This window comes from Pseudomonas sp. LB1P83, from assembly GCF_054897885.1.
This window is the reverse complement of sequence record NZ_CM142709.1, coordinates 6,563,521-6,674,592: the sequence shown is the minus strand read 5'-3', so window position 1 is coordinate 6,674,592 and position 111,072 is coordinate 6,563,521. Positions and strand designations below refer to the sequence as shown.

The window sequence follows — 111,072 nt, the reverse complement described above, 5'->3', positions numbered from 1 at the left end:
TGACCTGCTGGCATTCGATGTTCAGCGAGCAAGCGCCGGCCAGGGTCGCGGCCAGAGGCTGAGCGCCGCCCATGCCGCCGAGGCCTGCGGTCAGGACCCAACGACCTTTCAGATCATCGTTGTAGTGTTGGCGACCGGCTTCGACGAAGGTTTCGTAGGTGCCCTGAACGATGCCCTGGCTGCCGATGTAGATCCAGCTGCCGGCGGTCATCTGGCCGTACATGGCCAGGCCTTTGGCGTCGAGTTCGTTGAAGTGTTCCCAGCTCGCCCAGTGTGGCACCAGGTTGGAGTTGGCGATCAGTACGCGCGGTGCGTTGGTGTGGGTCTTGAACACGCCGACCGGCTTGCCGGATTGCACCAGCAGGGTCTCGTCGTCGTTCAGGTTGGTCAGGCTTTCTACGATCTTGTCGTAGCATTCCCAGTTACGCGCCGCACGACCGATACCACCGTAAACCACCAGTTCTTTAGGGTTCTCGGCGACTTCCGGGTCGAGGTTGTTCATCAGCATGCGCAGCGGCGCTTCGGTCAGCCAGCTCTTGGCGGTCAGCTTGTTACCGCGGGCAGCGCGGATTTCAACGTCACGGTACTTTGTAAAAGAGGCGGTAGTAGGTTTCTGGGTATTGTCAGTCACGAAAAAGACTCCTCAGCGATCAATCCAAACCAACCCTGGCGGTGGGTAAGCCAGCCTGTGCACGTCAAAGCGACACAAGCGAATCAGTGGACGCTGCGGAGAGTCTCGGTCGACTCATACGCATACGTCTTTACTTGTACATACAAGCATATGCAATCAAGCGGCCAACTTGTTGGAGGGGTGTTCAAGAAAAGTTTTTGGAACGCTGAAAGGCCCTTGAATCAAGGGTTTTGGCGGAGATGAAATTTTTCGGGGGGATTTTTCGAAGGGGTGATGGCTTGTTACTTGAGCGGGGTTTAGCGCCACGCTGGGGCGTTCGGTAACAAAGTGGTGCGCATTGGGGAACGCGTTTGAGGGGGCGGAAAGCTTCGCGGGCAAGCCTCGCTCCTACAGGTTTTACACTGTACCTGTAGGAGCGAGGCTTGCCCGCGAAAGGATCGACTCGGTGTTGGATCAGCGTGCGGACAGTTCAATCACGCAGCATGGCCCGTTGCTCGAGACATCCAGCAGGCCAGTGTTACCGACGAGTTGCAGGCAATCATGGCGACCCAGCTTCGAGGTGCTGTTACCGACCTTCACTTCCAGCGCATCACTGACACTGAACACCAGCACAGTCCCCGCTTCGCTGAAAAACCGCTGTTCGCCGTCCAGCCACTGCAACCGCGCGTTGTAACGCTGCGGCGCATAAATCAGGTTGAAATCGCGGATCGGCCCGCCGAGCAATGTGCAGGACACCTGGCTCTCGCCACTAAAGGCAAATGGATCGAGCGGTAACAGATGGCGCGTGATCTGGCCGTCAACCGACAAGGACATGCCGTCGCCTTGCAGCACGGTGATCACGCGCTCGTATCCGGCGAAGGTAGAGAAGCCGCCCGACTCGCCAATATCGGCAATCGACAGACGCCAGCCGAAACCATCAAGGCCAGTACCCGCATCACGGGTGATTTCTTCAGTGCTGCCGCCGCCGTTCTTCCACGGCATGCGCGGGTAATCTTTGGCGCGTAAAACTTTCACTTCACTCATTTATGAAACCGACCTTCAAGACGATGACGGGAACCGGGATGGATCAAACGGGCCGCAGTCACCGGTTGACGTCCGGACCAGGTGCGGCGACGAATCAGCAGGCACGGCTCGCCCTTTTCAATCTGCAGCAACTTGCACTCGGAGGCCTCGGCCAGAATCGCCTCGACCACGTGCTCGCCTTCGGTCAGCGGCGCGACCTGGTTCAGATAGGCATATGGCGTTTGCAGGGTGAAGTCCTGCTTGAGGTAGTCCGGCGCCACGAGTGCGTTGACGAAACGGTCTTCGATTTGCACCGGGATATCATTTTCGAAATGCACGATCAGCGAGTGAAAGACTTTCTGGCCTTCACGCATGTCCAGGGCCAGTGCGCGCTCGGAACCAGCCGCCTCTTCCTCGAGGGTGATGACCTTGCAGGTGTGGCGATGGCCACGGGAGGCAATTTCGTCGGCGATGTTGTGCACTTCAAACAAGGCGGACTGACTTTTCGGTTCGGCGACGAACGTGCCGACACCCTGCATGCGCACCAACAGACCGTCGGCGGTCATCTCGCGCAGGGCGCGGTTGATGGTCATGCGGCTGAAACCCAGCTGGTTGACCAGCTCGCTTTCCGACGGAACGCGGTAGTGCGGCGGCCAGTTTCCACTGTCGATTTGCTGGGTGATCATCTGTTTGACGCGGGCGTACAGGGGCGCCGGACTGTCGCCCATGTGTGCGGCCAACGGAGAGACTGCAGGCGGAGTCGGCACGGTTAATCCTTGTTCATTTGGTAGAGGTTGCTAGCTTGCCGGAGTTTACCGAGCAGGCAAACGTCTGTATATGTATATACAAATAACACACGACGGGGTGCTGAACCATGTCCGCCTTCTTTGCCGAACGCGCGCTGCTGCCTAGTGGATGGGCCAACAATGTACGTCTTGAGGTCAGCGCCGAAGGCGTGTTGACCCATATCCAGGCCGATTCCAACGCAGATGGCGCCGAACGGCTGAGCGGTCCGCTGCTGCCGGGCATGCCGAACCTGCACTCCCACGCCTTCCAGCGGGCCATGGCCGGGCTGGCGGAAGTGGCGGGCAATCCGAACGACAGTTTCTGGACCTGGCGCGATTTGATGTATCGCCTCGTCGGAAAAATCAGCCCGGATCAACTCGGCGTGATCGCCCGTCAGCTGTACATCGAAATGCTCAAGGCCGGTTACACCTCGGTCGCGGAATTTCACTACGTACACCACGACACCACCGGCCAGCCTTACGCCGACCCGGCCGAGCTGGCACTGCGTATCAGCCAGGCTGCCAGCTCCGCCGGTATCGGTCTGACCCTGCTGCCGGTGCTGTATAGCCATTCCGGTTTCGGTGGCCAGACCCCGAACGAGGGGCAGCGCCGCTTCATCAACAGCACCGAAAACTACCTCAAGCTTCAGTCACGTTTGCAGCCGATCCTGGCACAGCAACCGGCGCAGTCGCTGGGCTTGTGCTTCCACTCCTTGCGCGCGGTCACACCGCAGCAAATCAGCGAAGTACTGGCGGCCAGCGACAAGCAGTGCCCGGTGCACATTCATATCGCCGAACAGCAAAAGGAAGTCGATGACTGCCTGAGCTGGAGCGGCCGTCGACCGTTGCAATGGCTGTACGAAAACACCGAGGTCGACCAGCGCTGGTGCCTGGTCCACGCGACCCACGCCAACCCGGAAGAGGTCACGCTGATGGCCAAGAGTCGCGCCATCGCCGGTCTGTGCCTGACCACCGAAGCGAACCTTGGCGACGGGATTTTCCCGGCGGTGGATTTCCTCGCGCAGGGCGGGCGCATGGGTATCGGGTCCGACAGCCATGTGTCATTGAGCGTGGTGGAAGAATTGCGTTGGCTGGAATACGGCCAGCGCCTGCGCGATCAGCGGCGCAATCGCTTGTATGGCGCGGATCAGCCGATGGTCGGCCGCACGCTGTACAACGCTGCGCTGGATGGCGGGGTTCAGGCGCTGGGCCAGCCGATCGGTGCATTGGAAGTCGGCAAGCGTGCGGACTGGCTGGTGCTGGACGGTAATGATCCGTACCTGGCCACGGCCAGTGGTGACGGGATTCTCAATCGTTGGTTGTTTGCCGGTGGCGATCGCCAGGTGCGTGATGTGCTGGTCAATGGCCAGTGGGTTGTGCGTGACGGGCGTCATGCCGCAGAAGAAGAAAGCAACCGCGCGTTCACCCAGGTCCTGCGAGATCTCTTGGGTTAACACTGAACAAAAGTGGTAGCGGGCTTGCTCGCGAAGGGGCCATAACATTCAACATCTTCGTTGACTGTTAAACCGCCTTCGCGAGCAAGCCCGCTACAACATTGGTCCCGCGCTAATCCTTAGTTCGAGGTCTTGGCCATCTGCGTATCCGACGCGCGCCAGATCAACCGCGTGGTGTCGTAGCCCTGCTGACGCGCCTTGCTCAGCAGTTCTTCACGCACTACTCCATTAACCGACGGAGTTCGCGACAGCAGCCACAGATACTTGCGGCTCGGGTCGCCCACAATGGCGGTCTTGTAATCATCGCTGACGTACAGCACCCAGTATTCCCCCTTCGCCACACCCGGCAGCAATCGCGAGAACCAGGTATCGAACTCGACCCACAATTTGTCGGTCTTGCCCGGCACTTGCGGATAAGCCACGCCCTTCGCTTCTTCCCATTGCCAATCCGCCGTCAGGCAGCGGTTCAGCACCAATACGTTGCCGTCAGGCTTGAGCGTGTAATGGGCTTCGGATTGCGCGCAGTTGCGCTGGAAATACATCGGCAGACGGGCCAACTCGTACCAGGTGCCCTGGTATTTCTTGAGATTGACGCTGTTGACGGTTTTCGGTGCCAACGGATCTTCGCCAGAAGTGGCGCAGCCAGCCAATACCAGGCTGGCAAAAAGGAGTATCAATAACCGCTTCATTGTTTTTCTCCCGTGGGCGCGTAGCCCCGGATTACTTCAGGCCTTGGCCGGAAAACATCAGTACTTTGTCACCGGCGTACTGCACGCTGATAAAGCTGTTCTTGTCACCCCAGGTGCAACTGGACATGCCGAGCGCGCCCGAGCAATCAGTGGGTTTGCCCAGTAAGGTTTCTACCTCGGCCTTGGGCATGCCTGACGACAGCTTCGAGTAGTTTTCCTGATTGACCTTGCTGCACGCGGCCAACAACACGCAGAACGAAAGCAGGGCGATAGAACGCAGCGACATTGTGTAGCTCCTGGGGCGAATGGGAATGGCATGACTGCCAAGCTGAAGCTTAGAAGAGAAAACCCCTGCCTGGTTCCGTCGCTTGTCGGCTATTTGTGGGGCCGCTCGTCTGTTTTCCGTGAAATATCAGGAACTTTCGTTGGGTGTTGAGCGTTTCGTCGGTTTTCGCAAAAGCCGCTAATCTTTGCCGCCACTCAGTCGACATAGAGGCAGCGCAAAGCCCTCGACTGTGGCAAATTGACGCCCCTCGCTGACCAGCCACTTCGCGGTAGTGCATTTAATGACCAGAAACATGAAATTCAGCCACAAGATCCTGCTGGCAGCCGCCCTCGTGGTCGCCGTTGCGTTCGCCTGCTTTATCCTGTTCAACGACTACCGCCAGCGCCAGACCTTGCGCAGCAGTACCGAATCCTCGATGCAGGAACTTGGCAGCCTGACCACCAGCAACATCCAGACCTGGCTGGAAAGCCGGATGCAGTTGCTGCAATCGTTGTCCCAGCAAATCGCCGTCGACGGCAGTGCACCCGCCAACCTCAAGCGCGCCATCGACTTGCCGGCCTACACCGGCAACTTCCAGCTGAGCTACTTCGGTGGCACTGACGGCGTGATGTTCTCGGTCCCGGCCGGCAATCGTGCGGCGGACTACGATCCCCGCGCCCGTGGCTGGTACAAAGCGGCCAACGGTGCGCAACAGACCATCGTCACCGAACCGTACATCGCCGCCTCATCCGGCAAACTGGTGATCACCGTGGCCACGCCCGTGCAGCATCAGAACCAGATGATCGGCGTTGCCGGTGCGGACATCGACCTGTCGAGCGTCAGCGCGATCATCAACTCGCTTAACTTCGGCGGTCACGGCCACGCGTTCATCGTCAGCGCCGACGGCAAGATCCTGATCCACCCGGACAGCAAACTGGTGCTCAAAAGCCTCGCCGAGGCCTACCCGAACGGCGCGCCGAAAGTCAGCCCGGGCCTGAAAGAAGTCGAGCTCGACGGCAAGACCCAGTTCATTTCCTTCACCCACGTCAACGGTGTGCCGTCGGCCGACTGGTACGTGGCGCTGGTGCTGGACAAGGACACCGCGTTCTCGATGCTCAGCGAATTTCGCACCTCGGCGATCATTGCCATGGTCATCGCCGTGGTGATCATCATCGCGCTGCTGGGCATGCTGATCAGTTTCCTGATGCAGCCGTTGCTGACCATGGGTCGCGCCATGCATGACATCGCCGAAGGCGAAGGTGACCTGACCAAACGCCTGACCATCCACGGCCAGGACGAGTTCGGTGCGTTGGGCACCTCGTTCAACCGTTTTGTAGAGCGTATTCACACCTCGATCCGCGAAGTGTCCTCGGCCACCGGCCAGGTCAACGAAGTGGCGCTGCGTGTGGTGGCGGCCTCGAACTCGTCGATGTTCAACTCCGACCAGCAAGCCTCGCGCACCAGCAGCGTGGCTGCAGCGATCAACGAACTGGGCGCCGCCGCCCAGGAAATCGCCCAGAACGCCGCCCTCGCCTCCCAGCATTCGAGCGACGCCCGTGCCTTGGCCGAGGACGGTCAGCAAGTGGTGGATAAAACCATCGCGGCGATGCAGCAGCTCTCGGCGAAGATCAGTGATTCGTGCGGCAACATCGAAACGCTCAACAGCAACACGGTGAACATCGGGCAGATTCTGGAAGTGATCACCAGCATCTCGCAACAGACCAATTTGCTGGCATTGAACGCAGCGATCGAAGCAGCGCGTGCCGGTGAAGCCGGCCGTGGTTTTGCCGTGGTCGCGGACGAGGTGCGCAACCTCGCCCACCGCACTCAGGATTCGGCGCAGCAAGTGCAGAAGATGATCGAGGAACTGCAAGTCGGCGCCCGGGAAGCGGTGAGCACCATGACCGACAGCCAGCGCCAGAGCGAAAGCAGCGTCGGCATCGCCAACCAGGCGGGCGAACGCCTGGGCAGCGTGACCCAGCGGATCGGTGAGATCGACGGGATGAACCAGTCCGTGGCGACAGCGACTGAAGAGCAGACCGCTGTGGTGGAGTCGATCAACGTCGACATCACCGAGATCAACACGTTGAACCAGGAAGGTGTGGAGAACTTGCAGTCGACACTGCGTGCGTGTGCTGATCTTGAACAGCAAGCAGCGCGGCTTAAACAGTTGGTGGGTAGCTTCCGAATCTAACGCGCTCTCACTGGCCCCTTCGCGGGCAAGCCTCGCTCCTACAGGGTTAGCGTGAACCTGTAGGAGCGAGGCTTGCCCGCGAAGGCGGCATCAATAACAACGAAGATCTAAAAACGAGAGCCAGGCTGCGAAAGAAACACCAACTCCTCAGCCGTAGATTCCCGCCCCAACACCGAATTGCGATGCGGAAACCGCCCAAACCGCGCAATCACCCGCTGATGCTTCTCGGCATAACTTAGGTAATCGGTAAACAGCTTCTGATCGGCCTCTGGCTGCTGCGCAACCAGATCGATATACCGCGAAATCGCCTCGTTCTGCACCGCCAGATTCTCGCAATGCTCAAACACCAGATAGATAAACACCCGCTGGATCGGCCGTAACTGCCGATCGAAATCCGCAGCGATGCCTTGTGCTACCAGCGCCTGAGCCCTGAGATCGCCTGAAAAGGATTTGGGAGTGTCGCGAAAGATCATTCGCGGGAGTTGATCGAGTAGCAGCACCAGGGCCAGCCAACCGTCGGGGCGTTGCGCCCAGTCAGTCAATCCGCCGGCCAGTGCCTGTTCGACCCAGTCCCCGAAACGCGTCTTCGCTTCGAGGTCCTGGCTGCCGCGCTTGCCGAACCATAACTTGCCCTTGTCAGCCGCTATCTCGCTGGGGGATTCGAGGGTTCCGAACCACCAATCGAGCAACGGCTGCCAGGGCGCGGTCATGTTTATTCCTTGTGGTAAGCCGTGACGCGTGCGACTTCTTCTTTCGAACCGAGGTACACCGCTACACGCTGGTGCAGGCCTTCAGGCTGAATGTCGAGGATGCGCTGGTGACCATCGGTGGACGCGCCGCCGGCCTGCTCAACCAGGAACGACATCGGGTTGGCTTCGTACATCAAGCGCAGTTTGCCTGGCTTCGATGGCTCGCGGCTGTCACGTGGGTACATGAACAGGCCGCCACGGGTCAGGATACGATGCACATCGGCAACCATCGCGGCGACCCAGCGCATGTTGTAGTTCTTTTTCAGCGGGCCTTCATCGCCTGCCAGCAATTCGCTGACGTAGCGTTGTACCGGCGCTTCCCAGTGACGCTGGTTGGACGCGTTGATCGCGAATTCCTGAGTGGACTCCGGGATCGTGATGTCTTCGTGGGTCAGTACGAAGCTGCCCATTTCACGGTCCAGGGTGAAGCCTTTGACGCCATTGCCCAGGGTCAGCACCAGCATGGTCTGTGGACCGTAAATCGCGTAACCGGCGGCAACCTGCTGAGTGCCTGGCTGCAGGAAGGCCTTTTCGTTCAGAGGCTCGTTCTGGGTCAGGTATTCGTTCGGGCAACGCAGCACCGAGAAGATCGTACCGACCGGCGCGTTGATGTCGATGTTCGACGAACCGTCCAGCGGGTCGAATACCAGCAGGTACGCGCCTTTCGGGTATTTGCCCGGGATCTGGTAGGCATTGTCCATTTCTTCGGATGCCATGCCGGCCAGGTGACCGCCCCATTCGTTGGCTTCGAGCAGGATGTCGTTGGACATCACATCAAGCTTCTTCTGCACTTCGCCTTGGACGTTTTCAGTGCCCATGCTGCCCAGAACGCCACCGAGGGCGCCTTTGGACACGGCGTGGCTGATTTCCTTGCAAGCACGCGCCACCACTTCGATCAGGAAACGCAGATCGGCAGGGGTGTTGTTGCTACGGGTCTGCTCAATCAAATAGCGACTCAGGGTAACGCGGGACATGGAAGGCTCCGGTGGAATTGGGGGCTAAAAACCCGCGCAGTTTAACGCGAGTCGAGGCGCATTTCCTCCTATCAGACGTGATACGCCCAATAGAGTTCATGCGCCGGGTTGAGCGTAGTTCGAAATGGGCCGGGTTTGGCGGCAGATTCGGAATTCTTGGTGGCTGTGAAGACGCCTTCGCGGGCAAGCCTCGCTCCTACGGACAGATGGGTAAACTGTAGGAGCGAGGCTTGCCCGCGAATGGCGCGCAGCGCCGGCCATTCTCAGGGTTTGACGGGAGGCTTGCGCAGCAAACTGAACGCCATTGCCGCCAAAAACAAAACGCTCAACAGCAACACCGCCCACAACCCGAACTTCTTCCAGTTCGTGTCCGTCGCCGCTGCCGCTGTTCCCGTGGATGTGCTGCTCACCGCCGCCGCACCGTCCACCGAAGCCTTACCCAACGCCGCCCACTTCGCCGCGCTGTAATCCGGAATCAGCGTCGACAACGACAGGTTCGCCGCCTTCACCGTCGCACTCCCCAGCGCCAGCGTATAAGGCCCTGCCCCGCGCGCCAGGAACACCAATTGCGTCGAGCGCACGGCAAACTTCACCGTCGGCGCTTCAGCGCCCAAGCCACCGCCGCGCTCATCCACGACAAGTTTCAACTGCTGCACGGTTTGCCCCGACAGCTGCAATTCGTTCTGCACCACGTCCTGGCCACTTTGGGTCAGGCGATAGAGCAAACCGCTGGTCAGCGGCTGCCACGGCAGACTGCTTTCGCGACGCCCGGACAACGTCACCGGCGCCAGGCTGTTGGGCTGACTCAGCTCGACCTGGACCCGTTCGACATTCAGCCCCATCGGCAACTGCCACGTGTACTCACCCGCCTTCACGCTGCTACCGGCCAACGGTTGCGACCAGACCAACGGCAGCGGCAGGCTGCGGGTGCTCGCGCTTTGCAGCTGCGCAGACGTCAGCGCCGGCGCCGATTGCGGTGAATTCCACAGCAAGCGCAGATAACGTGCCGACTGCCCCGGCAAGCCAACTTCATGCTGCTCGACCCGCTCGTCGGCAAACGTCAGCCGCGCGACCTGCCCTTCGCCCCACGGCTGCCAATGCTGCAAGTCGTCGCTGGCCTCGATGGTGAAACGCTGAAAGCCATCGCGCTCGCTGGTCCAGTCGAGGATTAACTGCTGCAACGGCGCCTTGATGCCACTGGCGTCGAGCAACCAGCCGCGCAGCACTTCTTCGCCCGCCTCCAGCTGACTGGATGGCTGCACTTCAACCAACGTGCCGTTCGCGCTGGATTGCACGCGTATGCCCGGCGCGCGCTCCGTGGCGTCCGCCGAGGTGTACAGCGGGAACCATTTCACGTCGGTCAACGTGAGATTTTCGCGGGCTGATGCCGCTTCTCGAGCCAAAGCGTAAGCCTGGGTCTCGCCGGCAGCGTTGAAGACGCGAACATCGCTGAGGTCCGTTTGCCGCGCATTCAGTTGCACGCTCAAAGGCAATTCGAGGCGATACCAAGGCCCCTCGCCGCTCAGTGACAACGGCACCTGCTTGGCGAAGTCCGCCGGTTTTTCCTGAGCGCTGGCGGACAGCGCCACACCCAGCGCAACAGCGCCCAACCAGCCCAGGTTCAGCTTCTGACTCAAGACGACACTCCTTCGGTTTCAGGGGCCGGCCTTTCAGTATCCGGCACAGCCTCGGCACGTTTGGGCGGCAGCGGCGCAAAATAGCCCACCACCAGCAGCAACACGCCGACGCCGATAAACGACACGATCCGCGCAAGACCGCCGCGGTTACTCAATTCGACAAAGAACAGTTTGGCCACCACCACGCCGATCAGCGCGGCGCCGATCAGCCAGACTTCGCGGCGATGACGCAGATGGCCGCCGATCATCAGACTCAGCGCCATCAAGGTCCAGACGATGGACAGGCCGGCCTGCACCAGCATCGACTCAAGCAACGCCTCCAGCTCGAACGGCACACCACCCCAATGGTGTGCAGTGCGCATCACCAGCACGGTGAAGAAGGCGAACAACGAGACCCCGGCGATCAGTTGCGTGGCGTGAGCAACGTGATCCTTGCGAATCGACAGCTGCGTGACGGCGCTGCGGGACCAGACGTAGACGCCGAACAGCGCAAACAGCAAACCCAGTTCCAACGGGTTGATCAGCGGCACATACGGCAGAGGTTCGGCAGTGCCGTCGCTGACGGTATTCGCCAGCCAGAACCAGCCAAGCATCAGCACTGCCAACGGTGCCGCCGCGTAGAAGCGGTATTCGCGAGGATACGCCGCCACTGGCCATGGCCAATTGCGCGGCGCCGCCATCAGCACCAGATACACACTCGGCAGGATCGCCCAACCCAGCCAGCGCCAGGCGTTGTACTGCTCGGACAACAGCAGCAAACCGTAACGCAGCTCCAGCGCGAGCACGCCGATCAACAACCAGCAGCCGAGTACATGGGCGGTGCTCAGCGCACGCGCGGGCAGCATGGGCGCCAAGCGTCGCAGGGAGACGAAATGCACGACGAACACCGCCGCCCACACCAGCCAGCCGAAATTGGCCGCCGGGTGATAACGCGAGTGCCACGCCGCCAGCAGTACCAGACCGGCAGCAGGAATCAGCAAGGTGCAGAGCAGGCCCAGCGCCGACCATTTCAAACGCAGCGTCAACACCGTCCAAAGCGCCACGCTCACGGCCGCAACAGCCAGCAGCAAGGTCGCTTGCAGATTCAGCGGTGCAAAGCGCAGCACTTCGCTGATCCACGCCAACGCCCACCAACCCGCGCCCCACACCAGCAGCACTTCGGACAAACGCTGCAAGCTCAGCACATCGAAGGCCGAGGCATGGTTGCCGAGCTGCAAGCGCCAGGCCCCGACCATCGCGGCCAGGCCCAACACCAGCGGTGTCCAGAAGCCGCTGTGGGCCAGCGGTTTCAAGCCTTCGCTGGCCAACGACCCGAGCAGGTCCGGCCCGGCGAACAGGAACGCCGCGCCGCCAATCACCTGCAACAGCAGGCCAAACACAAAACTCACGCGCTGCTTGAGGTACAGACTGAGCCAGATGATGAACAAGCCACTGGCCGCCCACACCGCACTCGCGGTTTGCCATGGCAGCACGAACAGCACCGCCAGATTGATCAGCACCAGACCGGCCAGCAACACCACCGACAATCCGCGCAACAGTCGAACGTCGTTGCGCACCATCTCATCGCGAGCCGCGAGCAACATGCCGGCGATCAACGCCAGGCCGATCAGGGACGCACTGAGCAATCCGCTCCAGCCCGCGCTGAACACCGCAGCCGATTCACCGCTGGAACCTTGCAACCGCAGCAGGAACAACGCACCGCCGAGCAATTGCACGGCGAACGCGGTGAACAGGAACGTGCGCGATTGCAGACGCAAGCCGACAAACAACGTCGCCAACCCCGCCAGCGCCCAACTGATCGCGGTGCCGTGGGTCAGGAAGAACAACGGCGCCAGCAGATAGAGAAAGGTCAGGCCGAGGCAGGCCAATACCGGCAGCCCTTTGCGTTCCCATTCCGATGTTTGTTCGGGCAAGGCTTTGCGCAATTGATAGAAGCTGAACAACAACGCCGCGCCGAGCATCAACGCGCCCAGTGGCGCGCCGTCGAGCAAGCTGCTGTCGCCAATGCGCAATTCGCTGACAAACGCCAGCGCCGAGCCCAGTTGCAGCAGCAAGGCAAACGCGCGAGCCAGCGGTCGTTGCTGACGCAGGCCGAGCCAGAAAATCCCGGCGCCTTCCACTGCCCAGGCGGCGGCCGTCCAGCGCGCGTCGAGCCCTAGGGGAATCGCGAGGCTGGCGAAGATCACGCCCAACGCCAGACAGGTTTCCGCGAGCAGCAATGCACGGCCGCTCACCAGCAACCGGGCCAGTCCCATGTAGATCATGCCTAACGCCAATGCGCTGAACGCCGCGGCAAACTCCAAATGCTGAACCAGAGCGAACTGCAAACCGAAGCCCACCAGCGGCGGGCCGAACAGCATCGTGCCGTCAACGTAATCACCCTTACGCGCCGACCAGCGCAGCAGTGCCTCGCGACTGTCGTCCTCGGGGGCGTCGCTCATCTCCAGCAACTTGCGCCGAGCGAACAGCAGCCCGATGGCCAGGTACATCAGGAAGAACAGAATCAGGAACGGTTCGGTGCTCCACAGCAATTCCGGGGTGTAGGAGCGCAGGCCCCAGGCGAAACCGATGCCGAAGGTGCCGACGAAACCGATCAGGTTCAGCAGTCGCCAGGCCTTGAACCAGGCGATGGCGAGGATGCCGGCATTGAGCAGAGCGAAGTAGCTGAACAGCGCGACGTGGTTGCCGGCGCCGGTGGACGTCAGGATCGGTGCGGCGAAACCGCCGAGTGCCGCGGCAGCCGCCAGGCCCAACGCATCCTGAGTGATGGCGAGAATTGCCGAGAACACCGTCACCGCGACCAGCAGGCCCAGCGCTGCTGTCGGATCGAGCAGCGGGTGCAGGCGCATCGCGGCAAACACCGTCAGGTATAACACGGCAATCCCGGTGCCTTGCAGCATCAGCGCGTAATTGCTGTTGCGTGTTCTGAGCCACCAACCCAGACCGAGCAGGCCCAACGCAGCCGCTGCAACCCCGGCGTAACGCAGCTCGATCGGCACTACCATGCCTTCGGTGGCATAACGCAGCAGGAACGCCAGACCGAAGAACAACAGCACCACGCCGACCCGCAGCACGGTGTTGCCACCGAACAGCCAGTTGCGCGCGCCACTGATGGCCCGCTCGATGAAATTCGGGCCGCGAGGGATCGCAGGTTGTTGTGGTTCGCGGGCGACCGGCTCGGGTGTCCAGACATCGTCGGGCAGCGGACGGCTGGTTTGCGCTGCCGTCGCGGCCATCGGTTCGAGTTCGGGTGGAAGCTCCCAGATCATCTCCGGGGCTTCGAGAGGAATTTCATCGAGTGTGAATTCAGGAGACGGGGCGGCTTCGCTGGCAACCGGTTCGCTGGTTTGCGGCGCTGTGACGCCAGTCACCTCCAGCAATGCCAGGCGTTGTTGCACCCCATTCAGCGCAACCTGCGTCTGCTCCAGCAGAAGACGTTGCTCGGCCGCTTCTGAACCCAGGCGGCCGAGGCGAATGGCCTGGCCAATACCCAGCCCGAGCAACGCGCCCAACAGCGCATCGCTGAACGACTCATCGAGTATCCAGCCCAGCACCAGCCCAATCAGCATGAACATCCATTGCATGGTCGATATCCCTAAGCGGCCCATTGCCTTGTGGCGTCTGCGCTGACGCCTTCGCGGGCAAGCCTCGCTCCTACAGAAGAACGCGATCCCTGTAGGAGCGAGGCTTGCCCGCGAAGGTGTTGGCGCAGCACTCACTGAAACTGGTGCTTAGTATATCGATCAGGCCCAACAACCGTCGGGCCTTGCTCGCAATTATTGCTAAAAGTTACTCCAATGCCTTCCAAATCTCCGTGGCGTACTCGCGAATGGTCCGGTCGGACGAGAACCAGCCCATCCGGGAAGTGCTCAACACCGCCGAGCGCCACCAGGCTTCAGAATCGTGCCAATGGGCTTCCACGCGCATCTGCGCGTCCCAGTAGGAATCGAAATCGGCGCAGACCAGAAAGCGGTCGTAGTCGATCAGCGAGTCGATCAAGCCTGCGTAACGGGACGGATCATCCGGCGAGAACACCCCGCCACGAATCGCTTGCAGCACGTCGTTAAGCCGATGGGATGCGGCAATGTCCGGCGTCGCATTGAACTCATGGTTCTGCTTGCGCGCTTCAACCTGCTGGGCGCTGAGACCGAAGATGAACATGTGCTCGACGCCGATGCGTTCGCACATTTCGACGTTGGCGCCATCAAGGGTGCCGATGGTCAGCGCGCCGTTGAGGCCGAACTTCATGTTGCTGGTGCCCGAGGCCTCGAAGCCCGCGGTGGAAATCTGCTCGGACAAATCCGCCGCTGGAATGATGCTCTCCGCCAGGCTGACGTTGTAGTTGGGCAGGAACACCACTTTGAGCAGACCGCGCACCGTCGGGTCGTTGTTCACCACCCGGGCGATGTCGTTGGTCAACTTGATGATCAACTTGGCCTGGTGATAACTGGCTGCGGCCTTGCCGGCGAAGATCTTCACCCGCGGCACCCAGTCGATTTCCGGCTCGGCACGGATCGCCTGGTACAGCGCCACGGTGTGCATCAGGTTGAGCAACTGACGTTTGTATTCGTGGATCCGTTTGACCTGCACGTCGAACATCGCCGCCGGGTTGACCGCGATCCCCAATCGTTCATGAATCAGGTAGGCCAAGGCTTTTTTGCTGTGCAGACGCTGCTCGGCGAAGGCTTTGCGGAACGCACTTTTCTCGGCGAAGGGCTCCAGTTCCAGCAGGCGTTCTTCTGCGTTGTCCAACAGATCCGGACCGAGGGCATCGACCATCATAGACGTCAGTTCAGGGTTGGCCTGGTAGAGCCAGCGGCGGAAGGTGATACCGTTGGTCTTGTTGTTGATCCGCTCCGGGTAGAGCTTGTGCAGTTCGGAGAACACGGTTTTGCGCATCAGCTGCGTGTGCAGCCCGGACACACCGTTGACGCTGTGGGAACCGAGGAACGCCAGGTTGCCCATGCGCACGCGGCGGCCGTTGTCTTCTTCGATCAGCGACACCGCGCGCAGCACATCGAAGTCGTGAATGCCTTTGGCGCGCAGCGAGTCGATGTGCTGGGCGTTGATCAAATAAATGATCTGCATGTGCCGTGGCAACATCCGCTCCATCAAACCGACCGGCCAGGTTTCCAGCGCTTCCGGCAACAGCGTGTGGTTGGTGTACGAAAGCGTATCGACCGTGACCTGCCACGCGGCGTCCCACGCCACATCGTAGACGTCGACGAGTTGACGCATCAGCTCGGCCACGGCAATCGAAGGGTGGGTGTCATTGAGCTGGATAGCCGCATGATCGCCCAGGGTCAGGACCGAGGTGTGCATGTTGCGATGGCGGCGCAGCAAATCCTGCAAGGACGCGGCGACAAAGAAGTATTCCTGGCGCAGACGGAGTTCCTGGCCAGCTTCGGTGCTGTCCGCCGGGTAAAGCACGCGGGAGATACTTTCCGCCCGGGCAACTTCTGCCACAGCGCCCAAGTGGTCACCGGCGTTGAAGCGTTCCAGGTGCAAGTCTTCCATGGCTCGGGCACGCCACAGACGCAGCGTATTGACGCTCGCCCCGCGCCAGCCGACCACCGGCGTGTCGTAAGCAATCGCCCGCACGGTTTCCGCCGGAGACCAGACTTGCTTGGACTTGCCGTTTTCATCGGTCACGGTTTCGACACTGCCGCCGAAGCCGATCGGGTAAACGACCTCAGGCCGTTCAAATTCCCACGGGTTACCGAAATCCAGCCAGTGTTCGGTCTGCTCCTGCTGCCAGCCATCGACGATGGCCTGCCGGAACAAGCCGTGTTCATAACGAATGCCGTAGCCGTGGCCGGCGATGCCGAGGGTCGACATGCTTTCCATGAAGCACGCCGCCAGACGACCGAGGCCGCCGTTGCCCAGGGCCGCGTCGGGCTCCAGCAGGCGGATGCGCTCAATATCGACGCCAAGCTCGGTCATGGCTTCGCGGGCGACGTCAAGCAGGCCGAGGTTGCTCAGGCTGTCGTAGAGCAGCCGGCCAATGAGAAATTCCAGGGAGAGGTAGTAAACCCGTTTCTGACCTTTGCGGTAGATCTGCCGGGTGTGATCCATCCAGTGCTCGACCATGTGATCGCGCGCTGCCAGGGCGATGGCTTCGAACCAGTCGTGGTCGAAGGCGTGATCCGGGTCTTTGCCCACCGCGTAGGTGAGTTTGGTCAAGACGGCATCGCGAAATGCGGCCACCTCTGCTTCGCGAACAAGTGGTTCTTGAGTCATCGATAGGACCTCGAGCGAGCGTTGAGTTGTCTGAGCCTAGACGGTCTGACAGGCGGTCGGGGCTCTGGTTCGGCAGTTTTTCCTGATAGTGCGAGATAGGCCGGCATTACATTGTCGTGTGCCTGAATGAATGCAGGGGCCGTGCCGGATTAACGGTGTTATTGGACGCCACAGAAAAAAACTGGCGAAAGGTTGTTCAAAAATCCACCAGTCCCGGTATGATCGCGCGCCCTGATGCACACGCTGGTAACAACCGATGATGAAGTCCAACCTGATCGCTGCCGCAGAGATCGATCGCCTCGATACCTGGGCAAAATATTCTGCGCCGATGTGCGGCTCGTGTGTATCCAGCTGCTGCACGCTGCCGGTCGAGACCAAGATCAAGGATCTGATCCGTATCGGCATCGTCGACGAGTTCGAGCGCGGCGAGCCAGCGAAGAACATCGCCAAGCGCTTGCAGAAGGAAGGGATCGTCGAGCGTTACAACCAGAAGACCGAGATCTTCACCCTCCAGCGCATGAGCAACAACGATTGCCTGTACCTGGATCGTAAGAGCCGTCTGTGCACTATTTATGAAAAGCGTCCGGATACCTGCCGCAATCACCCGAAAATCGGGCCACGGCCGGGGTATTGCGCTTACAAGCCCAAGGAAGTGGCGCGTGAGACCAGCGAAAGCCGCCGGACCCTCGAGAAGTTCTGATCCAAAACCTCGCTGACTGATAGATCGCTTTCGCGGGCAAGCCTCGCTCCTACAGGTTTTGTAGATCCGTAGGAGCGAGGCTTGCCCGCGAAGGGGCCGGCACAAACACCGCACAAACCCCAGACAAACAAAAACGCCCCCGACCTTGCGGTCGGGGGCGTTTTTTTAGCTGCTAACTAAGTCGAGACTCAGTTACCGCTTTTCTTGGCAGCGCGGGTACGCTCGCTTTCGCCCAGGATCTTCTTGCGAAGACGGATGGACTTAGGAGTGACTTCGCACAATTCGTCTTCTTGAACGAATTCCAGAGCTTGTTCCAGGGTGAAACGGATAGGCGGAACCAGAGCGATGGTTTCGTCTTTACCCGAAGCACGCATGTTGTCGAGCTTCTTGCCTTTGGTTGGGTTGACGCCCAGGTCGTTGTCGCGGCTGTTGATGCCGACGATTTGACCTTCGTACACGTCTTCACCGTGACCCAGGAACAGTTTGCCGCGAGCTTGCAGGGTTTCCAGCGAGTAAGTCAGAGCCTTACCGGTAGCAACCGAAACCAGCACGCCGTTCTGACGGCCGGACATGTCGCCGGACTTCATCACGTCGTAACGGTCGAAGATCGAGGTCAGGATGCCTGCACCGGAGGTCAGGGTCAGGAACTCGTTACGGAAACCAATCAAGCCACGAGCCGGGATGTTGTACTCAAGGCGCACACGGCCCTTGCCATCCGGAACCATGTTGGTCAGGTCGCCTTTACGGATACCGATCTGTTCCATGATCGAACCTTGCGATTCTTCCGGCAGGTCGATGGTCACGTTTTCGTACGGTTCGTGCTTGACGCCGTCAACCATGCGGATGATCACTTCCGGACGACCAACACCCATTTCGAAGCCTTCGCGACGCATGGTTTCGATCAGTACCGAGAGGTGCAGCTCACCACGGCCGGAGACTTTGAACTTGTCGGCGGTGTCGCCTTCTTCAACGCGCAGGGCAACGTTGTAGAGCAGTTCTTTGTCCAGACGCTCTTTGATGTTACGGCTGGTGACGAACTTGCCTTCACGACCGCAGAACGGCGAGTCGTTAACCTGGAAGGTCATGGAAACAGTTGGTTCGTCAACGGTCAGCGGCTTCATCGCTTCGACGTTCAGTGGGTCGCACAGAGTGTCGGAGATGAACAGCGAATCGAAGCCGCTGATGCAGACGATGTCGCCGGCAGCTGCTTCTTCAACGTCAACGCGGTGCAGACCGTGGTGACCCATCAGCTTCAGGATACGGCCGTTACGGCGCTTGCCGTCGGCATCGATCGCCACAACCTGGGTGTTCGGCTTGACGCGACCACGAGCGATACGGCCAACGCCGATGATGCCCAGGAAGCTGTTGTAGTCCAGTGCCGAGATTTGCATCTGGAACGGACCGTCACGGTCAACTTTCGGCGCAGGTACGTTGTCGACGATCGACTGGTACAGCGGGGTCATGTCTTCAGCCATGGCGGTGTGTTCCAGACCGGCAATGCCGTTCAGGGCCGAGGCGTAGACGACTTTGAAGTCCAGCTGTTCTTCGGTTGCACCGAGGTTGTCGAACAGGTCGAAGATCTGGTCCAGAACCCAGTCCGGACGCGCGCCTGGACGGTCAACCTTGTTGATGACCACGATTGGACGCAGGCCGGCTTCGAAAGCCTTCTTGGTCACGAAACGGGTTTGCGGCATAGGGCCGTCTTGAGCGTCAACCAGCAGCAGAACGGAGTCAACCATCGACATTACGCGTTCAACTTCGCCGCCGAAGTCGGCGTGGCCCGGAGTGTCCACGATGTTGATGTGGTAGCCGTTCCAGTTGATGGCGGTGTTTTTCGCCAGAATGGTAATACCGCGCTCTTTCTCCTGGTCGTTGGAGTCCATCACGCGCTCGTCGTTGAGCTCGTTGCGCTCCAGGGTGCCGGATTGACGCAAGAGTTTGTCTACCAGGGTGGTCTTACCATGGTCAACGTGAGCAATGATGGCGATGTTGCGTAGATTTTCGATCACTTGTGTATCTCGATCAGAGGATTCGGTGTGCTGACAGGTCGTGGCAGCGATTAACAGTAGAGTCAGGCCTTGCCGTTACAGCTTGACGGCAGAGTCGGGGGGCCGGTGACGCAGGCCACAGGCATACAGCCCCGGGCTCTTAGCTCGGTCGATAAACGCGCACATTGGCATGCCCCTCACTGAGCAAATGGTGGGCATGCAGGCGACTCATCACGCCTTTGTCGCAATACAGCAGGTACTGGCGAGTAGGGTCCAGTTCCTTGAAACGAGCGTTCAGTGCATAAAACGGCATCGTCTGTACCTCTATGCCAGCGAGCTCAAGCGGCTCGTCTTCAGCGGCATCCGGGTGACGGATGTCGATGATGATCTGGCCCGCCAGTGCATCGCTGACTTCTTCAATCTGCACATCCTGGCCCAATTCGTCGATCACGCGATCGATCGGCACCAGCTTGGCGTTCTCGAGCGCACGCTCAAGAACTGCCATGTCGAACTGTTGTTCTTCGTACTCCACGCGCGGTCGCTTGGCGTGGGTCTTGGGGTTCACCGAGATGACCCCGCAGTATTCCGGCATGTGCTTGGCGAAGTCGGCAGTGCCGATTTCGTTGGCCAGGTCGATGATGTCCTGCTTGTGACTGGCGATCAGCGGACGCAAGACCAACTTGTCGGTCACGCAGTCGATCACGGACAGGTTCGGCAGTGTCTGGCTCGACACCTGGGAAATCGCCTCGCCGGTAACCAGCGCCTCGATGTCCAGCCGATCGGCAATACGGGAAGCAGCGCGCAACATCATACGCTTCAAAACCACACCCATATGACTGTTATCGACTTTCCCGAGAATTTCTCCCAGTACTTCCTCGAACGGCACACTCACAAATAACACGCGTTGGGAGCTGCCGTACTTCTTCCAGATGAAGTGCGCGACTTCCATGACGCCCAGTTCATGGGCCCGTCCGCCCAGATTGAAGAAGCAGAAATGGCTCATCAGGCCGCGGCGCATGATCTGGTACGACGCAACGGTGGAATCGAAACCGCCGGACATCAGCACAAGCGTCTGTTCCAGGGCACCCAGCGGATATCCGCCGATGCTGTTGTGCTGGTTGTGGATCACGAACAACCGTTTGTCGCGAATTTCGATGCGGACTTCGATTTCCGGCTCTTTCAGCGAGATTCCGGCGGCGCCGCACTGACGACGCAGTTGGCTGCCAACGTATTTCTCGACGTCCATCGAACTGAATTCATGCTTGCCGGCACGCTTGCAGCGCACCGAAAAGATTTTCCCGGCCAACGCCTCACCGAAGTGCTGCTTGCACTTGGCGACGATATCGTCGAAGTCGCCCAGCGGGTATTCGTCGACTTGCAGGAAATGCGCGATGCCCGGCATGCAGCTCAGGCGCTCGGTCATCTCCTTCAGGGCTTTGGGCTCGCTGACGCGTGTTTCCAGCTCGAGATTGTCCCACACACCGTTCACCACCACAGCCGGGTCCAGGTCGCGGAGCACGGTACGGATGTTTTTGGCCAACTGGCGGATGAAACGCATCCGTACCGGGCGGCTCTTGATGGTGATCTCGGGGAAGACTTTTACGATTAGTTTCATGAAAACAGCGCGCGCTGGGCCAGCCGAAAAAGGGGGGCGCGGATTATAGCGGAAATTGCTCAAGGTTTAACCAGTTAATGTGCAGAAGGTTTTGAGCGCACCAAAACAGGTCATTTATTGATTTTAACGCTACATTGTAGGGCGAGATTTTCAGCTTACAGACGCTTTGTGCCTTTATAAGCGTGTTATTGGGGCAAAAAACCCATGGTGGGGCACTGGCATGCAATTTGCTCCCTTGTGAGGCAGGTTGCCTTGGCAGAGTATTCGCGCCGGCATCACCCACATTCTAAGGGCATCCACTACTAAGCCCGAAGCCACCCGGAGGACACTATGTCGAAGTCGGTTCAACTCATCAAAGATCATGACGTCAAGTGGATTGATCTGCGCTTCACGGACACCAAAGGCACTCAGCACCACGTGACCATGCCGGCTCGCGACGCGCTGGATGAAGCTTTCTTCGAAGAAGGCAAAATGTTCGACGGTTCCTCCATCGCTGGCTGGAAAGGCATCGAAGCTTCCGACATGATCCTGCTGCCGGACGACAGCACTGCCGTTCTCGACCCGTTCACCGAAGACCCAACGCTGATCATCGTGTGCGACGTCATCGAGCCGTCGACCATGCAAGGCTACGATCGCGACCCACGTGCGATCGCCAAGCGTGCCGAGGAATACCTGAAATCCACCGGTATCGGCGACACCGTATTCGTTGGCCCGGAGCCTGAGTTCTTCATCTTCGACCAAGTGAAGTTCAAGTCCGACATCTCCGGCTCGATGTTCAAAATCTTCTCCGAACAAGGTTCCTGGATGTCCGACCAGGACATCGAAGGCGGCAACCACGGCCACCGTCCAGGTATCAAAGGCGGTTACTTCCCGGTTCCACCGTTCGACCACGACCACGAAATCCGTACCTCCATGTGCAACGCCATGGAAGAAATGGGTCTGGTCATCGAAGTTCACCACCACGAAGTGGCAACTGCCGGTCAGAACGAAATCGGTGTGAAGTTCAACACCCTGGTCGCCAAGGCTGACGAAGTTCAGACCCTGAAGTACTGCGTGCACAACGTTGCTGTCGCTTACGGCCGCACCGCGACCTTCATGCCTAAGCCTCTGTACGGCGATAACGGTTCGGGTATGCACGTTCACTTGTCCATCGCCAAAGATGGCAAGAACACCTTCGCTGGCGAAGGCTATGCCGGCCTGTCCGACACCGCCCTGTACTTCATCGGTGGCATCATCAAGCACGGCAAGGCCCTGAACGGCTTCACCAACCCGTCGACCAACTCCTACAAGCGTCTGGTCCCAGGTTTCGAAGCGCCGGTAATGCTGGCCTACTCGGCTCGCAACCGTTCCGCTTCGATCCGTATTCCTTACGTGTCCAGCCCGCGCGCTCGCCGTATCGAAGCCCGCTTCCCGGATCCGGCAGCCAACCCGTACCTGGCCTTCGCAGCCCTGGTAATGGCTGGCCTGGACGGCATCCAGAACAAGATCCACCCTGGCGACGCAGCTGACAAAAACCTGTACGACCTGCCGCCTGAAGAGGCGAAAGAGATCCCACAAGTTTGCGGCAGCCTGAAAGAAGCCCTGGAAGAGCTGGACAAAGGTCGTGCGTTCCTGACCAAAGGCGGCGTGTTCTCCGATGACTTCATCGACGCTTACATCGCTCTGAAAAGCGAAGAAGAAATCAAAGTACGTACCTTCGTACACCCACTGGAATATGAGCTGTACTACAGCTGCTGATCCGGTAGCGCCTGCGAAAGCGGCGTGACAAAAAGAGGCCTCCTTCGGGAGGTCTTTTTTATGCCCACGATTTGGCCGTCAACAAAGAACCCTGTGGGACCGGTCTTGCCCGCGATAGCGTCGGCACACCCAACAGTAATGTTGGCTGATACACCGATATCGCGGGCAAGCCCGCTCCCACAGGGATTTGTGGTGTTTGGAAGATCTCTGTAAATCATGCCCAAATGTTAACGAGCTGGGTCAATCGCAACCCCCTGACCTATGCTGCAACCCAACGCTTTCGTTTCTGGTCGATTTTATGGGTCGTGGTTTTCTTTTGATGTTGCTGCTGATCGCCCTGCCCGCCGCAGCGCAGATCTATAAGTACACCGACGCCTCCGGCAACACCGCCTACAGCAATCAACCACCCGATGGCGTCAAGGCTCAGCCGGTCGAACTGCCACCGCTCAACAGCGTTGAGCGCCAGACGCCTCCTGCACCCGCTGCCGAAGCCAGCAACCGCGAACAGCCGCGCAGCGCCTATGAGGTGCTGGAGTTGACCGGTTTACCCACCGAAGAGGCCCTGCGCGCCAACAACGGCACGTTCACCGTCAGCGTCATGATCAAACCGCGCCTTCAAGCGCCGCACCTGTTCAGGTTGCTGCTGGATGATCAACCCTACGGGCAGTCGAGCAACGTACCGATTCTGCAGCTGGTGAACATTGACCGTGGCGAACATAGCCTCGCGGTGCAGGTGATTGATGGCGAGAACCTCGTTCAGCAGAGCCCGACAGTGACCTTCACCGTGCAACGGGTGCATAAGCCATGAGGTTATGGCTGCTGATCACCTGCCTGATCGCGCTGCCGGTAACGGCCGAGGTCTTTACCTACGTCGACGCTCACGGCAATCGTGTCTACACCGACCAGCCAGGCCCGGGCAATGCCAAGCGTGTGCCGCTGGCGACGAGCAATCGCATGACCGCCAACCCGACAGGCGCGCGCCCCGTGATTGCCGAGCAGAAGAATGAAGAGCGGCTGTTGTTCCACTACGACATGCTCCGCGTGCTGGTCCCGGAACCGGACGCTACGGTCCGTAGCAATGCCGGTGAGTTGATCGTCAGCGTTACCAACGAACCCGGCCTGCAACGGGGCCATCGCTACCGATTGTTGCTCGATGGCCAACCCACTGCCGAGCCCGGCCTCAGTCCGGTGTTTGCCCTGAGCAACATCGACCGTGGCAGCCACAACCTGTCCGTGGAAATCCTCGACGAACAAGGCCGCACCGTCGAACGCACGGCCAATCAACCGTTCCAGATGCTGCGCATTTCCCTCGCGCAGAAACGCAAGGTCAACCCCTGCACCCTCACCGACTACGGCCAACGGCCGGAATGTCCGCTCAAAGACAAACCCGAAGAAGAAAAAAATCCGTTCCTGCGTTTCTTCTAACCTTGTTCAGGTTTGCGCACTATATTGGTGCAATAGGTTGCACCGTTCCCACATCTCAACCCATTTTGGTTCGAAAGTACCCGCAAAAGCTGGCAGAACGCCACGCAAGCGAGCGTCAAACGCCCGTTTCAGGCCTTAAACGCTTCTTTTCGGAGCCTTGGTTTGGTTTTTGCATTTTCCTCGTATAGGCGCGTTATCCACGCGCATGCCCTGCTCCAAAAGAGGTCCTAATGACCATCAGTGACGCACTGCATCGTCTGCTTCTCGACAACCTGACCACCGCCACTATTCTGCTCGACGCCGAACTGCGCCTCGAGTACATGAACCCGGCGGCGGAGATGCTCCTGGCCATCAGCGGTCAGCGCAGCCATGGGCAGTTCATCAGCGAGTTGTTCACCGAATCTACCGAAGCGCTGAATTCCCTGCGTCAGGCAGTCGAGCAGGCGCACCCGTTCACCAAGCGCGAAGCGATGCTCACCGCCCTCACCGGCCAGACGCTGACTGTCGACTACGCGGTAACACCGATCCTGGCCAACGGCGTCACGATGCTGCTGCTGGAAGTCCATCCCCGTGACCGCTTGCTGCGGATCACCAAGGAAGAGGCGCAGTTGTCGAAGCAGGAAACCAGCAAGATGCTGGTGCGCGGCCTCGCTCACGAGATCAAGAATCCGCTGGGCGGGATTCGCGGCGCCGCACAACTGCTCGCCCGTGAACTGCCGGAAGAAAGCCTGCGCGATTACACCAACGTCATCATTGAAGAAGCCGACCGCCTGCGAAACCTCGTGGACCGCATGCTCGGCTCCAACAAACTGCCGTCACTGGCCATGTGCAACATTCACGAAGTACTCGAACGCGTCTGCCATCTGGTGGAAGCCGAAAGCCAGGGCTGCATCACTTTGGTGCGCGACTACGACCCAAGCATTCCCGACGTGTTGATCGATCGTGAACAAATGATTCAGGCCGTGCTGAACATCGTGCGCAATGCGATGCAAGCCATCAGCAGCCAGAACGAGCTGCGCCTGGGCCGCATCAGCCTGCGCACCCGCGCCATGCGTCAGTTCACCATCGGCCACGTGCGCCATCGCCTGGTGACCAAGATCGAAATCATCGACAACGGCCCCGGCATTCCCGCGGACCTGCAAGAAACCATCTTCTTTCCCATGGTCAGCGGCCGCCCGGACGGTACCGGGCTGGGCCTGGCCATTACCCAGAACATCATCAGCCAGCACCAGGGCTTGATCGAATGTGACAGCCACCCAGGCCACACCACTTTCTCGATCTTTCTGCCACTGGAACAAGGAGCCACATCGACATGAGCCGTAGTGAAACCGTGTGGATCGTCGATGACGACCGTTCTATCCGTTGGGTCCTGGAAAAAGCCTTGCAGCAGGAAGGCATGACCACGCAAAGCTTCGACAGCGCCGATGGCGTGATGAGCCGCCTGGCGCGCCAGCAGCCGGACGTGATCATCTCCGACATCCGCATGCCGGGTGCCAGCGGTCTGGACCTTCTGGCGCGGATTCGCGAGCAACACCCACGACTGCCAGTGATCATCATGACTGCGCACTCCGATCTGGACAGCGCTGTCGCGTCCTATCAGGGTGGCGCATTCGAGTACCTGCCAAAACCGTTCGACGTTGACGAAGCGGTATCGCTGGTCAAGCGCGCCAACCAGCACGCTCAGGAACAGCAAGGTCTGGAAGTCCCGGTCGCCTTGACCCGCACCCCGGAAATCATCGGCGAAGCGCCGGCGATGCAGGAAGTGTTTCGCGCCATCGGGCGCTTGAGCCACTCCAACATCACCGTGCTGATCAACGGCGAGTCCGGTACCGGCAAAGAACTGGTGGCCCACGCCCTGCACCGTCACAGCCCACGGGCGGCGTCGCCATTCATCGCCCTGAACATGGCGGCGATTCCGAAGGACCTGATGGAATCCGAGCTGTTCGGTCATGAGAAAGGCGCATTTACCGGCGCAGCCAACCTGCGTCGCGGGCGCTTTGAGCAGGCGGACGGCGGCACGCTGTTCCTCGATGAAATCGGCGACATGCCGGCGGACACCCAGACTCGCTTGCTGCGCGTACTGGCCGACGGCGAGTTCTACCGCGTCGGCGGTCATACGCCGGTGAAAGTTGACGTGCGCATCATCGCCGCGACGCACCAGAATCTGGAAACCCTGGTGCATGCCGGGAAGTTCCGTGAGGACTTGTTCCACCGCCTGAACGTGATCCGCATCCACATCCCACGGCTGTCGGACCGTCGCGAAGACATCCCGACCCTGGCCAAGCACTTCCTCAGCCGCGCCGCGCAAGAACTGGCGGTGGAACCGAAGCTGCTGAAAAGCGAGACCGAGGAATACCTGAAAAACCTGCCGTGGGGCGGCAACGTGCGTCAGCTGGAGAACACTTGCCGCTGGATCACGGTGATGGCTTCGGGCCGCGAAGTGCACATCAGCGACCTGCCGCCAGAGCTGCTGAGCCTGCCGCAGGATTCGGCGCCGGTGACCAACTGGGAGCAAGCGCTGCGTCAGTGGGCTGACCAGGCGTTGGCTCGCGGTCAGTCGAGCCTGCTCGACAGCGCTGTGCCGGCCTTCGAACGGATCATGATCGAGACCGCCCTGAAACACACCGCCGGGCGTCGTCGCGATGCTGCGGTTTTGCTGGGCTGGGGGCGTAATACCCTGACGCGCAAGATCAAGGAATTGGGGATGAAGGTGGATGGTGGGGATGATGATGAGGGGGATGAGGGCTAATTAGCCTCTAACTCTTCGCCGACAGTAAGATCCATTCGCGGGCAAGCCTCGCTCCTACAGGTCATACGCCATTTTTCGACATTGGCGCACGACCTGAGCGAGGCTTGCCCGCGATGCTTTTGGGGCCGAGTGCACCGCCGCAATGCACCGTGAACCGCAATCGCGCACGGTGGCTGATTGAAAGTCCCGCCTGCGTTCGCAATCGAACCCCTACCGAAAAAACACGAAAGCCCCGCAATACGGGGCTTTCAGCATTCCAGCGCAGCTTTCTGTTTCAACTTGTTAAAACCTGGCACGCCCCCTGCAATAGTCCATTCAGTGATTCAGTTCACTACCCGGTTTCGGGGACCTTGGTACAGGCAGGCCGGGGATTCCCCTCTTTACATCGGGCTCACACCGCACTTGCGACGAGCCCAACCCGTTTTGGGGCCCTTGATACAGGCAGGTCAGGGGTTCCTTCTTTACACCGGGCTCGACGCAATGCGCGAGCCCTGCCGTTTTGGGAACCTTGGTACAGGCAGGCCGGGGATTCCCTCTTTTATTGCTCCCGGAGATGGATCTCCAGCCGCCAGCGGTCATCGACCTCGCTACCGGTCCACTCGCCCTGCAGTGGCCGGGCTGCCACTACCGTCAGCAACAACCCTCCATCACTCAAGCGCGTCCGCCAGTTCACGACCTTGTCGTTGAGCTTGAGCTGACCTTTCTGCGCCTTGCCTTGCGCTTCGAACAGCAACGCGAGGCTGCCATCGACGAACTCGCCATGGGTCTTGGGTTCATTGTTGAACCACACCACCAGCCCATCGGCCGTCACCTCGACCTGTTGCAATTCGCTGGGGTCAGGCGTGGTCAGACGACCGATCATCAGCCCCACCATCAGTCCGACAATCGCCAGCGAAGCCATTACGCGCGGTAATAGTTTCGAACGTGGATCGACTGGCGGCGTAGAATGCCCGCCATCATTACCTTCGGAGCCGTGCATGTTTCACGTCATCCTCTTTCAACCAGAAATTCCGCCGAATACCGGCAACGTTATCAGGCTGTGCGCCAACAGTGGCTGCCACCTGCATTTGATCGAACCGCTGGGCTTCGAGATGGACGACAAGCGCCTGCGCCGGGCCGGCCTCGACTACCACGAGTATGCCACCCTGCAACGCCACGCGGACCTCGCCAGCTGCCTGGAGAGTCTCGGTCATCCACGGCTGTTCGCCTTTACCACCAAGGGCTCGCGACCGTTTCACGATGCCAGTTTTGCCGAGGGCGACGCATTCCTGTTCGGCCCGGAAAGCCGTGGTTTGCCAGCCGAGGTGCTCGATGCACTGCCCGGCGAACAACGCCTGCGCTTGCCGATGCGTGAAGGCTGCCGCAGCCTGAACCTGTCGAACACCGTGGCGGTTGCCGTCTACGAAGGCTGGCGCCAACTCGGATTCAAGTAACCCGATGATCTTTTTCGCCTGACAGAAACAATCGCGGGCAAGCCCGCTCCCACAAGTTTTGCACAATCCTGTGGGAGCGGGCTTGCCCGCGATTTTCAGCAGCGCAGCTTACTGAACGGTCGGAGTCTCGCCAGCCGCCTGCATGCGTTGCAGTTCTTGTGCGTACAGCGCGTCGAAGTTCACTGGAGCCAGCATCAGGGCCGGGAACGAACCGCGGGTCACCAGGCTGTCCAGGGTTTCGCGAGCGTACGGGAACAGGATGTTCGGGCAGAACGCGCCGAGGGTGTGGCTCATCGAAGCGTCGTCCAGGTTCTTGATCAGGAAGATCCCGGCCTGTTGCACTTCAGCGATGAACGCCACTTCGCCGTTCTCACCGTTTTTCACGGTGACGGACAAGGTCAGCACGACTTCGTGGAAGTCGCCTTCCAGGGCCTTTTGACGGGTGTTCAGATCCAGACCGACGCTCGGTTCCCACTGCTGGCGGAAGATGGCCGGGCTTTTCGGGGCTTCGAAGGACAAGTCACGTACGTAGATGCGCTGCAAGGAGAATTGCGGTGCGGTTTCTTCTTCGCTAGCTGCAGTGTTCTGTTGGTCAGTCATCTCAGATCCTTTCTGATCTTGGGGTCTTATAGGGAAGGCATTCAGGCCTTGAGCATGGCGTCGAGCTTGCCAGCGCGCTCAAGGGCGAACAAATCATCACAACCACCCACGTGGGTGCTGCCGATCCAGATCTGCGGCACGGACGTCCGTCCGGCCTTCTGAGCCATGGCGGCACGCACCTGCGGCTTGCCATCGACCTTGATCTCTTCGAAGGCCACGCCTTTGTTCTCGAGCAGGTATTTGGCTCGCGAACAGTAAGGGCAGTAATCGCTGGAATAGACGACGACGTTGCTCATTTCACTTCACCAGCGGCAGGTTGTCGCCTTTCCAGCTGGAAATACCGCCGGAGAGCTTGGCGGCGGTGAAGCCGGACTTCATCAGTTCGCGGGCATGAGTGCCAGCAGTCTGGCCCATGGCGTCGACCAGGATGATGGTCTTGGCCTTGTGCTTTTCCAGTTCGCCGACGCGAGCAGTCAGTTTGTCGTGAGGAATGTTCACCGCGCCAACAATGTGACCGGCGGCGAAGTCCTTGTTCGAACGAATGTCGATCACAACGCCCGCGTCCTTGTTGACCAGCCCGGTCAGTTCACCGGTGCTCAGGCTGCGGCCGCCGCCTTGCATCTGATAAGCGATCAGCAACGCCAGCAGTACGACGAAGATACCGACGAGCAGATAGTGGTTAGTGGCAAATTCAATCAGGTGAGCAACCATCGAAGGAGGTTCCAGGGCGTTAAAATGTCGGCCAGTATACACAGCCACTATGGTGGGCCAAACCCCGTCCGGCGGTGACGTGGATTGAACTTGCCTTTAAACTGCCACTCCCTTTTCCATCGCCCTCTATTAACTCAGCCACGAGTGGAATCCATGACTACCACGCCTAAACCTTTGGTCCTGATTATTCTCGACGGCTTCGGTCACAGTGAGAGCCCTGAATCCAACGCCGTGTTTGCGGCGAAAAAGCCCGTACTGGACCGCTTGTGGGCCACTGTGCCGAACGGCCTGATCTCTGGCAGCGGCATGGATGTCGGCCTGCCGGACGGCCAGATGGGCAACTCCGAAGTCGGCCACATGAACCTTGGCGCTGGTCGCGTGGTGTATCAAGACTTCACCCGCGTGACCAAATCGATCCGCGACGGCGAGTTTTTCGAGAACCCGACTATCTGCGCCGCTGTGGATAAAGCCGTTGCTGCCGGCAAAGCCGTGCACTTTATGGGCCTGCTGTCCGATGGCGGCGTTCACAGCCACCAGGATCACCTGGTTGCCATGGCCGAACTGGCTTTCAAGCGCGGCGCCGAAAAAATCTACCTGCACGCCTTCCTCGATGGCCGCGACACACCGCCGAAAAGCGCCCAATCGTCCATTGAACTGCTCGATGCGACCTTCCAGGCCCTCGGCAAAGGCCGGATCGCCAGCATTGTCGGGCGTTACTTCGCCATGGACCGCGACAACCGTTGGGACCGCGTGTCCCAGGCCTACAACCTGATCGTCGACGGCAATGGCGAATTCAACGCCGCCACCGCACAGGAAGGCCTGCAAGCCGCTTACGAACGTGGCGAGAGCGACGAATTCGTCAAAGCCACCTCCATCGGCGAGCCGGTGAAAGTCGAAGACGGCGACACCGTGGTCTTCATGAACTTCCGCGCTGACCGCGCCCGCGAACTGACCCGCGTGTTCGTCGAGGACGGTTTCAAGGAATTCGAACGCGCACGCCAGCCGAAACTGGCCGGTTTCGTGATGCTGACCCAATACGCCGCCAGCATTCCCGCGCCATCGGCCTTCGCCGCCGGCAGCCTGGACAACGTGCTGGGCGACTACCTGGCGAAAAACGGCAAGACCCAACTGCGTATCGCTGAGACCGAGAAGTACGCCCACGTGACCTTCTTCTTCTCCGGCGGTCGTGAAGAACCGTTCCCGGGCGAAGAGCGCATCCTGATCCCGTCGCCGAAAGTCGCCACCTATGACTTGCAGCCCGAGATGAGCGCCCCGGAAGTCACCGACCGCATCGTCGACGCCATCGAAAACCAGCGTTACGACGTGATCGTGGTCAACTACGCCAACGGCGACATGGTCGGCCACAGCGGCGTGTTTGATGCAGCGGTGAAAGCCGTCGAATGCCTGGACCTGTGCGTTGGCCGTATCGTCGATGCGCTGGACAAGGTGGGTGGCGAAGCGCTGATCACGGCCGACCACGGTAACGTCGAGCAAATGTCCGATGAATCCACTGGCCAGGCTCATACCGCTCACACGACCGAGCCGGTGCCGTTCATTTATGTCGGCAAGCGTGATTACAAGGTGCGTGATGGCGGTGTGCTGGCGGATGTGGCGCCGACCATGTTGATGCTGCTGGGGATGGAAAAGCCTTCTGAAATGACCGGCACTTCGATTCTGGTGTAAACCGGTCGCTCAAACACCGCCAAAACCCTGTGGGAGCGAGCTTGCTCGCGATAGCAATCTAACAGCCAACATCACTGTTGAATGTCAGGATGCCATCGCGAGCAAGTTCGCTCCCACATTGGTTTTGGGGTGTTTTGCGAAGTAACTCTGCCCCGGTTATCACACAACCCCAATTGGGCGTTTTTTTTGCGGCGCTTGGCGGGCATACTAGGCCGTCCCTTTCCCTGGTGTCGCCCGCCTCTATGCTTCGCGTCCTGATAGCCCTTGCTCTGACATGCCTGCTCCAACCGGCCTTCGCTGACGAGCGCGCGCAAACCCAACAACAGTTGGACGCCACGCGTCAGGACATTGCCGAGCTGAAAAAACTGCTGGGCAAGCTGCAGGAAGAAAAATCCGGTGTGCAGAAAGATCTCAAAGGCACCGAGACCGAGATGGGCAAGCTCGAGAAGCAGGTCGATACCCTGCAAAAAGAGCTGAAGAAAAGCGAATCCGAGCTGCAGCGACTCGATGGTGAGAAAAAAAAACTCCAGAGCGCGCGCACTGAACAGCAACGACTGATCGCCATTCAGGCCCGTGCGGCCTACCAGAACGGCCGGCAGGAGTACTTGAAGCTGTTGCTGAACCAGCAGAATCCGGAAAAATTCGCCCGCACCCTCACCTATTACGACTACCTGAGCCAGGCCCGCCTGGAGCAGCTGAAGAATTTCAACGAAACCCTGCGCCAACTGGCCAATGTCGAAAAAGACATCGCCTTGCAGCAGGCGCAATTGCTAGTGCAGAAAAGCAGCCTCGACAGCCAGCGCGACGAGCTCGACAAGGTTCGCAAGGAGCGCCAGCAAGTCCTGGCCAAGCTGAGCGACGACGTGAAGGCTCGCGATCAGAAGCTGGCCGCCCGCGAGCAGGATCAGGCAGACCTGTCTAAAGTCCTTAAAACCATCGAAGAAACCCTGGCCCGCCAGGCTAGAGAGGCTGAAGAAGCGCGCCAAAAAGCGCTCATCGCCCAGCAGGAAGCCGAAAAAAAGCGTTTACGTGAGGCTCAGGAACTGGCGGATGCCACGACTGATGCCCCACGCAAACCCGTTAAATCGACACCTGGCGCACTGGTTTCAAGTTCAGGCGAGACCTTCGGCGGCGCTTTTGCTTCAACTCGCGGCAAACTTCCATGGCCCGTCGATGGTCGACTGCTGGCACGCTTCGGTGAATCCCGTGGCGATGATGTCCGTACCAAGTGGGACGGCGTGATGATCAGCGCCTCTGCCGGCAGCCAGGTGCACGCCGTGCATGGCGGTCGCGTGGTGTTTGCCGACTGGCTGCGTGGCGCCGGGCTGCTAGTGATTCTCGACCACGGCAACGGTTTTTTGAGTCTTTATGGTCACAACCAGACGCTGCTCAAGTCTGCGGGTGACGTGGTAAAAGCCGGTGAGTCCATCTCCACTGTCGGTAGCAGTGGCGGGCAGGACACACCAGCGCTGTATTTCGCTATTCGTCAGCAGGGTCACCCGAGTGATCCGGCGCAATGGTGCCGCGCGCAAGGATAGGCGTTGAGTCACCTACATTAGGAGTTCGTTCGACATGCTGCATTTGTCCCGCCTTACCTCGCTGGCCCTGACGATCGCCCTGGTGATCGGCGCGCCTCTGGCGTTCGCCGCTCAGCCGGCCCCGGCTGTCGCGCCTGCGGGTACTGCCGCGACCACCAAGGCGCCGTTGCCTCTGGAAGAGTTGCGCACCTTCGCCGAGGTCATGGATCGGATCAAGGCAGCCTATGTCGAGCCCGTGGACGACAAGACCCTGCTGGAAAATGCCATCAAAGGCATGCTCAGTAACCTCGATCCGCACTCCGCCTATCTGGGCCCGGAAGATTTCGCTGAATTGCAGGAAAGCACCAGCGGCGAATTCGGCGGCCTGGGCATCGAAGTCGGCGCCGAAGACGGCTTCATCAAAGTGGTTTCGCCCATCGATGACACCCCGGCCTCCAAGGCTGGCATTCAGGCGGGCGATTTCATCGTCAAGATCAACGGCCAGCCGACCCGCGGCCAGAGCATGACCGAAGCCGTGGACAAGATGCGCGGCAAGATCGGCCAGAAGATCACCCTGACCCTGGTGCGCGACGGCGGTACACCGTTCGACGTAACCCTGTCCCGCGCCATCATTCAAGTGAAGAGCGTCAAGGCTCAGTTGCTTGAGTCGGGCTACGGCTACATCCGCATCACCCAGTTCCAGGTCAAGACCGGCGAGGAAGTCTCCAAGGCCTTGGCCAAGTTGCGCAAGGACAACGGCAAAAAGCTCAATGGCATCATTCTCGACCTGCGCAACAACCCGGGCGGCGTGCTGCAATCGGCGGTGGAAGTGGTCGACCACTTCATCACCAAGGGCCTGATCGTTTACACCAAGGGCCGCATCGCCAACTCCGAGCTGCGCTTCTCTGCCACCGGCAAAGACGAAAGCGAAGCCGTGCCAATGGTTGCCCTGATCAACGGCGGCAGCGCCTCGGCCTCGGAAATTGTCGCCGGCGCCTTGCAGGATCAGAAACGCGCAGTGGTCATGGGCACCACCAGTTTCGGCAAAGGCTCGGTACAAACCGTCTTGCCGCTGAACAACGAGCGCGCACTGAAGATCACCACGGCGCTGTACTACACGCCGAACGGCCGCTCGATCCAGGCCCAGGGTATCGTTCCGGACATCGAAGTGCGCAAGGCCAAGATCACCAACGAGCAGGACGGCGAGTACTTCAAGGAAGCCGACCTGCAAGGTCACCTGGGCAATGGCAATGGCGGCGCCGACAAACCGACCCGTGCCGGCGGCAAAGCCAAGGCCATGCCACAAGATGACGATTACCAACTGGCCCAGGCGCTGAGCCTGCTTAAAGGGCTGAGCATCACCTCCGGTCGCTGAGGTGCGCCTGCGGTTCCTGATCGGTCTGCTGTGCTGTCTGGCGGGTGTTGCCCACGCGACGCCCGCCACACCAGCGCCGCAAAAGGCCTACATCACTCTGATCATTGATGACCTGGGGCAGAACCTGCCCCGGGATCGCCGTGTGCTCGCCCTCCCCGGTCCGGTGACTGCGGCGATCATGCCCGACACGCCCCATGCCACCGAATTCGCTCGCGAGGCTCATCGCGCCGGCAAGATCGTCATCCTGCACATGCCCATGGACCCGGCCACCGGGCCGTTCGCCTGGCATCCCGACTTACCCATCGACGAACTTGAGAAACGCCTGAACGCGGCGTTCAAGGTCGTGCCCTATACCGCCGGCATCAACAACCATATGGGCAGCCGCATGACCGCTCAACAACCGGCCATGGCCTGGTTGATGGCGGACTTGCAGCGCCGGCACAAACTCTTCGTCGACAGTCGCACCAGCGCGCAGACGGTTGCGGCGGCCGAGGCGCAGAAAATCGGTTTGGCGAGCGTTTCCCGGGATGTGTTTCTGGATGATGAGCGCACTGAAGCGGCGATTTTCACGCAGCTACAGACGGCGATCAGTTTGGCGCGCAAGCAGGGTTCGGCGGTGATGATCGGCCATCCGTATCCGCAGACGTTGGCGGTACTGGAGCGGGAGTTGCCCAAGCTCAAGGCTCAGGGGATTGAGTGGATCGACATCAAAATGATGATCAGTGTGCGCAGCAACCTAGCGACAGCTGCTCATGGAAAAGACGGGCGCTACCACAGCGCCACTTCCAACTGAAAACTCAGAACAGTACGCGTCGATACACACAGGGCTATATATTCTTACACTTAAGTAATAACAACGCCCACCCTGTCGATATACCCTCTTCGCACCACCCACCCGCACCATAAAATCTCAAGTAGTAAAATTAAAGCCAAGGAATGGCCATGACTATAAATCTGAACCATGCGTTACGCTGCACTGCGACTTTCTTTCTCTTGTCCGGGCTACCCTTACTTGCCTATTCCGGCGATCTGAATCCTTCACCCTCTTTACTATTGAATAATATAAGTGGTGAATCCGTCCAATGGAGCGGCATTGGAAAGATATTTATCGACAATAAACCTCACTGCACCGCGAGCCTTATTGATACTCGAACTACGGGGGGCGAGAGTAACGGTCCCGCCTACATACTGACCGCCGGCCACTGTGCAGTTAACAGAGCGGATAACACCTTCGCCGATGTGCCCTATGAAAATGGCAAAGGTACAATTGCTTTTAATTACTTCAACGACACTCCGAATCAATACAAATTTTATAAAATTTCGACAGTACGCTGGAGCACCCTGCGCGGTTCGGATGTAGCGGTTCTGGAACTGGATACTCCCTTGGCGGCTTTGATAAATGAAGGCATCGAGCCTTTAAAAATTTCACAGAGCCCTGTGACCAGCAGTGAAAAAATTCGAATTGTAGGAGCCCCCGAAGGAATCCCTGAAAAGGGATTGAGGATGGCTACCTGTCGACAGGAACCCGTAGGTGGATCGCTTGTAGAACAACTCAGTACGTTTTATCCAGGCACGTTGAAAAATCAGTGCAACGATATTCGAAAAGGCTCTTCAGGCAGCCCGGTGTTTGATCAGAACACCCGCCAGATCAAAAGCGTCATGTTTACTTCAACTTATGGTTCGACGATCGATAAGCAGTGCAGGACCGATTCACCATGCGAAGTGATCGATGGGCAGCCTCAATGGTTCGAAAACACCCACTACAGTCAAACCGTTGATCATTTGAACGCTTGCTTCATCAACGGAACATTCGACATTCAGTCAGAAGCTTGCACTTTGAAAACCGGCCCCGAATTTGAAGATCTTACAAGGATCCGGATTTATTCGAGAATCAATGTAAATGCTGAGGACCAACCGATTTACCCCACGTGGAAACTGGCTTTTGCACTGAGCACCGAAAACTACCGATATAAGCTCGTCCATGACGCAACCGACTGCAAGGACCCAAACTATTACAGCCACGCGATCAGCACTAACGGTGCACGCATCGATGACATTATCGGTAAAACACCCGGCATTCGTATGTTGTGTATTCTGGGCGTTGAATCTGCGGATGAGCTACCAACAGAAAAGCTGATGGGAAGTGCGATCGTCATTGCCTCGCGAATTGCCGAACCCGGACCAACTCCCTTACCAAGACTGGAATTTTCCATCGATAACAATGGGACGCATCAGGTGAAATGGCTCAACTCAGCACCTGACAGTTTCCTGTCCTATTATCTAGTCGGTACTCCTGAAACCATCGATTGCAACACAAACGATATTCCTCGGTACATCAGTGGAGGGGGCGACCATCAAGGAAATTACGTGATGGCGAACGAGAAGGTTGAATTTTCAGCCGAGCAATTACCCGTTAAAATCTGCAGCTACACGCGCGATGAGTCGAGCCAGGCATCTGCAGTTCGCGAAGATATTCTGCAATAATCCAACATTAAAGATATCGGGCCATAATGTCGTCGACCACACCCTCTTTACGCAGCTGGTCGAGCGCGGCCTGCAGCTTCGCCACCAACTCATCTGGCACATTTTTGTTCAATGCCAGATAAAGCTCCGCACTGTTGAATCGCAGTACCGTTTTGAGCCCCGTGACCCCATCCTGCCGCGCCAGATAGCGGCCGGCGGGGTCACCTGTGGCCCACAAATCAATCTGGCCACTCACCAGCTTCTTCGCGTTGTCCTGATCGCGCAGCACAACAATCGGCTTCAACCCCTGCTTGGCCAGCGTCTCGGCAATCGCATCGCCCTTGTACGCACCAATCTTGTATTTACGCGCCTGCTCCAGCGACTCAATGCTGATCTTGCTGTCCGCCTTGGCCAGCATGATCCAGTCATCCGGGCCAATCGGGCCGACCCACTTGAACAGCTTCTCGCGATCCGGCAAGCGCGCCATCACGAATACCCCATAACCGGGTTTCTCGAGGGCGAGTTTGTAGATTCGCTCCCAAGGGAAACGCAGCGTCAGGCTGTAGGTGACGTCGGCACGCTTGAACATCTCGCGGACGATGTCCACGGCGATACCGTTGATGTTCTCGTCCTGAGCGAAGTTCTTGCCGTTCTTCGCCATGTTGTACGGTGGGAAATTTTCCGTCAGCAACACCAGGTCGGTGTCGGGACTTTCTTCAGCGTGGACTCCGTTGATGAGCAACAGAGAAGCGCTGGCGAGGACAAGAAGAAGGCGTTTGATCATGTCGGGCTACCGAAATCCATGGCGTGCCCAAGAGTGCCTTGAGCCCGCCATGCTGTCCACTGGCCTGCATGGATTTGTTTAGCGCATTACGATCCCGCGATGCGCCATGTAGGCCTTGGCTTCCTGCACGGTGTATTCGCCGAAGTGGAAAATACTCGCCGCCAATACTGCACTGGCGTGGCCTTCGATGATGCCATCGGCCAAATGCTGCAGGTTGCCGACGCCGCCGGAAGCGATCACTGGAATACCCAGCGCATCGCTGATGGCGCGCGTGACGCCCAGGTCGAAGCCGTTTTTCATGCCGTCCTGGTCCATGCTGGTCAGCAGGATTTCACCGGCGCCGAGGCCTTCCATTTTCTTCGCCCACTCAACGGCGTCGAGACCGGTAGGTTTACGACCGCCGTGGGTGAAGATCTCCCAGCGCGGGGTTTCGCCCGGACCAGAAACTTTCTTCGCATCGATGGCGACGACGATGCATTGCGAACCGAAGTGCTGCGCCGCTTCACCAACGAATTCCGGATTGAACACCGCTGCAGTGTTGATAGAGACCTTGTCCGCGCCAGCATTCAGCAAGTTGCGAATGTCCTGCACAGTGCGCACACCGCCGCCCACGGTCAGCGGGATGAACACCTGGCTGGCCATGCGCTCGACGGTATGCAGCGTGGTGTCGCGACCGTCGACGCTGGCGGTGATGTCGAGAAAGGTAATCTCGTCGGCGCCTTGCTCGTCGTAGCGACGGGCGATTTCCACCGGGTCGCCGGCATCACGAATGTTCTCGAACTTCACACCTTTGACGACCCGGCCGTTGTCCACGTCCAGGCAAGGGATGATGCGTTTGGCCAGCGCCATGGTCAGTCCTCAGCCTTTGTACGAATCGCAGAAAGCTTGCGCTTCAGCGACATCGAGGGTGCCTTCGTAGATCGCCCGGCCGGTGATCGCGCCGATGATGCCTGGCGCCTTGGCGTCGAGCAGCGACTTGATGTCACCGAGGTTGTGAATACCGCCGGAAGCGATCACCGGAATGCGCGTGGCAGCGGCCAGCGCAGCGGTGAACGGTACGTTGCAGCCCTGCATCATGCCGTCTTTGGCGATGTCGGTATAAACGATCGCGGACACGCCGTCGGCTTCAAATTGCTTGGCCAGGTCAATCACCTGAATGGTGCTGATTTCAGCCCAGCCGTCGGTGGCGACGAAACCGTCTTTGGCATCCAGACCGACGATAACCTTGCCTGGGAACGCGCGGCAGGCTTCAGCCACGAACGCCGGATCTTTCACGGCCTTGGTGCCGATGATCACGTAGCTCACGCCCGCTTTCACGTAGTGCTCGATGGTTTCCAGCGAACGGATACCGCCGCCGATCTGGATCGGCAGGTTTGGGTAGCGCTTGGCGATGGCGGTAACCACTTCGCCATTGACCGGCTGGCCTTCGAACGCGCCGTTCAGGTCGACCAGATGCAGACGGCGGCAACCGCCCTCCACCCACTTGGCAGCCATGCTCACCGGGTCATCGGAGAACACTGTGGAATCTTCCATGCGGCCCTGGCGCAGACGAACACAGGCACCGTCCTTGAGATCGATAGCGGGAATAATCAGCATGCTTTTTCCTTCGTCAAAAGAGCTGCAAGCTGCAAGCCACTAGCTGCAAGCGTGCGCGGTTCCAAGTCTTGCAGCTTGAAGCTTGCGGCCTGAAGCTGCTTCTATTCTTTCTCAAGCGCCCACAAGTCGCTTTCGATGCTTTCGAACCTCTCTTTGAGGTGCGTCTGCACATCGAAAATCGCCCTGTTGTAATAGTGCGGCGCAATTTCACGGGTAAACAGCTCAAGGATTTCAGCCGCTTCGAACGAACCCAGGTCCAATTCGAAGCGATCTTCCATGAAGCGCTTGATCTTGTGATTGGCCTCGTTCTCCTGTTCAGGAGTGAGGGTCAGGATCGGCGGCTTCTTCTTGACCGCCATTTACCAGCGACCGTCCCACGCGGCGAAGTTCTGCAGCAATTGCAGGCCATGGGTATGGCTCTTCTCCGGGTGAAACTGCACGGCGAAACGCGAGCCTTCGGCCAGCGCTGCGGCGAAATCCACGCCGTAGTGACCGCCACCCACCACCTGCCGTGCATTGCCGGCGGCGATGTAGTAGCTGTGCACGAAGTAGAAACGCGCCAAGTCCGGAATGTTGTGCCACAGCGGGTGATCCACCGTCTGCTTCACTTCGTTCCAGCCCATGTGCGGGACTTTCAGGTGTTCGCCGTCTTCATGCAGGTCTTTGCCGAAGAACTTCACCGCGCCCGGGAACAGGCCGATGCAGTCGACGCCGTCGTTCTCTTCACTGCTGTCGAGCAAGGCTTGCATGCCGACGCAGATGCCGAGGAACGGACGGTCCTGGCTGACTTCACGCACCAGCGAATCGAAGCCCAGACGACGGATCTCCGCCATGCAATCGCGAATTGCGCCGACGCCGGGGAAAACCACCCGGTCGGCTTCGCGAATCACATCGGCATCGCTGGTGATCAGGACCTTGCCGGCACCGACGTGCTCGAGGGCCTTGGCCACCGAGTGCAGGTTGCCCATGCCGTAATCGATAACCGCGACCGTCTGCATTACAGAACGCCTTTGGTCGACGGCATCTGACCGGCCATGCGGTCATCGAGCTCTACGGCCATGCGCAGTGCGCGGCCGAATGCCTTGAACACGGTTTCGATCTGGTGGTGGGTGTTGGTGCCACGCAGGTTGTCGATGTGCAGGCTGACGAGGGCATGATTGACGAAACCCTGGAAGAATTCCTGGAACAGGTCAACGTCGAACCCGCCGACGGTGGCGCGGGTGTAGGGAACGTGCATCTGCAGGCCAGGACGGCCGGAGAAGTCGATCACCACGCGCGACAGTGCTTCATCGAGCGGCACGTAGGCGTGACCGTAGCGACGGATGCCTTTTTTGTCGCCGATGGCTTTGGCGAAGGCCTGACCCAGGGTGATACCGACGTCTTCCACAGTGTGGTGGTCGTCGATATGCAGGTCGCCTTTGCTGACAATATCCAGGTCGATCAGCCCGTGACGGGCGATCTGGTCCAGCATGTGCTCAAGAAAAGGAACACCGATATCAAATCGGGCCTTTCCGGTGCCATCCAGGTTGATCGAGGCTTTGATCTGGGTTTCCAGAGTGTCGCGCTCGACTGACGCCTTACGTTCGGCCATCACCAGCTCCGCAAAATCATTGGGCGAAAAAGGCAGCCATTATAGGGGCGCGGGCCGGAAACAGAAACACGATACGTGATATCCCTGACGGGCTGAATCCCGTGTTGTCGGGGATAGACATGTCCATACAACTCATTTCGCCCCCCCCTAAAACAACTGTAGGAGTGAGCCTGCTCGCGATGGGGCCCTCACATTCAACATTTCTGTCGACTGTCAGACCTCTATCGCGAGCAGGCTCACTCCTACAGGGGTGATGCGTTTACTTAACTTAGTGGAACAGTACTGCCGTTTTCTGCAGGGTCACCCAAACACCCCACGCCAACGGAATACCCACCACCAGCCACGCGGCAACCGCCAACGGCTTGGTGCCTGCATCCGCTTTCCACTCCAGCACGGTGCTGGCATCAGCACCCTTGTCGTGGCCCAGCGCCTGTTCGGCGGCCAGTTCAGCGTCGGTCATGAAGTACTTGTCGGCCACCGGGCGAACCAGCAGGTTGCACAGGAAACCCAACACCAGCAGGCCCGCGAGGATGTACAGGGTGATGTCGTAAGCCGCGGCGCGTTCAACGCCGATGCTCAGCTGATACTCACGCAGGTAGTTCACCAGCACCGGACCCAGTACGCCCGCCGCCGCCCACGCCGTCAGCAGACGACCGTGGATCGCACCGACCATTTGCGTACCGAACAGGTCCGCCAGGTAAGCCGGTACGGTCGCAAAACCACCGCCGTACATCGACAGGATGATGCAGAACGCCGCCACGAACAGCGCAACGTTGCCCAGGTGACCGAGGTTCGGGATCAGCGCGTACAGCGCGAAACCGAGGGCGAAGAACACGAAATAGGTGTTTTTACGGCCCAGGTAATCCGAGAACGAAGCCCAGAAGAACCGACCACCGATGTTGAACAGGCTCAGCAAACCGGTGAAACCGGCCGCAATTGCCGCGATCGAAGCCAGTTGCCCGGCGTCCAGTTGACCGAATGGCAAGTCAACACCGATCAATTTACCGCCGAACACTTCCTGCAACAGCGGCGAAGCCATACCCAGGATGCCGATACCGGCCGAGACGTTCAGGCACAGTACCAGCCACACCAGACGGAATTGCGGAGTTTTCCACGCCACATTCACGTGAACGTGACGATGAGTGATCATCGCGTTCGCAGCTTTTTTCGCCGGAGCGGTCCAGCCTTCAGGCTTCCAGCCGGTTGGCGGCACGCGGTAGGACAGTGCGCCACCGATCATGAACACGAAGTAAATCGCGGCCATCACCAGGAAGCTCTGCCATACGCCGACGCTGTCTGCCGAAGCGAAGTGACCCATCAAGGCTGCGGCCAGCGGAGCACCGACCATCGCGCCACCACCGAAGCCCATGATCGCCATGCCGGTTGCCATGCCGCGCTTGTCCGGGAACCACTTGATCAGCGTCGACACCGGCGAGATGTAACCCAACCCCAGGCCGATACCACCAATAACCCCGGAGCCGATCCACATCAGCCAGATCTGGTGGGTATAGACCCCCAGCGCTGAAATCAGCAGACCACCGCACCAGCACAGCGCCGATACGACGCCAGCCTTGCGTGGCCCGGCGTGTTCCAGCCAACCACCCCAGATCGCTGCCGAGCAGCCGAGGAAGATGAAGAACAAGGTGTAGATCCAGCCGAGCATCGAGATCGGCCAGTCGCATTGCGACGAGAACACTTGCGAGATGAAGCTCATGTCCGGCGCGCAAGCCACTGCCTTGGTCACGCCCAGGGCTTTGGACAGCGGCAACCAGAACACCGAGAAGCCATAGGCCATGCCGATGCAAAGGTGGATGGCCAGCGCGGCCGGTGGAACCAGCCAACGGTTGAAACCGGGCTTGGCGATGATGCGCTCCTTGGACAGGAACGCGGGTTGATCGGCTTTAAGGCCGTCCGCCGTGATGCTCGTGGTCATTGTGTATCCCCCAATTATTAGTATGGTTCGCCAGCCACTCTTCGACCCCAGCCTTATGCGCACGCATGACTGTCTTTTTCAGGTGAAGCTCCATTTTGGTGCGACATCACGTCGCAGAAGGACGGACGAACTGGCAGAGGTTAACATCTGTACGTGACAGAAAAACCAAAGTGATATCACCTTTATGTAAGTTGTCTGTTCTCGTACCACTGAAGGAACTGCCATGCCGATCATTGTCGAGCTGCTGCACGAAGCCACTTACCAGGATCAGCAAGACCTGCAAAAAATTTACCGCGACGCCCCGGACTGGCTGTTCGCCCCGTATTCAGGGGATGTACAGCTGATTGAAGGCTGCCTGGGCGATGGCACTATGATCGCCGGACGCTTCAATGATCGACTGCTTGGGGCGGCTCGTTTGCAGCGCCAGCCTGATGTTTGGCACTTGTCCCAAATATGCGTACGAAAAATTACCCGTCGTCGTGGCGTTGCCGAGCGTCTGGTGAACGAAGCGCAGAAAATGGCGTCGCAATCGGGCGTGACATTGCGACTGCTCGCGCCTGCCGGGCATCTTGAAGCGCAGGCACTGGCCGCCAAGCTGAAAGTGCCGCTGGATGTACTGCCGGCGTGATCGCTGACCGGTCGTCCGCTTCGGAGCGCTATACTCCCCGGCTAAATTTCGAATTCGACTAACTACAAGGACTCGCCCATGAAAGCGTTCGGCAAAATCCTGGGTCTGGTACTTCTCGGGCTGTTGCTGATCATTGTGGCGCTGGGCTTTGCCCTGACCCACCTCTTCGATCCCAACGACTATAAAGACGAGATCCGCCAGATTGCCCGCGACAAGGCCCACATCGAGCTGACGCTCAATGGCGATATCGGCTGGAGCCTGTTCCCGTGGCTTGGCCTGGAATTGCACGACGCCAGTGTCGCGACCCTGGCCAAACCCACCGAGCCGTTCGCCGACCTGCAGATGCTTGGCCTGTCAGTGCGCGTGCTGCCGCTGCTGCGCCGCGAAGTGCAGATGAGTGATGTGCGTGTGGAAGGTCTGAACCTGCGCCTGAATCGCGACAAGGATGGCCACGGCAACTGGGAAGACATTGGTAAAGCCCCGGCGCCAGCCACCCCTCCGGCCACTCCTGGCAAACCTGCTCCAGCGCCGGAAACCACCGCTCAGGCGGAAAAACCGGCCCAGCCGATTCGCCTGGACATCGACAGCCTGACCGTCAATAACGCTCGTGTTGAATACAGCGACGAGAAAACCGGCAAGCAGTTCAGCGCCGAAAGCATCCAGCTGAGCACCGGCCCTATCCACGACTCGACCAACATCCCGGTCAAACTCACGGCGTTCCTCGGCACCAACCAGCCGGTCCTGCGGGTGCGTACCGAGCTCAATGGCGAGCTGCGTTTTGAACGCGCACTGCAGCGCTACAAGTTCGAAGACATGAAACTCTCCGGCGAAGTCGCCGGCGATCCGCTGCAAGGCAAAACCATGACCTTCGCCGCCCAAGGCCAGTTACTGCTGGATAAAGCCGCGAACGTCGCCGAATGGAACGGCATCAAGATTTCCGCCAACCAATTGCGCGCACTGGGCGAACTGAAGGTCAACGACCTCGACAAGACACCGCAAATCAGCGGCGGTATTTCGATTGCTCAGTTTGACCTGGCGAAATTCGTCGACAGCATCGGCCAGAAACTCCCGGCCATGGCGGAAGGCAGCCTGAGCAAGGTCGAGCTGGTCAGCCGTCTGGCGGGCACGCCGACCAGCGTGTCGTTCGACGACATCAATCTGAAAGTCGACGACAGCACCTTCAGTGGCCGTATCGCCGTCGAGGACTTCGCCAAGCAATCGCTGCGCGCGACCCTCAAGGCTGACACCTTCAACGCCGATCGTTACCTGCCACCGAAATCCGCCGAAGCCAATAGCGCAACGCAAGTGCGTCAGGCCGAAGTCGCCAGCACCGAAGCCGATGCCATGGCGGGCGCCGGCAGTACACCGTTGCCCGCCGCACCGACCAAAACCGCTTGGAGTACTGAACGCCTGTTGCCGGTAGAACGTTTGCGCAAACTCGACGTGGACGCCGACCTGACCTTCGGCCTGCTGACCCTCGACAAGCTGCCGATTCAGAATGCAGCGCTCAAGGCTACCGGCCAGGGCGGCTTGCTGACCCTGGAAAACCTGCGCGGCGATCTGTACGACGGCAACTTCGAAGCCAAGGGCACCCTGGATGTGCGCCAGGAAGTGCCGGCGCTGAATATGCAGACGCATATCACCAAAGTGCCTGTGGAAAAGATCCTCGAAAGCCAAGGGAAAAATCCGCCGGTCAAAGGCCTGGTGACGCTCAACAGTGCGTTGACCGGCAGCGGCAATAGCCAACAAGCACTGATCGACACCCTCAACGGCAACGCCAGTTTTGTCATCAATAACGGCGTCCTGCTCAATGCCAATCTCGAGCAACAGCTGTGCAAAGGCATCGCCACCCTGAACCGCAAATCCCTCAGCGGCGAGCCACGGGGCAAGGACACGCCATTCCAGGAGCTCAAGGGCAACCTGACCTTCCGTAACGGCGTGGCCAGCAACCCGGACTTGAAAGTGCGTATCCCGGGCATGACCGTCAACGGTGACGGCGACGTCGACCTGCGGGTGCTGGGCATGGATTACCGCGTGGGCGTGATCGTCGAAGGCGACAAGAGCGACATGCCGGACCCGGCCTGCCAGGTTGGCGAGAAGTTCGTCGGCATCGAGTGGCCGCTGCGCTGCCGTGGCCCGCTGGAACTGGGCGCCAAGGCTTGCCGCCTCGATAACGAACGCATGGGCCAGGTCGCCACCAAACTGGCGGGCGAAAAAATCAGCGAGAAAATCGACGAGAAGCTTGGCGACAAAGTCAGCCCTGAGCTGAAAAATGCGTTGAAGGGGCTGTTCAAGCGATGAGAGCCGAGCAGTTTTCATCGGCGGTGCTGGACTGGTACGACCGCCACGGCCGCCACGATTTGCCTTGGCAACAAGGCATCACGCCGTATCGGGTGTGGGTCTCGGAAATCATGCTGCAGCAAACCCAGGTCAGCACCGTGCTGAATTACTTCGACCGCTTCATGGCCTCGCTGCCGACGGTCGAAGCCCTGGCTGCTGCGCCGGAAGACGAAGTGCTGCACCTGTGGACCGGCCTCGGTTACTACACCCGCGCGCGCAATTTGCAGAAGACCGCGAAGATTGTCGTGGCCGAGTACGGCGGCGAGTTTCCGCGGGATGTCGAGAAGCTTGTCGACTTACCGGGCATCGGCCTGTCCACGGCCGGTGCCATCGCCAGCCTGAGCATGGGCTTGCGGGCGCCGATCCTCGACGGCAACGTCAAACGGGTGCTGGCGCGTTTTACCGCGCAGGAGGGTTATCCGGGGGAGCCGAAAGTCGCCAAACAGCTGTGGGCGAACGCTGAGCGCTTCACGCCGCATGATCGGGTCAACGCCTACACCCAGGCGATGATGGATCTGGGCGCCACGCTTTGCACCCGCAGCAAACCGAGCTGCCTGCTGTGCCCACTGGAAAAGGGCTGCGAAGCGCACATGCTCGGCTTGGAAACCCGTTACCCGATCCCCAAACCGCGCAAAACCGTGCCACAGAAGCGCACGTTGATGCCGATGCTCGCCAACGGCGAAGGCGCGATTCTGCTTTACCGCCGCCCTTCCACGGGCTTGTGGGGCGGTCTCTGGAGCCTGCCGGAACTCGACGACCTCGACGACCTGCAACACCTGGCCTCGCAGCACTCACTGGAACTGGGCACGCAACAAGCGCTGCCGAGCCTGGTGCACACCTTCAGCCACTTTCAGTTGTCCATCGAACCCTGGCTGGTTCAGGTCCAAGAGGCCGGCCATCACGTGGCCGAGGCCGACTGGCTCTGGTATAACCTCGCCACCCCGCCGCGCCTGGGCCTTGCCGCCCCGGTCAAAACCTTGCTCGAACGCGCGGCCGCCGTATTGAACGCAGGAGAGTTGTCATGACCCGCACCATCATGTGCCGCAAGTACAAAGAAGAATTGCCCGCCCTGGAGCGCGCTCCATTCCCGGGCGCAAAAGGTCAGGACATTTTTGACCACGTCTCGGCCAAGGCCTGGGCCGACTGGCAGAAACACCAGACTCTGCTGATCAACGAAAAACGCCTGAACATGATGAACGCCGAAGACCGCAAATACCTTCAGGGCGAGATGGACAAGTACTTCTCCGGCGAGGAATACGCCAAAGCTGACGGCTACGTTCCGCCAGCGGAATAATTCTGCTTTCTCGGGGGTCGGATCGTAAGCGACGGTAATAATTAAATATTTTTTGAAAACTTGCTTGACGACCCCCTGAAAAACCCGTTTAATGCGCCCCGTTGCCCAGATAGCTCAGTCGGTAGAGCAGGGGATTGAAAATCCCCGTGTCGGCGGTTCGATTCCGTCTCTGGGCACCAAATACCGAAAACCCTGAATCGCAAGATTCAGGGTTTTTTTATGCCTGGGATTTGATAACGACAGCCCACCGCAGCGCAGATGCCGAAAAACAATCACGCTTTACTACTCGGGCACGATGATGGCACCGTGCTATGATTTTGCGCGTGCATGGAATAAAGCCAACATTGATCCCGATGCTCCCGCATCCGAATCAGTCGATACAGGATAGAGACAGCGCAAGGAGTGCGTGCTTTTTACCCCTCCCCGCAACACACTGCCCTCCCCCTGCTCGACGACAGCTTTCCAGGCACGCCCCCTTCTCGAAAGCCCTGAACATGGAACAGTTATGTCCGACATCAATGAACTGAAAGACAAGATCAACACCAAAACCTTGAACATGGTCCTGCTGTCGATTGCGACCGCCGGCATCTACTTGCTGTTGTGGTTGTACAAGAGCAACCAGAAGATCAACGAAACGACGAAAATCAAAGTGGTCGACGACACTTACGTTATTTGGATCGCCGTCTGCCTTGGCTGGAGCGGCGCGTTGTCGAACCTGGGCGACGTTTTGTTCGACTCGCTTTCCGGCATTCTGCTGATCGCATTGAACGCGCTGTACATCGTGTGGGCCTTCAAGGCAAAAAACGCGCTGTCGGAATACGCCCTCAACGAGCACAAAATCGACCTGCGCATGAACGGGTTCTATACCTTCTTCCTGAACATTTTCTACGTGAATTACTGCATCAACGACTTGCCTGAAGAGCAGCGCAAACAACTGATCCTGCGCGGCCAGACGACGCAAGCCTGATCAACTGGCGAGGGGCAGTCTCGACAGACTGCCACCGTCACTCATCACCCTTCCAGTTGAACACCAGATTACGCACGCCAGCGCTGCCGACATCTGTCGTGTCGCGCTTTTCCTCACCATTACGAGTGGCGACCACGGTGTACTTGCCAGCCGGTAACTGGACATACACCAGAGGCCCGGCCTGACTGAGTGTCAGCACTGATCGACCTTGAACACTCTGAATCACCAATTCAACATCCGGTACATATTTGCCCTCCGGCCCAATGGAAAAAGTCATGTGCAGGTTGTAGCCGGTCGTTTGCTGAATGGCCTTCGCCTCATCCTCGCCAATACCGCCGGACAAGTAGGAAATCCCGTTCTGTTCCTGCCGCTGAATCTGCACGCCTGAACTGTCGACGGGCTCGAGGCTGGCGGCAACTGACATTGCAGAAAACATCAGCACACCGACGGTGGCGATGGGCAACATTAGGAAATGGATGAACTTCATGATGACGACTCCTGGGCTCCACAGCGCCCTCCTGGTCCTTCACTTTTGATTTCCCGGGCGACGGCCAAGTTTTAGATTGATTCGGTCTTGAGCTCACTGCGAAATGGACTACGGCATGTATTCCTCATGTCCGGTCTGCCGTCGGCAGGATCCTGCAAAACGAGTCCGGCATTTCCTTCGGCTTTCCCAGCCACGCCCTGCATCGCCACCCGGCCCTCTTTTGCCATCCTCTTTCGCCTGTTCCTCCAGCCGCGGAAGACTCATGAGCATCGTCAAAACCGAAAACAATCAAGACCCACAACTCACCTCTCTGGTGGGCAACCTTGGCGAACTGATTCGTCAGGCGCGACAGAAGGTGCTGCGAGCGGTCGATACCGTTCAGGTGCAAACGTGCTGGCAGATCGGACGGCATATTGTCGAGTTTGAGCAAGAAGGGGCTCAGCGGGCGGAGTACGGCAAGCAGTTGCTGCCGACGTTAGCCAAGGCTTTAACAACGCAGTTTGGGAAAGGCTTTGACGCCTCCAACCTCCGTTACATGCGTCTTTTTTATCAAGCTTTCCCAAAGTGTGACGCACTGCGTCACGAATTGAGCTGGACCCACTACCGCCGGCTATTGCGAGTGGATAACGAACACGCACGCCACTGGTACATGAATGAATCAGCTATCCAGAACTGGTCATCCCGCGCCCTGGAACGCCAGATCAACACTCTCTACTACGAACGCCTGTTAGCAAGCCGCGACCGCCCCGCTGTCAAACAGGAAGCCGCAACCAACATCCAGAAAATGAACGCACACCCTCGGGACTTCATCAGGGATCCGGTGATGCTGGAATTTCTGGGCTTGCCCAACGCGGGCCTGACCCAGGAAACCGATCTCGAACAAGCACTGATCCAGCAGCTTCAAGCCTTCCTGCTTGAACTGGGCAAAGGCTTTGCCTTTATCGCCCGCCAACAACGCATCAGCACCGACAGCAAAGACTTTTACATCGACCTGGTGTTCTACAACTACCTGCTCAAGTGCTTCGTCATCTTCGATCTCAAGCGCGGCGAACTGACCCACCAGGATGTCGGCCAAATGGACATGTACGTGCGTATGTACGACGACCTCAAACGCGGACCGGAAGACGGCCCTACCGTCGGGATCATTCTCTGCGCGCAGAAAGATGAGTCGGTGGTGCGCTATTCAGTGCTGGAGGGCAACGAGCAACTGTTCGCCAGCAAGTACAAGCTGGTACTGCCGAGCGAAGAGGAACTTCGTGCGGAACTGGATCGGGAGCGTGCGGTGCTTGAGGAACGACAGCACAATCGGGCGCTGTGAAAACGACGGACGGATTGTTCACAAGCGATGCGAGGACTATCGTTGGCAACTACCCGCAAAGGTCCAAAGCCGATGAATTTGCAGGACATGCCTTCACTGGCACCGACTCAAATCGAATTGTCGCTGACCACCGACACTGCTGGCGAACCGTTCAAAGAGCCTGCCGCAGACAGCTTCATCCTCGGCGGTTTCACTTGGCGGCACGCCTCTCAGGACAGCGCCCGCCCGGTGGTTATCATCAACGCAGCCACCTCGGTTCGTTGCCGGCACTATTCGCGCTTCGCCGACTACCTGTTCGCCAACGATTTCGATGTCATCACCTATGACTACCGCGGCATCGGCGAGTCGCGCCCGATGTCGCTGAAAGGGCTGGAGGCTTCATGGTCCGATTGGGGCGTGCTGGATTTCGAGGCGATGCTCAAGCGCGCTCAGCGTGAATTCCCCGGCCAGCCCATCGACGTTGTCGGCCACAGCTTTGGAGGCTGTGCTGCGGGCCTGGGAGCGTCCGGGCATCTGATTCGGCACTTGGTGACGGTCGGCGCGCAATTCGCGTACTGGCGCGACTATGCGCCCGCCCATCGCTGGCGGATGTTCGGCAAGTGGCATGTGCTGATGCCATTGATGACCCTGCTGTGCGGTTACTTCCCAGGCAAACGCCTCGGCTGGCTGGAGGACACGCCCGCCGCAGTGGTTCGCGACTGGAGCACGCCCACTGCACGCTACGAAACGCGACCCAGTGGTCGCCTCATGTACACAAAAACCGGGCAGCTTCCCTTCGCATCCGTCAGCGCAAAAACGTTGGCCATCAGCATCAGTGACGATCCTTACGGTACGATTGCGGCCATCGAACGCCTGCTTGGCTACTTCACCGGCAGCACAAACACCCATCTACGAATCACCCCCGAAGACATCGGCGAAGAAGAAGTCGGACATTTCGCCTTTTTTCGCAGCGCATACCAAGCCACACTATGGCCCATTGCATTGTCCTGGTTGCAGACCGGCGAACTGGCCCCCGATACACCCGGGCGGCGAGTGCCACGCAACTGAGCGACCCGCCCCTCTCATCGAATTACGGAAAGACACCCATGGCATCCGCCAACAAGCAGAACAAACGCGCCACCCGCGCGAAAGCCAAGGCCAAGCAGAACCGCACCCAGCGGGCCGCCGCGCCGGTCGAGCTGGACCCGAACGACGATCTAATCGACTTCGAATCGGTGGACTTGACCGAACTGTTCAAGAAAATGATCGACGCTGAAAAAACCAGCCAGCAAGCAATGTGCGTGGCCTTCCTCGAAGACCCGCTGTTGGAACTGGTGTACGAGCAGGAAGGCGAAGAAGGCGCGATGGATTTCATCCTCGCGGCGCTGATCGAGTATCGCCAATGGTCCACCGAAGTCGATGAAGCCGGCGCCCTGGCATGGATCGAATCACCAGCCTTCCAAGCTGACTACGTAGCGGCGTCCGACGTCATTGCGGCTCAAACTCAACAGAAAGCGAACTGAATTTAATGGCATCCCTGAACAAGCAGCAAAAACGCGCCAAGCGCGCCAAGATCAAAGCCAAACAAATCAACATCCACGGCCGAAAACCCGCCGCGCTGGACGATGACCTGGGTGAAATCGGCGAGCCGATCCCGGATTACACCCTGGCGATGTTCAGCAAAATGCGCGACGCCGAAGCCATCAGCCGTAACGACATGCTGCTGGCCCTGCTGTCAGACCTCGCAGGGATCATCAGCGACCATCCAGAACTGCTGGACATGGAAAACGCCGACAACGAAGCCATGGCCGCCACTCACCTGGCCGCCGACATGCTGATCGACTACCGCATGTGGGCCGACGGCATGGATCGCGACGCCGCACAGGCCTGGCTAACCGATCCACAGTTCATCACCGATTTTGGCGATGCGCTGGACAGCTATCGTCAGTCGCTGGATGCGCAGGAAGAAAAGAGCGAGTAAACACTCGCCCTTGAAAGCAAAAACGGCCGCTTGTCATCACTGACAGCGGCCGTTTTTTAAGCCTGAAAAACAACAATCAGGCAGCAACACCTTCCAGACGCGGGATTTCAATACCGATCTTGGCGCTGGCATAGCTCAGATCGCCTTTGGCGATGGATTGAGCCTTGTAACCGGCAGCGATCAGGTCCTGCACGTACAGCTTGTTGTAGATGAACATGAACACGAGGTTGCTGAGGCTGAACGTGAAGCAGGCCACGACGAACATGATCGCAGCCCACTTGAAATCACCACGAAACAAGGCCGGGAAAAAGCCAAAGAAAAACACGGTCCACGAGAAGCCGATTGGCGCTTCTTTCATGGCACCGGTGTTAGGGTTTTTGAACACAACCGATGTAAACGCCATGCCTGACTCCTTGATGCCCCAATGGGTTGGCTGAATGGCCGGGCTATCTCCATGCAGCTCTTTTAAACGGCAAGCACACGCAAACGCATCCGTGACTGACGTCAGATGAGGGAACAGGCAAGAAAGGGTCGGTGCTTTAGCCAGGAAGGCTGGGGGCGTCGAACAATCCGTGTCCTGAAACTCCATCGCATCTCGCAACAGCGAGATACACATTCGGCGAGAAGGCTACTATCTCGCCATCATCGTGTCCATCAGATAGCCGCTCGATAATTCGTCTGAATGAAAGCAAAAACGACCGCGATCATTTCTGATGGCGATCGTTTCTGTGTTTCAGCAGCGTTTGGCTTGAGTCAGAACACTCAGCGCGCTACCGCTGCAATCAACTTCTCGTTGCGACGACGGCGCGCCACAAACAAGCCAGCAGCCACGACCAACAAGCTCAGCAGACCGGTCGCGAGGATTTCCACGCGATGGGCATCCTGGAACAGCATGATGGTCAGCGCCGCGACGATGAAGATGATCACCGCGTAGGTCAGGCCCGGAAACAGCCACATGCTGAAGGCGATTTTTTCACCGCGAGCCATGCGCTGTTTGCGCATACGCAGTTGCGAAATCGCGATCACCAGGTACACCAGCAGCGCGATGGCGCCGGAGCTGGCCAGCAGGAAGTCGAACACAGCGGCCGGGGCCACATAGTTGGCGAACACGGCGAGGAAGGCAGCGCCAGTGGACAACATGACAGCCCAGTATGGCGTGCCGCTTTTGTTGGTGCGCTGGGAAACGGCCGGCGCATCGCCGCGTTTGCCCAGGGAGAACATCATGCGCGATGCGGTGTACAGCGCCGAGTTCAGGCAGCTGGTCACTGCAACGAGTACCACAATGTCGACGATCAGCTTGGCATTCGGGATGCCCATGCGTTCAAGCACGGTCTGGTAGGAGCCGACTGCGGCCAATACCGGGTCGTTCCATGGCACCAGGGCCACAACGATGAAAATCGACACGAGGTAGAACAAGCCGATCCGCCAAATCACCGAGTTGGTGGCCTTGGAGATTTGCTGACCTGGGTTCTTCGATTCGGCGGCCGCGATGGTCACGATCTCGGTGCCCATGAAGGAAAACATGGTAGTCAGAATGGCGCCCAGTACCGCGCCCATGCCGTTTGGCAGGAAGCCCTGGGTGTCGAACAGATGCGAAACGCCGCTGACTTGGCTGTTCGGCAGGAAGCCGAAGATCGCCATAATGCCGAGGCCGATGAAACCGATAATCGCAATGACTTTGACCAGGGCAAACCAGAATTCGAACTCACCGTAGTTCTTCACGCTGAACAGGTTGGTCACTGTCAGCAGCAAAGTGATGACCAGGGTAAAGGCCCAGATGGCCACGTTGGGGAACCAGGCATGCAGGATGGTTGCGGCGGCGTTGGCCTCCAGCGGGATCACCAACACCCAGAACCACCAGTACAACCAGCCGATGGTGAAACCGGCCCAGTGACCGATCGCGCGATCGGCGTATGTCGAGAAGGAGCCTGTATCTGGCGACGCGACGGCCATCTCGCCAAGCATGCGCATGACCAGCACCACCAGTGCACCGGCGGCGGCGTAAGCCAACAGAACAGCCGGACCTGCGGCGGCGATGGCGTGGCCGGAGCCGACGAACAGGCCGGCGCCGATAACCCCGGCGATCGACAACATGGTCACATGACGCGGTTTGAGCCCCTGTTCGAGGCCATTGGAGCTTGGGGTACTGCTCATTGAAACTACCTTTGTAAGGGAAAGCGATTTGCATCCATCCCGTCTGGCGTTCCTTCTCGTAAAAAGAAACCAACGGGGCGTTCCGGATTCTGCACGCAATAATTGCGCCAAAATGTTTCAAACTCCTCAGGCACGGGGCCAGCGGCGTGACCGGACAGTCATCGCAAGTCCTTGAGATTAATGGCAATTTGCCAGAGCGTTACCCTGCGACCCACTTAAGGAACGAAACAGCGCACCGGAAACACACTCATAAATGGGCCGATGCACAATAAAAGTGCAGATCAGGAACGTTTGGCCGGATAGCGCTTCCAACACCCCGTCAAAGCTGGCACCATCGCGCCCTTTTTTACGCGACACCCGCGGGGCAGCTGGTTCAAACGGCTGTTCGGTTGATAGCAGCGCGACAGTCTGCTGTACCGATGCGACAACCTGCCACATGCCACCCGTTTACCGCCCGTAGCGCTGTTGGCTGCCATTCGAACGCTATGCTAGCTTGGCCGCCTCGCCAGGAAGGCCAACCAACAGCAGGAGCGAAACACTATGAGGAACGCACATGGCTGAGGCCACGCCCGCGCTTGAAATCCGCAACTTGCACAAACGCTACGGACAGCTTGAGGTGCTCAAAGGCATCTCGCTGACCGCCCGCGACGGCGACGTGATCTCGATCCTGGGCTCTTCCGGTTCCGGCAAGTCCACGTTCCTGCGTTGCATCAACCTGCTGGAAAACCCGCATCAAGGCCAGATCCTGGTGGCCGGCGAAGAACTCAAGCTCAAAGCCGCCAAGAACGGCGAACTGGTCGCTGCCGACGGCAAGCAGATCAATCGCCTGCGCAGCGAGATTGGTTTTGTGTTTCAAAACTTTAATCTCTGGCCGCACATGAGCGTGCTCGACAACATTATCGAAGCGCCGCGCCGGGTGCTCGGTCAAAGCAAAGCCGAAGCCATCGAAGTCGCCGAAGCCCTGCTGGCCAAGGTCGGTATCGCTGACAAGCGCCACGCTTATCCGGCGCAGTTGTCAGGCGGTCAGCAACAACGCGCGGCCATCGCCCGCACACTGGCGATGCAGCCCAAGGTGATTCTGTTCGACGAACCCACCTCCGCCCTTGACCCGGAAATGGTCCAGGAAGTACTTAATGTCATCCGCGCACTGGCCGAAGAAGGCCGCACCATGCTGCTGGTCACCCATGAAATGGGTTTCGCCCGTCAGGTGTCCAGCGAAGTGGTGTTCCTCCACCAGGGCCTGGTAGAAGAGCAAGGATCGCCACAGCAGGTGTTCGACAACCCGCTTTCGGCGCGCTGCAAACAATTCATGTCCAGCAACCGCTAACGGAGCTACCCGCATGCAGAACTACAAAAAGGTCTTTCTGGCAGCCGCCGTCACCCTGGCCTTCAGCGCCGGTGCCATGGCCGAAACCCTGAAGATGGGCATCGAAGCGGCCTACCCGCCGTTCAACAACAAAGATGCCAGTGGCAATGTCGTCGGCTTCGACAAGGAAATCGGCGACGCCCTGTGCGCCAAGATGAAAGTCGACTGCACCGTGGTCACGTCCGACTGGGACGGCATCATCCCGGCCCTGAACGCCAAGAAGTTCGACTTCCTGATCTCCTCGATGTCGATCACCGACGAGCGCAAGCAAGCGGTGGACTTCACCGATCCGTACTACTCCAACAAACTGCAATTCATCGCCAAGAAAGACGTCGACTTCAAAACCGACAAGGCTTCCCTGCAAGGCAAAGTGATCGGCGCACAACGTGCGACCCTCGCCGGCACCTGGATGGAAGACAACATGGAAGGCGTTGAAGTCAAACTCTACGACACCCAGGAAAACGCTTACCTCGACCTGACCTCCGGTCGTCTGGACGGCATCCTGGCGGACAAGTACGTCAACTACGAGTGGCTGAAAAGCGACGCCGGTCGTTCGTATGAATTCAAGGGTGACCCGGTGGAAGAAAGCGACAAGATCGGTATCGCTGTACGCAAAGGCGACACCCTTCGCGCGAAGCTGAACCTTGCCCTGAAAGAAATCGTCGAAGACGGCACGTACAAAAAGATCAACGACAAGTACTTCCCGTTCAGCATCTATTGATTCTGACTTGCCTGGCTGGCGCCGTTCGCTGACGGCGCCAGTCCCTGGCATTGCCTGCTGCAAAATGAAAAGAAATCCATGACTATCGATCTCTACGGATTCGGCCCGGCACTCGCCGCTGGTGCGCTGATGACTGTGAAACTGGCACTCTCGGCCCTGTGCCTGGGGCTGGTGCTCGGTCTGCTCGGCGCCTTGGCCAAGACTTCCCCGTACAAGCCGCTGCAATGGCTTGGCGGCACTTATTCGACGCTGGTTCGCGGCATACCGGAATTGCTCTGGGTGCTGTTGATCTACTTCGGCACGGTCAACCTAATGCGTGCCCTGGGCGAGTTTTTCGGCAATCCCGACCTCGAACTGAATGCCTTCGCTGCCGGCGTAATTGCGCTGGGGTTGTGCTTCGGCGCCTACGCCACGGAAGTGTTTCGTGGTGCAATTCTGGCGATTCCCAAAGGGCATCGTGAAGCCGGCGTGGCGTTGGGCCTGTCGAAGTTTCGCATCTTCACCCGGCTGATCATGCCGCAGATGTGGCGCATCGCCCTGCCCGGCCTGGGCAACCTGTTCATGATCCTGATGAAAGACACCGCGCTGGTGTCGGTCATCGGACTGGAAGAAATCATGCGTCACGCGCAAATCGGCGTGACCGTGTCCAAACAGCCGTTCACCTTCTATATGGTCGCCGCGTTCATGTACCTGGGCCTGACGATTCTCGCCATGACCGGCATGTACTTCATGGAAAAACGCGCCGCTCGCGGCTTCGCGAGGAGCACGCAATGAACTGGGAAGTCATCATCAAGTGGCTGCCGAAACTGGCCCAAGGCGCGACGCTGACCCTGGAACTGGTGGCCATCGCCGTGATCGCCGGGTTGCTGCTGGCGATTCCGCTGGGCATCGCGCGCTCGTCGCGACTTTGGTACGTGCGGGCATTTCCCTACGGCTACATCTTCTTTTTCCGTGGCACGCCATTGCTGGTTCAGCTGTTCCTGGTCTATTACGGCCTAGCGCAGTTCGATGCGATCCGTAACAGCTCGATGTGGCCGTACCTGCGCGATCCGTTCTGGTGCGCTACGGCAACCATGACCCTGCACACGGCCGCCTACATCGCCGAGATCCTGCGCGGCGCGATTCAGGCGATTCCACCGGGCGAGATCGAAGCGGCGCGTGCACTGGGCATGTCCAAGCCCAAAGCGCTGTTCTACATCATCCTGCCCCGCGCTGCGCGTATCGGCCTGCCGGCCTATAGCAACGAAGTGATCCTGATGCTCAAGGCCAGTGCGCTGGCCAGCACCGTGACCCTGCTGGAACTGACCGGCATGGCTCGCACCATCATTGCCCGGACCTACCTGCCGGTGGAGATCTTCTTCGCCGCGGGCATGTTCTACCTGCTGATGGCTTACGTGCTGGTTCGCGGCTTCAAGCTGCTGGAGCGCTGGCTGCGCGTCGATGCCTGCCAAGGGCGTTGATTCCTGCGTGTTGACGGGCGACGCCTTGCTCGCCCGTTTCACGGCGCTGGATGCTTTTCTGATTGAGCATCAGGCGTTGTGGAAACCTCGTCCGTTCACTCATCTGCAGCTTCCTTGGGAAGCGTCCTACCCGGAACTGGCATTGTGGCTACGCGGACGTTCGCTGGATGAAGCGGAAAGCAGTCATAACCAACCTGGTTTACTGGATGCGCCGGAGCCGTTTGCTTCGTTGGCGGCGCTGTCCCTTGAACTGAGTTTGGTGGGCGAGTTGCCTGCGCATTCGCTGGAAGCGGCCGGGCATCGATTGAATGTCGACGTGCCCGGGCGCAAGTGGCAGCAGATTGAAGCGTTCGCCAGTCGCTTGGTGTTTACCTCACCACCGAAGCATTGGCTGGATTGGTGCTCGGGCAAGGGCCACTTGGGTCGGCGTTTGCTGCAACAAGGGCAACAGCTCACGTGCCTGGAATACGACCAAGCTCTGGTTTCCAGTGGCCAGGCACTCAGCCAACGCCATCGAATGCATGCGTTGCATGTCGAACAGGATGTGCTTGCGCCTGACACTGCTTTTTTATTGAACGCCGATCACACGCCCGTCGCGCTGCATGCTTGCGGTGATTTACATGTGCGACTGATCCAGCTCGCCAGTGCGGCAGGCTGTAAACAACTGGCCATTGCGCCGTGCTGCTATAACCGGACCAGCCTTCCTGCGTATCAGCCGCTTTCCTCGGACGGTATGCGATCCGGCCTACAACTCTCCCTCGACGATCTCTCGCTGCCGATGAGCGAAACCGTCACCGCCGGTGCTCGCGTCCGGCGTCAGCGTGACACCTCGATGGCCCGACGCCTGGGTTTCGACCTGCTGCAACGTCAAATCCGCGGCATCGACGACTACCTGCCCACCCCTTCCCTGCCAAGTGCCTGGCTGGACAAATCCTTCGCCGATTACTGCCATCATTTGGCCGCACTAAAAGAGTTATCCACAATCGGCCGGCAAGATTGGTCCGCGCTCGAAGATGCTGGCTGGCAGCGACTCGCCGAAGTGCGCAATCTGGAGTTGTTGCGCGGCCTTTTCCGACGCTCGCTGGAGCTTTGGCTGGTACTCGATCGAGCACTTTTCCTCGCCGAGCAGGGCTACACCGTTCGCCTCGGTACCTTCTGCGAAACCCCACTCACGCCGCGTAATTTACTGCTCCTGGCAGAACGCCCATAAAAAGCCACAGCCTGTGGATAACTCTGTTGATGGAATTATCGTGGATCCAATATAAGCGCCTGTTTCAGGGGTGAAACGCTACTGTTCAATTTTCGTACACCTGTAAAAAAACCGAAAAAACAGGTATTTGCGGGCAAATGAGAACGGGTCTACAAAAAGGGTAATGAGAGCAGTCAGCACCGCGCCCATTGTGCATAAGCATTTAATGCAAAGGACATAAGTGCCTAATCCGGGACGTCATCTGCGGAAAATCGCACCGCTTACCCAGTCTTGTTATACAAACAGCCAAGGGCGCCGACAGCGCGGCCACGAACAAGAAAATCCGACTGACAGGATGCGACAGTGACGTTCATTTCTTACGCACAGAATTTCGAAGACATCCGCCTGTGGCGCGCCCTCAAAACCGTTGAAAACGGCTTCTACATCGACGTCGGCGCCAACCACCCCAGCCACGACTCCGTGACCAAAGCCTTCTATGACCGTGGCTGGACTGGCATCAATGTCGAACCGATGCCCAATTATTACGAGGCCCTGTGCCAGGAACGCTCCAAAGACACCAACCTGCAATGAGTGGCCGGCGAAAGCGCTGACGACCTGATCTTCTATGGCATTGCAGGCACCGGTCTCTCCACCCTCGACCCCGCCATGGCGCAAAGGCACAAAGACGCCGGCATGGACGTGCGCAGCCAAACCGTCAAATCCCGCACCCTGACCTCCATCTGCGAAGAACACGCCCAGGGCCGCGCGATTCACTTTCTGAAAATCGACGTCGAAGGCCACGAAGAAACCGTCCTGCGCGCCATGGACTTCACCCAATGGCGGCCGTGGGTCATCCTCATCGAAACCCCATGGGACCGCGACCAGGCCTGGGAAACCCTTGTCACCGACGCCGGCTACCACTCCATCCTGTTCGACGGCATCAACACCTACTACCTCGCCAACGATTACCTGAACCTCAAACCCGCCTTCGACATCCCGCCGTGCAACCTGGACGAGTTCCAGTTCTGCAAAGGCCACAACTTCAGCCACCCCGTCAGCGACGCCGAACTCCAGCTCGCCGCCGCCCTGCAACGCGCCGAACAGGCCGAAGCGCAGCTGCGCGCGATGCAAAACAGCCGCACTTGGAAAGCCCTGCAGAAACTCAAGAAAACCCTCCTTCGCGCCTGACTTGAAGGCTGAGTAAAAATAGTCTGAATTCAGGGGTTTACAGAACCATCCCAATCGCTATAATCGTCGCCCTAACACGCCGGTATAGCTCAGTTGGTAGAGCAACTGACTTGTAATCAGTAGGTCCCGGGTTCGACTCCTGGTGCCGGCACCATATAAATCAAAGGCTTGCAGCGATGCAGGCCTTTGTTTTTTGTGTCACACGTAACAAACCACGTAACAAGACGGAATAAACTTTCAGCCAGCCTTTATCTTGGCGGTACAGCTGGGTGCCTTTCGAGGGAACGATGACGGAATTATCGGCCGTACCTGATCCTGGACAAAAAGACAGCGGTGTAGCAGGCATCCAACAGCCTGGCGTGCCAGACGATATCCGACCCACCCCCGCTCCCATGGAAGGCGACTTTCTTCCACGCACTGTCATTCGATTGATCGAGGGCAGTCCCCATCATTACGGTGGAGACCAACTAGGCCCAGTCATTGCCGCCATCATCAGTGATGCCCAGCACGACAAAGAGCAAGCTCGGAAACAGGTTGCAACTATTCAGACTCAACTGGACAAAGCCAACGCATATTTGGTTGAGCAAAGGTTGACGAACGTCAGGCTGGAAGAGCGGCTACGCGCTGCACTGATTCGTTCCTTAATCGAAAAATTCTTGATCTTCTGCAGCCCTATCGCCTTTTCCTTCGCACTCGACCTCTACAAAGCCAGCTCAATTTTGTGGTTGCCGTTGACAGCGTTTGGCTTGGGGCTTCTCGCGGTTAACTTCTTGCCGAGCAAGGGGAAAAACTCATGATCAAACCAATCGAGACTCTTCAGATTGTGGATGTCCAGAATCCTGGAATCCCCAACCAAGAGCGCATAGCTATCTACGTCCACAAGTTCTGCAATCTCGCAGAGTATTGCTTAATCCTTACGTTACCCACGCCAGAAGGCGGCTCCGTCCCTGTGAAGGATCATATGCTGTGGTTTGGGCAAGGCATGGTTCAACCAGGTGATTGGATTTTCGTGTACACGGCCGTTGGCTCCACAACCATCTTACCGAACCCTGCTCCGCAACTTCCGGGAGCAGTGCCCCGTCGCTTTATCAATTTGCATTGGGGAAAAAATCACACCATTTTTCAAAACCGGGCCCTCAGCCCAATGCTCATAGAGATCGGCGGCACAGGCATATTGATTCCACCGGCACCGGCCTATCAGGGAGGTTTGGAAGGTTTGAGTAGCGTTACTCAACCGCGGCTTTTTTAGGAATTTAAGTACTGAAGCCGCGGCATCAGCAATGCTCTGCAGAACTGCTGGGTACAGGCAGGTAGTGCGCAGGTCCAGAGCTCGTGATTAGGGGCACCATCGCGGTGTAACAGTCCGCACTTTTAGAGCCCTTGCTGAGTGAACGCGTGTTACGAAACGCCCCTTATGCGAAGCGCAAAAAAATTAGGGCTGCCCCCTCAAAAGCTTGTCAGTTTTGTCAGATTACTATTCTAACTACTATCTAACCCTTCTAAATCAAGGCTCTCAGGCGTTTTCATTGATGTCAGAAAGATGTCAGCGACCTGTCAAAACCTGACAAAACAGCAGTGTCAGATTCACAGTTACCAAGTAGCTGATTTTTAAAGGTTTTTTATTTCTGATGGCAAAACTGACACAAACATCCAGCCTCGGTGTCAGATCTGAAACCCAGTAAATACGGGGCCTCCAGAGCACTTACTGACAGATATCCATCGTCTGACAGGGATTTGGGGGTCAGGTTAAAAAACTTTAATGGGGCATCCCATAGCTATCCTTCAAAATGCCCCGGCGCGCCCTGATCGAGGAATAAAGCATGCGTAAGACAGCATCCCGAGCAGCAGTACCAATCATCGAAATCATCAAGAACGGCGCGGCTTGGGAGGTGCATTGGGATTACCAGGAAGCACCCGAAAGCTCGATTTTGTTCCAACGCCGCGAATACCTAAGAGGTTACATCGATGGCACCATGGATGACCTGGGCATTCCTCCCGACAATGTGTTGTGTGCCAGCGGACTGACCGGGACCGTAAAGAAGCTAAACGAAGACCAGGCTGCGAAGTTGCGCGATGCTCTGAACCGCGTGCTGATCCCGATCGTGACCAAGGAATTTACGCGCCTGCAGAACATGAGCGACCTACCTCACCTTCGAATGGTTGACGCTGAGGAGGCGTGAAAGCCTCTGAAACGCTGTAATTCTCCTGTAACCCTTGCCGCATATGGGCTATAGGGGAATTCACACCTCCCCCGCATGCAGGCAATTGCCACCCGAAAAGATCGTGCGCGTTTTGGAAAACACACCGAAACCCACATTTTCAAATTTTTAGTCCAATGAAACCGGGCACTCCAGCAATACTCCCTCCCTGACCGCCCCTTGCACCGCTGTGCAACTGCGCTGCATCTCTTTGCAAAACCTCTCACAAAATGAAATGACCGCCCCCCTGCAGAGCCCCACGGCCCGCCTGGGCTGCAGGTTCGTTTGCACTACATCCGGAATTGCACAAAAAAAGGACACAGAGCCCGTCGGCGGGAGGGGGATAAGTGCTTTTTCATAGGTTTTTTTCTTCGCCCGTCGGATTTCTCCAACGCCTGCAGTCGTATGGTTCTGATCTTCGTTTCATCGGACTACCGTTGCCTGGCGACTCCAATCGATATACTGTTTATGCATACAGTATTTTTTGATCAGGAGGAATCGATGAACACGGAGCACTTGGCAACGTCGGGTGTTAGGACCAGCGCGATCGCGCAGTGGGAATTACTCCTACGGGACGAAGCCGCGCTGCTCGAAAACCCTGGACGTCACCATAAAGCTCTCCTAACTCAGGCTCACGCCCTACACCGGAATCAGGTGATCAACCGTGACGATCTTAGCGATCTCCTAGAGCAAGCTGACGGCGCTCTGGCCTATGCAGTGGAAGCACTGATTGATTGTCGTAGTGAAGATCAGGCGGGCTAGCACATGTATATGCTTGTGACCCCTATGAGAAGCCGAGGCGTTGCGCTGACGTCCCAAGAAACGGCGACGCTATCCGGCAATTCGGGGCAATGTGATGGTGAATTCAGAGAACAGCATAGAACTCAGGCGCAGCGCCAATGTCGCTCGAGTTGACGTGGGTATGCCTCGAGACCCTGATCCGTTACCAAGACTGCTGGACGCTACGCTGGCAGGGATGGCAGTTACTGGTTTTGTCTTAAGTGGGATTGAGTACATCGATGGTTGCGCCTATGCGCAATCCTGGTGGTGCCGACTGGAATAGATGAGCATCTGCAGTCGGAAACGAGAGCAGGGGCCAATGACCCCTGCTAGTGCTTTCTTACAGCTGCTGAAGAATCCTGATCAACCGCAGTGACCAATAAGCGGTCTGCAGCAGTCGAATCAGTTCTTCAGGAAGGTATCGGCTAATGAAAATTTTCATTCGCTAATTCTCCAAAGGGTTAGCGGGATCTGCTACTTCTGAGACAACGCCGCAGATATTTCCCACTCACGCAGTGATTAAGCTCATAACAACACCGTAACTAATGGTCTAACTATGCGGTGTAATTAACGTGCTAATTAGCGAATTCGCTAATAGAGCACTGTTGACGGCTTCGTCACTTGGCCATACCCTTTGAGATGCGAGTAACAAAGAAGCAAAGCTGTAAGTGGTTGAAGCGAGATTACCACAGGAATTCCCTCGGGAATCAACCTGAAAATATCTGCCCCGAGGCCCGCCATTGCGCGGGCCTCGTCGTATCTAAGCGAAAGTCGCCACTATGTGATGGCACATACCTCGACAAATGGCGGGTTTGCGTTGATCGGGTACTCAAATTCGATCAACACATGTCAACACTTTGAATATCACAATGCCATCAGAAAAATCCGACGAACGGTATGCACACTTAGGCAACTCTGCCTACGGCAACTTAGGCACATTGTGCCTATAACACCTGCAAGTTGATTTTAAACATAGAAACGCTATTGAAAAGCCACCACTAAGACATTCATACCGGAACAGAAAAACTATGGCACTGCATAAGAAAGCTAAAGCTGCCGAATAAAAGACCGGTAAATCGCAGACATCTTTCACCCTTGTCCATCATGCGTAATGCTGACATGCGAATCAAAGCGTGATCGGTTTCAGCTTCGTCGATAGGGCCAAAGCTTTCGCCGCTTTCGCCGTGAATGCCGCCGCATCAGTCGGGCTCGGCGTCGGCCCTGGTACGTGTGTGTGTGCGGCGAGCTGGGTATTCATCTGCTGCAACAGATCAAGCATGTCGCACACCACCTTGAACAAATTGATGGTTTCCGACCCGATCCAGTTCTTTGGTGCCTGCAGCTGCTGGCTGATCCCGGCCACACTCTTGCGCAAGCCCTGAATCTTCTCCTGCATGTCGCCACCCACCGTGGCGTTGTGCTTCTGCCCCACCACCTGGTTCAAGTCACGGCCGGTGGCCTGGTGCAGATCGTCCACAGCCGCCAGACTTGCGGATCCGCCAGACAACAGCTTGAGCGCGCCCAGCGCCTCGATCTTCTTGATGCCACCCACTGACTCGGTCGAATGATCGTCCACCGTCCTGGTGTGATTCTGAAAGCTCTCGGTGTTGTCCAGAGCTTCGACTTCGCGCTCGATCGCCTTGTCCTGGATCTTGCCATCGGTCTGGCGCAACCAGTTGCCGTCTGCGTCGACGCGCTGCTGACAGGCCTCACTGTGCTGCCACACCTGGTCACCTTTCGGCACCCGGGGCAGACTCAGACCGTGCGGCAGGATCTGGGTGATGAAGGGCTTACTCGGCAGGCCGTAGGCGAAACTGACCACTACGGTGGTGCCCTCCTCCGGAAAGCCGAACATGCCGGCTTCTTGCCCGCCCATCGGTGCCGGCAACGGCAGGCTAGTCAGGATCGGCAAAGCCGGATCCGGCTCGCCATCGGGCAGCAACACTTCGACGTCGACGCCAAAGCGCGGCCGGAAGTCGTCGCACAGACCAGGTGCTGCAGGTGCATCAGGGACCGCCACAACGCGGCCGAAGCGCGGCAGGTGGTAACCGCCACTCAGTTCAGGGAATTGCCGATCTACTGCGCGGCGGATTGCTTCTTCCATCGGATGGCCATCTGGTTGCCGGCGAGCGTCACGGATGTGATGCGATCGCCTTGGTTGATTGATGCACCAGGGCGCAACCCGGGAAGGGCCGCGACCATCGCGCTTTGATTGCTCTGGTAGCCGTCGAACAGTTCGGCCGGCAGCTGCAGCGGCTGACGGGTGCCGAAAAAGCTATCCGCCCAACTGCCGACAAATACCTCGCCGTCGCCTTGCTGCTGCCAGATGAAGTCGGGGATGTTGAACACCGTGGCCAGGCTATCCATCGCCTGGTAACCGGTGGCAAGGCCGTAGAAGTACGGTGCCTTGACCTTGGCATAGGGCCGGTCCGGCACTCGAAAGCGCAACCCGGTCTTGGTGCTAATCTCGGCCAGCACGGCCTGCAGATCCACATGGCGCAGATTCAGCGGCAATGGGTTGGCCAGGATCGCTGCCAGCTCGCGACAGGCCAGCACCTGCTCTGTGCTCGAGGCCGTGGTCGATCGCTCGACATAGCCGATGAAGTGACGCTGCAGCGGAGCGTCGTTGTAGCCGACATCGAGCATGACCAGGCCTGTCACGGCTGCACCGGCTTGAATGGTGAACGTCGCCCGGCCGGGACTTTTCAGATCGAGCCGAACATCCTCTTTGACCAGCGGGTACGTGGTGCCGTTGATGGTGAGCACCTTATGCAGCTTCATGCTCATTGCGCCGTTCCGCCCAGGTAGTTGTCGAGTTTCTTCAGCGTCGCTTCAAAGCCCGACAGTTCCTCTCCCCCGCCCTTGCCATCGGCACCGCCGGCACTATCGCCGGCGACGGCTTGTCCTGGTGCAGATTGCGTGTTCACGCTGTTGCCGGCGCGACGGTTTTCTACGCGCTCAGGGTTGGAGAGTTTTTCGGACAGGGTGAACTGCACCAGCCAGGCGTTCAATGAATCGTCCTCCCGGGCGCTGACGCCTTCCGCGAACTCGACCTCACGAATCCCGAACGCGGCGGCAGTGTCATTGACGATGCGATACTTCTTGAGCTGGCCACCACTGGCCGTGGCTTCCGCCAGGCGCATCAGCGTGCGCACCTGGTCCTTGTCCACAAAGGGGATCATCAGCGTGACTGCCAGGGTCTTGGGTTTGAATCCCTTGTGTCCCTTGTCCGTGTTGCTGGTCTGCCCCGACATGTCGTCGGCTTCGATGCGCAGGTTGGCGGTGACCTTCATTTTTTTGCCGAGGATCTGTTCGCCGTCGAGAAGTAGCGTCATAGGCCCACCAGCTCACGTACAAAACTCAACCCTTCAAGCGATCCAACCAGCAGCACGCCGGCGGACAGCACCCATTCATGCCCCGGGGCGTCGCCCTCGAGCAGTGAGCGGCGCAGCTCGTTGACATCACCAGGACCGATCAGCCGCGCGCGCATGCTGCCGTCAGCCGATCCACCAGCGAGCAAGGCCTTGAGGTCGTTCAACTGTTGATCGCGACCCTGCTGCTGAGCGGCCTTGAGCGTGGCCAATGCCGCGAGATCGCCCATCGGCGAACTGTCGGCTACGTAACCCTCCAGCACCGCCAGTTGGCCCGACATCGATTGTTTGGCGGCCTTTACCACAGTGCAGCGCTCAAGCGGCAGCGATTGCCAGCGCGGTAACGGCCCAGATTTGGGGATTACCCACTTTTCCGTTTCCAACGTCGACAGATGTCGAGCTCGACGCTCAGCGCGTACCAGGTCAGGAATCGGCAGCAATGCATTGAAACGCGACAGTGTGTCGGCCCACTGGGCGAAGTTGGTGCCCAGGAACAGCAACGACAGTGCGTATTGCGGCCCAGTGGGACGACCAGTGTCGGTTCCGTCGGTCAGTTTGCTGGCCAGCTGCTGCAACAAGTTGGGTGCCGACAGAAAACGTTGGTTTCCACGGCCTTGGCCGATACCGCTTTGAAATGGCGTCACTACCAGGCAGGCAGGTGCCTCACCCATTTGTCCAGCCAGCGCCGCCCGCCCCGCCTCGATCGCGACTTTGGCCGCGTCTCCGACCGGGCCTGGGTTGGTGCTGGTCAGACCGTCGAGACTGGTTAGCCGCAACGCGGTACTCGCCAGCTCGCCGCCGGCTAGATCCTTGGCGGCAGAGAGGTCATCCATCCATTGCGTCGCCTGTTCTGGCCAGCGCATGGTCACTGGTGCCCAGGTCATAGCTGTGAGTCCGACCAGGTCACGGCCGCGAGCGCATCGCAGTCGCCGACAGTGAGCGCCAAGTCCAATCGCTGCTTCAAATTATTGGCTCGCTGCAGCAGCTGCAGTTTGAACAAGGTGAAGTCATCCCCAACACGGCGCACCTGGACAACGGTGTGCGGCATGAAGGCTTTGAGTCCCTGCTCGTCTCGGCAAGCATAAAGGCTGTCCAGGCCGCCCAAAATGACGCCCGTCAGGTTCAGTTGATCATCCAGCTGGCTGCTGTAAAAGTGGCGAGCGCCCAGCGCCGACGACCAAAAACCGGCAGTGATGGCGCCTTCGCACTGCCCATTGATTTCAAGCGTTTTAGCCGTATGCAGAGCTGAAGCGTCTTGCACCCATGCCCCACTCTCCCAGCGGTGAGTGGGCGACGGCCGGGGAATATGAGTCAGGCCTGCAGGCAGGTCGCCCAACTGGTCGAACTGCGACGCCGCACCGGTAGTAGTGTCATAGACCTCGCCGCGCAGGTCTGGCAGTTCCACCGGCGCACCTTTGACTGCGCACCAGGTGTGGCCAGCGCGGGCTGGCGGCAGGACGCTAGCCAATTCCACCGCGTTGAAAGGTATTTGCACGCCAAGCCCTGGAACGACCGGCAACTCAACCGGACCTTCTAACGCTCCGGACTTCTGAATAAGGTAAATCACTGTCATGGCGGTGGCTCTCAAATCAGCTTAAGGCGACGGGGATAAGCAAGGTTGGAAGGCCGCGTTTCGCCGGCGTTACCAACCATGGGGCCGGCGATGGCAACGATGGAGCCGGATACGTATGGGCCGTTTGCCAAGTTGACCGTGCCAGTTAGCGAGCCTGCCAACTGACCCGTCGCGGAGTTGGTGTTGTATCCCTGCAAAGATGCCGCCGCTCGGCCCGGATCCAGCCCCCGGCCTTCGTCGGCCGTCCGGAAGAACATGCCGCGCACATCGAGCAATCGAAAGGTGTTAGCGCCGTCGCCGGCGGAAAAGTAACTTTGGTAGCTGGGCCAGTTGGCCTCGGAAGTCATCATTCCGGATGCGGCGGCGTGATCGTAAAGCCAAGGCAAATTTGCGCGAACCTGTAGTGTTCCGTTAGGAATGCCGTAGCCACCTGGTTGAATCGGTGTCGAGGTAGATGTGATCAAGGCACCCAAGGGTGTTGGATCGAGCCTGGCAATCGGCAACCAGCCGCCATTGCCGTCTGAACGCAGGTGCCACCAGTCACCGCCGCCCATCAACAGCAAATGCGGATAACCAACACCGTTCAAATGCATGTGAAACCGGATCTTGTCCCCCGCCTGGGTGTTGACGATCACCAGGTTGCCGCTGTTGTCCAGACGCCTCACCAGAATATCAATCACGCCGACGCTGACTGACGACGGCAACGTGACGGTTCGCTGAGCAGCGCCCCCATCAATGTTCACAATGCCCCGGTGGTCTGCGGTCAGCACCGTATTGGCGGAAAGCGTCGTGACTTTTTGGCGTGTAGCTGACGTGACCAGACCACGCTTGTTCACCAGGACACGATCGTAGAAGCCTTGTTCAACACCAGTGTCTGCCGTGACCAGGGCGATCGCTGCCGCGACCATTTTGGCGGTGGCCAGAATCTCACTATCGTTGATAGTTGGATCATCGGTCTTGGCGTTCGGCAAATTGCCCAGGTCGACGTCGTCCTTGGTGGTCGCCCGCGCCCTTAAATCGGGATAGTCACCAATGCGAGCGGCAAACTGCGTCACCAGCGGCCCGGTGATCGGTTCCACTGAACGGCGATCGGTCACGGTGGCGGCGTTCGGCAGGTCCGCGATCGCCACGCAGTAGTGCCGTGCGCCGGCGCTATCGGTGTAGTCCGCCTTGTCGGGCCCGAAAACGACCGTCCAGGTGGCCGCAACATCGCTCAACTCGCGCTGCAGGCAGACGTCCAGCCAGGCCGTGGTGGGAAATGCCGGCGGCACCACCGCCAGCGCGGCCGAGCGCACCAGGCGAATGCCCTCCACATAGGAGGTGCCGGGTTTGAGTTGATACACGCCGCCGACTTTCTCCAGCTGCAGCGAACTGCCGAAGAAACACGCACGGCCAAAAATGTCTCGGTTGCTCAGGCGTTCACGCTCATCGATGCCGGCCAGGCGCACGGTAAAGTCATGCTGCCAGGTGCTGGCATCAATGCTGATGCCCGTCAGTGCTTGGGCACCGTCGAACACCACCAGGAAGTTGCGCGTCAGGTTGTTGCCGATCTGCAGTGGCGGGATGTTGCGCCGCTTTATCTGCAACGGCACGTAGGCCACGGCGAACAGCACACCTTCGGCCGACTCGAGGCCGATCCAGTTGAAATCCCAGTCGCCGACATCGGAACCGATCTGGGCGCTGTACACGACCTGGTTGGGATTCACATAGCCGGCGTTTTCGTCGGGGATGTCATAGACGTAGACGATCTGGCCGGCTGCCGGTTTCGGCGCAGTCCGATCGACAGGGCCGCCGGGGTCAAGGCCGGGGACGTTGGCAAAGATGAAGCGCGCCACATCAAGGCCCAGCTGGGCGGCATGTTTCGCGGCGATCAGGCTTTCACCCGCAAGGGTAATACTGGCTCCCATGGGGGCTCCTAAAGGCTGGCAACCAGCGTCTGCTGGTCATCGTTGAAGTCGACCAACGCGATGCGAAACGGCACCGGTGTGATGGTCACGAAGTCATAACGGCGGCAGGTGCGGCCATATTGCTGAATCAGCACCCGCAACAGTTCCGGGTTTTGCGAAAGCTGGGTGTCGGAAAAGCGAAGCAGCACCACGTCCCAATCCCGATCGGGCATGCGCTCCTCGATCTCGACATAACCGACGCCGAGGCGCTGCAGGATGCGTTTCATGCCGGCAGTGCTGCCGGCGTCCACCGCGTTGATAAAGGCGTATTTCACGCGCAGCCGGTAAAGCGCCTCCGGCTCATCCTTGAAGCGAGAGATGTCGCGCTGCCAGGCCAGCAGATCGAGCACCACTAGGTGGCAGTTGTCGGCATCGAGCTGCATCAGCGGCCAGCGCAGCCAGCCCTCGACTTTTTCCCACCAGGACTGCGCGGCAGCGGTGAGCTTTGTCAGCTCGGCACCGCCAAGCCAGAAGCGCAGGCTGAGCTTAATCATTGGGCAGCACCTGCAGACTCTGAATCCTGGGGATGTTCAGTTCCGAGAGGATGTCGTCGTTGTCGAAGTGCAGCGACTCGATGCCCGGAAACTTCTGATGGAGTTCTTCGCCGAGGCGGCTGAAGGAAAAGCGCGACTGCGGAAAGGTCAGTGTCGGCTGGTAGTCTTTGGTCGTGCTCTCACGAAAGGCCGCACGGATGAACAGCGCGACTTCTTCCAATAGGGTTTCGCGCTGAGCAGTGGTCAATGTCGAACGGGGCCAAATCGTGACGTGAAGCGCGTGCAGGGTTTCGGGCATGACCATGACCAGCATGTCATCGCCGTGGCCATGGTTGCCGAGGTCACGAATGTGCGCGTTGATTTGCTCCAGGTACGTCGCCGCCGGCACGTCCGCATCGAACAGCACAAAGGCGTTGGCGCTGCCCGGGCCACGTGGGGCCCCGTGCTCGAAATACACGCCGTCCGGACGCACGCCCGGGAAGGCCGAAATCATCGCCCGATACACCGCGTCGGTGTGCCATTGGTTGACCGCGGAAAACTGGTTGCGCACGCGCAGGCGCAGCTCGTCGTTGGGTTCCTTGTCCGCCCCGGGCGTGGTCAACCAACCGTCGGCGTTGGCCACCTGGGCAATGCCCGGGATCGGCACCGGCAATACGGCGTAGTACCCCGGCGCCAGGTTAAAGCCACTGCCGACGTCCACCGCTTCGACCGGGATCTGCAGCTGCATGGCGCCATCGGTGAACGTGCCGATCGCCGTCGTCACCATCTGGTACACGTGGCCATTGATCGCGGCCGACTGCACCACCGTGCCCTTGGCAACCTCGAGGGCGCCGCCGGCGGCGACCCGGGTGAACAGCAAAAAGCCCTGGGCCTTGGTTGCGCCCTTGCGCTCGACATTCACGCCCCAGGCCAACATATCCAGCCAGGCATCCACAGCAGTTTTGACGAAGAAGTTCGGCAGCACCGTGGCAATAAAGAAGTCGAGGATCCACATCACTGGCTTGGTCACCAGTGCGGTGACAACGCGCCAGAACGGTGACCAGGTGCTGGTGTTGCTCAGTTTGCTGCCCTGGGCAACCACCTCGGCTTCCCACGCCTGGCGCAAGCCCTCTTCCGTGGTCGGAATGCCGGCGTCCGCCAGTGCCTGCTTGAAATCTACGTCGCTCACACCGTTACCTCGATCGTGCCGAACTTCATGGTTTTCGCCGTCACCAGGTACTGCCCGGGTTCAAGCTGTGTGATTAGTGCCGTTCCCGGTACCAGACGTTCGTCCGCCTCCACCAGCAGCTCCAGCTGCTGGACGCAGTCGCGCTGTTTCAGGCTATTGCGCTCGGCGACCAAGGTCACCAGCAGGCCGCTGTCGCGGATCATGTGCGCGATGTCCTGGGCGATGCTGGCCCGGTCATCGATGAGCACCGGTTGACGCGACGGATCGAGCACCAGGTCGTTGTCGACGATCAGCAAATCGATGTATTCACTCATCCGCCGACCGCCATGCTCATCATGTTTTCCATCTCCAGCGGGGTCATAGGCTTGTTGTTCTGAATGGTCATGTTCTCCACATGGGTGCCCTTGTTCTGGCTGCTGGTGGTGTTCTGAATGCTGCTCAGCAAGCCGCCCGGGGGCACGGCCGAGGCGCGCGTCGGGGATAAGCTCGGGATCGCCGCGTTGATGGATTGCTGGGTGGCTTGCGCGGCGCTGGCCGAACTGGCCGCGTTCACGGCCGCGTCAGCACCTGGTACTTCCGGCATGCCGCCAAAACGCGCTTCGATGTTCACGCCGGGGATGCTGTTGATCATTTCGATCAGGCTGTTGATCGCCTTGTAGAACACGCTGACGATGCTGTCCCACGCGCCCTTGGCCATGCTCGACCAGCCCCCCATGGAACCGAACCAGTCGGACAGCACCTTGAATTGCTCGCTGACCCACTTAAAGGCCTCGCTGTTCATCAGGGCGGCAGTCCATTCGTCCCAGTAATAGATGGCCACCGCGACCAGGGCGACCAGCGCGGCGATGCCCATCACGACGACCCCGATCGGGTTGGCCGTCAGGGCCACGTTGACCAGCCAAATAGCGGCCTGCCAGGCCAACATGACGCCGCGAACGACCAGCATGGCCGCACCGAACAGCGTCAGAATGGACAGGTAGGCCAAGATGGCCAGCTTCTGCAGCACGAAGCCGGCGATGGTGCGCAGGTTCAGCAGCTGCACCACCTTCCAGACCGTCACCAGCCCGAGCCAGGTCATGCGGCTGATGCCGATCACCATGGTCAGCGCGGACATCGCGAAGATGATCCCGAAGACGGTCAGCGTGACGATGCCGATCACCCGGGCGATGTTCGGGAACAAGTTCGTCCAGCGGGTCAGCGTGGCGCCGATCGCCACCAGCTTGTTCATCAGCGGGGTCAGGATCGGGATCAGCACCTGGCCAAATACCACGCGCAGCGCCTCGACGGCGGCGGCGAACTGCTGCCACGGATCGACCATGGCCTTGGCCATGTTCTCGGCGTTTTCCAGGCCGCGAACCTTGCCCAGTTGATCCATGCCGTTGCGCAGACGATCGGTGTCCTTGGTCAACGCGGTGATGACGCGGGCACCTTCACCGCCGAAGGCCTCGATCAATTTCGCGCCGGCGTCTGCGCTGTTTAGGTCGCCGAATTTGCCCTCGAGCTTGCTGAGGATGTCCATCATCGGCAGCAACTTGCCGTTCTGGCCGGTGAATTTCATCCCCAGCTTTTCCGAGGCGGCGCCGATGTTTTCGAAAAACGCCTTGTAGATCCCGCCGGCGTCCCCGCCTTCCATGGTGCTGCTCAGCGAGCCGATCACCGCGAACTGCTCAGCCAGATCGACGCCGAAAGTGGTAGCGATCGAGCCGACTTCCTTGAATGCGTCTTTGAGCTGGGCGCCGTCGGTGCGAAACAGCTTCACTGCCAGCGCCGTCTGGCCACCGAGTTTTTCAACCCACTCGGCTTTGCCCATGGCGTCGGCCTGGCCCTTGAACAGGTTGTACATGGTGCCCACATAGGCGCCCATGGTTTCGGCGTCGCCCTTGGTCGCCTTGGCCAGCAGGTTGCTGGTGTTTGTGAACGTGGCCAACTGGTCCCCGGTGAGCCCCTTGATTGCGCCTTCGATGCTGTACGCCGACGCGACGAAATCCCGGGCGTTTTCACCGTAGGCCACGGAGAACTCTAGGGATTTGCGATTCAGCGCGTTCAGCGCGTCTTCGGCCACGCCCAGCGATCGGACCTCGCCCAGGGCGCGGTTCATCTCCAAGGCCGGGGCCAACGATTGGGTAATGGCCGCGCCGGCGCCGATCATGCCGCCCAGCCCCATGCCCATCGTCTTGATGTTCTTTTCGCTCTTCTCGGCAAGGTCGGAGAACCCCATTTTCACTTTGCCCAGGGGCGCGGTGACCTTGTCGGTCAGACTCAAAATGAAGGCCAGGCGGGCAGCGCGGTCAGCCATGCGTGTTTATCCGTTCAATGCCTGGGCGATGCCGTTGGCAACGGCGATCCCCATGCGGTGCCAATATTCGTCCTCCAGCCACTTGGCGGTGCCCATCACCTCGGGTGTGGGCGCTTCACCAGGAAACCAGCGACCGGAAAGGGCCAATAGCTGGCCTAGCCCGTCTTCTTTCAGGCGCTCAGCGTGCTCGAGGGCTTTTTTACGATGACTTCAACGTCCGGGCCGTACTCCTCGACCAGTGCGCCGGCGAGTTGCATCACCATCACCGGGTTGCCCAGCAGCTCTTTCAGCCTGGCCCGCTCTTCCTGCTTGACGGTGTTGACCAGCAGGTTATTGGCCGGGGCGACCTTGTTGTTCTGGGTCAGGCTGTTGAAGTACTTGGTCACGTCCTGGGGCGTCAGGGTGAAAGTGAATTCTTTGTCGCCGACTTCCAGGGTGATATCGCGTGTTTCGCTCATGATCTTTTCCGTTGTGGTGGTTGGTTAAAAAGGTGCTGCAGCCGGTTTTCCAGCCGGTCTTCCAGCTTTTCCATGGCCTTATCGATGTGCTCGGCCCGGACGTATCGCTCAGCGACCTCGATGCGAAACTCGAGGTGTTCACGGCGGGCCGCGCTGATCTGTTTAAAGAGGTACACCTGAAAGCCCGCGACACCGGTCAGGACCAGCTCGGTCAGCATCAGCAGTACGCTCACGGTCATGGATGAAAGCTCCATTTCATGCGCTCCAGTTGCCACGGCCGCCAATCCGGACGGCGGCGTACATCAGCCAGGCCAGCGGCTTGGGCATGCCCTCCTCGAGCAGGGCGTCGTAAAACACCTGGTCGGCCTCGGCCTTGGTGAATCGGTCGGTGGCATTGGTGTAGATGAAGTCGTGCACCACCGAAGGCCGGCGGGCGCACTCATCGTCACGCGGGATCAGCCACCAGACCGGCCGGGGTACGCTGGCCAGGTCGGTGCGGTAGCACTGCGGCACCGTCACCCACTGGTTGCGGATCGTCAGGTACATCAGCGGCCGGACCAACTGCCACTGCTTGGTGCCCATCACCGCCTTCACGACCAGCGAGGTTTTAAAGGGCATCGGCGGCGCACTCCACGCGGATCTTGTTCGGTGCGGTGTCATTGGCGATCTGCGCACGCAACAGCACGCGGCCCGTTTCCGGGGCTTTGCAGTACAACGCCACCAACGTGGAAGCGCTGCGTGCCACGACCGTGTGCGTTTCGCTGAAGGCGCAGCCGACCAGGGCGACAGCGGTGAACATGGCAACAATCAACAGTCGAGACATTCAGTAGCTCCAGATCGCAGGGCTGGGGAAGCGGCCACCGGCCGGCGCCATGCCCAGGTGAAGGAAACGAGAGTTGCCGCGCTGGCTGATGCCGAAGCGGGTGAACTTCAGGTTCATCGCCAGGCGCAAGATCTCCACGGCGTCTTCGCCACGGCAGCGCACGTCAACGGCCAGGCCGGTGCAGTGTTCACCTGGTGCAGGCTTGTTCACTTCCACCGGGTGCTTCGGGCAGCGGTAGGCGCTGCTCAGCGCCATCGGCCGACCAAACTGCTGACGCAGGGTCACCAGCTCGGCCATGAACGCCGGATCCATTTCGGCGCCGGTGCTGTTGCATTTGCCGCATTTGCAGCGCAGTTCAGCCGCGGCGAAGTGCGGCCAGGTGATGAGGCTCATCGGCGTTGTCCTTGCTCGGAAAGAGACTCGCAGGGCGTGCAGCGGACTTTTCCGCCCAGGGCACGGCGCTTCTCGGGAATCGGGTTTTCGCAGTCCAGGCAGTGGGTCCGGCTTGGCCCGATCGGGCGCACCTGGGCGAGCTGGGCCGCGATCGCCTGGTCACGCTGGCGTTGCTCCAGCGCCTGGGCACGGTCGAACGGGCACACCATCAGCGCAGGCCCTCAATCTCGGTAGCGTCCAGGTAAGGGACGCCGTTGATGCGGATGAAATCCGGGCTGGTGACGTCGAACGGCACCTTGTGTTTGGATTTCTCGCCGCCCTTGGGATCGATGGCCAGCAGGCTGGACACCTTCAACTTGCAGCTGAAGGCCTCGACGCGCAGCTCCTCATCGCCGGCGGCAGCGAAGAACACCACGTCGAACGGCTCCAGCTTGCGAAAGCTGCCAGCCGATCGGGCGGACTCGATCAGCAAATTGAAGTTGCTGGTGTCGAATTCCATCTCGCCGCTGGCCGAGACGTCGCCGTCGACGTGCCCGTTGGGCACGCCTTTGCTCTGTGCCACGGCGGTGTTGTCGGTGATGTCGAGGGTGATGTTGTCGACGTGTACCTGCAGGTCGCCCAGGTTCACGTCGAAGTTCTTGCCGCCAATACGCGCTGCCATAGGGGCTTACTCCAGATCGTCGTTGGAAAGGTCGAGGGCGATGTTGGCCGTCAGGTCTTTCGGGCAGTTGAGCGGCCGGATCTTGATGTAGATCTCGACCTTGGTTTTGCTGTGCCACACCAGGACGATGTCGCCGTCCTGGGGCGATTCGATCTCACCCGGGAACACCTGGCCGGCGAACGTGGTGGACTTGGCCATCTGACGCAGCGGTTTCATGAAAGCGCTGATCGCGGCGGCCATGCTGTTGGGCGTGTTGTTCAGGCGGCGATCGCCGACGCGACGGATCAGCAGCGGACGAACCTGACGGGCAGCCTTGTCGGCTAGGCGCAAGTACTCGACCACCTGGAAGTCACTCGCCGGTGCATCGAGCATGTTGCCGTCGCCCCAGAACACGCCCGGGTAATCGGGGTAGGTCTGCGACACCGAGAAACGAGCGGTATCCAGCTCGGCGCGGATCGCGGACGGCAGCGGCACGGCTTCCTTGTCGACGGGAACGGGGCCCAGGCCAAGTACTGCGCCGGACGCTACCCGCATGGGGCTGTCGGCAATGCTCACTGCGGCGTTGGCCAAGCGGCCCGCCAGTACGCCCAGGTCGTTACCGTGCAGCTGCGGCACAACCAGGACACGCGGCGCGGCCAAACCGGTGGTGATTACCTTCTGCTCGAGCAGGTATTCCGCCCAGGTCTGCAGGGCGGTGATGCCGGCACTCGCCGCCATGACGAAAGCGCGGCGGCCGTGGGTGTTGTTCAGTGCCACAGCCGCGTCGTGCATGGCAGACAACTGCGCACCGGCGGTCACCGGCTTGGTGATCACCACCGCCTCGACGGAAAACCCTTGCTGCTGGGCTTTTTCCAGGGCTTCGGACCACTCGCCGTCTGCAGCGATCGGAGCGGCCAGGCACGCCCAACGATCGCCACCATTGAGGCGTGCGGCGGTGATCTGGGTTTTCAGGTCACTTGCCGGAATGCCCAGGGCGCCGTCGAGGTCGCTGTCGGTGTTCAGGGCGAGTAGCTGGCCGACGTTCTTCGCGCCGGTGCCGATGAAAAGGAAATAGCGTTCGATCTCAGTCACGGCACCTTGGCCCAGATTGAGATTGTTTACGCTGACTTTGCCGAGTGCCATGCAGTGCCTCGCTAGCGGGGAGAATTAAGGATTTGTTGGAGCACCTGGTTCAGCAGCAAGCCAGTGTCTCGTTCGGTGCTGACGCCGATGAACTGGCGCTTGGGCAAGGTGATATCCCAGCTCTGCGCGCCGCTGCTCTCGGTCTTTTCATCGTCCAAGATGCGGATCAGCAGCCCCGCCTTGGCGTAGTTCACGTGTTCTTGAATCCAGGCCACGGACGGCCGGGTCAGGGCTTTTTTGCCTTCCTGGCGAACCTTGAAGCCCAGGCGACGCAGGCGCTTGGCCTGCTTGTCGGTGGCAGCCAGACCGGCGGGAACATTGTTCCAGCGCTTCATCTGAGCAGCCGTGCGGCGCTCGCTCACGCCGTTGTGTTGCTGCGCCGCGACCCAACTGGTCAGGGCGTTACGCCAGCCCAGTTCGGCTTCATCGGGACTGACGCGAGTGACCAACATCAGCTTGGCCAGGCCCGCTTCCATCTTCTTTTTGCCCTTGCCCGAACCCTTGCGCTCGGCGAAAGGCGTGCCGTCCAGGTTCTGCTGGTCACGCACACGCTTGTGGCTCATCGTCCGCACGCGCTTGGTCACATTGTTCAACAGACGGCGGCGCAGTTGCGGCGGCAGGCTCAGCAGAGCCAGTTGCTCACGCACGCCCAGGTAGCCACGGGCATCAAGCTCGAAGGTGCTACGACCGGCCATGGCTGGACACCTCACCGTGTTCAGCGACCCACAGGTCAAACGGCACGAATGACCAGGTCTTACCGAACGCCAGGATCTCGCCGGCAGGATCCTCGGCCAGATACTGGGGCTCGATGAACTCGAGGGTGATGTCCACGTCGGCCAGGTCGTTGTCGAGCATGGTGATGTCGAACTTCGCCGCCGGCAGATCGTCGCGGTCCTGGTCGTTGCTCTCGAGCCAGCTGCCCACCAACGCCATCAAGCGCCCCGGGTGATCGGCGAAACGCTCCAGGGCGACCGTGGCGCTGTAGCGCATATCACCCATCCGCATGCCGCCGACGTCGGGCTTCCAGATCAGTTCGAGATTCACCTGGTCGGTCCAGCTGTCTAGCTGTTCAGTCGCCACCAGCTGGCGCTCGATCAGGTAGGTGGTCAAGGCGCGCAGTTTGATCACAGCAGCGCCGCCGTAATGCGGCCACGGCCCTGCAGGGAGCGGACGGCCTGCTGGCTGAACTCCAGAAACGTCTCGCCGCGCTCCGGCAGTTCTTTCGCGGTGTTTTCCGCGCTTTCGCGGCGGGTCACGGTGGCGAACTGGGTCAGCAGGCTGGCCTTGGCGCGGCAGTACACAGCACGCTTATACGTCGCTACGTGAAATGTGCGCTCGGGCAGCACTGTAGTGTCCGCAGATTCCACGGTGGTGACGCCCACGTTCTGCCATTGGCTTTTGCGCCTGGCCAGGTCGCGATTGACCTCGGTCATCGCCGTGCTTAGGTCAGTGACCAGCATGTCTACCAGGTACTCCGCCGGCAGGCGGTAACCCTTCTGGAACTCGGTAACGGAGAGGTCCGGCCAGAAGCCGTCGTTCTCGATCGCTTGTTCCACAAAGGTCGTGGGTTTCCCGGAAAAGCTCATTGCTGGGCACTCGAATAGGGGCGGGAAAACTGTTTCAGTGGGTCAGGGCCATAAATGGTTGGCTCACATCCACAGTTTCTCGCCGGGGGGGTAGTCGGGTTATTCGGCGGCTTGGGTAGCCAGTTCTTTTGCCAGGGCCTTGCGAGCGCCCTCCAGGCGAGTGCCCACACCAACACCGGCGTGCAGCTCAGTGGCGCGTTCAAAGTGCGTGATGGCCTTCGTCCACTCCCTGGCGTCCAGGGCGCGGATCCCAAGCAACTTGTGGTACTTGGCCGGGATCTGTTCAGTGAGCTCCCATTCGCCATCGACACGCGGCAGCAGGTCGGATACATACGGTTCCGGACTGCGACCGGCCTTCTGCTCGGCCTCGGCCCACTCGATCACCGCATCGGCGACAAAGGTCGGCACATCGCGCTTGAAGCGCTCAGGCATCGGCTGGTTTTGCTCAATTGCGAAGTCAGCCAGGTCCAGACCCGCTTCGAATTGCACCGTGTCGAACAGCCAGACCAGGACCTGCATCACCACCGAGTTCGGGAAACTCAATCCGGAATCGCGGTAGCGCTGCACATAGTCCAGGTACTTGGGCAGCAGCTCGTCACGCTTGAGCTGCTGACGCAGCTCGCGGCTGTTGATCGCGCTGACGCGCTCCAGGTCCTGCGCCAACGCGTCTTCCATCAGCTTCAGGTGTTTCTTGGCGTTGGCGGGGCTGGACAGCGCGGTGGCGGATGAATACACCACCGCTTCGGCACCGGCGCGTGCAGCGGCTGCAGGGCCTTCGGCTTGAACGCGACGCTTGTGCGCCAGTGCCAGGCTCATCAGATCAACTCCACGTTTTCAGCGGCCGCAAATTTCTCCAGCTGCTCGATCACGTAGCCTTCGTTCCGGCCGTTGTAATCCTCGACGCGGGAGCGTTTCGGGTTCTCGAGCAGGTGACGACGCCAGCTGCTGTCCTGGAAGTAGATCGACAGGTTGTCCCAGCTGGTGACGACCACAGCGTTGACCGGGAAATGCGGCACGGTGAAGGTTGGCAAACCGCCATAGGTCGCAATGACCTGGGCGCTTTCGATGCGTTCTTTCTCGGTGGGCTTGCCCGCCTGGTTGGAATACAACTTGGCCTTGTCGGCGGCTAACAGGTCACTGCCGACGATCGCCACCAGGTCACCACCATCGCGGAACACGGAACTGATCATCTGCTTGGTGTCGTGCACCAGGGCGTCGAGGTTTTCGTAGTCGCCGCCGGCACCGAGGGTGATCTTCCCGGCGACCGCACCTTCCTGCAGCACCTGCTCAGGAATCTGTTCGCGGGCCAACTGCAGCCAACCTTTGTTGACGTCCTGCAGCATCGGGCTGGTGGCCAGATTGGTCTGTGGTGCAGCCGCAACGCCGTGCCAGCCGATCATGATGCGATCGAGGGCAATCTGCTTTTGCACGGCCGCCGAGTAGCGATCGGCGAAGTCCGGAAACTTGGCCCAGCTGTCGATCTTGGCGAACGGCAGCCCGACGTCGGACTCCGTGGCAAACAGCTCGTAACCCAAACCGTTGAGGTCGGAAACGTCTTTGGCTTCGCGGTCGGTGGTCTTGGTGTTGGTGCGGCTGGTCACAGGACCATTCACACCGAACATAACCTTCTGGCCCTTGATTTCAGTGACCGGTACGACGTTGATGCGCTCGAGGAAATCGGCGCGTTCGGTGATCTTGTCGTTCAATTCCTGGGCGATGCTGGGCTCGACGTTGAACTGGCGGGTCACGTCGACGCTGTAGGTTTCGGCGATGGCCAGGCACAGCGCGGAATACTGCAGCAGGGCGCGATTGGAAAGGGATTGTTGGCTCATATCAGAGCACCCGCTTCTTGGCGTCGGCTGAGCCGGTGGAGCGCGGCAGCTGGCGACCTTGGGGAGTGTTCAGCAACGCAGTGAATTGCTTCTGCAGTTGCGCAACGCTGGCCAACACGGCCTTGTTGCCGGTCGTCTGGCGGCTGAGGTTTTTTTCTTCCTCGGCCGTGGTGACGATCGCGTCGACCGCTGCCTGTACGTCATCGATCGGGGCCTGCTCCGGCTCTTCTTCGGTGACGATGGGTTCGATCAACGCTTGCAGGCCAGCGGCCACAATCAGCAATTGCTCGATCAGGGCCTTGGCGGCCTTGGCTGTAGCTTCATCCATTGGGGGTGTGCTCTCGGTGGGGGTTTGCGGGTCAGCGGGGGATTCTTCGAGACCGAAGCGCTTGAACAGCCCGGTGAACATGCCCAGCAGCTTGGCCAGCTCGCCTTGTGGCTGAGGTTCATGAAAAGGGCCGAGCTCATGGGAGGCGGCGAAGTAAGAGTCTTTCTCGGACTTCTTCGAAAAGTAGAGTTCTTGAGTGCCCAGGCTGGCCGGTTCGTCGGTCACAGCCAGACCGGTCAGGTAAGCTTTGCCGGTGTTCGCGAAGTTGGGGGTGATCTCAATACTGGAGAACAGCTTCTCGCCCTGGTCGTTGAGCCAGAGCAATTTGTTGTTGGGCTTCAACTGCGCCTCGAGGGCGATTTGACCCGGTACCAGATCGTCGCCCTCCTCTACCAGGCGCACCGCGAAGACGGTGCCGTGTGAACCTGGCCAGCGTTCGTGGTCGCACCAGATCACGGCGGTGTATAGAGATGGCTTGTAGGTCTCAGCGATATCACGCAGTTCCTGGGGAAGGATCTCGCGGCCATCTACGGTCGGGCCGCTGGTGGCGACACGTTTCCAGAACGAAACAAGGGAACGGGGCATGGGCGATAACTGCGCTCAATCGGTGATTTGAGCCGCCAAGATATGCACCGGCCGACCACCAAACAAATGGTTAACTTTTGCGTTAGTCCTATTTCGTCGATCTAGGTGGAACGCGGATTTTAACCCCGCGTTTCCAGCGTTTTCGCCGCATAGACTGCGGTCATGCCATACGCCCCCGAACTTAAAGAAGCCGCTAAACGCCTCTATTTACGCCGCTGCAAGCCGCGTGAAATTCAGGCGCAACTGTCCCTGCCCAACATCCGGATCGTTTACTACTGGATCCGCCAGGGTGAATGGGACGACATGCTGTCGGATGAAGAACCGCTTACCGCCGTTGGCCGGCGAATCACCCTCCTCCTTGACAAAGCTACGTCGCTGACCAAGTCCGACCTGGACGAACTCGACCGATTGACCACCGTTCGCGAGCGGTTGCTGAAGCAGTCGGCGAAACCGGTACCGGCGCCGATCGGAGAGCCGCCGGTGGACGACGGCCAGCGCAGAGATAGTCAACGTGGTGAGCGCCGGGAACGAAGCGAACGCGGTGAAAAAGGCGGAAAGAAGCGCGAGAAGAATGCCAAAAACGAAGTGGGCGAGCTGACGGAAGTCGACTTTCTCGACAAGTTCATCAGCAAAATGTACGGCTACCAGAAGGAGCTGTTCGCCGCCAAACAGAACCCGCTGACAGCGCGGATCCGCAACATCCTCAAAAGCCGCCAGGTGGGCCTGACCTATTACTTCGCCGGCGAAGCATTCATGGATGCTGTGCTGACCGGCGACAACCAGATTTTTCTGTCGGCCAGCCGCGCTCAGTCCGAGATTTTCCGCAGCTATATCGTGTCGTTCGCTCAAGAGTGGTTCGGCCTGGAGCTGACCGGCAACCCGATAGTGCTGAGCAAAGACGGCAAGCCGTGGGCCGAGCTGCGCTTTCTCAGTACCAACAGCAGCACCGCCCAGGGTCACCATGGCCACGTCTATGTTGACGAATATTTCTGGATCCGCGATTTCGAGAAGCTGAACACCGTGGCCAGTGCCATGGCCACCCACAAGAAATGGCGCAAAACCTATTTCTCAACGCCCAGCGCCGTGTCGCACCAGGCGTACCCGTTCTGGACCGGCGAGAAATTTCGCAACAGCAAACGCAAAAACGCCAAGGATCCGTGGCCCAGTGAAGCCCAAGCCGCGGCTGGCACGCTGTGTCCGGACGGGCAATGGCGCAAGGTCATCACCATCCTCGACGCCATTACCGGCGGCTGCGATCTGTTCGACCTCGAGCAGCTGCAGCTGGAGTACGACGAGGACAAATTCCAGCAGCTGTTCATGTGCAAATTCATCGACAGCACGCAAAGCGCCTTTTCCCTGGTCGACCTCGAACGTTGCTACTCCGACTTGTCGCTGTGGACCGACTACGACCCTGACGACCCGCGTCCATTCGGCAACAGCCCGGTGTGGATTGGCTACGACCCGAGCCGCACCCGCGACGATGCCAGCTGCGTGGTCATCGCCCCGCCGCTCGAGGACGGCGGCAAGTTCCGGATTCTGGAGAAACACAGCTGGCGTGGGCAGTCGTTCAAGTATCAGGCCGAGCAGGTCAAGAAACTTACCGAGCGCTTCAACGTGCAGCACATTGGCATCGATACCACCGGTATCGGATACGGCGTGTTCGACCTGGTGCGCGATTTCTACCCGCGTGCAACCTCGATCCATTACAGCCTCGAAACCAAAAACACCCTGGTGCTCAAGGCACAGGACACGATTCAGGGCAGCCGGATCGAGTGGGATGCCGGCTGGAACGATATCGCTCAGGCGTTCCTGACGATCAAGCGTGGCACCACCGGCGGTGGCCAAGTCACCTACAGCGCATCGCGCACCGACGCCTCCGGTCATGCCGATATCGCCTGGGCAATCATGCACGCCCTGGCCCACGAACCCCTCAACACCAACAAACAGCGGCGCAGCCGCTACACACTCAGCGGACCAAGTACCCATGGGCAAACCAGCAAAAAACCAGCCGCAAAAACCAGCACCAGGTCCGATGCGGGCGTTCTCATTCGGTGCACCGGAACAGGTCCTGACCGAGAACATCGGGCATTACCTGGGCGTTTTCGCCACCCACGACGGGCGAACCTACACGCCGCCGGTGTCACGCCAAGGCCTGGCCAAGCTGCTGCGCGCCAACGCTCACCACGGCGCCATTCCCGGGTTCAAGCGCAACCTGTTGCTGCGTGAGTTCATTGCGTCTGAGGGCTGTTCAGTTCAGACCATGAGCCGCGCCGGGTTGGATTTCATGGTGTTCGGGGAAGCCTACTTTCTGCGCAACCGTAATGCGTTCGGCCAGGTATTGCAGATGGATCACCTGCCGACGATCAACATGCGGGTCAAGGTGGGTGGCGGGTTTGTGATGCTACTGCCGGACGGCAAAGAGGTTGAGTTCGAAGAGCACGAAGTCGAGCACGTCATGAACTACGACGTGGAACAGAACATCTACGGCGTGCCCGATTACCTGGGCGGCATGCAGGCACTGCTGCTCAATGAAGCCGCTACCCTCTTCCGCCGCCGCTACTACAGCAACGGCGCGCACGCCGGCTACATCTTCTACACCAACGACCCGAACCTGACTGAGGAAGACGAAGAGTCCCTGCGCGATCAGATCAGCGCGAGCAAGGGCGTGGGTAACTTCCGCTCGATGTTCGTAAACATCCCGGGCGGCGCTGAGAAGGCGATCCAGATCATCCCGGTGGGTGACTTTCAGGCGAAGGACGAGCTGGAAAAGGTGAAAAACATCACGCGCAACGACGTGATTGCCGCCTGGCGCATGAACCCGGCATTGGCGGGCATCATCCCGGAAAACAGCGCCGGCTTTGGCGACATTGAGAAGATCGATCGCGTCTACACCAGCAACGAGATCCGGCCGATCTGTCAGCTGTTCAACCAGCTGAATGACACGCTTCGCGAAGACAGGCGATTCACCTGGAAGAAACAAGACGAAGCAGTTGATTCCACTACATCCAGTGCGTAGCTAAGAGATTGCCACTACATATTGTGGCAATATAGTGGCGATTGGCTGCCCTGGGGAGGGACAAAATGCGAGTTATATGCAAGTGCGGACACAAGGGACGGATCGCTTCGAGAGAGGAGCTTTCCTTGGATTTTGCGAAGCTCTACTGCCAATGCCTGGACGCAAAGTGCGGGCACACGTGGGTGGCGAATCTGACGTTTTCGCACACCTTGAGCCCATCGGCTCAGTCATTCGAAAGGATGTTGTTCGACCGATTGCGGGATTTGCCCAGGGCAAAACAGCGCGAGCTATTTGAGCAATTGGGATCGCAGGCCGTGGCATGAAGTGCAAACCGCCGACTTTGGACGTCGGCGATCGTTTACCCGGACGACTGCTCAGAGGTTCCGCATCAACTGCTGACCGACTCCTCGGGGATCGTCGCCAACGCATCGGTGAGTCGACGTAGCTGCTTTCGATCCTGTTCAGTCAACTGGCGGTAAGAAGCGATCAAGCGGCGCTCGAGATTCGACAGGACAAGCCATTCAAGCTCAGTGGCGCCGATGTACACGCGTTCCAAATTACTGCGATCCAACATGCTTACTACTCCATAAAGTGCATTGCTGAATCAACGTTATCGGGGCGCCAAACGGCTTTAGAACGGGGGGGATACGAATGTATTACTTGCTTTGTTTCTGCTTAATTCGAGCTCTTCGCTACGTCATCAGCAATCGCCTGCAGGAAGCGACGCACAGATTTTTTGTCATCGAGCGGAAGCGTGCGGTAACGCGTCACCATCACCTCTTCGTCGTCGGTCAACTCGCCAATCTGGGCGGGCGTTCGTACCCCCGTTACTACGTAAAGAACATCGAGGCCAACAGCGTGCAAGGCTTTCAAATAGCCGGTGTCCGGGCGGCGCTCATCCCGCTCATAGCTCCCCTGCGTGTTTCGAGTTACGCCGCCAATCTGGGCCATTTCCTCTTGTTTCAAACCCAATCGGTTCCTTTCTTCGCGCAAACACTCGCCCGCACTCAATTCCGAGATTTCACTAGATGACAACTTTTTCAAACTTTAGCCCCTTTACAGGACAAATAAACTGGTCATAATCAGCGCCGTAGAACACGAATCCACACAAACGCACACGAGCGAACACTATGCCCGCCACCCTTACACCCGAGCAAGCCCGTGAGGCCTTGGATCACAAAGGCATGAGCATTGCGGAATTTTGCCGCACTCATTCACTGAATAAGAATTTGGTCAGCGACCTTCTAAACGGTCGTAAAAAAGGTCGCCGTGGGGAGGCACATCGCGCCGCCGTGTTACTCGGTATCAAAGACGGCGTGATTGAACAGTAATGGCACCGGGCCACAGGGAAAAGCAGAACATGAAAACCTCAGTTCTAAAGACTCGGCGCCAGGTAGTCAGCGCAATTATCTGCGCCTACCCAGGCGGACGCGAATGTGCGGCAGCTCGAATCGGACTATCACTCAAGAAGTTTGACAACCACGCCTATGAGAACAACAGCAGTCGTCCGCTGACAGACGATCAGATCTACCAGCTCGAGCTCGAGGCGGGTACGAACTTTTTGCCCGAATACATTGCAGCCCTTTACAGCGGAATGTTCGTTCCCGTCGCTGAGCCCGATTCGCTGGACAACGTCGAGATGTACGCCCGCTGCGTCCACGCCGCCGCCAAAAAGGGGACCGTCGACCACCTCATTGCCGAGGCGCTGAAGGACGGAATCATCAATGACGCCGAGGCTGAAGCCATCCTTCATGCAGATACCTTGCACCTGGCAGCCAGGCACGCCGAGGTTCTGGCAGTAATCCAACTGCACGCGTCGAAAGCGGGGAGATCGAAATGACTCAGTTGCCTGCAGTACAGGAATATCAGGACGTGCTCAAAGCAGCAGCGCTTGTGTTTTTGGAGCGTCACCACTGTGAACACCTGGGCGACGATCAGCAGTTGTTCGACCGCGCCGTACAGCACCTGGTCAGCGACTACGACGTGCTGACACAGACCGCTGAAAAAATTGTGCATTTGGCCTGCAGCGATATGACCGCCGTCCGCGATCGGCAGCGCCTGGACATCGTCAGCAGTACGTCGACGCATACCGTCATCATCGATCCGGCCACCGGCAACGCCTGGGCCGTACCGGTCAGCCTGATCTACGAACGCATTCTGAACGCACCGGACAACGGTCGTTTCCGCGTAGCCGCACCGTAACTCCCAACCAATAAACCCGCCTGTCCCACCCCCGTGGGTTTGGGTGAGCTGCGCCCGAAATTGAGGTTTGACGATGGATAACGCCATGAACATCAAAGCAAAACTGACGCCCGATCAGGCTCAAGCGCTCTTGGCCAACCTGCGCGAGCAATACCGCCTCAACCTCAATGACCTATGGTACGCAGACCAATACCGCCTGATTCCCGACGGCCTTCGACACGGATCGATCCTCGCCAACAGCCCTGTGATGGCCGCTCAGAAACACCTAATCGGCGCCCTTACTCAAAGCCTCGGCCTCAGCCTTAAAGCAGCGAAAAAATCATGATGAATGAAGACATCCGAACCCAAGTACTTCGGCGGCTGGAAGACGACTTCGGCCTGAAGTTGCGTGTAGGCACGAACTACATGCGAGGCGGCGTTTGCCCTGCCTGCAACAAGAAAGAGCTGTATGCCCGCCACGACAAGCCCTGGCAGATCCGCTGTGGTCGCCCGGAGCGCTGTGGTCATATCGAGCACGTCAAAGAAATCTACGAGGACCTGTTCGAGGATTGGAGCAAGCGAGCGCCGGCAACGGACAACGACCCGACCGTTACGGCCCGTGCGTACTTGGAATTCGCCCGGGGCTTGAACGCTGGGAAAATGACTGGTTGGTTCACCCAAGAGAACTATGTCAATCACGAAACGAACGAGTCCAGCGCCACGATTCGATTCGCCCTTCCGAACGGTGGCTACTGGGAACGCCTGATCGATCGCCCTGCTCGCTTCGGCAAGATGAAGGCCCGTTTCAAGCCCAAATACAGCGCCCAGGGTGAATGGTGGTGCCCGCCGAGTGTGGACCTGGCCACCGTCAAAGAGCTGTGGATTGTCGAGGGCATCTTCGACGCCACCGCCTTGGTGCAAAACGCCGTCGATGCGGTGTCAGCCATGTCGAGCGTGAACTTCCCGATCGAAGCTTTGAAGCATCTGCTCGACCAGCGTCCGGGCAATCTTCCCACTTTGGTCTGGGGCCTGGACAACGAACCAACTGCACGTGGCTACCTGTTGCGCTGGGTGAAACAGGCACGCGAGATGGGCTTCACCTGTAAGGCTGCGCTCATTCCGCAGCGGGATAAGAAAGTCGACTGGAACGACCTCCACCAGCGCTGGCAGTTCGAAGAAGAAGGTAAGGCCCGCAACGACAAGCGAAAGCGTGATCTTGATGCTGCGCGTCATGAAGGCGAATTGCTGCTGGCTCCCTCGCCGAAAGAGAAGGCGCTGCTGATCTACACCTGGGAGGAAGGTTTCCCAGAATTCGCCTTCAATTTCGGCAACCAGACTTACTGGGCAAAGTTCGATCTGTCGAAGCTCGAGGAGGAACAGAAATCACTGGCCACAAGCGAGGACCACGAAGACCAGCAGCTCAACGACAAAGCAGCCCGTCGCAAGGCGTTGCAGAACGTTTGCAGCCTTAAGTTGCTCGCCAACTGCCGGTTTGAAGCGCTTTACAAACAGGTGAACGACGTTACCAACGAAGCATGGTTCTACATTCACGTTACCGGCGTCGATCAGGATGATGGTGAAAACTGGACATTCACGCCCAAACAAATTTCGTCGAGCAGTGAGTTCAAGACACGACTCATGTTCTCTGGTGGGACATGGATGGGCACTCAGAAACACCTGGATCAGATCATCGTCCGGCAGACCCTTGGCCTGAAAACCGTCGAAACCATCGACTTTCTGGGCTACAGCCGCGATCACAAGGCGTACATCTTCAACGATGTCGCCATTCAAGGCGGTTCAATCTACAAAGCCAACGACGAGGACTATTTCGAATTCGGCAAACAACGCGTCAAGTGCCTCATGAAGTCGGTGAAGCTCAAGATGGCTTTGGACAGCAAGGGCTACCGCGAAGACTGGTTGCCGAACCTTTGGACCGTCTTCGGCGAGAACGGCATTCTGGCCCTCACCTACTGGTTTGGCTCGCTGTTCGCGGAGCAGATCAGGGCCGAGCATGAAAGCTTCCCGTTCCTGGAGATGTCAGGCGAGCCCGACTCGGGCAAAACCACGCTGATCAAATTCATCTGGAAGCTGTTCGGGCGGAGCTATGAGGGTTTTGACCCCGCCAAAAGCTCTTTCTCGGGGCTGAGCCGGGCGATGGGTCAGGTGGCCAACCTGCCATTGGTGCTCCTCGAGGCTGACCGAAACACCAACGAGGACAATACCAAGGCCTTCGAGTGGGACCAATTCAAGGACTTCTATGGCGGCGGCACCCTGCGTACCCGGGGCGTTAAGTCCAACAGCAACGACACCTACGAGCCGCCGTTTCGCGCTTCAATTGTAATCGCTCAGAACGCCATCGTTACCGGCCACGAAGCGATCATCAGCCGTATCGTCCGGTTACCGTTTCTCAAGCCGGTGATCACCGATGTGAGCCGAAAAGCCGCTGATGCAATCGTCCAGACCGAACTGGAACACGTCAGCCACTTCATGGTGAAGGCAATGCGCGCCGAACCTCTGGTGCTCAAGCGCTTCGCCGAACTGTATCCCAAGTACCGCGCCGAGCTTTGGGCGAGCCGAAACCTGGCATCCGATCGGGTTATCAAGAACCACAGCATGATGCTGGCCCTGCTGGACTGCCTGCAGCTTGTCATCGCCATCCCAGACCACATGATCCAGGCCTGTCGCAAATACCTTCTGAAAGCGGCCAACGAGCGCCAGGCGGCGATCAGCACCGATCCGAAGGAAGTGAACGAGTTCTGGCAGGTGTTTGATTATCTGGAATCGCTGCCATCTGCTCCGATGGTCAACCACAGCAAAAAGGCAGGCGTGATCGCCATCAACCTCAACCAGTTCGCCGAAGTCGCCCTGGAGCACCGCCAGCGCATTCCGGACCTCGCTGTGCTGCGACGCCTGCTCAAAGACTGCCGTGCTCATCAATGTTTGGACACTCAGAAACGAGTGGAAAGCGTGATCCGCGCGCGGCAGCAGGACATGGCACCAACCGCCCACATCCCTACCACCATGCGCTGCTTCATTTTCCGGGAGTAGCCGCCATGCAAATTCAGGTGATCAACGATCAGGATCGAGACAACGCGATCGCAGAGATACGCCGGCTGAATGCGGTAATGGCGCAGTTTGGAGATGAAAGCCGGACGGTCTTCGCCGAAGCGTATGCCCTATGCGGGCTGGTAGATGCGTTAGAGGTCCGAGCCAGCCGTGGCCATCGGGAGATTCTCGTCCTGGACTGCACACATGCGCAGATTCAGGCCGTTCTGGAATGGCAGTCCTGGGATGAGGGCGGGGAGTTTGAGGATTTGGTAATTCACCTGGTGCGAAAGGCTTGAGCCTGACCACCAGATCCAGCGCCGGCGATCGCCGGTGAAGAAAGGCGTCGAGGGGAGGCAACCCCTCGGCACCAACCACCACTGAGGGCAACACCATGCAAGCACAGCACCAAAGCAGCAGCGCCCCGAAGGCTATCACATCACCGGCCGGCGGCGTGCAGGAGGCTCGTCACTTGATGGCCATCCGCATCGTCGGTACCGCGCTTTTTGACTACCAGGTGCGCAAGACGCCCGACGCTCGGATCCGCCTCGAATCATTGGCCACCATGGCTCAAGCCCAGGGTGACTTGACCGACGTTGAAGCACTTGTCGTGGCCCAGGCTCTCGCCACTCCTAATAACTCTATCCAGCAGCTGCAGGACCGAAATCATGTCTGAGCAAACTAACCTAACCCGCATACGCCCAGCGCTGGCGAGCAAGCGGCTTGATCTACCGAGCGTCTGCGATATCTGTGGTTTCGCCCGTTCGACACGTCAGCACAGCCGCTGCAGCAAACTTCGTCAACAACGGAAAGCTGAAGAGTGGACCACCCTGATGGCAGAGAGGCTTGCTGCTCGAACCGCACGGGAGAAACGTTATGTCCGATAACAAACGCCCACTGCGCCGCCATTCACGGTGCGACAAGACCAGCAATTAGCCCTGCAGGTTCTAACCACTTTAACTCCGGCCGCAGTACTACACTGTCCGGGGTGCTTCAGCTTACAGAGGGAATACCATGAACTCCCGATCGGGCACCGTCCTGATATTCGAGGACCTACAACGCATCACCGGCTATCAACGTCGGTCCGATGTCGAAAGGTCGCTGATCGAGCAGGGCATCCGGCTGTTCCGGGGGCGTACAGGCCCATGGACTACATTGGATCTCATCAACCAAGCGGCCGGAATGAAGCCGGCCACATCAGAGCTATACGACGCCGATATCCTATGAGGAAAGCACGGAAGCGAAAGCACAATCCCCACATCCCTGCCCATGTTGATCAGGCCGCTCTCCCGGCGGCCATTTACTTCGACCATCGCGGCAGCGGAGTCTGGTACACCCTTCATTACGACGAGACCGGAAAGCAGCGCCGCAAAAACGTGGCGCCTGCAGACGTTTCACTGGCAGAGCTTCACCGGATTATGGACGAGGCGTCCAACGTCGACAGGGGAACGCTTCGCTACGTGTGCGAGCAGTTCCACCTGAGCGACCGTTACAAAAAGCTCGCTCCAAAGACCCATGACGATTACTGCTACTCCCGGGATGTTCTACTGAACATCCCCACCAAACTGGGCAAGCCGCTGGGCGATCTAGCGGTGAAGAAATTCACCGCCGCCTTGGTGCAACGCATTGTGGATCGGCTGGCTGATGAGGGCACGCCCTCGAAGGCGGCGCACGCTCTGCGATATCTACGCCGCGTGCTGCAGTGGGGACGCAATCGGGGATTCCTTGAGGTGAACCCAGCCCTGGGCATCGAAGCGCCGATTGAACGGAAGCAACGCAGACTGCCACGGTTGAACGTGATGGACGTCCTGATCGATCGCGCAACAGCTCGCGGCCGCCTGGCACGCAATGAACCGGGTGGATGTCCCGAGTACCTAGCCAGCGTGATGGAGCTGGCCTATCTGTGCCGACTGCGCGGCATCGAGGTCGTGACCCTCACAGATGCCAACGAGCTGGACGTGGGGATTTTGACCAATCGGCGCAAGGGCAGTCGAGACAACATTGTCCGTTGGACTCCGCGGCTACGCGCCGTTTGGGATGGCGCAAAAGCTCTACGCGCTAGGACTTGGGAACGCCGGAAGACGGCAATACCGATTGCAGCGTCCAAGCGCTTTATCATCGTGGCGAGTCACGGCGGCCCCCTTCGCAAGACGAGCCTCGACACTGCTTGGCAACGATTCATCACGTTGGCGATCACGGACGGGACCATTGACCTTGAAGATCGCTTCGCACTGCATGACTTGAAGAGGCGCGGCATCACGGATACGACCGGCACCAGGGCAGACAAACAGGAGGCCAGTGGACACCGAGACCCGAAAATGATGGATGTCTACGATCACAGTACTCCGATTGTGAATCCTTCATCCGAGTAGAGCAGTGCCCATCACACTAGGACTTGTAATAGGACGCTGGCTGAAAAAATACAGCCAGTCGCATCCTGCAAGACGACATTTCGCTGCTGATCGCATTGATGCCTGCCTCCAACTCGTCCTGAATTCGCTCATGCTGCCAACTACCTTCAAAGCTCTTCAAAAACTTGAACATCCGCAGTGTTTGTGGGAAGTATCTGCGGAAAAATCTGAACTCATAAATCAGTGCGCACTGCCTGTCGATCATCATGTTTACGTCTTTGGATTCCGCTTGCACAAAGTCTTTAACCATTTTGTGATAGGTCTCAAATTCCTTCCAGCGAGCATCCTTGGATCGCTCCATGAAATACCGCAGCGCTGCCAACATCGCGGTGATGACGCCTGCAAGGGCAGTTAAAACGGCAAGATTTTTCGAAGCGAAATCGAGAAGGGCATCCATGTTTTTTTGTCACCGAGAGCTGGTAGTAAATTTTCAGCCTTTTATACGTGTAGAGCGATCCCCGCGCCAGTCGCCTCCTCCGCATCGGCACACATCTAGTAACGTCATAATTCGCAGATCTCTACGTAAGAAGAGAATAAAAGCTCGCGAAATACGCGCACTTGAGCGTGTCCGCACGTAACGAAAAACCTTATAAGTCATTGATCTTATGGTTTAAAGCACCTTCCTTGTAATCAGTAGGTCCCGGGTTCGACTCCTGGTGCCGGCACCATCCAAGGTTCCATAGAAGGCTTTCAAAATCTCTGGAACCCCCGAAAAACCCGCCTTCTGGCGGGTTTTTTCGTTTTGGCGTTCCGTCGGATTCCGCCAAAATCTTATGGATACCAGCCGTTTTAAGGATAAAGATAGGGGTAAGGTCATTCGATAAGGGAGGAGTACCCTTATGTCGCGCACCACTGCCCCACTCTCCGATTCGGCTTGCCGTTCAGCTAAGCCCACCGACCGCGCCTACAAGCTTTTCGACGGCGACGGCCTTTACCTTTTCGTCCAACCCAATGGCCGCAAAGGCTGGCGATTCAGGTATGTAAAACCTGATGGGCGTGAAGGATTGACCTCGTTCGGCAACTACCCCGTGGTCGGCCTCGCCGATGCGCGCAAGAAGCGCCTGGAGGTCAAGCGGATGCTGGCGGAAGGCATCGACCCCATCGTGTCCAAACACCAAGCCAAGACGCAAGCCGCAATCCGAGGCCGAACCTTTGAGAGCGCAGCCTTGGACTGGCACAAAGCGATGTCTGCCAAATGGGCTCCGGGCCATGCCAAGACCGTCCTGAGCCGCCTCAAAACCCATGTCTTCCCGCTGATCGGCACTCGCTCTATTGTCGATCTGGACACCCATGACCTGATGCAACCTCTGGAAGCGATCCAGAAACGCGGCACGATTGACGTCGCGTTAAGGGTACAAAACTACCTGCAAAGCATCATGCGCGAGGCAAAACGTGCTCGACAGATCGCGGCAAACCCTGCCTCCGACCTTGAAGGTTTGATCAAAGCCCCGAGGGTAGTTCACCGCCCAGCTTTACCCTTATCGCGTCTGCCTGAATTGCAGGAGCGCATCGACACCTACAAAGGACGAACGCTGACTCGGCTGACAGTCATGCTCTCGTTACATGTGTTTGTCCGCTCCAGCGAACTACGCTTCGCCCGCTGGAGCGAGTTCGACCTCAAGCGCGGCACCTGGGAGATACCGGACACTCGACCCGCGCTGGACGGAGTACCCTTTTCAACAAGAGGTACGAAGATGGCCGGGGACATCCACCTTGTACCCTTATCGCCGCAAGCCGTGACCCTGCTTGAACAGATCCGCACCCTCACCGGCAAATTCGATTTGGTGTTTGCAGGCGATGCCAAGCCCTGGAAGCCCATGTCTGAAAACACGGTGAACAGCGCGCTCAGAAAGATGGGCTACGACACCAAAACTGAAATCTGCGGCCATGGCTTTCGATCGATGGCCTGTAGCGCACTGATTGAGTCAGGCTTGTGGTCAGAGACAGCCATTGAACGGCAGATGAGTCACAAGGAGCGCAATAACGTCCGCGCCGCTTACATCCACAAGGCAGAATTCATCGAGGAGCGGAGGCTGATCATGAACTGGTGGAGCCGGTACCTTGAGGCGAATCAACAGGAGCATGTCACTCCACACGAATTTGCGAACCAGACCGGGGCGAACGTCACGCGGCTCAAGGCGAAAAGCCGCTTGAGGGAGTAGGCCGTTAGCCTACTCCTCGTCCTGCCCACCAACGTACGCTTTGTACGCCTGCCTTTCATGAGTCGGCTTGGACGGAAATGCCAACTGAATCTGCCTACTTTTCACCATTCCATTCAGGTACTGCTGACGGAGGGCATCTGGACTGCGCTTTACCAAATTAGCCAACACGTTGAGCGTCAGATAGTGCTCCTTGCATAGGGTGATAATCACCTGTTGCATACGATCCTTTTGCATGCGCTCTCGATTGCGCGGCTCCTCAGCCAGTATTTCGAGCTTTTCTCGAAACCCTGCATCAAGCCTGTCCAAAGCATCGATCAGCGGCGCGTCAATATGATCGCTCAACAAGCAGCCATCATCGTTTCGCTGCATATCCAGCTCGACCTTATGTTCGGAGCTACCTGCGTTATGTTCGGAGCTAGCCCCGTTATGTTCGGAGCTGCCGGCGTAATGTTCGGAGCTCTGTAGCGGACCTGCGAACACTTGCTCCGGCGTAGGCAGTTGCTCACCCGGCAGGTGATAAATCATGCCCCGTGAGCGCCCGTCGGGCACAAGGAATCCCTCGCGTACCAACCGCGCAAGCAGTTGGCTCAAGTCATGAGCATGAGTATCACAAATCTCAAGGAGACGATTATGGCTGACCACCCGCTCAATCGCGGCCGTGGCCAAAATCAACCTGGCAGTATGTTCCAAGCTCTCGAAACGAACCCCAAATCGCTCTCGTAACTGCTCCACCACCCCTTCAGGAAGCAAGTCCAACATGCGAAGCTCAAGAAGGGTTTGCTCGGGCTCGGGCTTTTCATAAAGGGCTGGCGGTCGCCAATGCTGGCTGCGCCACCCGCTGTAGATTTTTGGAACCCCAGAACCACCACGCTCGCCAAGGCCTATAAGAAGAAACATTTGGTGCATTAGCCTGTTCCGGCAATCGCTGGTACCACCTTGCAACACCTGCTCAAGGGGTAAACGTAAGCCGCCAGGATTGCGAAAGCCAAACAAGTCAGGACGCTTCACGACTAACACAGAAACCCGCCCGGTATAGTCGGCATGGACCAAGGTATTAACCAAAGCCTCGCGCAGAGCTTCATGTACCGGTGTGTCATCCTGGCGCTGATCACCTTTGAGAACGAACGGTACCTTTAGGTCCTCAACCAACTTGCGATAAACCCGCCGGTAGAAATCAAACAGATTTCCTGACCAGGTTCCATCAGGGACGAGTCTATCCACCCAACGTAGTTCTGTTTTGGCGTGCGGCCGCTCCTGATAGTCCACAAAGTAATGCGGCACACTCTCTTGGATCGAAAGCCAGCGTCCGAACATTAGTAAACCTGCCAGAGTCAGCCCTTCGACTCCGTTCGCGCGGTCCTTTCGCCAGCCGCCTATCTGTCGGAGAAACTCAATCCCTTGGTGCTCCAGCGCTGGATGGCCTGGCTTTATGTCGCTAAGCATCTGGCGGTAGATACGCAGACTGTCCGGATCGATGTCTGCGAAGTCGTAATTTGGCAAAATCCGCTCGTCCCGACAGTCCTCCACTTGCTCTGCGAACATGCGGCGAACATCTTCCTCAGAGCAACGCCGATCACCCTCATGTAATCGACGATAAGTGTTACCTAGCGGCTGACCATTGAGAAATACCGGCTTCTGCTTACGCGAAGCCGCCGGGATTTTCACTTCAAGTACCTGCTTGCCCTCCAGCTCTCTGACGACCACCTCCCGGTCAGTCAGCAGATTGATACTGACCTTGGCCGGATTGTTGAGGGTATTGAACAGGTCAGTACGTACTTTCTCGATATTTGATAGGCCTGCAACGCTGAACCGCCCATCCTTCTCGCGCACGCCAAGCAGTACTACCCCACCCTGAGTGTTAGCAAAAGCGGAGTAGGTTAACCAGAAATCCTTAGGCAACTCTCCCTTCCCATCCTGCCCCTGAGCGAGCTTGCATTCGAGCTCGACAGATTCAACCAGCGAGGGCAGGTCTTCAAGGGTGTGGGGATTGAGTGACATCAAAGACTTCCTAAATGATCAGCCTGCTTCACGTAGCTGCAAAAGGTCGAAGAAAAGACATACGTGCGGGGATTGTACTCAGTCTTCCATAGTCGCACGCAACTCGACGAGCGGAGACTAATCATGAACTGGTGGAGCCGATTTCCAGTCACCCATCAGCAGGAGGATGTCACTCCTCACGACTCTGCACGAATGTCACACGGCCAAAAGCCAATCGCGGCGCAGCAAAGTAAGCGTACGTTCTCGAAATCTCGATGATCCGCTTGTCCACGCGGGTCCATCCAAACAGGGCTGCAAAGCCGCCCTGCTTGGATGGACCTCACTTAAAAAAACTAAAGCCCACGCAACTGTCTGTGGAAAACCACTGATCTCCACCAGTGGATAATTTCATCCACAGCCGCAGGACTCCCAAAAATTCGAGCCTTGACCCGAATTATCCACAGGCGTAGAAAAGATCGGGCAAAGCGCTGTCGTTGACAGCAACCCCAGGTAGCCAGAACCTTTAAGGCTACGCCATACCGTGGTGGTTCTCCCAAAGTGCGATTAGCGTCCGGCGGCTCGCACGGTCACAGCGATGTGATGGATGCCTACTTTTACCAGTGTGCCCATTATGGCAACTCATCCCCTTTCATAGCTGCACTGCAGCAACCTATCTGCTTGGCCATTCCCGTGCGCCAACCTGCGCCCGTCTCTTTCTCCCGGAAAGAGACGGGCGCTCCTACCACTGCTGCAGCCCACCTCGTACAAGGCTTTGCGGCATTCCCCCACGTGACAATCGGCGTGACAAACACCGAAGTCACCAGCAACAGCGATGCAGATGATGGTGCCGCAGCCCAAGGAATGGACTGCACCTGACTGACAGTCAGGCATGCCCCGGTCATCGCATCACTGCTTCACCTGACTCAGGATCTCGCGGCGCCGGTCTCGACAGCCAGTGCAGCCTCCACCCGCCCACCGCTATCGGTGTTCAGGAGGCCAGATCATGAGATGCCCAAGCTCCCGGTCGTAAAGAGCCGCCAGTCCCGCGTTAGTGGACAACCCTCACAGGTCGCAGGGGCCTTGATCCCTGATAACACTCAACATTCGTGGCGGGATGACGTGGGGAAGGTCTCAAAGATTTTGGCTTCGAGAGGAGTTTGATCATGGCGTTGGTCGGTAAACGAGATGGGCGCAATTTTGGCTACGGTCGGCAGTTGAGCTATGCCGGGCCGCAGGCATTGCGGGATCTGTTTGGCGGCGGGCGTTACGGCACGGTCAGGGCGCACAGTGATCGGTGGCAGGCGCTTGTGCGATGGTGTCGTTCGGAGGATGGGCCGGGGTTCAACGATGCGCGGCAGATCGATCGGCAGACCTTGCTGGACTACGCCGGGCATTTGCGTCAGCAAGTTGAACAGGGCGAACTCGCCATCGCCACTGCGCAAAACCAATTGTCCAGTGTGAATCGGACCATGGCCGCGCTTCGCGGTGATCAATATGTGAAGGTGCCGAGTCCGAGCAAAGCGATAGGAAAGCGATAGGAAAGCGATAGGAAAGCAGCGCACCAGCGTCCGCACCGTAGCACCGAAAGGCCAAGACCATTATCAGGTGAAGCAAATCGTCGATACGCTTTGCGAACACCAACTGCCACGCGCTGCTGCCATCGTGCAACTGGCGCGAGCAACCGGAATGCGCTTACGAGAGGCCATATTGGCCGGCCTTCCGCGTCTAAAACGTGAGGCCGAACTATACGGCAAGATTAACATCCAGGATGGCACCAAAGGCGGCCGCTCAGGCGCGTCGGCGCCTCGCTGGATTATGGTAGATGAGCATATTCGTGATGCATTGAGGTTTGCCAAACAGGTCTCGCCCGACGGTAGCCGCAACCTGCTTTCACCGAACGAACGCTACCTCGATTTCCAACAGGGAATCGCCCGTCCCGCAAGGGACATCCTTCATAAGCACAATCTCAAAGGCTTCCACGAGTTGCGGGCAGCCTATGCGTGCGAACGCTATGAGCAAATCACCCGTCATCCCGCGCCAGTCAATGATGGCAGATGTTATCAACTCGAGCGCCATCTCGATAAAGAGGCTCGAATACAGATCAGTTATGAACTTGGGCACGGCCGTATAGATATTGTTTCGGCTTATATCGGTGGTCGAACATGAGTAAAACCATCGATATGGAGTTGTTCCTGGCGAGCGTACTGATCGGGTCGGATGCCACTCGAGTTCGTCATTTACGTCAAGCGAGGACAATCCAATCCGCTATTTCTAAGCGCTGGAAAATAGATAATCCTTGGAATTGTAAACGAAAACACTTGGTATGGTTTCTAAACTATTACACTAGTGCTAACGCACCAACAACACGCTACTACTACCTACTTTCAGTTAAAATTCTTGTTTTGCGCCTAGACAAGACATGGCAGTTTTAGGCAAGGAGAAGAGAGGCATTACGTTTGCATGGAAAAATAGTGTAGGGTATCCAACCAGTATAGTGTGTGCGGTTGCCCGCCATTCCTTGACCAGCAAATGATTCCATCCCCTCCCCCCTAAAAAGCTCATCCAGAGCCTCCGCGGAAATCGGTTTCGGTTAGCCAACCTTTTCAGGTCGTAAAGCTGATCGGTATACCCTACTCAAAAAATATAGATCACTAGTAACCTTTTAGCAATTCCTTTTTTTCTAGAGCAGATAGAAAGTCTGCATTTTCCCATGATACAAACCAAGGAAACTTTTCCAACCGCAAAGCGAGATCAGCCACCATCGGCGCTGTTGGAATCTTACTATTAATCTGCTTATACAATTTCTCTGCGATTTTATGCTTAAACTTTTTATCAATATAGGGACAGGTCATAATATCTAAGAACAAATAGATTTTTTCAGCATCCGATCTAATATCTGATAGATCTTCAAGCTTTGCCTTAATATTTGAAAACACAGCCCTTTTTATAGATGCATAAGAAGGAATATTCTCTACATAGTAAAGCAACGAAATTATTTCGAAATATGACATTTGACGACCGATTGAAACATCTACAATGCTTTGCAACGTTTCCCGCGGAATCAAATAATCACTACCTAACCCTTTGAGCACAACGAGTAAATTTAACGCCTCAAGCATTGCGTGATCGCTATTGCCAGAGGACATCTTCGCATATTCACTACTCTCAAAAAAGTCACGACATGCAGTGTAGATTTTACTTTTTATTGAGTTCAACTCATTTGGAAGATGTGCCTCGTAGAAAGAACACGAAAGTGTCGCTGCTACAAAAATCTTCACCGTACCTGTATGACTGGGATTTACGGTAAACAAATGGAAAATCACGTCAATAATTACATAATAGAAATCGGAATATTTATTGAGATCTTCGTCATCAGAAAATACTCTACCAATATTCGCCTCTGTCACCTGGACTAAAATCCTCGTCAAAGCGGATATTAAATAACCACAAACCATGCCATATGCATCGACGTCCGCAATACAAGCAGCCTTAACTTCGCTAATAAAATCAACCACAACCCTTCTACGGTTATATATTCGATTAGGAGTAAACTTGCTTGCACCATCGGAACTACCTACAGCGACCATTTTCTCTGAAAATTTAGCCAGCGTATTTTTAACAACTTTCAAAGATCTGGTTTTACCAGTTACAAACGGTCGAGAAGCTTTAATTGTTTTTGCTTTGTTTATGTTTAGTTTATATTTTTTCGCATTGCTCTCTATTGATCTATATACCTGCTGTGCAAAATCTTCACTTATAGCGAAAACAAAAATATCGTCAACATATCTACGAACAGCATAATCCCTTCCTAAGACTAAACCTTTTTTGGCGACTTCTTCCTCTACATCACGATCAATTTGTTGAAAAATAATTTCAGCAAATATCCTACATACTTCAGGACCTATCACAATCCCAGCAGTTTCGTTATAGTTTGACGCCTGCATCAATCGATCAAAAACGGCTCCAAATGTATTTTTGACGCTCGAGTTAGCTTTAGAGAACTCTTTCGTTTTCAACGCCCAAGTTATCGAGTGCGTGTAAATGCTATCAAAAAATCTTGATATATCAATCGACCAAAAAGAAGAGTATTGCTGCTCTAACTGCAAAAAATCGTAGGATTCAAAAAAACGATAAAGCCGTGTATATCCAAAATAAGAGAAGTATGACGAAAGGTATCTGTGCCTGGACTCAGTTGCAGAAACCACCACATTATCGGAGCGAAATTTTTTTATATTGTCATTCTCGCTCTTTGTATAGTACTTACTCGCCACCCCACCTGGCCGGCGGATACTGAACGAGCTTTTTAAGCAAGAAAAAACAATTTGATCACCGTAAGTCTTATAGAGCTCCACAAAGCTAACTTGAGACCTAGGGTGCAATAAAGATAAAGTTCGGACAGACGCCTCATCCTTACGAATCTTATAGGTCAATGGTAAGGTATACTCCGACGCCAAATCTCGATAGAACAAATAATCCATTATGTCCGGAAAGAGACTACTTCCAGCTTCATACTTTTTAAGATGCCAGTAAAAACCGAGATTACTAAAAACTATAGGGACCTCATACGGACACGTCTCAGTTAGCACAACTCTAGCAAAGTCCTCTTTTTTTACTCGACGCATCCCGGGTTTCATTTACGCCAACACTCCTTTATTTTCTTTAGCGTATCATATTTAAATGAATGAAATCTTGCGTTCACAAACCCAGTTCTAAAACCATACCCAGCCAACTGCTTTCTTTTATCAAGGCTCAATGCTGATATAACCCTTCGTGAAAGCTGATGTTTTGTAGAAAATAAGACTCCACGAATAAAGGCGTCCAACTCATCAAGCGCACAACGCCCGACGAAATTTTTCTGGACATAGTTATAATATATGCCGGTTTTAATATCTACTCCGGTCATCGGATCGACGATATAATAATTCCCTGTCAAAGCCCTAACTCTATTTTTTAACAGGACGAAATCAGTAGGATATTGCGAACTAGCAAGATAGCTTGAAAACGAATTAAGCAATCTCTTTTTAATCTTCTCAACTTTTACCTTAGATATATCACAAAACACCTTTCTACGAAAAACACCGTTTACTGTTTCTTCCGAATGCTCGCTGAATATTCTAATGTTATAACCAAGATAATCAAATCCATCTAATTTTTTACCAGCGGCTTCCTTAGCAACTTTCCCTACTGCGATATAATCTCTTTTCCCCGCAGTGTGAAACTCCAGCCCTTGAGGCAATAATTCTTCAACCTGACTTTCAAAGCTACCTCTCGCTATTTGCCCAGATGTAACTATAAGAATATCATCCACAAAACGTGCATAGTAAAAAACTCCTGGGAGCGCGGATACAGCTAGATCAAATTCCTTTAGATAAAACTCTGAAAGAGTAGCGCTAATTCCTAGACCTCGAGGCAATCCAGTCACATCATATGCGGCCAGCGTGTTAAGAAACTGATCCAGTAAAACAATTGTTTGCCACGAACACTTTCCTTCTCCTATCAGCCGCTCGAATAAGAGTTTCGAATCAATACTCTCGTAAAATTTCTTTATATCCAATCTATAAACATCAAAAGGAGACCCCTCCTTAAACATAGACATTGCATTAGATATGATAGTTTGGCGATCAGCTTGTTTAAGTTTATAGTTCACTCTAATATTTTTTGAGACAAGTCGCGCCACCAGATCAGCCGAAGAAATATTGAACACATATCCTTTATCCGACCCAATATTTATCTGCCTTAAACACCCATTGAAAACTTGGCCACGACTTAATAAATTTAGAGTTTTGTTCGCAAGATCCGCACGATTGTTTCTGTCTTGCAAGTGAGGAAATCTAATAATATCTTGAAAGCCTATACATTCAACAAGCTTCCTACTCGTGTATGGTATTTCTATCATCATGACTACATACTCACAAGACGCGGCTTTATGTGCGCGCTTCGAAGCTTCCATTTTCGAGTTAATGCTAGCGATATCCCTAACACTTTGGACGTCGAGCCCCTCATTTTGTCCTATCGACTATCAGTCGAAGCTATCAAAAAGCCATCGCGCCGTCCATCCAAGGTCCCTCACGGATCAATATGAAGTTTCTATAGATGCGGCACCAACCTGAAAAAACAGAGAAAGACGCGCTGATTTTAACTACTCAGCCTTCCTTGATAGCATGAAATGACGTGAAGGGATTAAGGTATTTTTAGGGATACAAAACTAATCATCAATACAATAAATTCTTTAAAAACAATGTATTACGATATAATTCGACTCCTGGTGCCGCACCATACGCAATATCGAAAAAGGCTCACCGAAAGGTGAGCCTTTTTCGTTTATGGGTCTTACGCTCCCGAGATTCCCCTGCTCGCTCCCCGTTTCGTGTTCGCTCCTCTTCCGCCCTTTTCGCTGAAGGTTGGTTATATTCATCAAAGGTGCGAATCGACGCATCCAATTCTGGCACCGAGTGTCTTAATACATCACCAAAACGATGAGCGGTTACGGTCGAAAATCAGTGAAGCGGCATAATGACAGCAGTGCTTATGCACAACCTGCCACTTCACTCCGCCGTTGCGAGCCCCTTTGTAATGAACACCGAACGACGTTACTCGATCATCCTGGAGCACAGCGCCGAGGTGCTGCTTGAACATGCACCCATGGCGCAGATAGAGGCATTTTGGGACGCCAACGATACCCGCTACTTCGGGTTGCGTATGGAGGACGAGCACAGCGCGCACGCACGAGTGATTGTTACGGACGAAGTCCCCGACGAAGAAGATGCAGTGCTTCCTTGTCTGTAGAAAAAAGGGCACGGATTTAGTGTTCCATCTGGTGCCGGCATCACACAAAACAAAGCCCTCGTAGAAATACGAGGGTTTTGTTGTTTCTGGGGTATGGAAACATTCCCCCGGGACGCCGCCTCATTGTGGCGATAGAAGCCAACAAAGCCTTACCTCCATCGCCAGACCAAACATTGTCTGCGCGCCTGCCCCGTTACAAATTCGCGTCACTGCAACGTTGATGGGCTCTCACACTTACCTATAATGCACCCCAACACACCCGCCAAGCCTAGGTTGACCCAGTCAGCAAGCTCAAATCGTGCGGGTTTTTTGGCCTGGAGAAAAGCTACACGAGGCCCTTTGACAAACCGCCCTCAGCGTAGAACAGCAATTGGAACTGCTAAAGCAACGAGGCCTACAAGTCGCCAACGACGACCAGTAAGAGAGGGGACGGATATATTTTCGACTACAAAAAACAAAGCCCTCGTAGAAATACGAGGGCTTTGTTGTTTCTGGCGTTTGAAAAACCAGCTCTTAGTGACCCGCGCTCTGCCCACCATCCACGTGCAGAATTTCACCAGTAACAAAGTTGGCGCTGTCCAGATACACAACTGCCTGAGCGATATCGCTGATCTCACCCATGTGCCCAACCGGATGCAGATTCCCCAGCGCTTCATGAGTTTCCTCACCATGCATCGGAGTCTTGATGATGCCAGGAGAAACCGCATTCACCCGAATCCCGCGCTTGGCGTACTCGATGGCCAGGGACTTGGTCGCAGCGTTCAAACCACCTTTAGTCAGCGAAGCCAGTACCGATGGCACACCATCAATCGCGTGGTCCACCAGGCTGGTGGTGATGTTCACGACGTGGCCTTTGCCTTGTTTCTCCATCTCGGTGATCGCGAGTTGGGTGATGTAGAAGAAGCCATTCAGGTTCACCGACAGCACCGCTGCGTAATCTTCAGCGGTGTAAGCAGTGAACGGCTTGGCAACGAAGATCCCGGCGTTGTTGACCAAGGTATCGATGCGTCCAAAACGTGCGATGGTTTCGCGGATCACTTGCTGCGCAACTGCCGGGTCGCCGATGTCGCCTGCCACGGTGAGGATGTCCGGGTCGGTGGACGGCTTGATCGAACGCGAGGTGGCGACAACTTTGTAGTCCAGATCGCGGAACGCCTTGACCATGCCTGCGCCGAGGCCTTGGGATGCGCCGGTGATTACGATGACTTTTTTCGAATTGCTCATGATGAACCTCTACTAATTAATAAGGGTTTGAAAAACAGGTAATCAGGCTTCGGCGGGGGCATTGGCCATTTGTCTCAACATCTGTTCGTAGTACTCGACCGACTGCGAACCGGACACCAGGTGACGTCCGTTAAGCACCATGGCCGGCACCGAGTTGATGCCGTGCTGGCGGTAAAACGCTTCAAGCTCACGCACTTCTTTGGCAAACGCGCCGGACGCCAACACCTCTTGAGCAGCCGCCGCATCCAGTCCTGCTTCAGCCGCCAGACGAACCAGCGTCTCGCGATTACTCGGGTTCTCGCCGTCGGCGAAATAGGCGCGCAACAGGATTTTCTTCAGTGCGACCTGTCGTCCTTCCTGCAACGCCCACAACAGCAGCCGATGCGCATCAAACGTGTTGTAGAAGTGAGTGCGCTTCTCCAGGTCGAACTTGAAACCGAGGGCCGCGCCACGCTCGATCTGCATCGCTTTGCCAGCGGCGACGTCCTCGGCGGTGCGTCCATACTTGCGCATCAAATGCTCGACCGCTTTTTCGCCGACCGCCGGCATGTCCGGGTTCAACTCGAAGGGCTTGTAGGTCAGCTCCACCGACACTTCACCGGCCACGTTCTCGATCGCTTGCTCCAGCGCCGTCGCGCCCAATGCGCACCACGGGCACACCACGTCGGAGATGAAATCGATGGAGACGGACGCGGTCATGACTTGCCCTCCGCGTCAGCCAGTTGCTTTCGGTACTGGGTGGTGGTGATGCCGGCGTAGCCCCAGTTATCGGTGTCGACTTCTTCGATCACGATGTGGGTCAGGTGCGGATCCTTCTTCAGGACGCGTTCCAGGGTTTCAGTGATTTCGGCGATCACCTGAGCTTTCTGCTCAGAGGTAACGCCATCGCGGGTGATGCGTACGCTTACGAAAGGCATGAGGACTCTCCAGTGACCTTCCCTTCGGAATGAATGGGTCGGCGTTGGAGCTCAATGTATGGAGTTAGCTGGAGGGGATAAAGGTGGGGGCGGGAACATCATTAGTTACGCAGTGTAATGATTGTCTCGATGAAAGACGCTAAAACTGTTTGCGTCGAAAATGATTAATCGGCCAACTTCCATTTACCGCATCGTTTAGATATCGCCAAAAAATGGAGAAATGCTCATGACAATTCGATTTTTCGACAGCCCGTTCCATGTCACGCACGACGAGGAAATCGCCAACAAAATGGTGGGGGAAGTGGAGCTATCGATAGTCACTGATTGCCCTCGAAAGCCAGGCGTCGAAGAGAATGAGGCCGGCGTCAGGTTAGACGTGGGTCATTTACGTATTCCCAAGCCTCAGGTCCCGTAAATCACTGAAGCTCTCACTCTACGCCACCACCTAGCCACGATTGCGCATCTGCGGCCCTCAAGCTACTTTCAACCCGTCGCTGCCAATTCAGCGACCGGGCCTGAGAACTCGAATTTGATGCAGAAACCAACTGGAGTTCTCCTTATGAATGCCCGCAATCCATTCAAAATTTTTGCCATTGCTGCACCAAGTCACGCACACCTCCGCCCAAAAACCGGAGGTGCCCAATGACCAACCCTCAAGACCTGAAAACCATCGGCCTCACCCCTTTCTCCTACCACTCCAACCAACCGCTCTTCCGCATCAACGCAGGCGTCCCGGTCATCGCAGCCCTCTCCCACGCCTCCGATCTGCTCCACGTCGCCAAGCTACTCGCATCAGACGCGGCCATGGTTCGCGACACCGATCGGCATGCCTGGGCATCGCATTATTTGCAGGATATGAGTAAGGCGATCATCGATGATGTGGTGAAGGTGTTGGACGCGCCGATGAACAATCGCAATCAGTAACGCCGTCACGTACATCAAACAACTGCGCGCATAGAAAAGCCCCGATTCAATCGGGGCTTTTTGCGTAAATCGGTCATCGGCCCACTGGCTGATTCGGGTGGTATCGATCACTCACGCTACTGTCTATCGGCTCCTCCCCCCGAACCGACTGAGCCACCGCTTCGATAATGGCAGCCCAAATATCCGGCCTTGCCAGCACAGGCATTTCCTTGGCCAATACGTTGCTCAGCTTCCCTTCGTTCTGCTCTATGGATCGCAAGAGCCGATCAGCCTGTTGATCAGGCATCTCAACGACTTCCTTGATTGCCTGTCTGGCCCTTATGTGGCTGCGCAAATACCGCGACTCTTCACGCATCTGTTCGGTGATGGTGCGGCGAATGACGTTGGACATGAAAACAACGTGTGGCCCCAGGTTCGGATAGCGCCACACCGGGCGGGCCTGATCCTGGCCTGTGAATTCAATATTCGAGACCACGCCGTCAGGGTATTGCGTACGCGTATTGGCGAATGCTACCTGGTCTCGTATGCCCTGCATGAGCGGTTTTGAAACCTGATCCAGCACGCTGTCATAGAGACGCCGTTCAGCAGAGTCGTCAGTGATAACAGCTGATATCGGAAGAATCACCGGGTCTGGAATGGCCCCATCACGACGCAGAATATCGTTGATCAGGAAGCGATGGACTCGGCCGTTGCCATCGGCCAGCGGATGGATATACACAAAAGCAAACGCTGCTACAGCACTGCGCATGACCGGGGACTGCCCTTGAGTGCGATTCAGAAAGACGCGAATGCCTTCCAACATCCGCTCCAGATCGCTCTCCGGGGGAGCGACGTAATAGACGATCTCCTGATAGCGGACAGTTTCGCCAACAAACACCGGAGATTGCCGAATCCCCATACGTGTCAGTGTGGTCACTGCTCCAAGGATTTCTTCTTGCATCTCAGCCAGTGCAGCATCGGTGAGCGGCAGTTCGCCCTGACCGGTTCGTCGTGCCAACACATCTGCGAAACGCTGAATACGCGTAGAACGGTCCGCCTCCCCTTCAATGGCGAAGCTGGCTTTGCTTTCCCTGAGTGTCATCCATGCGGCGGCGCGCAGCAGAAGCGCTTCGCCAAACTCTGCGGTCAGTTGACCAAAGAGGTGAGGCACATCGAGGTCCGCTGCTGACTGGACGGCTGCTGTCTTGACGACGATCGGGCAGAAGTCGCTCGTGCCAGGCAGGTTGTCATGCACGCGCCAACGCGGCACCTTCACCGCCTCTTCGGGTGAAGCCGCCACCATCAGATCGGCGTTGATGGCGTCGACATACTTACCGCCTATAGGTTCTGGCGCCTGCAACCGCTCGCCAGTGAGCCACTCAAACAAGAACGCCGACCTGCGGGCATATTGGCCGGTGGGCTCGTCATTCAACCAGCCTTGTACCGGTGCAGGACCCACCTTGGTAAACAGTCTGGTCAAGAACTCAAGGTTCGGAACTTCATGCCGCAGGTGAAATTGCAGATGGGATGAAAAGTCCGGATCGGGGCGCATGTTCTCCGGATAGGTCTCAAGACGAAACCCGTCTTCGACCTGAGTTGACCGTCGGCTACCGACCTGACTTAACACGGGTAGCCGTGCTATCGGCCGCACGTCGAATGTCGTTGCTAGCCAGGCAGCACCGATGGGGTCTACGGGAAACTCGCTCACGTCACACTCCTTTTAAAACCTCGGCCAAATCAAACTGCCACAAATGGAGAGTAACGATCAAAATCAGGTTTTGCTGCATAAAAATGATTATTTTTCGGGACTAATGCATAAAAACGAATATTTAGAGCACTTCAAATTGAGCTCCACCAATGGGAATTGGGCACCGTCGAACTGACCCCAAACGCATAAAAATGATTTTACTTGCTCAAAAACGATCATAAATCTCGCTTTTTGCACAAAACCGTTTCGAAACCGGACAATTTCACTGAACCCCTCACACGCTGAAACCCGAAACGTCGCTGACTTTTCATCCAAAAAAAATGCCCAAACCTCCCGGCCCGAGCATTTTTTTGACCCTGATCACCCATCACTCCCCAAAAACCTCGACTCTATGTAAGCCTCCAACCATCGGACGCAGCATCATTTCGCTACTAAACTCGGGACAAGCGTGTTCATGTGCAGGATTATAGCCAGCACGAATCGCCCAACCGGCGGCCAGGTACTCAACAATAGCCAGCCCACTTTAGAGGGCATTACCCAATGGATAGCAGAACCCTACGCAACCTGATGCGCATTGTGCAGACCGGCTCTTTGTCGGCGGCGGCAGAGCATTCCTGTTTAACCGTGCAGGCGTTGGCCGCGCAGTTGAACAAGGTCGAAGAGCAGTTCGGTTTTCGGTTGTTTCGTCGCTCCAACAAGGGGTTGACCCTGACCCCGCAAGGCACGGAGCTCACGCCTTACATGGACAAGGTGTTGGTCGCCACGCGGCAACTTGAAGAAAAAGTGGCCGCGCTGAAGGTGCCTGGGCAGCGCACGCTCAAGGTGGCGCTGAACACGACGCTGTCGGCTGACTTCAATCGGCGAATGATCGGACGCCTGATTGAGGTGTTTCCCGACTATCAGCTGGAATTCAGCTACGCCGAGTCGATGGAAAACCTCAGTAAGCTGAAGAATGAAGACTTCGACCTGGCGGTGCTGATCGGCCCGCAGAAGCCCGGATTGCCCAGCATCATCCTGCCCGAGGTCCAGGTGCAGGTGGTCGGTGCGCATTGCGGTCAGGAACATGATCCGCTGGTGTTGCTCGGCAACAAGTTTCAGGTGCGTCCGGCCGACGATTGTCCGTATTCCCACAGCTTCCTGCGCTTTCTCGATGCCGGTCTTGGCAATTACGAATCGGGCAAGCGGATGGTGTATTCGTGCAGCGAAACCCTGACGTTGTCGTTGATCACGCAAATGGACGGCCTCGGCATGGTCTCGCGGGATGCCGCCCAGCGTAATGGCTTGACCATTTTCCCCGGTTTCGAGGATGCCCTCGAAGTGCGGCTGGCGATCAACAATCCGGAGTTGTCGGGTCAGGCCTTGCACGATGTGGTCGACCTCCCGTTACATGAACGAGCCGAGCGCAATGTACGCAGCCGTTCCCACCGCAACGGAGAGAAAGAGGTTTTTGCTGAAATACGCACATAACAACGTCGGAATCGCGGCATAGAATTCCGGGCGATCGAGCTGCACGTGCTGATCCTTGATCAACAACGGCGTAAGGCTGATTGCAGCGACGATCGCCACCGGCAGGTATTCCAGCGCCCGGGCGACGAAGGGCGGCCAATGGTCGGTGTTCACTTGCAGCGGCAACGCGCGCGGCAGGAAGGTCACGACCATCATCAGCGCGACGACCAGAATCAGGAACGTTTGGTCAGGCATACGCCCACCCCGCAGCCCACGAATGTGGCGATGAATACGTTGAAGGGCGAGCTGCCGACCAGGCTCAGCGCGCCCATGCAAGCGACGGCGGCCAGTGCGGCGATGAGTTTGTTACGTGTGTTGCACAACGACACCAGCACGTAGAGCATCATCGCGGTCAGCGCGTAGTCGAGCTGATACTGGATCAAGTGCGCCGCGTACTGCGCGCAAATCGCCCCCAGCAAACCGCCGAGCACCCACGAGGTGTGGCAATACAGATTGAAACCGATCAGGTAACGCACGTTGACGGGCGAACCCTTGCCCAGTTTGACGCTGTGAAAAGCGAAAGACTCATCGGTCAGCCCGCCCGCGTAACACCAACGCTCAAACCGACTGAGACCCATCGCCTGCAACGCCTTGGCCATGTAGACCGACATCAGCATGTGCCGCGCATTGATCAAAAACGTGGTGAGAATAATGGTGGTGAGCGAAGCGCCGCTGGAAATCAGCGCCAGAGCGGCGAACTGTGAAGCGCCGGCATACACGAACAGGCACATCGCAACCGGCAGCCACACGGGCAACCCGGCATTCACCGCCATCAAACCGAACACAAACGACACCGTGAAGTAGCCCGCAATGACCGGGCTGGCCTCGGCGAAGGTGCGCGACGCGTGCGGTTCGACCATCAGCGGCTGGCGGCTGGAGGTCTCATTCATAGGTCCCTCTCAAATGTTCTTTCGCCGCGCGGTTCGCAAAAACCCTGGGCACTCCAAAAGCGTTGGCCGGCAAGGTTAGCATCGTCGACAAACAGGAACATCCGCAGCACGCCCACGCGTTTCATATCGGCCGATGCGGATTCAACCAGTCGTTGACCGACGCCCTGGCTGCGATACAACGGGCTCACTGCCAAATGGTTGATCGTGCCGCGACTGCCGAGCATTCCGCCCAACACCGCGCCGACTATTTCGCCGCTGACATCCAGTGCAATAAACGCGGTAGTGGTCTTCTGCACCAGCACACTGCGCAGGCATTTGGCGTCCTGCCATTCACAGAAAGACACTTCTTCGAATTGCCGAAAGAAGCGTTCCAGGCGCTGTGCATCCTTGGCCGTGGTGCGCCGCAGCATCACCGGTGCAGGGCACTCGGCGAGGCTGGTCACGGAGTTGTACTGTTCAGCGAACAATGTCGAAAGCGGTCCCGGGCCGCGAGAAAGAGATCGCCAGAATCTGCCGGTACGCCATCGCGTGAGAGTGGGTATTGCGTGCCGGTGTCACGTAGTGACGCATGTCGCGATCGAGAAAATAGGTGGTGTCGAGGATTTCCTCGTAGGTCGTCGATGCCACTTGCTCTTGATTTTGAGCTTCGTACAAACGGCTCTCCGCCCCTTCAACGTTATTGCGGCCCCAGAAGTGCACGCCACTGAACGGATAACCGTCGCAGTGAATACCTTCCGGGGTGATTTCCAGCTGTTTGCCAGGCTTGATCTCGATGCGGATCTGATGAATCTGGCATTGCCAGATTTCCTTGTGCAACACCTCCGGCAGCACGTTTTTGTACACGTCGAAGTCGGTGTCGATCAGGCTGCGCATCACTGGCGAATTGATGACCTCATCGGAAAAGTCCTGGAAGTGCCGCACAACCCCGCCCACGTAGCTGTTGTTGGCCTTGGACTGAACATAGGCCCGATGCTCCAGCTGCTTCAGGTCCCGCGTGACCGGGTTGTACTCAAAATCGCTGTAGCGACGGTACCGCATACCTGCCTCGGCCTGACCGTAGTAACTGTCCGGCTCCATGTTTTCCCAACTTCTGGTCAATCTGACGAAATCGTTGAAATGACCGAAAAGATTGAAGTCAGC

The 111,072-nt window shown here is 57.8% G+C and carries 113 protein-coding genes, 2 tRNA genes and 4 pseudogenes (2 of these 119 cut by a window edge); 54 read left to right on the top strand and 65 right to left on the bottom strand.

Annotated features, from left to right (window positions below; all coding sequences use genetic code 11):
- The 3 genes from hutU to hutC all read right to left on the bottom strand — a co-directional run.
- Nucleotides 1-631, bottom strand: partial view of a urocanate hydratase gene (gene hutU / locus ACYZTY_RS30770; protein ID WP_461956754.1) — the 5' end (the start) only. Its footprint begins 1,073 nt before the window's first position; 631 of the gene's 1,704 nt are visible here — the first part of the coding sequence; its start codon is at nt 629-631; the stop codon falls past the left edge of the window.
- A 453-nt stretch (nt 632-1,084) separates the two neighbouring features.
- The gene (locus tag ACYZTY_RS30765; RefSeq protein WP_461956753.1) at nt 1,085-1,654 is read right to left on the bottom strand and encodes a HutD/Ves family protein; all 570 of its coding nucleotides are present in this window, start codon (nt 1,652-1,654) and stop codon (nt 1,085-1,087) included.
- Nucleotides 1,651-2,361, bottom strand: a complete 711-nt coding sequence (hutC, locus tag ACYZTY_RS30760; RefSeq protein ID WP_177326944.1) for a histidine utilization repressor — start codon at nt 2,359-2,361, stop codon at nt 1,651-1,653. Before hutC ends, ACYZTY_RS30765 begins: the two co-directional genes overlap by 4 nt.
- Before the next feature lie 146 nt (nt 2,362-2,507).
- On the opposite strand from hutC, the gene ACYZTY_RS30755 reads away from it, so the two are divergent.
- Nucleotides 2,508-3,872, top strand: coding sequence for a formimidoylglutamate deiminase (locus ACYZTY_RS30755; RefSeq protein ID WP_461956752.1), 1,365 nt, complete (start codon nt 2,508-2,510; stop codon nt 3,870-3,872).
- 119 nt (nt 3,873-3,991) lie between these two features.
- On the opposite strand, the gene ACYZTY_RS30750 is transcribed toward ACYZTY_RS30755, so the two are convergent.
- Both ACYZTY_RS30750 and ACYZTY_RS30745 read right to left on the bottom strand, forming a co-directional pair.
- On the bottom strand, nt 3,992-4,561 hold the full coding sequence (locus ACYZTY_RS30750) for a lipocalin family protein (protein ID WP_461956751.1): 570 nt from the start codon (nt 4,559-4,561) through the stop codon (nt 3,992-3,994).
- A 31-nt stretch (nt 4,562-4,592) separates the two neighbouring features.
- Complete coding sequence (locus ACYZTY_RS30745; protein ID WP_045061982.1) at nt 4,593-4,847, bottom strand: lipoprotein; 255 nt, start codon at nt 4,845-4,847, stop codon at nt 4,593-4,595.
- Nucleotides 4,848-5,127: 280 nt separating this feature from the next.
- Between ACYZTY_RS30745 and ACYZTY_RS30740 the strand changes: the two are divergent.
- Nucleotides 5,128-6,114: pseudogene (locus ACYZTY_RS30740) on the top strand (cache domain-containing protein); the annotation flags it as partial.
- A gap of 141 nt (nt 6,115-6,255) precedes the next feature.
- On the top strand, nt 6,256-7,020 hold the full coding sequence (locus tag ACYZTY_RS30735) for a methyl-accepting chemotaxis protein (protein WP_370694726.1): 765 nt from the start codon (nt 6,256-6,258) through the stop codon (nt 7,018-7,020).
- A gap of 107 nt (nt 7,021-7,127) precedes the next feature.
- On the opposite strand, the gene ACYZTY_RS30730 is transcribed toward ACYZTY_RS30735, so the two are convergent.
- The 5 genes from ACYZTY_RS30730 to ACYZTY_RS30710 form a co-directional block, all read right to left on the bottom strand.
- On the bottom strand, nt 7,128-7,730 hold the full coding sequence (locus ACYZTY_RS30730; protein WP_461956750.1) for a DUF924 family protein: 603 nt from the start codon (nt 7,728-7,730) through the stop codon (nt 7,128-7,130).
- 2 nt (nt 7,731-7,732) lie between these two features.
- Nucleotides 7,733-8,743 carry a class 1 fructose-bisphosphatase gene (locus ACYZTY_RS30725; protein WP_461956749.1) on the bottom strand — a complete coding sequence of 337 codons (1,011 nt, stop codon included), beginning with the start codon at nt 8,741-8,743 and terminating at the stop codon, nt 7,733-7,735.
- A gap of 263 nt (nt 8,744-9,006) precedes the next feature.
- Complete coding sequence (locus ACYZTY_RS30720) at nt 9,007-10,380, bottom strand: DUF3999 domain-containing protein (protein WP_461956748.1); 1,374 nt, start codon at nt 10,378-10,380, stop codon at nt 9,007-9,009.
- Nucleotides 10,377-13,964 (bottom strand): DUF2339 domain-containing protein, encoded by a 3,588-nt coding sequence (locus tag ACYZTY_RS30715; RefSeq protein WP_461956747.1) that lies wholly within the window; start codon nt 13,962-13,964, stop codon nt 10,377-10,379. The genes ACYZTY_RS30720 and ACYZTY_RS30715 overlap by 4 nt, the downstream gene beginning before the upstream one ends.
- 205 nt (nt 13,965-14,169) lie before the next feature.
- A complete protein-coding gene (locus tag ACYZTY_RS30710; RefSeq protein WP_461956746.1) occupies nt 14,170-16,620 on the bottom strand; it encodes a glycogen/starch/alpha-glucan phosphorylase in 2,451 nt (816 codons plus the stop codon).
- A 259-nt stretch (nt 16,621-16,879) separates the two neighbouring features.
- Between ACYZTY_RS30710 and ACYZTY_RS30705 the strand changes: the two genes are divergently transcribed.
- Nucleotides 16,880-17,320, top strand: coding sequence for a YkgJ family cysteine cluster protein (locus ACYZTY_RS30705; protein WP_461959419.1), 441 nt, complete (start codon nt 16,880-16,882; stop codon nt 17,318-17,320).
- Between the two features lie 188 nt (nt 17,321-17,508).
- Here ACYZTY_RS30705 and typA read toward each other — a convergent pair whose 3' ends face one another.
- Together typA and thiI are read right to left on the bottom strand one after the other, a co-directional pair.
- A complete protein-coding gene (typA, locus tag ACYZTY_RS30700) occupies nt 17,509-19,329 on the bottom strand; it encodes a translational GTPase TypA (protein WP_461956745.1) in 1,821 nt (606 codons plus the stop codon).
- Between the two features lie 139 nt (nt 19,330-19,468).
- Nucleotides 19,469-20,923: a tRNA uracil 4-sulfurtransferase ThiI gene (gene thiI / locus ACYZTY_RS30695; RefSeq protein WP_461956744.1), complete on the bottom strand. Its 1,455-nt coding sequence runs from the start codon at nt 20,921-20,923 to the stop codon at nt 19,469-19,471.
- 330 nt (nt 20,924-21,253) lie between these two features.
- Here thiI and glnA point away from each other — a divergent pair, with 330 nt between their 5' ends.
- The 5 genes from glnA to ntrC all read left to right on the top strand — a co-directional run bounded on the left by glnA (nt 21,254) and on the right by ntrC (nt 26,834).
- Nucleotides 21,254-22,660 (top strand): glutamate--ammonia ligase, encoded by a 1,407-nt coding sequence (gene glnA / locus ACYZTY_RS30690; protein ID WP_131061256.1) that lies wholly within the window; start codon nt 21,254-21,256, stop codon nt 22,658-22,660.
- A gap of 298 nt (nt 22,661-22,958) precedes the next feature.
- On the top strand, nt 22,959-23,468 hold the full coding sequence (locus tag ACYZTY_RS30685) for a DUF4124 domain-containing protein (protein WP_461956743.1): 510 nt from the start codon (nt 22,959-22,961) through the stop codon (nt 23,466-23,468).
- A complete protein-coding gene (locus ACYZTY_RS30680) occupies nt 23,465-24,085 on the top strand; it encodes a DUF4124 domain-containing protein (RefSeq protein WP_461956742.1) in 621 nt (206 codons plus the stop codon). Before ACYZTY_RS30685 ends, ACYZTY_RS30680 begins: the two co-directional genes overlap by 4 nt.
- 230 nt (nt 24,086-24,315) lie before the next feature.
- Complete coding sequence (gene glnL / locus ACYZTY_RS30675; protein ID WP_461956741.1) at nt 24,316-25,401, top strand: nitrogen regulation protein NR(II); 1,086 nt, start codon at nt 24,316-24,318, stop codon at nt 25,399-25,401.
- Nucleotides 25,398-26,834, top strand: a complete 1,437-nt coding sequence (gene ntrC / locus ACYZTY_RS30670) for a nitrogen regulation protein NR(I) (protein WP_461956740.1) — start codon at nt 25,398-25,400, stop codon at nt 26,832-26,834. The genes glnL and ntrC overlap by 4 nt, the downstream gene beginning before the upstream one ends.
- A 538-nt stretch (nt 26,835-27,372) precedes the next feature.
- On the opposite strand, the gene ACYZTY_RS30665 is transcribed toward ntrC, so the two are convergent.
- Nucleotides 27,373-27,813, bottom strand: coding sequence for a hypothetical protein (locus ACYZTY_RS30665; RefSeq protein WP_461956739.1), 441 nt, complete (start codon nt 27,811-27,813; stop codon nt 27,373-27,375).
- On the opposite strand from ACYZTY_RS30665, the gene ACYZTY_RS30660 reads away from it, so the two are divergent.
- Nucleotides 27,812-28,267: a tRNA (cytidine(34)-2'-O)-methyltransferase gene (locus tag ACYZTY_RS30660; RefSeq protein WP_007949025.1), complete on the top strand. Its 456-nt coding sequence runs from the start codon at nt 27,812-27,814 to the stop codon at nt 28,265-28,267. The genes ACYZTY_RS30665 and ACYZTY_RS30660 overlap by 2 nt on opposite strands.
- A 108-nt stretch (nt 28,268-28,375) precedes the next feature.
- Here ACYZTY_RS30660 and secB read toward each other — a convergent pair whose 3' ends face one another.
- The 3 genes from secB to ACYZTY_RS30645 are packed head-to-tail and all read right to left on the bottom strand — an operon-like array spanning nt 28,376 to nt 29,578.
- A complete protein-coding gene (gene secB / locus ACYZTY_RS30655) occupies nt 28,376-28,867 on the bottom strand; it encodes a protein-export chaperone SecB (protein WP_027922165.1) in 492 nt (163 codons plus the stop codon).
- Nucleotides 28,868-28,908: 41 nt separating this feature from the next.
- Nucleotides 28,909-29,163: a glutaredoxin 3 gene (gene grxC, locus ACYZTY_RS30650; protein ID WP_008149430.1), complete on the bottom strand. Its 255-nt coding sequence runs from the start codon at nt 29,161-29,163 to the stop codon at nt 28,909-28,911.
- Nucleotide 29,164: 1 nt separating this feature from the next.
- Nucleotides 29,165-29,578, bottom strand: a complete 414-nt coding sequence (locus ACYZTY_RS30645) for a rhodanese-like domain-containing protein (protein ID WP_347802156.1) — start codon at nt 29,576-29,578, stop codon at nt 29,165-29,167.
- 153 nt (nt 29,579-29,731) lie between these two features.
- On the opposite strand from ACYZTY_RS30645, the gene gpmI reads away from it, so the two are divergent.
- From gpmI to ACYZTY_RS30620, 5 genes are all read left to right on the top strand, one after another.
- Nucleotides 29,732-31,261: a 2,3-bisphosphoglycerate-independent phosphoglycerate mutase gene (gpmI, locus tag ACYZTY_RS30640; RefSeq protein ID WP_461956738.1), complete on the top strand. Its 1,530-nt coding sequence runs from the start codon at nt 29,732-29,734 to the stop codon at nt 31,259-31,261.
- 242 nt (nt 31,262-31,503) lie between these two features.
- Nucleotides 31,504-32,799, top strand: coding sequence for a murein hydrolase activator EnvC family protein (locus ACYZTY_RS30635; protein ID WP_461956737.1), 1,296 nt, complete (start codon nt 31,504-31,506; stop codon nt 32,797-32,799).
- 34 nt (nt 32,800-32,833) lie between these two features.
- A complete protein-coding gene (locus ACYZTY_RS30630; RefSeq protein ID WP_461956736.1) occupies nt 32,834-34,153 on the top strand; it encodes a S41 family peptidase in 1,320 nt (439 codons plus the stop codon).
- Between the two features lies 1 nt (nt 34,154).
- Nucleotides 34,155-34,946 carry a divergent polysaccharide deacetylase family protein gene (locus ACYZTY_RS30625; RefSeq protein WP_461956735.1) on the top strand — a complete coding sequence of 264 codons (792 nt, stop codon included), beginning with the start codon at nt 34,155-34,157 and terminating at the stop codon, nt 34,944-34,946.
- Between the two features lie 149 nt (nt 34,947-35,095).
- Nucleotides 35,096-36,637 (top strand): trypsin-like serine peptidase, encoded by a 1,542-nt coding sequence (locus ACYZTY_RS30620; protein ID WP_461956734.1) that lies wholly within the window; start codon nt 35,096-35,098, stop codon nt 36,635-36,637.
- Nucleotides 36,638-36,644: 7 nt separating this feature from the next.
- Here ACYZTY_RS30620 and ACYZTY_RS30615 read toward each other — a convergent pair whose 3' ends face one another.
- From ACYZTY_RS30615 to ACYZTY_RS30585, 7 genes are all read right to left on the bottom strand, one after another.
- The gene (locus ACYZTY_RS30615) at nt 36,645-37,400 is read right to left on the bottom strand and encodes a substrate-binding periplasmic protein (RefSeq protein ID WP_461956733.1); all 756 of its coding nucleotides are present in this window, start codon (nt 37,398-37,400) and stop codon (nt 36,645-36,647) included.
- Nucleotides 37,401-37,478: 78 nt separating this feature from the next.
- Nucleotides 37,479-38,249, bottom strand: a complete 771-nt coding sequence (hisF, locus tag ACYZTY_RS30610; protein WP_007972752.1) for an imidazole glycerol phosphate synthase subunit HisF — start codon at nt 38,247-38,249, stop codon at nt 37,479-37,481.
- Between the two features lie 9 nt (nt 38,250-38,258).
- Nucleotides 38,259-38,996, bottom strand: coding sequence for a 1-(5-phosphoribosyl)-5-[(5-phosphoribosylamino)methylideneamino]imidazole-4-carboxamide isomerase (gene hisA, locus ACYZTY_RS30605; protein ID WP_010464588.1), 738 nt, complete (start codon nt 38,994-38,996; stop codon nt 38,259-38,261).
- Nucleotides 38,997-39,097: 101 nt separating this feature from the next.
- Nucleotides 39,098-39,355, bottom strand: coding sequence for a DUF2164 domain-containing protein (locus ACYZTY_RS30600; protein ID WP_090176775.1), 258 nt, complete (start codon nt 39,353-39,355; stop codon nt 39,098-39,100).
- Complete coding sequence (gene hisH / locus ACYZTY_RS30595; RefSeq protein ID WP_461956732.1) at nt 39,356-39,994, bottom strand: imidazole glycerol phosphate synthase subunit HisH; 639 nt, start codon at nt 39,992-39,994, stop codon at nt 39,356-39,358.
- Nucleotides 39,994-40,587, bottom strand: a complete 594-nt coding sequence (hisB, locus tag ACYZTY_RS30590; RefSeq protein ID WP_003218037.1) for an imidazoleglycerol-phosphate dehydratase HisB — start codon at nt 40,585-40,587, stop codon at nt 39,994-39,996. Before hisB ends, hisH begins: the two co-directional genes overlap by 1 nt.
- 268 nt (nt 40,588-40,855) lie before the next feature.
- The gene (locus ACYZTY_RS30585; protein WP_461956731.1) at nt 40,856-42,520 is read right to left on the bottom strand and encodes an OFA family MFS transporter; all 1,665 of its coding nucleotides are present in this window, start codon (nt 42,518-42,520) and stop codon (nt 40,856-40,858) included.
- Nucleotides 42,521-42,743: 223 nt separating this feature from the next.
- Between ACYZTY_RS30585 and ACYZTY_RS30580 the strand changes: the two genes are divergently transcribed.
- The 6 genes from ACYZTY_RS30580 (at nt 42,744) to ACYZTY_RS30555 (ending at nt 47,749) form a co-directional block, all read left to right on the top strand.
- Entirely contained in the window at nt 42,744-43,148 is a 405-nt protein-coding gene (locus ACYZTY_RS30580; protein ID WP_461956730.1) for an acetyl-CoA sensor PanZ family protein, read from the top strand.
- Between the two features lie 78 nt (nt 43,149-43,226).
- A complete protein-coding gene (locus ACYZTY_RS30575) occupies nt 43,227-45,449 on the top strand; it encodes an AsmA family protein (RefSeq protein ID WP_461956729.1) in 2,223 nt (740 codons plus the stop codon).
- Nucleotides 45,446-46,513 carry an A/G-specific adenine glycosylase gene (gene mutY / locus ACYZTY_RS30570; RefSeq protein ID WP_461956728.1) on the top strand — a complete coding sequence of 356 codons (1,068 nt, stop codon included), beginning with the start codon at nt 45,446-45,448 and terminating at the stop codon, nt 46,511-46,513. Before ACYZTY_RS30575 ends, mutY begins: the two co-directional genes overlap by 4 nt.
- Nucleotides 46,510-46,782, top strand: a complete 273-nt coding sequence (locus ACYZTY_RS30565; protein ID WP_010464608.1) for an oxidative damage protection protein — start codon at nt 46,510-46,512, stop codon at nt 46,780-46,782. Before mutY ends, ACYZTY_RS30565 begins: the two co-directional genes overlap by 4 nt.
- A 103-nt stretch (nt 46,783-46,885) precedes the next feature.
- Nucleotides 46,886-46,961 (top strand) — tRNA-Phe (locus ACYZTY_RS30560).
- Between the two features lie 326 nt (nt 46,962-47,287).
- Nucleotides 47,288-47,749 (top strand): DUF4234 domain-containing protein, encoded by a 462-nt coding sequence (locus ACYZTY_RS30555; protein WP_461956727.1) that lies wholly within the window; start codon nt 47,288-47,290, stop codon nt 47,747-47,749.
- 37 nt (nt 47,750-47,786) lie between these two features.
- On the opposite strand, the gene ACYZTY_RS30550 is transcribed toward ACYZTY_RS30555, so the two are convergent.
- Nucleotides 47,787-48,236, bottom strand: a complete 450-nt coding sequence (locus ACYZTY_RS30550; protein WP_461956726.1) for a carboxypeptidase regulatory-like domain-containing protein — start codon at nt 48,234-48,236, stop codon at nt 47,787-47,789.
- A gap of 262 nt (nt 48,237-48,498) precedes the next feature.
- Here ACYZTY_RS30550 and ACYZTY_RS30545 point away from each other — a divergent pair, with 262 nt between their 5' ends.
- The 4 genes from ACYZTY_RS30545 to ACYZTY_RS30530 all read left to right on the top strand — a co-directional run bounded on the left by ACYZTY_RS30545 (nt 48,499) and on the right by ACYZTY_RS30530 (nt 51,514).
- Entirely contained in the window at nt 48,499-49,554 is a 1,056-nt protein-coding gene (locus ACYZTY_RS30545; protein WP_461956725.1) for a PDDEXK nuclease domain-containing protein, read from the top strand.
- Between the two features lie 72 nt (nt 49,555-49,626).
- Entirely contained in the window at nt 49,627-50,601 is a 975-nt protein-coding gene (locus ACYZTY_RS30540; protein ID WP_461956724.1) for an alpha/beta hydrolase family protein, read from the top strand.
- A gap of 38 nt (nt 50,602-50,639) precedes the next feature.
- The gene (locus tag ACYZTY_RS30535) at nt 50,640-51,056 is read left to right on the top strand and encodes a hypothetical protein (RefSeq protein WP_461956723.1); all 417 of its coding nucleotides are present in this window, start codon (nt 50,640-50,642) and stop codon (nt 51,054-51,056) included.
- 5 nt (nt 51,057-51,061) lie between these two features.
- Nucleotides 51,062-51,514 (top strand): hypothetical protein, encoded by a 453-nt coding sequence (locus ACYZTY_RS30530; RefSeq protein ID WP_461956722.1) that lies wholly within the window; start codon nt 51,062-51,064, stop codon nt 51,512-51,514.
- A gap of 76 nt (nt 51,515-51,590) precedes the next feature.
- Here the strand turns inward: ACYZTY_RS30530 and ACYZTY_RS30525 are convergent, their stop codons facing one another.
- Entirely contained in the window at nt 51,591-51,917 is a 327-nt protein-coding gene (locus ACYZTY_RS30525; RefSeq protein WP_461956721.1) for a hypothetical protein, read from the bottom strand.
- Nucleotides 51,918-52,276: 359 nt separating this feature from the next.
- Complete coding sequence (gene gabP / locus ACYZTY_RS30520) at nt 52,277-53,668, bottom strand: GABA permease (protein WP_461956720.1); 1,392 nt, start codon at nt 53,666-53,668, stop codon at nt 52,277-52,279.
- A gap of 553 nt (nt 53,669-54,221) precedes the next feature.
- On the opposite strand from gabP, the gene ACYZTY_RS30515 reads away from it, so the two are divergent.
- The 12 genes and pseudogenes from ACYZTY_RS30515 to ACYZTY_RS30460 all read left to right on the top strand — a co-directional run bounded on the left by ACYZTY_RS30515 (nt 54,222) and on the right by ACYZTY_RS30460 (nt 62,853).
- A complete protein-coding gene (locus ACYZTY_RS30515) occupies nt 54,222-54,995 on the top strand; it encodes an ABC transporter ATP-binding protein (RefSeq protein WP_027922189.1) in 774 nt (257 codons plus the stop codon).
- A 13-nt stretch (nt 54,996-55,008) separates the two neighbouring features.
- Nucleotides 55,009-55,755 carry an ABC transporter substrate-binding protein gene (locus ACYZTY_RS30510; RefSeq protein ID WP_131061281.1) on the top strand — a complete coding sequence of 249 codons (747 nt, stop codon included), beginning with the start codon at nt 55,009-55,011 and terminating at the stop codon, nt 55,753-55,755.
- A gap of 78 nt (nt 55,756-55,833) precedes the next feature.
- On the top strand, nt 55,834-56,529 hold the full coding sequence (locus tag ACYZTY_RS30505; protein ID WP_010464638.1) for an ABC transporter permease: 696 nt from the start codon (nt 55,834-55,836) through the stop codon (nt 56,527-56,529).
- The gene (locus ACYZTY_RS30500) at nt 56,526-57,215 is read left to right on the top strand and encodes an ABC transporter permease (protein WP_461956719.1); all 690 of its coding nucleotides are present in this window, start codon (nt 56,526-56,528) and stop codon (nt 57,213-57,215) included. The genes ACYZTY_RS30505 and ACYZTY_RS30500 overlap by 4 nt, the downstream gene beginning before the upstream one ends.
- Nucleotides 57,196-58,425, top strand: a complete 1,230-nt coding sequence (locus ACYZTY_RS30495; RefSeq protein ID WP_461956718.1) for a methyltransferase — start codon at nt 57,196-57,198, stop codon at nt 58,423-58,425. The genes ACYZTY_RS30500 and ACYZTY_RS30495 overlap by 20 nt, the downstream gene beginning before the upstream one ends.
- 342 nt (nt 58,426-58,767) lie before the next feature.
- Nucleotides 58,768-59,592: pseudogene (locus ACYZTY_RS30490) on the top strand (FkbM family methyltransferase).
- Between the two features lie 78 nt (nt 59,593-59,670).
- A tRNA-Thr gene (locus tag ACYZTY_RS30485) sits at nt 59,671-59,746 on the top strand.
- A 133-nt stretch (nt 59,747-59,879) separates the two neighbouring features.
- Nucleotides 59,880-60,389, top strand: a complete 510-nt coding sequence (locus ACYZTY_RS30480) for a hypothetical protein (protein WP_461956717.1) — start codon at nt 59,880-59,882, stop codon at nt 60,387-60,389.
- Complete coding sequence (locus ACYZTY_RS30475) at nt 60,386-60,841, top strand: hypothetical protein (protein WP_461956716.1); 456 nt, start codon at nt 60,386-60,388, stop codon at nt 60,839-60,841. Before ACYZTY_RS30480 ends, ACYZTY_RS30475 begins: the two co-directional genes overlap by 4 nt.
- A gap of 571 nt (nt 60,842-61,412) precedes the next feature.
- Nucleotides 61,413-61,772: a hypothetical protein gene (locus ACYZTY_RS30470; RefSeq protein WP_461956715.1), complete on the top strand. Its 360-nt coding sequence runs from the start codon at nt 61,413-61,415 to the stop codon at nt 61,770-61,772.
- 423 nt (nt 61,773-62,195) lie between these two features.
- Entirely contained in the window at nt 62,196-62,552 is a 357-nt protein-coding gene (locus ACYZTY_RS30465; protein ID WP_461956714.1) for a hypothetical protein, read from the top strand.
- Nucleotides 62,553-62,555: 3 nt separating this feature from the next.
- Nucleotides 62,556-62,853 (top strand): annotated as a pseudogene (locus tag ACYZTY_RS30460) (hypothetical protein).
- 843 nt (nt 62,854-63,696) lie between these two features.
- Here ACYZTY_RS30460 and ACYZTY_RS30455 read toward each other — a convergent pair.
- From ACYZTY_RS30455 to ACYZTY_RS30335, 25 genes are all read right to left on the bottom strand, one after another.
- Nucleotides 63,697-64,674, bottom strand: a complete 978-nt coding sequence (locus tag ACYZTY_RS30455; protein ID WP_461956713.1) for a hypothetical protein — start codon at nt 64,672-64,674, stop codon at nt 63,697-63,699.
- A complete protein-coding gene (locus ACYZTY_RS30450) occupies nt 64,647-65,357 on the bottom strand; it encodes a hypothetical protein (RefSeq protein ID WP_461956712.1) in 711 nt (236 codons plus the stop codon). The genes ACYZTY_RS30455 and ACYZTY_RS30450 overlap by 28 nt, the downstream gene beginning before the upstream one ends.
- Nucleotides 65,354-65,905 carry a baseplate complex protein gene (locus ACYZTY_RS30445; RefSeq protein ID WP_461956711.1) on the bottom strand — a complete coding sequence of 184 codons (552 nt, stop codon included), beginning with the start codon at nt 65,903-65,905 and terminating at the stop codon, nt 65,354-65,356. The genes ACYZTY_RS30450 and ACYZTY_RS30445 overlap by 4 nt, the downstream gene beginning before the upstream one ends.
- Nucleotides 65,902-66,825 carry a hypothetical protein gene (locus ACYZTY_RS30440; protein ID WP_461956710.1) on the bottom strand — a complete coding sequence of 308 codons (924 nt, stop codon included), beginning with the start codon at nt 66,823-66,825 and terminating at the stop codon, nt 65,902-65,904. Before ACYZTY_RS30440 ends, ACYZTY_RS30445 begins: the two co-directional genes overlap by 4 nt.
- Nucleotides 66,822-67,514, bottom strand: coding sequence for a hypothetical protein (locus tag ACYZTY_RS30435; protein WP_461956709.1), 693 nt, complete (start codon nt 67,512-67,514; stop codon nt 66,822-66,824). Before ACYZTY_RS30435 ends, ACYZTY_RS30440 begins: the two co-directional genes overlap by 4 nt.
- Nucleotides 67,515-67,525: 11 nt before the next feature.
- Nucleotides 67,526-69,421, bottom strand: coding sequence for a phage tail-collar fiber domain-containing protein (locus ACYZTY_RS30430; protein ID WP_461956708.1), 1,896 nt, complete (start codon nt 69,419-69,421; stop codon nt 67,526-67,528).
- A gap of 8 nt (nt 69,422-69,429) precedes the next feature.
- Nucleotides 69,430-69,954, bottom strand: a complete 525-nt coding sequence (locus ACYZTY_RS30425) for a phage tail protein (protein WP_461956707.1) — start codon at nt 69,952-69,954, stop codon at nt 69,430-69,432.
- Nucleotides 69,947-71,122 carry a baseplate J/gp47 family protein gene (locus ACYZTY_RS30420; protein ID WP_461956706.1) on the bottom strand — a complete coding sequence of 392 codons (1,176 nt, stop codon included), beginning with the start codon at nt 71,120-71,122 and terminating at the stop codon, nt 69,947-69,949. The genes ACYZTY_RS30425 and ACYZTY_RS30420 overlap by 8 nt, the downstream gene beginning before the upstream one ends.
- The gene (locus ACYZTY_RS30415) at nt 71,119-71,436 is read right to left on the bottom strand and encodes a DUF2590 family protein (RefSeq protein WP_461956705.1); all 318 of its coding nucleotides are present in this window, start codon (nt 71,434-71,436) and stop codon (nt 71,119-71,121) included. The genes ACYZTY_RS30420 and ACYZTY_RS30415 overlap by 4 nt, the downstream gene beginning before the upstream one ends.
- Complete coding sequence (locus ACYZTY_RS30410) at nt 71,433-73,418, bottom strand: phage tail tape measure protein (RefSeq protein ID WP_461956704.1); 1,986 nt, start codon at nt 73,416-73,418, stop codon at nt 71,433-71,435. The genes ACYZTY_RS30415 and ACYZTY_RS30410 overlap by 4 nt, the downstream gene beginning before the upstream one ends.
- Before the next feature lie 6 nt (nt 73,419-73,424).
- Nucleotides 73,425-73,565 (bottom strand): DUF6890 family protein, encoded by a 141-nt coding sequence (locus ACYZTY_RS30405; protein WP_191650616.1) that lies wholly within the window; start codon nt 73,563-73,565, stop codon nt 73,425-73,427.
- A gap of 23 nt (nt 73,566-73,588) precedes the next feature.
- The gene (locus ACYZTY_RS30400) at nt 73,589-73,876 is read right to left on the bottom strand and encodes a putative phage tail assembly chaperone (protein ID WP_401360219.1); all 288 of its coding nucleotides are present in this window, start codon (nt 73,874-73,876) and stop codon (nt 73,589-73,591) included.
- Nucleotides 73,873-74,115, bottom strand: coding sequence for a hypothetical protein (locus tag ACYZTY_RS30395; protein ID WP_461956703.1), 243 nt, complete (start codon nt 74,113-74,115; stop codon nt 73,873-73,875). The genes ACYZTY_RS30400 and ACYZTY_RS30395 overlap by 4 nt, the downstream gene beginning before the upstream one ends.
- 16 nt (nt 74,116-74,131) lie before the next feature.
- Nucleotides 74,132-74,494: a DUF1353 domain-containing protein gene (locus tag ACYZTY_RS30390; RefSeq protein WP_461956702.1), complete on the bottom strand. Its 363-nt coding sequence runs from the start codon at nt 74,492-74,494 to the stop codon at nt 74,132-74,134.
- Nucleotides 74,484-74,699 (bottom strand): hypothetical protein, encoded by a 216-nt coding sequence (locus ACYZTY_RS30385; RefSeq protein ID WP_461956701.1) that lies wholly within the window; start codon nt 74,697-74,699, stop codon nt 74,484-74,486. Before ACYZTY_RS30385 ends, ACYZTY_RS30390 begins: the two co-directional genes overlap by 11 nt.
- Nucleotides 74,700-75,092 (bottom strand): D-Ala-D-Ala carboxypeptidase family metallohydrolase, encoded by a 393-nt coding sequence (locus ACYZTY_RS30380; protein ID WP_461956700.1) that lies wholly within the window; start codon nt 75,090-75,092, stop codon nt 74,700-74,702.
- Nucleotides 75,089-75,301, bottom strand: a complete 213-nt coding sequence (locus ACYZTY_RS30375) for a TraR/DksA C4-type zinc finger protein (protein ID WP_008042241.1) — start codon at nt 75,299-75,301, stop codon at nt 75,089-75,091. The genes ACYZTY_RS30380 and ACYZTY_RS30375 overlap by 4 nt, the downstream gene beginning before the upstream one ends.
- The gene (locus ACYZTY_RS30370) at nt 75,301-75,753 is read right to left on the bottom strand and encodes a phage protein (RefSeq protein ID WP_461956699.1); all 453 of its coding nucleotides are present in this window, start codon (nt 75,751-75,753) and stop codon (nt 75,301-75,303) included. The genes ACYZTY_RS30375 and ACYZTY_RS30370 overlap by 1 nt, the downstream gene beginning before the upstream one ends.
- A gap of 6 nt (nt 75,754-75,759) precedes the next feature.
- Nucleotides 75,760-76,875 (bottom strand): DUF2586 domain-containing protein, encoded by a 1,116-nt coding sequence (locus ACYZTY_RS30365; RefSeq protein WP_461956698.1) that lies wholly within the window; start codon nt 76,873-76,875, stop codon nt 75,760-75,762.
- An 11-nt stretch (nt 76,876-76,886) separates the two neighbouring features.
- Nucleotides 76,887-77,570: a virion morphogenesis protein gene (locus ACYZTY_RS30360; RefSeq protein WP_461956697.1), complete on the bottom strand. Its 684-nt coding sequence runs from the start codon at nt 77,568-77,570 to the stop codon at nt 76,887-76,889.
- Nucleotides 77,557-78,003, bottom strand: a complete 447-nt coding sequence (locus ACYZTY_RS30355; protein WP_461956696.1) for a phage tail protein — start codon at nt 78,001-78,003, stop codon at nt 77,557-77,559. Before ACYZTY_RS30355 ends, ACYZTY_RS30360 begins: the two co-directional genes overlap by 14 nt.
- A complete protein-coding gene (locus ACYZTY_RS30350) occupies nt 78,000-78,461 on the bottom strand; it encodes a head completion/stabilization protein (RefSeq protein ID WP_461956695.1) in 462 nt (153 codons plus the stop codon). Before ACYZTY_RS30350 ends, ACYZTY_RS30355 begins: the two co-directional genes overlap by 4 nt.
- Before the next feature lie 99 nt (nt 78,462-78,560).
- Nucleotides 78,561-79,277 (bottom strand): phage terminase small subunit, encoded by a 717-nt coding sequence (gene gpM / locus ACYZTY_RS30345; RefSeq protein ID WP_461956694.1) that lies wholly within the window; start codon nt 79,275-79,277, stop codon nt 78,561-78,563.
- Nucleotides 79,277-80,293, bottom strand: a complete 1,017-nt coding sequence (locus tag ACYZTY_RS30340) for a phage major capsid protein, P2 family (RefSeq protein WP_461956693.1) — start codon at nt 80,291-80,293, stop codon at nt 79,277-79,279. The genes gpM and ACYZTY_RS30340 overlap by 1 nt, the downstream gene beginning before the upstream one ends.
- A 1-nt stretch (nt 80,294) precedes the next feature.
- Nucleotides 80,295-81,206, bottom strand: coding sequence for a GPO family capsid scaffolding protein (locus ACYZTY_RS30335; protein WP_461956692.1), 912 nt, complete (start codon nt 81,204-81,206; stop codon nt 80,295-80,297).
- A 162-nt stretch (nt 81,207-81,368) separates the two neighbouring features.
- Here ACYZTY_RS30335 and ACYZTY_RS30330 point away from each other — a divergent pair, with 162 nt between their 5' ends.
- From ACYZTY_RS30330 to ACYZTY_RS30320, 3 genes are all read left to right on the top strand, one after another.
- A complete protein-coding gene (locus tag ACYZTY_RS30330) occupies nt 81,369-83,432 on the top strand; it encodes a terminase large subunit domain-containing protein (protein WP_461956691.1) in 2,064 nt (687 codons plus the stop codon).
- On the top strand, nt 83,344-84,222 hold the full coding sequence (locus tag ACYZTY_RS30325; RefSeq protein WP_461956690.1) for a phage portal protein: 879 nt from the start codon (nt 83,344-83,346) through the stop codon (nt 84,220-84,222). The genes ACYZTY_RS30330 and ACYZTY_RS30325 overlap by 89 nt, the downstream gene beginning before the upstream one ends.
- A 65-nt stretch (nt 84,223-84,287) precedes the next feature.
- Complete coding sequence (locus ACYZTY_RS30320; RefSeq protein WP_461956689.1) at nt 84,288-84,545, top strand: Ogr/Delta-like zinc finger protein; 258 nt, start codon at nt 84,288-84,290, stop codon at nt 84,543-84,545.
- 65 nt (nt 84,546-84,610) lie between these two features.
- On the opposite strand, the gene ACYZTY_RS30315 is transcribed toward ACYZTY_RS30320, so the two are convergent.
- Both ACYZTY_RS30315 and ACYZTY_RS30310 read right to left on the bottom strand, forming a co-directional pair.
- Nucleotides 84,611-84,796 carry a hypothetical protein gene (locus ACYZTY_RS30315; RefSeq protein WP_461956688.1) on the bottom strand — a complete coding sequence of 62 codons (186 nt, stop codon included), beginning with the start codon at nt 84,794-84,796 and terminating at the stop codon, nt 84,611-84,613.
- Between the two features lie 101 nt (nt 84,797-84,897).
- Entirely contained in the window at nt 84,898-85,266 is a 369-nt protein-coding gene (locus ACYZTY_RS30310; protein WP_461956687.1) for a helix-turn-helix domain-containing protein, read from the bottom strand.
- An 86-nt stretch (nt 85,267-85,352) separates the two neighbouring features.
- On the opposite strand from ACYZTY_RS30310, the gene ACYZTY_RS30305 reads away from it, so the two are divergent.
- From ACYZTY_RS30305 to ACYZTY_RS30265, 9 genes are all read left to right on the top strand, one after another.
- Nucleotides 85,353-85,553, top strand: a complete 201-nt coding sequence (locus tag ACYZTY_RS30305; RefSeq protein ID WP_461956686.1) for a DNA-binding protein — start codon at nt 85,353-85,355, stop codon at nt 85,551-85,553.
- Between the two features lie 29 nt (nt 85,554-85,582).
- Nucleotides 85,583-86,062, top strand: coding sequence for a YmfL family putative regulatory protein (locus tag ACYZTY_RS30300; protein ID WP_461956685.1), 480 nt, complete (start codon nt 85,583-85,585; stop codon nt 86,060-86,062).
- Complete coding sequence (locus tag ACYZTY_RS30295) at nt 86,059-86,424, top strand: hypothetical protein (protein ID WP_461956684.1); 366 nt, start codon at nt 86,059-86,061, stop codon at nt 86,422-86,424. Before ACYZTY_RS30300 ends, ACYZTY_RS30295 begins: the two co-directional genes overlap by 4 nt.
- Before the next feature lie 73 nt (nt 86,425-86,497).
- The gene (locus ACYZTY_RS30290) at nt 86,498-86,749 is read left to right on the top strand and encodes a hypothetical protein (protein WP_461956683.1); all 252 of its coding nucleotides are present in this window, start codon (nt 86,498-86,500) and stop codon (nt 86,747-86,749) included.
- Entirely contained in the window at nt 86,749-89,451 is a 2,703-nt protein-coding gene (locus ACYZTY_RS30285) for a toprim domain-containing protein (protein ID WP_461959418.1), read from the top strand. The genes ACYZTY_RS30290 and ACYZTY_RS30285 overlap by 1 nt, the downstream gene beginning before the upstream one ends.
- A 5-nt stretch (nt 89,452-89,456) precedes the next feature.
- Nucleotides 89,457-89,747 (top strand): hypothetical protein, encoded by a 291-nt coding sequence (locus ACYZTY_RS30280; RefSeq protein WP_461956682.1) that lies wholly within the window; start codon nt 89,457-89,459, stop codon nt 89,745-89,747.
- Between the two features lie 95 nt (nt 89,748-89,842).
- Entirely contained in the window at nt 89,843-90,124 is a 282-nt protein-coding gene (locus ACYZTY_RS30275; protein ID WP_461956681.1) for a hypothetical protein, read from the top strand.
- A 338-nt stretch (nt 90,125-90,462) separates the two neighbouring features.
- Nucleotides 90,463-90,675 carry a hypothetical protein gene (locus ACYZTY_RS30270; protein ID WP_461956680.1) on the top strand — a complete coding sequence of 71 codons (213 nt, stop codon included), beginning with the start codon at nt 90,463-90,465 and terminating at the stop codon, nt 90,673-90,675.
- Nucleotides 90,672-91,820 carry a site-specific integrase gene (locus ACYZTY_RS30265; RefSeq protein ID WP_461956679.1) on the top strand — a complete coding sequence of 383 codons (1,149 nt, stop codon included), beginning with the start codon at nt 90,672-90,674 and terminating at the stop codon, nt 91,818-91,820. Before ACYZTY_RS30270 ends, ACYZTY_RS30265 begins: the two co-directional genes overlap by 4 nt.
- A 16-nt stretch (nt 91,821-91,836) precedes the next feature.
- On the opposite strand, the gene ACYZTY_RS30260 is transcribed toward ACYZTY_RS30265, so the two are convergent.
- Entirely contained in the window at nt 91,837-92,256 is a 420-nt protein-coding gene (locus ACYZTY_RS30260) for a hypothetical protein (RefSeq protein ID WP_461956678.1), read from the bottom strand.
- A gap of 442 nt (nt 92,257-92,698) precedes the next feature.
- On the opposite strand from ACYZTY_RS30260, the gene ACYZTY_RS30255 reads away from it, so the two are divergent.
- A complete protein-coding gene (locus ACYZTY_RS30255; RefSeq protein WP_461956677.1) occupies nt 92,699-94,021 on the top strand; it encodes a tyrosine-type recombinase/integrase in 1,323 nt (440 codons plus the stop codon).
- Nucleotides 94,022-94,030: 9 nt separating this feature from the next.
- On the opposite strand, the gene ACYZTY_RS30250 is transcribed toward ACYZTY_RS30255, so the two are convergent.
- Nucleotides 94,031-96,019 carry an RNA-binding domain-containing protein gene (locus ACYZTY_RS30250; RefSeq protein WP_461956676.1) on the bottom strand — a complete coding sequence of 663 codons (1,989 nt, stop codon included), beginning with the start codon at nt 96,017-96,019 and terminating at the stop codon, nt 94,031-94,033.
- Nucleotides 96,020-97,161: 1,142 nt separating this feature from the next.
- On the opposite strand from ACYZTY_RS30250, the pseudogene ACYZTY_RS30245 reads away from it, so the two are divergent.
- A pseudogene (locus ACYZTY_RS30245) lies at nt 97,162-98,164 on the top strand (integrase domain-containing protein).
- 485 nt (nt 98,165-98,649) lie between these two features.
- On the opposite strand, the gene drt3b reads toward ACYZTY_RS30245, so the two are convergent.
- Nucleotides 98,650-100,632 (bottom strand): antiviral reverse transcriptase Drt3b, encoded by a 1,983-nt coding sequence (gene drt3b, locus ACYZTY_RS30240; protein ID WP_461956675.1) that lies wholly within the window; start codon nt 100,630-100,632, stop codon nt 98,650-98,652.
- Nucleotides 100,629-101,948: an antiviral reverse transcriptase Drt3a gene (gene drt3a, locus ACYZTY_RS30235; RefSeq protein ID WP_461956674.1), complete on the bottom strand. Its 1,320-nt coding sequence runs from the start codon at nt 101,946-101,948 to the stop codon at nt 100,629-100,631. Before drt3a ends, drt3b begins: the two co-directional genes overlap by 4 nt.
- Before the next feature lie 623 nt (nt 101,949-102,571).
- Here drt3a and ACYZTY_RS30230 point away from each other — a divergent pair.
- Nucleotides 102,572-102,784 carry a hypothetical protein gene (locus tag ACYZTY_RS30230; RefSeq protein ID WP_461956673.1) on the top strand — a complete coding sequence of 71 codons (213 nt, stop codon included), beginning with the start codon at nt 102,572-102,574 and terminating at the stop codon, nt 102,782-102,784.
- Between the two features lie 513 nt (nt 102,785-103,297).
- Here ACYZTY_RS30230 and ACYZTY_RS30225 read toward each other — a convergent pair.
- From ACYZTY_RS30225 to ACYZTY_RS30215, 3 genes are read right to left on the bottom strand one after another with little or no spacing between them, the layout of a single operon-like run.
- The gene (locus tag ACYZTY_RS30225) at nt 103,298-104,008 is read right to left on the bottom strand and encodes an SDR family NAD(P)-dependent oxidoreductase (RefSeq protein WP_438661586.1); all 711 of its coding nucleotides are present in this window, start codon (nt 104,006-104,008) and stop codon (nt 103,298-103,300) included.
- 42 nt (nt 104,009-104,050) lie between these two features.
- Entirely contained in the window at nt 104,051-104,707 is a 657-nt protein-coding gene (locus tag ACYZTY_RS30220) for a DsbA family oxidoreductase (RefSeq protein WP_461956672.1), read from the bottom strand.
- Entirely contained in the window at nt 104,704-104,925 is a 222-nt protein-coding gene (locus ACYZTY_RS30215) for a tautomerase family protein (RefSeq protein WP_461956671.1), read from the bottom strand. The genes ACYZTY_RS30220 and ACYZTY_RS30215 overlap by 4 nt, the downstream gene beginning before the upstream one ends.
- A gap of 642 nt (nt 104,926-105,567) precedes the next feature.
- Here ACYZTY_RS30215 and ACYZTY_RS30210 point away from each other — a divergent pair.
- Nucleotides 105,568-105,849 carry a DUF3077 domain-containing protein gene (locus tag ACYZTY_RS30210; RefSeq protein ID WP_461956670.1) on the top strand — a complete coding sequence of 94 codons (282 nt, stop codon included), beginning with the start codon at nt 105,568-105,570 and terminating at the stop codon, nt 105,847-105,849.
- 73 nt (nt 105,850-105,922) lie between these two features.
- Here ACYZTY_RS30210 and ACYZTY_RS30205 read toward each other — a convergent pair whose 3' ends face one another.
- Complete coding sequence (locus ACYZTY_RS30205) at nt 105,923-107,536, bottom strand: Fic family protein (RefSeq protein WP_461956669.1); 1,614 nt, start codon at nt 107,534-107,536, stop codon at nt 105,923-105,925.
- Between the two features lie 540 nt (nt 107,537-108,076).
- Here ACYZTY_RS30205 and ACYZTY_RS30200 point away from each other — a divergent pair.
- Nucleotides 108,077-109,003: a LysR family transcriptional regulator gene (locus ACYZTY_RS30200; RefSeq protein ID WP_109627420.1), complete on the top strand. Its 927-nt coding sequence runs from the start codon at nt 108,077-108,079 to the stop codon at nt 109,001-109,003.
- Here ACYZTY_RS30200 and ACYZTY_RS30195 read toward each other — a convergent pair.
- The 4 genes in view from ACYZTY_RS30195 to ACYZTY_RS30180 are tightly spaced (at most 46 nt apart) and all read right to left on the bottom strand, a layout consistent with a single transcriptional unit that may run on beyond the window.
- A complete protein-coding gene (locus ACYZTY_RS30195) occupies nt 108,920-109,237 on the bottom strand; it encodes an AzlD domain-containing protein (RefSeq protein ID WP_461956668.1) in 318 nt (105 codons plus the stop codon). The two genes, ACYZTY_RS30200 and ACYZTY_RS30195, sit on opposite strands and share 84 nt — an antisense overlap.
- Nucleotides 109,216-109,932 carry an AzlC family ABC transporter permease gene (locus tag ACYZTY_RS30190; protein WP_461956667.1) on the bottom strand — a complete coding sequence of 239 codons (717 nt, stop codon included), beginning with the start codon at nt 109,930-109,932 and terminating at the stop codon, nt 109,216-109,218. Before ACYZTY_RS30190 ends, ACYZTY_RS30195 begins: the two co-directional genes overlap by 22 nt.
- Nucleotides 109,929-110,342, bottom strand: a complete 414-nt coding sequence (locus ACYZTY_RS30185) for a GNAT family N-acetyltransferase (protein ID WP_461959417.1) — start codon at nt 110,340-110,342, stop codon at nt 109,929-109,931. Before ACYZTY_RS30185 ends, ACYZTY_RS30190 begins: the two co-directional genes overlap by 4 nt.
- A gap of 46 nt (nt 110,343-110,388) precedes the next feature.
- A protein-coding gene (locus ACYZTY_RS30180; protein ID WP_461956666.1) for a 2OG-Fe dioxygenase family protein crosses the window boundary here: on the bottom strand, nt 110,389-111,072 show its 3' portion. It continues 66 nt past the right edge of the window; 684 of the gene's 750 nt are visible here — the last part of the coding sequence; the start codon falls outside the window, past its right edge; the stop codon is at nt 110,389-110,391.

Excerpts from the sequence above, each read along its gene's own strand:
- ACYZTY_RS30765 (WP_461956753.1), bottom strand. The coding sequence starts at position 1,654 with ATGAGTGAAGTGAAAGTTTTACGCGCCAAAGATTACCCGCGCATGCCG.
- hutC (WP_177326944.1), bottom strand. The coding sequence starts at position 2,361 with ATGGGCGACAGTCCGGCGCCCCTGTACGCCCGCGTCAAACAGATGATC.
- ACYZTY_RS30755 (WP_461956752.1), top strand. The coding sequence starts at position 2,508 with ATGTCCGCCTTCTTTGCCGAACGCGCGCTGCTGCCTAGTGGATGGGCC.
- ACYZTY_RS30750 (WP_461956751.1), bottom strand. The coding sequence starts at position 4,561 with ATGAAGCGGTTATTGATACTCCTTTTTGCCAGCCTGGTATTGGCTGGC.
- ACYZTY_RS30745 (WP_045061982.1), bottom strand. The coding sequence starts at position 4,847 with ATGTCGCTGCGTTCTATCGCCCTGCTTTCGTTCTGCGTGTTGTTGGCC.
- ACYZTY_RS30735 (WP_370694726.1), top strand. The coding sequence starts at position 6,256 with ATGTTCAACTCCGACCAGCAAGCCTCGCGCACCAGCAGCGTGGCTGCA.
- ACYZTY_RS30730 (WP_461956750.1), bottom strand. The coding sequence starts at position 7,730 with ATGACCGCGCCCTGGCAGCCGTTGCTCGATTGGTGGTTCGGAACCCTC.
- ACYZTY_RS30725 (WP_461956749.1), bottom strand. The coding sequence starts at position 8,743 with ATGTCCCGCGTTACCCTGAGTCGCTATTTGATTGAGCAGACCCGTAGC.
- ACYZTY_RS30715 (WP_461956747.1), bottom strand. The coding sequence starts at position 13,964 with ATGCAATGGATGTTCATGCTGATTGGGCTGGTGCTGGGCTGGATACTC.
- ACYZTY_RS30710 (WP_461956746.1), bottom strand. The coding sequence starts at position 16,620 with ATGACTCAAGAACCACTTGTTCGCGAAGCAGAGGTGGCCGCATTTCGC.
- ACYZTY_RS30705 (WP_461959419.1), top strand. The coding sequence starts at position 16,880 with ATGAAGTCCAACCTGATCGCTGCCGCAGAGATCGATCGCCTCGATACC.
- thiI (WP_461956744.1), bottom strand. The coding sequence starts at position 20,923 with ATGAAACTAATCGTAAAAGTCTTCCCCGAGATCACCATCAAGAGCCGC.
- glnA (WP_131061256.1), top strand. The coding sequence starts at position 21,254 with ATGTCGAAGTCGGTTCAACTCATCAAAGATCATGACGTCAAGTGGATT.
- ACYZTY_RS30685 (WP_461956743.1), top strand. The coding sequence starts at position 22,959 with ATGGGTCGTGGTTTTCTTTTGATGTTGCTGCTGATCGCCCTGCCCGCC.
- ACYZTY_RS30680 (WP_461956742.1), top strand. The coding sequence starts at position 23,465 with ATGAGGTTATGGCTGCTGATCACCTGCCTGATCGCGCTGCCGGTAACG.
- glnL (WP_461956741.1), top strand. The coding sequence starts at position 24,316 with ATGACCATCAGTGACGCACTGCATCGTCTGCTTCTCGACAACCTGACC.
- ntrC (WP_461956740.1), top strand. The coding sequence starts at position 25,398 with ATGAGCCGTAGTGAAACCGTGTGGATCGTCGATGACGACCGTTCTATC.
- ACYZTY_RS30660 (WP_007949025.1), top strand. The coding sequence starts at position 27,812 with ATGTTTCACGTCATCCTCTTTCAACCAGAAATTCCGCCGAATACCGGC.
- ACYZTY_RS30665 (WP_461956739.1), bottom strand. The coding sequence starts at position 27,813 with ATGCACGGCTCCGAAGGTAATGATGGCGGGCATTCTACGCCGCCAGTC.
- secB (WP_027922165.1), bottom strand. The coding sequence starts at position 28,867 with ATGACTGACCAACAGAACACTGCAGCTAGCGAAGAAGAAACCGCACCG.
- grxC (WP_008149430.1), bottom strand. The coding sequence starts at position 29,163 with ATGAGCAACGTCGTCGTCTATTCCAGCGATTACTGCCCTTACTGTTCG.
- ACYZTY_RS30645 (WP_347802156.1), bottom strand. The coding sequence starts at position 29,578 with ATGGTTGCTCACCTGATTGAATTTGCCACTAACCACTATCTGCTCGTC.
- gpmI (WP_461956738.1), top strand. The coding sequence starts at position 29,732 with ATGACTACCACGCCTAAACCTTTGGTCCTGATTATTCTCGACGGCTTC.
- ACYZTY_RS30635 (WP_461956737.1), top strand. The coding sequence starts at position 31,504 with ATGCTTCGCGTCCTGATAGCCCTTGCTCTGACATGCCTGCTCCAACCG.
- ACYZTY_RS30630 (WP_461956736.1), top strand. The coding sequence starts at position 32,834 with ATGCTGCATTTGTCCCGCCTTACCTCGCTGGCCCTGACGATCGCCCTG.
- ACYZTY_RS30620 (WP_461956734.1), top strand. The coding sequence starts at position 35,096 with ATGACTATAAATCTGAACCATGCGTTACGCTGCACTGCGACTTTCTTT.
- ACYZTY_RS30615 (WP_461956733.1), bottom strand. The coding sequence starts at position 37,400 with ATGATCAAACGCCTTCTTCTTGTCCTCGCCAGCGCTTCTCTGTTGCTC.
- hisF (WP_007972752.1), bottom strand. The coding sequence starts at position 38,249 with ATGGCGCTGGCCAAACGCATCATCCCTTGCCTGGACGTGGACAACGGC.
- hisA (WP_010464588.1), bottom strand. The coding sequence starts at position 38,996 with ATGCTGATTATTCCCGCTATCGATCTCAAGGACGGTGCCTGTGTTCGT.
- ACYZTY_RS30600 (WP_090176775.1), bottom strand. The coding sequence starts at position 39,355 with ATGGCGGTCAAGAAGAAGCCGCCGATCCTGACCCTCACTCCTGAACAG.
- hisH (WP_461956732.1), bottom strand. The coding sequence starts at position 39,994 with ATGCAGACGGTCGCGGTTATCGATTACGGCATGGGCAACCTGCACTCG.
- hisB (WP_003218037.1), bottom strand. The coding sequence starts at position 40,587 with ATGGCCGAACGTAAGGCGTCAGTCGAGCGCGACACTCTGGAAACCCAG.
- ACYZTY_RS30585 (WP_461956731.1), bottom strand. The coding sequence starts at position 42,520 with ATGACCACGAGCATCACGGCGGACGGCCTTAAAGCCGATCAACCCGCG.
- ACYZTY_RS30580 (WP_461956730.1), top strand. The coding sequence starts at position 42,744 with ATGCCGATCATTGTCGAGCTGCTGCACGAAGCCACTTACCAGGATCAG.
- ACYZTY_RS30575 (WP_461956729.1), top strand. The coding sequence starts at position 43,227 with ATGAAAGCGTTCGGCAAAATCCTGGGTCTGGTACTTCTCGGGCTGTTG.
- mutY (WP_461956728.1), top strand. The coding sequence starts at position 45,446 with ATGAGAGCCGAGCAGTTTTCATCGGCGGTGCTGGACTGGTACGACCGC.
- ACYZTY_RS30565 (WP_010464608.1), top strand. The coding sequence starts at position 46,510 with ATGACCCGCACCATCATGTGCCGCAAGTACAAAGAAGAATTGCCCGCC.
- ACYZTY_RS30555 (WP_461956727.1), top strand. The coding sequence starts at position 47,288 with ATGTCCGACATCAATGAACTGAAAGACAAGATCAACACCAAAACCTTG.
- ACYZTY_RS30550 (WP_461956726.1), bottom strand. The coding sequence starts at position 48,236 with ATGAAGTTCATCCATTTCCTAATGTTGCCCATCGCCACCGTCGGTGTG.
- ACYZTY_RS30545 (WP_461956725.1), top strand. The coding sequence starts at position 48,499 with ATGAGCATCGTCAAAACCGAAAACAATCAAGACCCACAACTCACCTCT.
- ACYZTY_RS30540 (WP_461956724.1), top strand. The coding sequence starts at position 49,627 with ATGAATTTGCAGGACATGCCTTCACTGGCACCGACTCAAATCGAATTG.
- ACYZTY_RS30535 (WP_461956723.1), top strand. The coding sequence starts at position 50,640 with ATGGCATCCGCCAACAAGCAGAACAAACGCGCCACCCGCGCGAAAGCC.
- ACYZTY_RS30530 (WP_461956722.1), top strand. The coding sequence starts at position 51,062 with ATGGCATCCCTGAACAAGCAGCAAAAACGCGCCAAGCGCGCCAAGATC.
- ACYZTY_RS30525 (WP_461956721.1), bottom strand. The coding sequence starts at position 51,917 with ATGGCGTTTACATCGGTTGTGTTCAAAAACCCTAACACCGGTGCCATG.
- gabP (WP_461956720.1), bottom strand. The coding sequence starts at position 53,668 with ATGAGCAGTACCCCAAGCTCCAATGGCCTCGAACAGGGGCTCAAACCG.
- ACYZTY_RS30515 (WP_027922189.1), top strand. The coding sequence starts at position 54,222 with ATGGCTGAGGCCACGCCCGCGCTTGAAATCCGCAACTTGCACAAACGC.
- ACYZTY_RS30510 (WP_131061281.1), top strand. The coding sequence starts at position 55,009 with ATGCAGAACTACAAAAAGGTCTTTCTGGCAGCCGCCGTCACCCTGGCC.
- ACYZTY_RS30505 (WP_010464638.1), top strand. The coding sequence starts at position 55,834 with ATGACTATCGATCTCTACGGATTCGGCCCGGCACTCGCCGCTGGTGCG.
- ACYZTY_RS30500 (WP_461956719.1), top strand. The coding sequence starts at position 56,526 with ATGAACTGGGAAGTCATCATCAAGTGGCTGCCGAAACTGGCCCAAGGC.
- ACYZTY_RS30495 (WP_461956718.1), top strand. The coding sequence starts at position 57,196 with ATGCCTGCCAAGGGCGTTGATTCCTGCGTGTTGACGGGCGACGCCTTG.
- ACYZTY_RS30480 (WP_461956717.1), top strand. The coding sequence starts at position 59,880 with ATGACGGAATTATCGGCCGTACCTGATCCTGGACAAAAAGACAGCGGT.
- ACYZTY_RS30475 (WP_461956716.1), top strand. The coding sequence starts at position 60,386 with ATGATCAAACCAATCGAGACTCTTCAGATTGTGGATGTCCAGAATCCT.
- ACYZTY_RS30470 (WP_461956715.1), top strand. The coding sequence starts at position 61,413 with ATGCGTAAGACAGCATCCCGAGCAGCAGTACCAATCATCGAAATCATC.
- ACYZTY_RS30465 (WP_461956714.1), top strand. The coding sequence starts at position 62,196 with ATGGTTCTGATCTTCGTTTCATCGGACTACCGTTGCCTGGCGACTCCA.
- ACYZTY_RS30455 (WP_461956713.1), bottom strand. The coding sequence starts at position 64,674 with ATGGAAGAAGCAATCCGCCGCGCAGTAGATCGGCAATTCCCTGAACTG.
- ACYZTY_RS30450 (WP_461956712.1), bottom strand. The coding sequence starts at position 65,357 with ATGAGCATGAAGCTGCATAAGGTGCTCACCATCAACGGCACCACGTAC.
- ACYZTY_RS30445 (WP_461956711.1), bottom strand. The coding sequence starts at position 65,905 with ATGACGCTACTTCTCGACGGCGAACAGATCCTCGGCAAAAAAATGAAG.
- ACYZTY_RS30440 (WP_461956710.1), bottom strand. The coding sequence starts at position 66,825 with ATGACCTGGGCACCAGTGACCATGCGCTGGCCAGAACAGGCGACGCAA.
- ACYZTY_RS30435 (WP_461956709.1), bottom strand. The coding sequence starts at position 67,514 with ATGACAGTGATTTACCTTATTCAGAAGTCCGGAGCGTTAGAAGGTCCG.
- ACYZTY_RS30430 (WP_461956708.1), bottom strand. The coding sequence starts at position 69,421 with ATGGGAGCCAGTATTACCCTTGCGGGTGAAAGCCTGATCGCCGCGAAA.
- ACYZTY_RS30425 (WP_461956707.1), bottom strand. The coding sequence starts at position 69,954 with ATGATTAAGCTCAGCCTGCGCTTCTGGCTTGGCGGTGCCGAGCTGACA.
- ACYZTY_RS30415 (WP_461956705.1), bottom strand. The coding sequence starts at position 71,436 with ATGAGTGAATACATCGATTTGCTGATCGTCGACAACGACCTGGTGCTC.
- ACYZTY_RS30410 (WP_461956704.1), bottom strand. The coding sequence starts at position 73,418 with ATGGCTGACCGCGCTGCCCGCCTGGCCTTCATTTTGAGTCTGACCGAC.
- ACYZTY_RS30400 (WP_401360219.1), bottom strand. The coding sequence starts at position 73,876 with ATGAGCGAAACACGCGATATCACCCTGGAAGTCGGCGACAAAGAATTC.
- ACYZTY_RS30395 (WP_461956703.1), bottom strand. The coding sequence starts at position 74,115 with ATGACCGTGAGCGTACTGCTGATGCTGACCGAGCTGGTCCTGACCGGT.
- ACYZTY_RS30390 (WP_461956702.1), bottom strand. The coding sequence starts at position 74,494 with ATGCCCTTTAAAACCTCGCTGGTCGTGAAGGCGGTGATGGGCACCAAG.
- ACYZTY_RS30385 (WP_461956701.1), bottom strand. The coding sequence starts at position 74,699 with ATGTCTCGACTGTTGATTGTTGCCATGTTCACCGCTGTCGCCCTGGTC.
- ACYZTY_RS30380 (WP_461956700.1), bottom strand. The coding sequence starts at position 75,092 with ATGAGCCTCATCACCTGGCCGCACTTCGCCGCGGCTGAACTGCGCTGC.
- ACYZTY_RS30375 (WP_008042241.1), bottom strand. The coding sequence starts at position 75,301 with ATGGTGTGCCCGTTCGACCGTGCCCAGGCGCTGGAGCAACGCCAGCGT.
- ACYZTY_RS30370 (WP_461956699.1), bottom strand. The coding sequence starts at position 75,753 with ATGGCAGCGCGTATTGGCGGCAAGAACTTCGACGTGAACCTGGGCGAC.
- ACYZTY_RS30365 (WP_461956698.1), bottom strand. The coding sequence starts at position 76,875 with ATGGCACTCGGCAAAGTCAGCGTAAACAATCTCAATCTGGGCCAAGGT.
- ACYZTY_RS30360 (WP_461956697.1), bottom strand. The coding sequence starts at position 77,570 with ATGGCCGGTCGTAGCACCTTCGAGCTTGATGCCCGTGGCTACCTGGGC.
- ACYZTY_RS30350 (WP_461956695.1), bottom strand. The coding sequence starts at position 78,461 with ATGAGCTTTTCCGGGAAACCCACGACCTTTGTGGAACAAGCGATCGAG.
- gpM (WP_461956694.1), bottom strand. The coding sequence starts at position 79,277 with ATGAGCCTGGCACTGGCGCACAAGCGTCGCGTTCAAGCCGAAGGCCCT.
- ACYZTY_RS30340 (WP_461956693.1), bottom strand. The coding sequence starts at position 80,293 with ATGAGCCAACAATCCCTTTCCAATCGCGCCCTGCTGCAGTATTCCGCG.
- ACYZTY_RS30335 (WP_461956692.1), bottom strand. The coding sequence starts at position 81,206 with ATGCCCCGTTCCCTTGTTTCGTTCTGGAAACGTGTCGCCACCAGCGGC.
- ACYZTY_RS30330 (WP_461956691.1), top strand. The coding sequence starts at position 81,369 with ATGCCATACGCCCCCGAACTTAAAGAAGCCGCTAAACGCCTCTATTTA.
- ACYZTY_RS30320 (WP_461956689.1), top strand. The coding sequence starts at position 84,288 with ATGCGAGTTATATGCAAGTGCGGACACAAGGGACGGATCGCTTCGAGA.
- ACYZTY_RS30315 (WP_461956688.1), bottom strand. The coding sequence starts at position 84,796 with ATGTTGGATCGCAGTAATTTGGAACGCGTGTACATCGGCGCCACTGAG.
- ACYZTY_RS30305 (WP_461956686.1), top strand. The coding sequence starts at position 85,353 with ATGCCCGCCACCCTTACACCCGAGCAAGCCCGTGAGGCCTTGGATCAC.
- ACYZTY_RS30300 (WP_461956685.1), top strand. The coding sequence starts at position 85,583 with ATGAAAACCTCAGTTCTAAAGACTCGGCGCCAGGTAGTCAGCGCAATT.
- ACYZTY_RS30295 (WP_461956684.1), top strand. The coding sequence starts at position 86,059 with ATGACTCAGTTGCCTGCAGTACAGGAATATCAGGACGTGCTCAAAGCA.
- ACYZTY_RS30290 (WP_461956683.1), top strand. The coding sequence starts at position 86,498 with ATGGATAACGCCATGAACATCAAAGCAAAACTGACGCCCGATCAGGCT.
- ACYZTY_RS30285 (WP_461959418.1), top strand. The coding sequence starts at position 86,749 with ATGAATGAAGACATCCGAACCCAAGTACTTCGGCGGCTGGAAGACGAC.
- ACYZTY_RS30280 (WP_461956682.1), top strand. The coding sequence starts at position 89,457 with ATGCAAATTCAGGTGATCAACGATCAGGATCGAGACAACGCGATCGCA.
- ACYZTY_RS30275 (WP_461956681.1), top strand. The coding sequence starts at position 89,843 with ATGCAAGCACAGCACCAAAGCAGCAGCGCCCCGAAGGCTATCACATCA.
- ACYZTY_RS30270 (WP_461956680.1), top strand. The coding sequence starts at position 90,463 with ATGAACTCCCGATCGGGCACCGTCCTGATATTCGAGGACCTACAACGC.
- ACYZTY_RS30265 (WP_461956679.1), top strand. The coding sequence starts at position 90,672 with ATGAGGAAAGCACGGAAGCGAAAGCACAATCCCCACATCCCTGCCCAT.
- ACYZTY_RS30260 (WP_461956678.1), bottom strand. The coding sequence starts at position 92,256 with ATGGATGCCCTTCTCGATTTCGCTTCGAAAAATCTTGCCGTTTTAACT.
- ACYZTY_RS30255 (WP_461956677.1), top strand. The coding sequence starts at position 92,699 with ATGTCGCGCACCACTGCCCCACTCTCCGATTCGGCTTGCCGTTCAGCT.
- ACYZTY_RS30250 (WP_461956676.1), bottom strand. The coding sequence starts at position 96,019 with ATGTCACTCAATCCCCACACCCTTGAAGACCTGCCCTCGCTGGTTGAA.
- drt3b (WP_461956675.1), bottom strand. The coding sequence starts at position 100,632 with ATGAAACCCGGGATGCGTCGAGTAAAAAAAGAGGACTTTGCTAGAGTT.
- drt3a (WP_461956674.1), bottom strand. The coding sequence starts at position 101,948 with ATGGAAGCTTCGAAGCGCGCACATAAAGCCGCGTCTTGTGAGTATGTA.
- ACYZTY_RS30230 (WP_461956673.1), top strand. The coding sequence starts at position 102,572 with ATGAACACCGAACGACGTTACTCGATCATCCTGGAGCACAGCGCCGAG.
- ACYZTY_RS30225 (WP_438661586.1), bottom strand. The coding sequence starts at position 104,008 with ATGAGCAATTCGAAAAAAGTCATCGTAATCACCGGCGCATCCCAAGGC.
- ACYZTY_RS30220 (WP_461956672.1), bottom strand. The coding sequence starts at position 104,707 with ATGACCGCGTCCGTCTCCATCGATTTCATCTCCGACGTGGTGTGCCCG.
- ACYZTY_RS30215 (WP_461956671.1), bottom strand. The coding sequence starts at position 104,925 with ATGCCTTTCGTAAGCGTACGCATCACCCGCGATGGCGTTACCTCTGAG.
- ACYZTY_RS30210 (WP_461956670.1), top strand. The coding sequence starts at position 105,568 with ATGACCAACCCTCAAGACCTGAAAACCATCGGCCTCACCCCTTTCTCC.
- ACYZTY_RS30200 (WP_109627420.1), top strand. The coding sequence starts at position 108,077 with ATGGATAGCAGAACCCTACGCAACCTGATGCGCATTGTGCAGACCGGC.
- ACYZTY_RS30195 (WP_461956668.1), bottom strand. The coding sequence starts at position 109,237 with ATGCCTGACCAAACGTTCCTGATTCTGGTCGTCGCGCTGATGATGGTC.
- ACYZTY_RS30190 (WP_461956667.1), bottom strand. The coding sequence starts at position 109,932 with ATGAATGAGACCTCCAGCCGCCAGCCGCTGATGGTCGAACCGCACGCG.
- ACYZTY_RS30185 (WP_461959417.1), bottom strand. The coding sequence starts at position 110,342 with ATGCTGCGGCGCACCACGGCCAAGGATGCACAGCGCCTGGAACGCTTC.